Source organism: Paenibacillus beijingensis (genome assembly GCF_000961095.1).
Classification (GTDB): domain Bacteria; phylum Bacillota; class Bacilli; order Paenibacillales; family Paenibacillaceae; genus Paenibacillus_O; species Paenibacillus_O beijingensis.
The window spans coordinates 2557464-2672806 of record NZ_CP011058.1; the positions used below are offsets into that span (position 1 = coordinate 2557464).

Sequence of the window (115343 nt, forward strand, 5' to 3'; positions counted from 1 at the left end):
CAGATTGCCTACGAATTTATACACGAAAAAATCATTTCAGGCGCTTATTCCCCGGGGTACCGTATCGTAGTCGATCAGCTCGTTCAGGAACTGTCTTTAAGTCCCAGCCCGATCCGCGAGGCGATCCGCAAACTGGAGGCTGACGGATTTCTGCACAATAAGCCGTATTGCGGAGTTGTCGTCATCTCCATGCAGTACAAGGAATGTCTAGACCGGATGCATGCACTGGCGATCATGGATGCGTACGCCTCTTCGCTCAGCGGACCGCGGCTGACCAGCAGGGAAATAACGAAACTTGCGAAGCTGAACGCCGAGCTTAAAGACTGCGTCGAGAAGGATCAGGTAATGAATGCGGGCAAAATTGACCGTGCGTTTCACGATCTGTTTAACAGCCGCTGCGACAACGACATTATTTTGAATGCGATTCGTGATCAGACGGAAAAACTCAGCACGATCCGCGAGCTGCACGTTATGTTTTATCCAATGCGTATTTCCGAAAGTGTCGGGGAGCACGAGAAGCTGCTTGAGCTGTTGCGCGACAATAGAGGGGAGGCGGTGATTGAAAGCTATGTCCGGAAGCATATGCAAAATTCCATTGCCGCTTACATCAAAGCCTCGGAGCAGTTGGAGGGGGAAGCGGGAAGGATTGCACGGACGTGATAAAAGCGGGCGCAAAACCAAATCTGTTAATACGCTGCGACATTGACGAATCCGCCTTGCGCCGCATCCGGACGCTTGCAAATGAAGTGCATGTGGAGCCATGGAAAGCCGGCGGAAGAGAGCCGCAGATGCTGGTTCGGCCGGAAGGGCTGGATATTGTCGTAACCCGAGGTTTGATCGACCCGGTTGCGTTCCGATACCGGGCGCACAGACTGAAGTGGATTCATTCCGTTACGGTAGGAGTGGAAAAGCTTGATGTGCTATCGCTTGCACAAAGCGGCATTATTGTTACAAATGTAAAGGGGCTGAATGCTGTCCCGATTGCCGAATACGTCATGGGGGCGCTGCTGGCCTGGAACAGAGGTTTGTTCACGTTTGCTGCGCAGCAGCGGCGAAAAGTATGGCAGACACTTGATGTGAAGGAAACGAGCGGCAGCACCATGGGCATTCTCGGCTATGGGAGCATCGGGCGTGAAGTAGCGGTTCGCGCCAAAGCGTTCGGCATGAACGTGCTCGCCAGCAGCCGCAGAGAACACGGCTCCAAACCGCATGCGGTCGACCGTTTTTTTCTCCCTGATGAGGTGGAATCGCTCCTTGCGGAAGCCGACTGCGTCGTGAACTGTTTGCCTCTATCGCCGGAAACGGCAAATTATATGAACCGCCGCCGCTTCGAATGCATGAAGGACGATTCACTGTTTATTAACGTGGGGAGGGGGAGGACAGTCGATGAGGATGCTCTGCTCTGCGCCCTCCGCAACAGGAGCATAGGCGGGGCTGTTCTGGATGTGTTTGGCGCTGAGCCTTTGCCGCCAGGTCATCCGTTATGGGACGAGGACCGCGTGCTGATCAGTCCGCACAACGCATTTGCTTCGCCAAAACACTGGGGGCGCGTGTTCGATCATTTTATCGAAAATCTGGAAAGGTTTTGTAAAGGGGATGAGCTGCTCCATGCGGTGGACCCGGTTAAAGGCTACTAGGAAAATTAAGGTTTTGATTTCGGATGCTCCGCCCCATTATTTTCTGAATTTTCATTTAAATTTGTTTCTTATCTGAGGAGGACAAAGATGGACTCAAAAAAAATGAAAGCTGCCTTATCGCTTCTGCTGCTTGTTACGATGATTTTGGCCGGCTGTTCCGGTAAGGAAACCGGCGGACAAGGCGCCGCTACGCAAGCGGAGGGGTCAGCGCAGGAGGCGCCTGCAGCACAGGATTTGAAAATCGCCCTGAATGCACAACCGACAACCCTTGATACGCAAATGACGACGGCATGGGTTACAACGCATGTTTCCCGCAACATTTATGAGACGCTGATGGTCGCAGACGAGCATTACCAGATCAAGCCGATGCTGGCGGAATCGTACGTGGTTAGCGCCGATGCGAAAACGTTCACATTTAAGCTGCGCAAAGGTGTTTTGTTCCACAACGGCAAAGAAATGAAGGCAGACGACGTGGCGGCCTCAATGAACCGTTGGATGAAGCTGACAACGGTCGGCAAAGCGACCTTCGGAGACTCGAAGTTTACGAAGGTGGATGATTACACGGTGGAGATGAAGCTTGACAAGCCTTCAGGTGTTGCGCTTCAAGTGATGACCAATACGAACCAGTTCGCCGCTATTATGCCCAAAGAGGTGGCAGATACGGCAACGGATTCCGGCGTCAAGGAATACATAGGCACCGGTCCTTACAAATTCGACGAATGGAAACAGGATCAATTCATTCATCTTACCAAATTCGACGGATACAAGCCGTTAGATGGTGAACCGAGCGGCTTGGCCGGTCATAAGGAAGCACTGACCACTGATCTATATTTTGACTTCGTGACGGACTCCTCTACCCGATTGGCAGGGCTGCAAAGCGGCCAGTACGACGTTGCCATGGAACTTCCGCCCGACAACCTGGCACAGCTTAAAGCAGACCCGGATATTAAAACGTATACCAGCTTTACGGGCTACAACCCGCTCATACTGAACAACAAAAAAGGGATATTCAGCAATGTGAAAGCCCGGCAGGCGGTGGCTGCGGCGCTGGACATGGACGCGATTATGAAAGGCGCGTACGGGGATCCCGAATTTTACCGGATCGACGGCGGTATTATGATGAAAGAGCAGTCCAACTGGTACAGTGAAGCCGGCCTTGAAAATTACAACCAGAAAAACAAGGAAAAAGCGATACAGCTGTTAAAGGAAGCTAGTTATAATGGAGAACCGGTTCGTCTGATTACAAGCCGTGATTACGAGGATCTGTACAATACGTGTGTTGTCATTAAAGCGCAGCTCGAGGAGATCGGAATGAACGTCGATCTGCAAACGTATGATTGGGGTACTGTGCTTTCGAAGCAGCCGAATCCGGATGCATGGGATTTCTTCCCGACAACGTTCTCATCGAAGACCGACCCGACGCAAATATTGTATCTTGACTCCCGTAACGGCTGGGCAGGATGGACCAATAACCCGATAATCGACAAACTGCTCGATCAAATCCGCAGCTCAAGCTCGCAGGAGCAATCTAAAAAATGGTTTGATGAGGTACAGAAGGAATTTTGGACGAGTGTGCCTGTGATCAAGCTTGGCGATAAATACGCACTTATGGCATCCGGATCCAAAGTGGAAGGCTTCCGTTATTTTGAAGGTCCCGTTTTCTGGAACGTGAAAAAGACCGCGTAATGAATCTATTCCTTGTACAGACAGGTGGCTAGAGCATGGAATATGCATTAAGAAACGACAAGATTATGCCAAAGGCAGATATTACGATTTCGTTGGAAGACAGAGGATACCAGTTTGGTGACGGCATCTATGAGGTTATCCGCTTTTATGACGGTGAGCTTTTTCATCTGGATGCCCATCTCGCACGCCTTGACATCAGTGCCCGCCAAATCAATTTAACGCTGCCGCTGTCAATGGATGCGCTTGCCCGGCGGCTGAAGGAGCTTACGGCACTGAGCAAAATCGGTGACGGTAAAATCTATCTTCAAATTACAAGAGGAGTATCCAGGCGCGCACATGCATTTCCGGAAGAAACGGAGCCGCTGCTGACCGCTTACACGGAGGAGGTTGCGCGGCCGCTTAGCCAGCTTGCAACCGGAATCGGGGCGATTACGGTGCAGGACAACCGTTGGCTGCGGGTCGATATTAAATCGCTCAATCTGCTGCCGAACGTGCTTGCCAAGCAAAAGGCGAAGGAAGCCGGAGCGGTGGAGGCCATCTTCATCCGGGACGGGCATGTGACCGAAGCGAGCGCGTCGAACGTGTTCGGCATTCGAAATGGGGTTATTTACACCCATCCGGTCAGCCCGTTCATATTAAACGGCATTACACGTCAGGCCTTGAAGGTATTGGCGGAGAAAGTCGGTATACAGTGGGTGGATGAGGCGTTTACGGAGCAAGAGCTGATGGAGATGGACGAAGTGATTATGACCAACACCGTTCTTGAAGTATGTCCGGTCATCAGCATAAACGGTCAGCCCGTCGGTAAGGGACAGCCTGGTCAGCATACGATCCGGCTGCAGCAGGCTTTCGCCGAAGAAATAGCGGTCCTGAAAAGAGGGAAGGTAGATGCTTGAGCTGCGCAGCAATATTGAACAGCTGACAGGGCAAGCCGGAGGAATGTGGGGTGTGACTGTCACAGATTTGCATTCAGGCGAGAAGATGACCCTAAATGGCAGCGAGCCGTTTAACTCCGCGAGTATTATTAAGGTCCCGATTATGGCCGCCGCTTTTGCGGCGGTTTACGACGGGGAGTTGGCCCTTGGCAGCCGGATTGAATGCCGCCTGGATGATATGGCCGGCGGCTCAGGCATTATGCGGCATTTGACGCCGGGAGTTGCGCTGACGGTGAACGATCTCATTACGCTCATGATTATTCAAAGCGATAATACCGCGACCAACATGCTCATTGATGCGCTTGGCACAAACCGTATTCAGGCAACGGTTGCCGAGCTTGGCATGACAAACACCCGCTTTTACCACAAAGTAGGCTTGATGATGGCGCAGCCCGAAGGCCGCAACACGATAACGGCCGACGATGCGGCCATCATGCTGACAAGACTCGGTGAAGGCAGCTTTATATCCCGCCATGCGTGCCAACAGATGATCGACATCATGAAAAACCAGCAGTACCGAAACGGTTTGCCGCAGCAATTGCCGGCTGCCGGTGCTGGTCCTGTCGGCATACTGCCGGAATGGGAACTTGCCAACAAGACAGGCTGGGTCGACGGCATCCAGCACGACGCCGGCATTTTATATGCCAAAGGCCGTGCGGTAGCCGTCACCGTATTATCCAGGAATGGCGGCACCCCTTCGGAGGCGCTGGCGTGCATCGCTGCAATCGGCAGGGAAGTATATCGTTATATGTGCCGCCAAGAGTAAATGTGAGGCGCGTTATGTGTTTTTACAGGCTTAAAGCTATTGAAGTGGTTTTGCCTTCGGCAAAACTAAAAGTGTATGCTTACGAAGTGGTTTTGCCTTCGGCAAAACCTTAAGGAGGAAGCGGGATGCTGGCTTATACGGGCAAGCGGTTGCTGTCTTTGATTCCTATTCTGGGTATCGTCGCCATTGTCGTATTTTTTATGATTCATCTTACCCCCGGCGACCCGGCGGCAATAATGCTCGGACCGGAGGCCTCGCAGCAGGATATTGCCAACTTGCGGAGTCACCTTGGACTCGATGAGCCTGTGATTGTCCGGTTTGCAGAATGGATCGGGGGAGTGCTGACCGGCGATCTCGGCACATCGATTTTCATGAAAATGCCGGTGAGCGAAGCGATCATGGAGCACGCGGGTCCAACGGTGTCCCTGACCATTATGGCGCAATTCATTGCTATTATCATTGCGATTCCGCTCGGCATATGGGCCGCCAGAAAAAAAGGAGAGCTTACGGACCAGGCCGTGATGGGCGTCTCTTTACTCGGTATTTCAACGCCCAGTTTCCTGATTGGACTGTTTTTAATTTTACTGTTCGCAGTGCGCCTTCATTGGCTCCCTGCTTCCGGATACCAGCCGCTTACTGAGGGTCTGGGAGCCCATCTCAAATATTTGCTGCTTCCGTCTCTTTCCCTCGGGTTTATGCAGGCCGCGCTTATCGCCCGCATGACACGGGCGTCCATGCTGGAGGTTTTGAACCAGAGTTTTATCGAGATTGCCCGCGCCAAAGGACTGCATGAAACGACGATTGTGTTCAAACATGCGCTCCGCAACGCCTCGATTCCAATCTTGACCGTAACCGGGCAGTCGCTTGCGCTGCTTATTGGAGGGGCTACCGTAACCGAATCGGTATTTAACATTCCAGGCATCGGACAGCTGATTGTCAATTCGGTGGAACGCCGGGATTACGAGGTCATTCAGGGGGTCGTACTGGTCATTGCCACGCTTTACGTGTTTATTAATCTGGTTATCGATTTGCTGTACGGCCTTCTGGATCCCCGGGTTCGTTTGAACCGTTAATAAGGAGTAGAGGAGGAATGCACAGGTGAGTACCGTACTGTCCGATAAAAGATCCGGAAGCAGTGCCGAGTCTCTGCATGAAGCGCGGGGACGTCATCGGCGGGAACGGCGGGCGCTGCTGGTTCGGGCTGTTCTTCACCATAAGCTGGCAGTGGCCGGGCTGATGCTCGTCGTCCTGGTGGCGCTGCTTGCGTTGCTGGCTCCTGTCCTTACCGCATACAACCCGCTCACGGTTGATGTCGTGAACAGGCTAAGTCCACCGTCGGGCAAGCATCTGTTCGGAACCGACAATTTCGGACGCGACATTTTTGCGCGTGCCGCTTACGGGGCGCGCCTGTCGCTGCTCGTAGGTCTGAGTGTGGCTGTCATTGCGGGTGCGGCAGGCATGCTGATCGGTCTGGCAGCCGCTTATTTCCGGCGTATGGACTATCTGCTCATGCGCTTATGCGACGGTTTGATGGCGTTTCCGGCCATTTTGCTCGCAATTGCCATCATGGCGGCGCTCGGCCCGAAAATTCAAAATGTGATTATTGCATTGTCTATTGTATATACCCCGAACGTGGCCCGTGCCGTGCGATCAACCGCTCTGGTCGTAAAGGAGCAGACATTTGTGGAAGCGCTCGGTTCGCTTGGGGCGGGACATATCCGCATTTTGCTCGGCAATATCGCGCCTAACTGTCTGACACCGCTTATTATTCAAGGCACGTTCATTTTTGCTGACGCCATTATCTCGGAAGCGGCGCTCAGTTTTCTCGGAGCGGGTATTCCGGCGCCTGCGGCAAGCTGGGGCAACATTTTGTTTGACGGCAAAACCTACATTTACAACGGCTGGTGGATGGTGCTGTTTCCCGGAATACTGTTGATGCTGACAGTTCTTGGACTGAATCTTTCCGGCGATGGATTGCGGGATCTGCTGGACCCCCATAGCAAGAAATAAACCGTTATGAAATGAGGAGGGGAGACGATAGATTTGAGCAAAGCGGAGAACGAATATGCGATCGAAAGCCGTGCAGATGGGAACGGATCGGATGTCTTGCTGCGCGTGGAGGAACTGAAAACCCGCTTTGATACGGTCAGAGGTACCGTTACTGCCGTGGACGGAGTGCAGTTTACGATACGCAAAGGGGAAATATTGGGTGTTGTCGGCGAGTCGGGCTGCGGCAAAAGTGTGACTTCCCGATCGATTATGCGGCTGTACGACGAAAACAAGGCAGTCAGCCATGAGGGCGGCGTTTTTTATAAAAACGAAAATTTGCTGTCCTTGTCCAAGAAACGGATGCGGCAAATCCGCGGCAACGAGATCGCCATGATTTTTCAGGATACGCTAAGCTCGCTTAATCCCGTTTATTCGATCGGCAGCCAGATCGCGGAGGCGGTCCGGCGGCATACAAAATGCGGCAGGAAGCACGCTTATGAAAAAGCGGTGCTGTTGCTCGCTGATGTGGGGATACCCGATCCGGCCAAGCGGGTGCATGAATTTCCGCATCAGTTGTCCGGCGGCATGAGGCAGCGGGTGATGATTGCCATGGCGCTTGCTTGCGAGCCTGGCCTGCTCATTGCGGACGAGCCGACGACCGCTCTGGATGTAACGATTCAATCGCAAATACTGGATCTGATCAGCAGTTTGCAGGAGCGGTATGGCATGAGCATTATGCTCATTACCCACGATTTGGGTGTCGTCACCGAAATATGCACACGGGTCGTTGTGATGTATCTCGGGCAAATCATCGAAGATACAGATGTGTCCACGTTGTTCCGCAATCCGCTGCATCCCTATACGCAGGGCTTGCTGCAATCGATGCCGAAGGCGGACAGCCCGAGGAGCGGCCGCTTAAGCTCAATTCCCGGCGTGGTGCCATCGCTGCATCATGTCCCGGCAGGCTGCCGCTTTGCCGGCCGCTGTCCGCATGCTGATCACAAATGTTTGGAGTGCGCGCCAAAGCTGGAAAGTGTCGAGGACGGGCATCTAGTTCGCTGCTGGCATTACCGGAGCATCAGGTGGGAAGGGGGAACGGAACATGGCGCTCAATCGGGGACTGCGCTCTGAACAGCCGATTCTGGAAGTGAAGGGATTAAAAAAACACTTTCCTGTGAAGGGCGGGCTTGGAGCGCCGAAGCGGCAGGTGAAAGCGATCAATGACGTAAGTTTTGCGCTGTATGAGGGTGAAACCTACGGGCTTGTCGGCGAGTCGGGCTGCGGCAAAAGCACGACCGGCCGCGCCATTCTGCGGCTGATTGAGCCGTCGGAAGGCCAACTAATTTATAATGGCTCCGATTTGTGCAAGCTCGACCGCAAAAGCATGATGGCGCTGCGCAAGGAAATGCAAATGATTTTTCAGGACCCGTATTCTTCACTCAACCCGCGTAAGCGAGTCGGGACGATGATTGAAGAGCCGCTCGTTATTCACGGTATCGGAAATAAGCATGAGCGGACGCTCAAAGCGCTGGAGCTGCTGGAGAAGGTTGGACTTCATCCGGAGCAGTATTACCGCTTTCCGCACGAGTTTTCGGGCGGACAAAGGCAGCGGATCGGCATCGCCCGCGCGCTCGCCGTGCAGCCGAAGATTATAATCTGCGACGAGCCTGTATCCGCGCTGGACGTGTCCATCCAATCGCAAATCATTAATCTGCTCGAGGAGCTGCAGGAACGGGAGCGCCTGACGTATTTATTCATTTCCCATGATCTGGGCGTCGTTCGTCATATGACGGATCGGATCGGCGTGATGTATATGGGCCGAATTGTCGAGGAAGCGCCGACAGAGCTTCTGTTTGAACGGCCGCTTCATCCTTATACGAGAGAGCTGCTGGCCGCTATTCCGGTTCCGGGCAAGGAGCGGCGCCGCCACGCCAGAAGCGGCGAGACACCGTCACCGCTCAATCTGCCGGTTGGCTGCGCTTTTCAAAGCCGTTGTCCCCATGTAACGGAACGGTGCCGCCAGGAGGCACCGCGGAGGCAGCAGATCGAAATGAATCATTACACGGAATGCCATCTGTATGAAACCGGGGAGGCCTTGAATTGAAAGCGGATCTATGGATTAAAAACGGCTTGATCGTGGACGGCAGCGGCGCCGAGCGCAGACAAGGCGGCGTAGCCGTCTCGGACGGAAAGCTCATCATGACCGGCGAGGGCGCGGCACGCGATGAAGATATCGATTCAGATGCAATCATAGACGCAGAAGGTCTTATCGTAGCGCCGGGTTTTATCGATATTCATACCCACTCGGATTTAACGCTATTAATCGATTCGCGGGGAGCGAGCAAAATTTCGCAGGGCGTTACCACCGAAATTGTCGGCAACTGCGGCATGTCGGCCGTTGATTGCTGCGGAACACATAAAGATGAAATTCGCGAAGGCGCCTCGTTCCTGTATGCCGACCTAATCCCTTGGACATGGAACAACTACGCCGACTATTTGGCGGAGTTCGACAAACGCGGCATTTCCATGAATGTCGGTTGCTTTATCGGTCACGGAACTGTAAGAGCATCCGTGATGGGATATGAAAACCGGCAGCCTGCGCCTGAAGAAATGGATGCGATGAAACAATTTGTTGCCGAAGCGATGGAAGCGGGTGCGTTGGGGCTCTCGTCCGGTCTTATTTATTCGCCGGGCATATTCGCGCAGTCCGGGGAGCTGATTGAGCTGTGCAAGGTGGTCGCCCGCTACGGAGGCGTGTACACGACCCATATGCGCAATGAATCGACCGGTCTGCTTGACTCCGTGGAAGAAGCGCTGTATGTCGCGCGAGAGGCGCGTGTTTCACTGGAGATTTCCCATTTGAAAGTAACCGGCACGCGCAACTGGGGCATGGTGGCGCAGGCGGTGAAACGGATCCGGGCGGCAAGGGAAGAGGGCATTGACGTACACTATGACTTCTACCCGTACCATGCCAGTTCAACCGGCATGACTTACATGCTGCCGCCTTGGGTTCAGGCCGGAGGCTGGGAAGCCAGCCGGAAACGGATCCTCGATCCGGTCATGAAAGAGCGGATGATTGCGGAAATCGAGAATGGCACCCCGACATGGATCAGTCCGGCCCTCAATGCCGGCTGGGACCGGATCCGGATCGCATCGGTCCAGACCGAAGCGAGCCGTCGCGCCGAAGGGTTAAGCCTGAAGCAGTATGCGGAATTGTGCGGGCAACCGCCTGTCGAAGCGATGCTGCAGCTGCTGCTTGCTGAAGAGGGCGGAGTCGGTATGGTGCTGTTTGTGATGAGTGAGGAAGATATTGAGGCTGCGGCGTCGAGCGAGCTTTCAATTGTCGCTTCGGACGGTTTCGCAATCGCGGCCGATGGCGTGCTAAGCCGTTCCAAGCCTCATCCGCGCAGTTATGGAAGCTTTACGCGGGTGTTCGACCGTTACTGCCGGCAGCGGCCTGTGATGACGCTTGAACAGGCGGTGCATAAAATGACTGGATTGCCGGCTTCCAAGCTGAGTCTGCACGACCGGGGGCTGCTGCGCGACGGCTTTGCGGCCGATGTGGTGCTGTTCCATCCGGAGCATGTCAAGGATGCTGCGACCTTTGAGCAGCCGCACCGCTACAGCAAGGGTGTACACACCGTTCTGGTCAATGGCCGGATCGCTTATTCTGAAGGCACATTCCACAATCCAAAAAGCGGAATGGTCGTTAAAATGACTCCGTCCGGTAAAGAGGCTGCACGATGAAATTGGCAACAAAAGCAATAGACTCCGTTCTAATTCTGTCCTTAGCTGCAGTCTACCTTGTACTCCAGCTGAGCGGTTCGAAAACCCTCGCCGGTCTTCTTGGCGTCATGGTATTTATCGCAATCGCTATTTTGCTGCCGCAGGTAAAAGGGACGACGCTTGTGCTCACCTCCCTGTTTGTGGCGGGCGGAGCAGCGCTGCTGGCGGCCCGGCAAGCAAGCGCAGCCGCATGGTTTCACGCAGCGGGCATGAATGTCACACTTATTACGCTGTTCGTTTTTGCGCCGTTATTCGGCATACCGGTCCGTTCCCCGAAATATGTGAACGCGTTGAAACGATTTTACCAGTCCAATCGGATGAGCCGCACCCGGTATTATCTCGGAACCCAGGTTCTGACCCAAATGATGGCGGTATTCATTAATGTAGGCTCGGTACTGGTCGTCTATCATCTGGCGGCTGCCAACCCGCAGCCGGGAGCGCAAAGGCTGCTTGAAAACGCGCTGAACCGCGGCTTTGCGGGCGCCATTTTCTGGTCTCCATATTTTGCTGCCATGACTCTCGTCAGCACGGCTCTTGATCTCCCGTGGGTGCAGCTGCTGCCTTATGTGCTTGGCTTGTCCTTTGTCAGCATCGTCGTCGGCATGGCGTCCGAGTGGCGCAGCCTGCGGGGCGGAGCGCCCGCGCAGCCGCAGGCTGCGGAGCAAAGGTCGGTACGTGCGGCTGCTGAGTCTGCCGATTTCCGCGCGCAGCCGGAAGCAAGCGCAGTGTCCGCTCCGCATGCCGATTCTCCGAGGGCACTGGTGCCGCTTATCGCGTATCTGGCGTCTGCGATTGTACTGATTTTGCTGCTGGAGCGGGTAATCGGACTGCCGATGGTGCTGATTGTCTGTTTTGCCGCGATTTTATATCCGTTATTGTGGTGTGTTGGAGCCGGTGCTTTAACGGCGTATCGTCAAGGCGTCAAGGTTCATTTGACGCGCACGCTTCCTTCGTTGAAAAAAGAGATTACGCTGTTTCTGACGGCCGGTTTTTTTAGCGGCTCCATCGGCCAGACCTCATTTAGCGAGTGGATTCCGCGGCTCCTGCAGATGCAGCCGCTGCCCGTGCCGCTTATTTTTTCCTTGCTGACCGTTATTGTAATTTCAGCAACGTCGCTGATCGGCCTGCATCCGATCGTGCCGGTCACGATTCTCGCAACGGGCATCGATCCGGCGTCGCTAGGCATCACCCCGATGTTTCTCGCCGTATTGCTGCTGGGCAGCTGGGGTCTCTCCAACCCGGTGTCTCCGGTGTCGGCGGTCAACAATTTGCTGGCGGGGTTAACGCAAAAAGACGTCTTTAAGCTGGCGGCGCGAAACTATATGTTTACGGCAGTGATGATGGTGCTGCTGCCCCTTTATCTGTTCGCAGTCAGGTTATGAAGCGGGCATATCTTAATCAACCTGATATAAGAGGCGGATCCCGAATCGCGGGATGGCGGTTCCTAAACCGTTTGCTAAGGGCAATTTATTCCGTATCGAGTATTAAGGAATGCACTGACATTCTCACAGGAAGACCATCTGCATTCAATTGTTGACGGCAAGCTGATGCTGTTTATCTGATCGTCGGAAGGGCTGTCAGGCAAGCGGCCGCCGTCCATACTTATGACGGATTGAGGAAAAACTAAAATACAGTTGACAGCTTTTCGGTCAGTGGTGTATAACTTAATTGTGAACAATTTAATTTATAGAAACTTAAATGGAACGATGGCAAGGGAGGGATGAAGGTGGAGAAAATGGTTCGTCTGCAGGATCATCTTTGTTTTTCTCTATACGCTTGCTCCCGGGCCATTTCGCGAATGTATCGGCCATTGTTGGAAAAGATGGGAATTACTTATCCGCAGTATCTTGTGCTGCTCGTCTTGTGGGAAAAAAACGAGAGCACGGTGAAAGAACTCGGAGACGCTCTCGATCTGGATTCGGGGACATTGACTCCGCTGCTGAAGCGGATGGAAGCCGGCAAGCTGATTCGCAGAGAGCGCTCGAAGGAGGACGAGAGAGTCGTTACGGTCAGGCTGGAGGAAGCCGGCGCGTCCCTTAAGGAAGAAGCGGCATGCATTCCTTTATCGCTTCTCGCATCGAGCGGGATGTCTGTCGAAGAAGTAAAGTCATTAAACGAGACGATCAAAGTATTGTCCGACAAAGTAGCCCAATTGAGCGGAAAATAACGGAGCCGTCCGTCATCCGCTCGCCAGGACTCTTGATTTTACGCAAAGCATGAGCCGGAGGATGTCCTCCGGGTGCCGAATCGCTGTAATCGGTTTTTTTTACTCCAATACATTGTTCACAATTAAATTTTATAAAACTAGACCGCCATCTGCAATTTATTATCTGCTGCCACACCATATTAACTTATATAGGAGGAGTTTCACATGACACAAGAACGCACAGGAGTTGCAACCGTCGGAGGAAACCCGATTACGCTGATCGGGCCGGAATTGAAGGTGGGTGATCAAGCCCCGGATTTCACCATCAACAAAGATTTGTTTGCGGAAGTAAGTCTCTCCGATTTCGAAGGAAAAGTGAAGCTGATTTCCGTTGTTCCTTCATTGGATACGGACGTATGCGACGCCCAAACGCGCCGCTTTAACGTGGAAGCGTCAAAGCTTGGGGAGAATGTCGCCATCTTGACCATTTCCGTCGATCTTCCGTTCGCGCAGAGCCGCTTCTGCACCGTTGCCGGCATTGACAAAGTGGTTACGCTGACCGATTACAAATCGCGCTCGTTCGGCGAGGCGTACGGCGTGCTGATCAAAGAGCTGCAGTTGGATATGCGCGCGATTTTCGTACTCGATGAAAAAAATACGATCAGGTACGTCGAATACTTAAGGGAAATGAGCGATCACCCGGATTATGATGCCGCGTTGAATGCAATGAAACAGCTGGTTTAATTTTCATCTCGATAATAGGAAGGTCAAAAGCCGAGCAAAAGTCACTTTGCATGGCTTTTTTTTGTTGAAACAAGTTTCAAGTAACAAATATTAATTATTATCATTCGTTATGCGCTATGTTATGATGTTCTCATTGAATATCAGTCACGGCACGATTCCACCATCCGGCCCACGCTTCTGAATGGAAGAGCCCGCTGATCGATTACGAGTTTTCGAATGAATGGAACCTGATCGAAAAAGGTTTTTCACACTAAACAGAAAGAAGGAACTTTCAAATGAGCAGCTTAACAGGAAAAGTAGCGATTATTACCGGATCGTCGAGAGGAATTGGCCGTGTCATTGCGGAACGGCTGGCCGGTTTGGGCGCTAAAGTGGTCGTCAATCATGCCGGCAATCCGCCAAAAGCGGCGGAAGCCGTGGAGGGCATTATTCAAAAGGGCGGCGAAGCGTCAGCGCTGCGCGCCGATCTGAGTCAAGTAAACGAAGTGGAGACATTATTCGCCGAAACGCTCGCTGCATTCGGCAAGGTGGATTTTCTGATCAACAATGCGGGAGTTATGATCACCAAACCGCTGGCGGAAGTGACGGAAGCCGACTTTGACAAGCAGTTTGCCGTAAATGTGAAAGGGACGTTCTTTGCCTGCCAGCAAGCGATGAAATATATGGAGAACGGAGGGAGAATCGTGAACTTCTCCACGTCCGTAGCGGGGCATATGTTTCCCGCCTACAGCGTCTATGCCGGTACAAAAGGGGCGGTTGAACAATTCACCCGTCAGCTTGCGAAAGAGTTCGGCTCCAAACAAATTACGATCAACGCCGTTGCTCCGGGCCCCGTTAATACCGAACTCTTTCATGCAGGGAAGACAGAGCAGCAGATTGAAGCCATCAAAAAAATGAATGCGTTCGGCCGAATCGGCGAGCCTGAAGATATCGCGAGTGTCGTCGAGTTTCTGGTGAGCGACCAAGCGCAATGGGTAACCGGTCAAACGCTGCGCGTGAACGGCGGATTTATTTAATAAAAAAGAGGTTGTTCCGTCGCCGGAACAACCTCTATTCTCTTTCTCTACTGCAGGGAATGCTTCGCTTCGTCCTTGACTTCCTCCCGGAAGCCTTGAATGCTTTCTTTGCGCCGCTCGTTTTTTGCTTCGATTTGGCTGCGCTCCTCGCTGCCGATTTCAGAGGAAAATTCGTTTAAGTATGCTTTGCTTTCATTTAGGTTTTCAATCGTATTTTGAATATTTTGCTGCAAATGCTCGACATTATCCGCCCGATTATCCGGTTTTGCCATTGCTTTGTCGCCTCCTGGTCATGTTATGCGCATACTGGAGCGCTAGCAAGTAGTTTGATCGGTACCGGGGGTTTTTATGCTTCGCCGGACCACTTCCGGTCGCCCGTCAAATATTTCTCCGTCAAGATGGACAGCAGCTGGATGCCGACCTCATTATGGCCGCCTTCGGGGATGATCAGGTCGGCGTATTTTTTGGACGGTTCGATAAACGCTTCATGCATCGGCTTAACCGTATTCAAATATTGGTCGTGGATCGATTGAATGTCCCGGCCGCGCTCCTCGATATCCCGGAGCACCCGGCGAAGGATGCGCACATCGGGGTCGGTATCGACGAAAACTTTGATGTCGAGCAGCCCCCTTAAGTTTTCGTCGGACAGCACATGGAGGCCTTCGATAATGACAATATTGTTCGGCCTCAGCTCTACCGTATCGACCTTGGAGCGGGCATGAACGGTGAAGTCATAAACCGGAGCCTGTGCGGTTTGGCCTTCTTTTAGAAGGTGAAGGTGCTGGATGAGCAGCTCATTGTCAAAGGCGAGCGGATGATCGTAATTGATCGATTCGCGTTCGGCCAGACTGAGATGCGGATGGTCCTTATAATAGTTATCTTGGGAAATGAACGTCACTTTGGCGGAACCAAGACGGTCAATGACGGAGCGGGCCACCGTCGTTTTGCCTGAGCCGGTGCCGCCTGCGATACCAATGATGAGCATAGCGATTCAATAATCCTCCCTAAGTTGATTGCCGGTGCAATTTCAAGCTACAATTTCAGTATTGTAGCACAGCATGCACATTTTTTCACCTCGGTCAGCAGCCGGTAAAGGGAAAAAAGCGATCGGAGGAGAAACCATTCCGGTATGCGTGAGGCGCATGTAAGAAAACATCGGAGGAGGCGGAAAAGCGGGTGCAGGTTATCGCTATGCTCACTATGCTTATTGACCATATAGGTCTGGTTTTTTTTAAGAACGATCCCTGGTGGAGAATAGCAGGAAGGTTAGCCTTCCCGATTTACGCGTATTATATTGTTCTAGGATATCAACATACCAAGAGCATAAAGAATTACATGAACAGGCTTTTACTATTAACGCTCATTTCACAAATCCCCTACATGCTGGCTTTAAATTCAGCAGCAAAACTTAATGTCGTCGGCACCTTATATCTATGTCTTGTTGTTTTGTACGTTACTGATCATCAAAAGCGGGTTGTTTCCGTGCCGGTTGCCGTCATCATCGCGGCCATTATGGAATTTTTGAACTTTGACTACGGCTTCTATGGACTTGCCCTTGTTCTCATTTACAGGTACATGCAAAATCACTATATCGTCTTTGCTCACCTTATGTTAAACCTGCTGGTTATGCTGCTAAAGCCGGGGTGGGAAATCCAAATATTCAGCATCTTTGCGACATTAGCAATTGTGTATGGCCCTAAGGTATATCGCGTTTTGGAACGCAGAAGCGTCCCAAATTGGTTATGGAGGAGTTTTTACCCTGCCCATCTGGCTCTGATTGCTTTATTCAAATGGTTTTAATATCGTCCCGGCACACACAGCCCGTATCAATTACGCGCGCGCCTTCAATTGCTCGTCCTTGTTCACCAGCCATTGCTCCAGCATTTCGACGGACATGCTTTTCAGCATCTCCCCGTGTTCGTGAATGGCATGATGCCACATTTCAGCTTCGACCTTATACTTGTTTTCGTCCGTTACGGAAAAGCCGCAGTTGCAGGAAAGAGTCGTCATTGATTTCATTCTCCTTTAATTTCGAATTTTAATTATTCGTGCATCGCTTGTTCGGACCATGGATCGACGCCGGGATCCGTACCTTGCGCCAGCAGCTGCAGGCGATCCATATAATGCGTCCAGCCGTGCTGATGGGAGGCGATTTCCGAGGCCGGCAAATCGTAATGCGTCAAAATCAGGAGAGTACCGTTGTCTTTGGGCGTCAGCTTGAACTCAACGGTGCTCGATCCGGGAGGGACAAGCTTCGACTTTTCCCAGCCCCACGTCATGACGATTTTCTCGTTCGGGACAATCTCCTTATATTCGCCCATCGCGATGTCGCTTCCATTAACGTCGATGCGGTATTTGCCGCCGATGGTCGGATCGAGCAGGACATGGCGTCCCATCCAACGAACGAGCTTGTCAGGGTCGGTAAAAAATGAAAATAACGTCTCCGGCCGGCATTCGATAAAAATTTGTTTCGTAACCGTGTCACTTCTGCTTATTGGCTGCATGTTTTCTCCTTTCTTCCTCTTCCGCGGCTTCTTTCAGGCGCATTAAGCTGTCATCCCAGAAGCTCTCGATATACTGCTTCAATTCGGCGAACCCTTCCCTCCTAATGCCGTAAAATCGTTTCGTGCCCGCCCGCCTGACGACGACGAGCCCGGCCTCTTCCAGAACTTTGAGATGCTGCGATACTGCAGGCGCCGAAATGTCGAACTGCGATGCGATGGCGCTGGACGTCAGTTCCCCATCGCGGACGAGATATAAAATATCTCTGCGCCGGGGTTCTGCTAATGCGTGAATGGCTTTATCGATCATGCACTTAATTTAGCATACACTTAATTAAGTGTCAACTTAAATAATGATTGCGCAACGTCAAGTTCTGTTATATGCTGACCTGGAAATCGTGAAAAAGGAGCGAGAGCAATGGTCAACGTTCTAACCGAAATTATCATTAACTGTCCCCGGGACAAAGTTTCCGATTATGCGGCCAACCCGGACAATGCTCCTGAATGGTATATCAATATCCAATCGGCACTGTGGCAAACGCCGAAGCCGCTCGCGGTCGGTTCTAAAATCGCCTTTAAAGCGCAATTTCTCGGAAAGCAGCTTGCATACGTCTATCAAATCGCGGAATATGAACCGGGCAAGCTGCTCGTCATGCGGACCGCCGACGGTCCGTTCCCGATGGAAACAACGTACACCTGGGAGACAGCGGAAGGCAATGCCACCCGGATGACGCTGCGAAACAAAGGGAATCCGACCGGGTTTTCAATGATCTTTGCTCCGTTGATGTCATTCATAATGCAAAGAGCGAACAAGAAGGATCTGAAGAAAATCAAGGCATTGCTTGAACGGGGAGCTTAGATCTGCCGCTAAAGGTGGTATTTCGCAGTCATCAAACAGCAAGGAGCAATCGGATTGGAAAAAACGATTAAAGAACAGTTAACCGAGTTGGCTGAATCGGAATACCGGAAGTTTTCCTCCGGACTCATTCCGAACATTAACAATGTGCTTGGCGTTCGGCTGCCGGAGCTGCGCAAGCTGGCCAAAACGATTGCAAAGGGCGATTGGCGAGCTTACCTTGAAGCGGCGGAAAGCGACTATTTCGAGGAAGTGATGCTGCAAGGTATGGTCATCGGCTGCGCAAAAGCGGATGCGGACGAAATGCTGCGTTACATAGCCGCTTTTGTCCCGAAAATCGATAATTGGTCGGTGTGCGACAGTTTTTGTCTCGGGCTGAAGTTTGCGAAGAAAAATCAAGCAAAGGTATGGGATTTTCTGCAGATTTACTTGTCCTCGGACAAAGAGTACGAAATCCGTTTTGGCGTCGTCATGCTTCTTAATTTTTTCGTCGAAGAGACGTACATCGCCGCCGTTTTGCAGCGGCTGGACAGCATCAAACACGACGGCTACTATGTCAAAATGGCGATTGCATGGGCGGTAGCCGAATGTTATGCGAAGCTGCCCGGGCCTACGATGAGCTTCCTGGAAAGCAATTCGCTGGACGATTTCACCTTCAACAAAGCATTACAAAAAATTACCGAGTCATACCGCGTCGATCCGGACACGAAAGCGCTGATTCGCGGCATGAAGCGGAAGCTGCGTCGTGAAAAATAAGGCCGGGACGATACGATACGTTGTCCCGGCAGCCGTGCTGGCGCCGTGCGGGAGCGGCGCCTTTTATTAGCTGCGCGCTCCCGCAGCCGGACGGGACGGGTCAACGGAAGCGCCGTCCCGCTCCAGCTGCAGCAGTTTCGTTTTCATCCCGATGCCGCCGCGGTAGCCCGTCAGCGCTCCGTTTTTGCCGATGACGCGATGGCATGGAATGGTGATGAGAATGGGATTCGCGCCAATCGCGGCGCCGACCGCGCGCACCGCGGCCGGTCTGCCGATTTCGCCTGCAATATCCGAATAAGACCTCGTTTGACCATACGGGATGCCGCAAAGCGCATGCCACACCGCCCGCTGAAAAGGCGTTCCTTGAACATCGAACGGAATGGTAAAACGTTGGCGCGCACCCTGCAAATATTCTCTCAGCTCGGCCGCATACCGCTTCAGCTTCTCATCGTCCCGTATCAATGTGCAGGCCGGAAACCGGGCGTTTGTCCAGCCGGCCAATTCCTCAAACGGTCGATTTTGAGAGCCTATATAGCAAAGCCCTTCAGATGAAGCCGCGAGATGGATGTTCCAATCCGCATGCTCGAGCAGCGTCCAGTAGATCGACCGATTCGTGTTGCTTCCCATTCTCTGAATCCTCCATCTTATGCCGGCGGTGAGCCTGGCGGTAGTCTGACGGCGTATGGCCGGTTTTCTTTTTGAACAGGGTAACAAAATACGGCGTGTTCGGAAGGCCGACGCTCCGTCCAACCTCGGCAACCGCTTCATTCGAAGCCGTCAGCCGCTCCTTCGCCCGATCGATCCGTTGTTGCTGGATATAGAGGGCCGGCGTCATGCCGCGCACTTTCTTGAATGTCCGGTGCAGGTGATAGGGACTGCCATGGCATACGGCCGCGAGATATTCCAGCGTTAACGATTCTATATAGTTCCGGTCAATGTATTCGGTGACCAAACCGATCCATTCGTCATCCGGCAGGCGCCGGCCGGTAGGCCTGCACCGTTTGCACGGGCGATAGCCTGCGGCCAACGCTTGCCCGGCGGTATCAAATAAGCGGGTGTTTTCTTTTTTCGGAGGTCTGGATTTACAAGAGGGCCGGCAAAAAATGCCCGTCGTTTTTACCGCATAAAAAAATTGGCCGTCGTACGCCGCGTCATTGTTCATGATGGCCTGCCACTTTTCCTCGGTCAGATGTTCCGAACTCGGATCGTTCATCTTGTCCATGTCCGCTCACCTCCACAACTAGTATAACTCCGGAAGCGGGCGTCTGTACGCATGATCGAGTATAAAAGCAAGATAACGAAACTTCGCCTCAGCCATTTTTTTGCGCGCTCAAACGGCTGCGGATCAGCTCCGTAATGACCAGCAAGAGAGGGATGACCAGCGCAAACACAGGAAATATATTTTTTAAGGCAATTCGTCCTTGCTGGAAATGCTGCTCGACATTTCGTGCGATAAGCAAGGAAAGGACGAGTGTCATCACGCTGATTGGAATAACAAGTCTGTTCTTCGGCTGCTTGAATAAATCCGCAGCTCCGATCAAGGCGGCGTACGAAAAAACGGTGACTTTAATGAAATCGTTGATAATTAATCCGGTTACGGCCAAAGCGTCCAGGCGCTGGATAAATTCCCCGACGCGAATACGCTGGATCATGGCCAGCAAAGGGAACGTGGAGCGTTCGAGCGTGTAAATGCCAAGCGTGGCGATTTCAAGAAAAACGACGAGGGCGATAATGATTCCGCTGATGAGAATCGCCGAGGTTCCAACTTTAAAACCCGATTTCGGGTCGTTCAGATAAGGAAGTATCATCGTAAAACAGATCATTTCGCCGAAAGGAAACATGACCGTTTGCCCATAAACGGCCGTGAATACCGGCATCAAGCCTTTTTCCAGCACCGGCAAGATGCGTTCGGTATTTAATACATTCGAGAAAAGCAGAAAAAAGAAGGCAGCCAACCCGGCAAAAACAAGGAAAAACGTATATATCTCTCCCAAGCGGCTAAACGTTTCAACCCCCGTAAACAGCGCATAAACAACAATAACCATCAGCATAGCGCCCAGCAGGAACATCGGAGTCAGATCCATGGAAAGCATCAGCAGCTCAAGGCCATCCCTTAAATCTCTCGCAGCTCCATAAATAAAAAATAGAATATATGCAAATGCAGCGATCCACCCGAACAACGGTCCGAAAATCGTCCGGGCATAACCGGTGAGCAGCAGCCCGGGATAGCGGTTGTATAGAAAGACATACATCCAGTAAATCGGCAGTCCTATGAGCATGCCGATCAAGACGGCGATCCAGGCATCCTGATGCGCATCCAAACCGATAGGTGCGATGATTGCCGTGCCCAATTCAAAAAGCAGGATTAAGCAAAACAATTGGAAGGAGCTTATCTTGGCCTGTTCCATTCTTCATGATCATCCTTTACCGTGGTTTCGCAATTTGCCCAATCCCAACAAGAGTAAGGGATATAGAAGCCCGACAATCAAAATATCCGGAAGCCATATTTCCATATTCCATTTTTTCAAATAGGCCGTATTCGGATAGACCACGAGGGACAGAACAACCGCAATCATCCCGAGCGGCAGCGTCAGCGCCCGATAATCCTTTAGCTTCAACGTTTGCGCAAGACCCAATACGGCAGCGTAAAAATACATCGTAATCTTGAAATAAATCGTAATGAACCACAAGAAGGCCATAATGGCCTCGACCCGCTGGATGAACGTGGCGAGGGATATTTTTTTGGCCAACTGATAGCTCGGATAGATCGTGCCCGCCGTCTGGTCCGCGCCAAGCACCAAAATATTCGTCGCAATGACGATGAACATCATCAATAAACCGACAAAGTTTCCGACATAAAACGCTTTGCGGGCTTGCCTCGGTTTGCTGACATAGGCGGGAAAAAGCATTAAACAGACGATCAGTGTCATGGAAGTAAAACTTAAAAAAAATAAGGTGGAGCGGATAATGGGCTTCACGCCCGTCTCGAACAGGGGCTGAATATTTTCAAACTTGAACTGCGGGGAAATGGCCAGGATAAAAACGATAAACAGCAGGAGGAACCATGGGAAAAAAAGTTCGGCGGTGCGTGCAAGCGGTTCCAGTCCGAGCCGCACGCCCATGACGACAATGATCATAAACATGATATTGAGCGATTGGATGGGCGTCTCCGGCATGATGTGCGTCGTCATAAAATCACCGATATAGTATAACACTTGCGCAGCGGCGGTCAAAGACCAGGCGACAAACAGAAGGGATACGGTTTTTCCCAACCATTTCCCAAATAATTGTTCGTTCATGCCAATTAAGGTCATCCGGGGAAAAAGATTTCCAACGGCGTTGTACAGCCATACGGTCGACAATCCGATTCCGGTTGCGATGAACGCCGCAATCCAGGCATCTTGCTTGGATACGGCAGCCATGCCCGACGGGATAATTAAAATCGTCGTGCCGATCGTATAATAAACGATGAGTATCCCGAATTGCCGCGCTCCGATTTTCCCGCCTTCCAGCATCTTTGTCATTCCTTTCTACTTCAATATACCGGATAGTAATTTGCTAAACGGCTTCAATACAAAGGCGGCTGCATCAAGGGGGTTGGGAATCTGCAGCCGCAGTCCCTCTGCGATGCTTAAACCCGTCCCCAGGAGGAGCGTAATCAAGAAAACCCACAACTCCTTTTTCAGTCCGTTTTTGACAAGAAGGGGAACCTCGGCGATTGCGATCATAACGGCAAAGAGCGTAATTGCTGCGGCAAACCACATCCGGATTTACTCCTCTTGTTTATTCAGGAACGGTTCGCCCACCGAGCCGACACGCCGTATTTTGACATTTACGGTCACGTTCACAGGAAGATCCGTAAATTTCTGATCCCAACGGTCCTCAACTTGCTTCCAATATTTCGGGTCGGCGCGATGAATCGCTTCGCCAAATCCGAAAATATCGGACCGGTATTTGTGCTGTGCGGTCTTAATGGCCTTCTCCATCATCGATTTTACTCTTTTGTTCGACCTTTTTTCCAAATCGGCAAACGTGCCCGGGTTCATCAGATCAATTTTACATTCGACTTCTCCGACATTGGCCTCCAGATCCAGGTGAACATCGACCCGGGGCTCTCCGTTACGCACATGTCCTTTCATTTTTGATTTCGTCCGGATCACCTCGAACACGATGATTCCTCCGCCTCGGCAAGGAAGATGTCCCACCGTGCTCTTTACATTGCCGGTGATGTAGTTGTATCCTTTGCTTTCCGTCTCGTTTAACCAGCCGAGCAGTTTATCGCCCCGGAACACGCCGAGATTTGATAACTGCAGGCGGGCAGGACGATCAACCTTTTCGACATTTTCCGTGTCTGAGCCCTTATTCGGATTCCCGATCACTTGAAGTCCCGTCAATACGGGGTCTTTTCCTTTGCTCACAATTTCGGTTATGAGCTGATCGAGCGTGACGCTGGATGTGGGCGCCCACGCTTTCTCCGACGTTTGCAGCGAACTGTACAATTTATTCGCCGGAATTTTTTCCAGCGGCGTCAACACCTTCAGTATATTTTCGGCGGTTGTCCCCTTCGCCACAAGGATATAAAAATCCGGCCGATGTTCATGATCCCGCGACATGTAGTCCAAAATTTTACCGATACCGCTCCTTGCCAGCTCTTCGCCGACGATTAACGTCCGAACATGACCGGCATAAATTTTTCTCGGGCTTAACGTCGTCATTTTCCGTCTTGCTTCAAACGGGCTGTCTGCCGTCGCTTGATACATAATGACCGGAGCACGGGCACCCCCGCCTTTCTGTGCGGCCACTTCGGACGGGTCGACCACTTGGGACGTTACCCGGTATCGTTTGCCCGCTTTGTCGATCCCGATGGCGACTTCGATCGCAAGATCGTTCAATTCCCGGCGGTTCCAGCAGCCGGTGGTCAGGAGGAGCAGGAGAGCGGCGAGTCCGGACAAGAAGAATTTTCGCTTCATAAGGTGAACCTCCTTTCCAGAGATCTCGTTTTGCCGGTTCAGTTGTCCGGCTTCGGGGTTGGAGAGTTTTGCTCGCGGATCACGTTTTTCTGGCTGATCAGGCGGGGGCGGGCAAATAGCGCCCACTGCGGGAACCTGAACACCGCGTCCTTCTGGTCGGCAGCAATAAACGGCGCAAACGGGCTCATATAGGGCACGCCAAAGGAACGCAAGCTGCACAGATGCAGAACGAGCGCAATTAAGCCGACGGTAATGCCGAACAATCCGAAGGAAGCGGCAAGTCCCATCAGGAAAAAGCGCAGCATCCGGATCGAGATCGCCATATTGAAGGAAGGGAATACGAAACTGGAAATCGCCGTGATCGACACGACAATAACCATCGCCGCCGATACGATGCCGGCTTCCACCGCCGCTTGCCCGATGACCAAGGCTCCGACGATCGAAATCGCTTGGCCTACGGCCCGAGGCATGCGGACGCCCGCTTCACGTAAAATTTCAAAGGTCACCTCCATCATGAGCGCTTCAATAAAAGCGGGAAAAGGCACCCCTTCCCGCTGCGCCGCCAGACTGATCAACAGTGGAGTGGGCAGCATTTCCTGGTGGAAGGTGGTAATCGCGATATATAGAGAAGGGCCGAGCAAAGCGATGAACAAGCTTAAATAACGCAGAAAACGAATGAGCGTTCCGGCATCCGCACGTTGGTAATAATCTTCTGGAGACTGGTAAAATTGGGCGAATATTACGGGAGCGAGCAGCACAAACGGGGTGCCGTCCACCAATATCGCAACACGGCCCTCCAGAAGCCCGGCCGCAACCACATCCGGACGTTCGGTATTGTATAGGGTAGGGAAAGGCGTCCGCGTTTCATCCTGAATGAGCTCCTCGATATAGCCGCTTTCCAAGATCCCGTCGATATCGATCCGGTCGAGACGGGAGCGCACTTCCTGCACGATTTTGTCGCTTGCGATTCCCTTGATATACATCATCGCGACATCGGTTTTGGTGACCCGTCCTATTTTCCGGCTTTCCAGCCATAGATTGGGGTCTTTGATTTTGCGGCGGAGCAATGAAGTATTCGTGCGCAGCGTTTCCGTAAACCCGTCCCTTGGTCCGCGAATCACCGTTTGCGAAGAAGGCTCCGCCACCGCGCGGTCTTCCCATTCGCTTATGCCAATCACAAGACTTTGCATATGTCCTTCCAGCAGCAGAATGGCATTCCCCGACAACAGGGAATTGAACAACGTTTCAAAGTCGGCTGCCTCTTTAAGATCTCCGACCGAAAGGGCATAGTCCTTGATGAGCTGCAAAACATCAGGGTCGGTGTCCGTAATCTGCTCCAGGTCCGTCAGGCGCATTTCCTGCATCAAAGATCCCATGATGAAGTTTTGAATCGACTTCGTATCCGTCAATCCGTCCATATAACAGATGGCCGCTTGGATTTTTCCTTCTTTTCCAATCCGAAACTGACGAATAATGAGATCCTCGCTGCTGCCAAGAGCATCTTTAATCCGTTGCAAATTATCCCGCAGGCTTGTCAGAAGCGGGTGTTTCGGCGAACCGCCGCCGCCTTGGCTTTGCGCAGAAGATGAAGAACGTTTGGAAGTCTGTTTCCGCTGCTTGAAAAGGTCCATTTGATCACCCGCCCGTTTGATGAATATACTGTCCGAAGTTATTCGATTGCCGCCCTGGCAGGACGACGAATGCCTAACAAGAGGACCGTAAAATAGTATTTGTGGAAAATGGTGCTATTATTCATCGCAGGCGGAAACGGTTGCCGCCCCTGTTGATGGGCCAAAAGGTTCGCGGTGGAAGATAAGAACGTGTACAAGCGGGGCTTCAGTTCAAAATAAACAAAGCGCAGGGGGGTCCCTGCGCTAAGCCATCGCGATGTTTACGCCGATGCTGGGGTTAAAGTCAACGAATGTCGCATTTCGTTTGAATGAACTGAATCTGGTTTTCGAGCCGGTTGATCGTCTCTGTCATTTCGATAGAGCGGTCATTGCGGTTTATTGTCTTTAACTGCTCCAGCTCTTGCTTTAACTGATGCAGATCTTCGCCGGCATTCGAGCAATCGTAGTTGATTTCGAGTGAATTCAGCAAATGGAAACCTCCTCCTGCATGTTGTTGTGCGGGCCGAAAAGTAGTATTCGTGGAAAAAGGTTCCGTTATTCATCGTTTCCCAGGCAAGAAAGCTTCTACTCGATAAGCTCCGGCTTCACGTTTAATATGGATGTAACGACTCCCGGAAAAAGGCTCTCCAGCTCATCCAACCGCAGAGAGTAAAAGTGTTGGGTCCCATCGATTCTTAACTTCGTGACACCTGCCTCTCGCAGAACTTTTAAATGATGGGTCAACGTAGACTTCGGCATGCCGAGCTCATGATAAATCATACAGTTCTGTTCAACATTTTCATTTAAACGCTGAACGATTTGCAATCGCCGGGGATCGCTTAAGGCATGAAGGACGGATGGCAGTTTTATATCATTTGTGGAAGGTTGATATGGTTTTCTCATATTCATAATTTAGCATAATAAAAAACCGGATTCAAAAAACTAAATCATTAGTACAACAAAATAAGTCTTGAATCATCACGCAGATGTGTTATTATACGATTGTACGAAAAAACTAGAACAATAAAATTAAACACCAAGCCTCATCCCGAATAACAGCAAAAGGAGCTGTCTATCGATGAATCACGACGCGACAACAACCCGTAAAGTGGCACTGGTCGCCGGGGCACAAGGGGTTATCGGCCGCAATCTGATCGACTATCTCGTGACGCAGGACGACTGGGAAGTCATCGGCTTGTCCCGGCGCGGCGGACGATCGGAGGGCCTGGTCCGGCACGTTGCAGTCGACTTGCTGGATAAGGACGACTGCCATGAGAAGCTTGGCGGCCTTTCCGAAGTGACGCATATCTTCTACGCCGCGTACCAGGATCGGCCGACGTGGGCCGAGCTTGTACCGCCCAACCTCGCCATGCTCGTCAATGCCGTCGAGACGATCGAAGCGGCTGCGGCAAACTTGCAGCACGTCAGCCTGATGCAGGGCTACAAAGTTTACGGCGGGCATCTGGGCCCGTTCAAGACACCGGCGCGCGAGACCGACGCCTACTTCATGCCGCCTGAATTCATGTTCGACCAGCAAACGTTCCTTGAGGGGCGGCAGAAGGGAAAAGCTTGGACCTGGTCGGCAATCCGTCCGGCTGTTGTGGGCGGGTTCGCGCTTGGCAACCCGATGAACTTGGCTATGGCAATTGCGGTCTACGCCTCGATTTCGAAGGAACTCGGGCTGCCTCTGCGCTTCCCGGGCAAGCCCGGCGCGTATGATAAGCTGCTGGAAATGACCGATTCGGGGCTGCTGGCGCGGGCGACCGTCTGGGCGGCAACCGATCCGAAATGCGCCAACCAGGCATTCAATATAAATAACGGGGATCTGTTCCGCTGGAGCGAAATGTGGCCGAAGATCGCCCGCTATTTTGAACTGGAGGTGGCCCCTCCGCTGCCGATGTCGCTTCATATCGTCATGGCCGATAAAGAGCCGCTTTGGAACGCCATCATCAAGAAGTATGATCTGGGGCCGCACCCATACAAGGATGTATCGTCATGGGGCTTCGGAGATTTCGTATTCTCCTGGGACTACGACATGTTCGCCGACGGCTCGAAAGCGCGCCGCTTTGGCTTCCATGAATATATGGACACCGAAGCGATGTTTTTTGCCCTGTTCGACGATTTCCGCCGGCGCAAAATCATTCCATGAGCTCATACCGTCAGCCGGCACAAAGGTCACGAGGTGTAAAACTTTCAGCGCATAGTCAACCCTCTGGCATTCCACGCGAAGGCTCGTCATTTACATGATGAGAGAATGTCACTATTATGGTAAAATATCTCTGAAATTACGATGAGCCATTCGAGTGAAGGAGGAGTGAACGTGACGCAGCAGGATGCCATTATTCGAACAGTTAATAAACTGTTTATTTCGACGGATGAGCGGGACTGGGAAGCCGTCAAAAGTTGTTTGACGGAAGAAGTGTGGCTTGATATGAGTTCGATGGGAGCCGGGGAGCCGGCGACGGTCAGCGCCGAACAAATTGTCAGCGGCTGGGATGAAGGGTTAAGAAAGCTTCATGCGATCCACCATCAAACGGGCAATTAATCATATAAAGTAATACCTATGCGGCGCAAGGGTGCGATTTCGATCGATAATACCCGCGCATTCGCAGGTTTAGCAAGGAAGGACCTCCGACTCCGCTTTGTCAGCGAAACTGGAGGTCCTCCTGTCGTTTAAGCGGACAACTTGTTTAGAAACAGGTGAACGTCTCGATTTGTCTTAAATCGATTCCGGAATACACCCAGAATCTGCCGGTCCATCTAAACCCGGCCACCGAAGTGCGCCCTACAAATGTGGGGTAAAACCAGAACGTGTTGCCGTTGCGCAGCCAAACAAACGTGTTTCGGAACAAACAGCCGGCGATGGCTCCCGGATCAACGGCAAACGCCGACACGGCAGGCTTGGGAGGGGCGAATTGCGGAGGGGGAGAAGCCGGCGGCTGCTGCATTCCTTGCGGTCCTAGAGGCGGCATAAAAGCCATATGATTTTCCACTCCTTGAATTTATTAGGGAAAGAGCATAGATGCTGCGCTTAAAACAGGGATATAAGTTTGGTACCGATAATGGATACGGACAATCTGGAGGACGAAAATTGTGCGCCGTCCCATGACAGCAGGTTCTCGACATAGCCTAATGTGTCGGCATTCGTCGTTCCGATAATGCGCTGCAGTGCGAGTAAATCGTATCCGGCACTTTTGGTATCCGTGACGACCGGCATTAAAGCGCCCAAAGCAAGTACTTCGCCTTGAACGGGGCTTTTGAGCCTGCCGTTCTCATCGTAAAACTGCGACAAGTAATTGGAGCTTCTGCCGCTGATGTCAATCGTAAACAGGACGTCAAGCGGCGGGCTTCCGACGCCGACTTTATACATGTTTTCATAATTGACCTTGAACGTAATCTGGCTGTTGTAGCTTTGGTAATCGAACAGCTGCCGGAGAATGTTATTGCGGAACGAATAGATATAAAAGATGCCGTAGCCTCCGCTGCCGCCGGATTCGATGCTGACCAATATATCCGCAATGCGATCCTCCTGAAAGTCCCCGAGAAAGAGCCGCGCGTCGTAGCCGGCATTGTCCGGAAGCGGAACGGCCGCCTCCATGTTCGACCGCCCATCCCGGATGACAAGCGTGATGTTGTCGGCAAAGACGCCTCCCGCTCCATCGGGCTTATGGCCGGTCAAATAGACGCTATCCGGTATTCCGTCCCCGTTAACGTCGCCTCGCTTGAAGTCGAGCAGAAACACGTTTTTTGGAGCGGAAGCACCGGCTTGATAGATGAGTTCCATCGCTACATAATCTCCTTACGATAACAACGCGATCACAAGCAATTCAAACAGGACGAGGGGCAAAATGACGTCGTTGTAGTACTGCTGGCCGGCGATGAAGCCGCGTCCGGGCACCCCGCCCGGAAGTTTCAAATACAGAACGCCTCGTTCGCAATGTAGGACGGTCCCCTCGAAGACGTCGCCGTCCATCGTTTCGACCCGAACATGGCGATTTTTATAATGGTGGCAAATCTGGTGCATGTTCTCCCGAACCGACTTCAACGTATGCGTTATATTTGGATCGGCTTTATACAAGGTTTGCTGCGCGGACTCCGTGTTCTGCAAGCTCATATGTGAACCTCCGTTTGCGATTTGAACTTTGTTCCATTGTATGCGCATGCCCAGATGCAGGTGCGCCTTGACGATCGGATCAGTGAAACGACACTTCATAAAAATAAACAAAGCGCAGGGGAGAGGACCCTGCGCTTCGTTATGGAGGGGATCGGAATCCCGCTATTGCAATGTTTGGGTTTGATAAGGGAATTGGGTGGAATAGCCGTTAAACTGCTGGTACGCTTGGTCCAGCGTTTGCTGCTGCTCGGCTTCTAATTTGTAGTGCCCTTTGCGGAACATCAGCTCGAACAGCTCATACTGGCATTGATGCGTTTCATTCAAGATCGTCATAATGTCTTGATGAAGGTACGAATGGCTTGCCTCCCGGGCGGAGATGTTGAAGCTGTCGGTTAAATATTTTTCCAGTGCCAGAATGTCGTTGACGCGGTCGCGGTCATTCATTTCCGGACCTTTCACCTGCGGCTCATTGGCCGGTTTCGGGTTTTGAATCGTTTGCGAAGTTGGATTCGGACTCATCGCGATTCTCCTTTACTGTTGAGGTTGGGGAACCTTCTTCATTTCCTCGGTGTTGTTGTTCTGCAAATGTTTCAGCAGCAGCATATAATGCCGCTGATGCATTTGACCGGCCTTGTCGATCATTTGCACAATTTCGGGGTCCGTGCATTCCTGTGCAAAATGGCGGCATTTTTTCATCGCCAATAGCTCCCACGACAATTGATCCTTTAAATAGTTCGAGTCTTTCACGGTAATCACTTGCGGTGGAACCGGCATCACCGCATTTTGCGGCTGCGGGGTTTGAACTTGCTGCATGTCGGGATCTCCTTTACTGCGAAATTATGGATCGCTTTCCGGGATAGCTTTCCGCAAAAATTAAAATTTCATTCTTTTTCGCTGTTCGCCCCGGTGACCCTCATAAAACGGCATCGACACCCGAACTATTTGGTGCACATCATTAGAGGAGGGATATAGCAAAATGAGAAAAAGTTGGATGGTTTTCGTATCCTGCGTATTGGCAACGAGCCTTATGGCGGGATCGGCATTTGCAAAATCGGAAGGCAGTGCAGGAAACGGGCAGAACGCGGACGCCCAAAGCAAGCAGGAGAACGGGAAAGTAAACGTTCAAATCAAGGTGAAAGCCGAAAAAGAAAAAACGGCGACTTCGGTTACCTATGACACATACGGCCACGACGGGTACAAAGGGCTTCTCGTTGCGATCGAAAATGTGAAGGACAAGCCTGCAGGCGCCGTTATTGCGGACCTTCTTTTAACCAAATACAACGCGCAGCTTACCGCTCAGCAGAAGGCCGAGCTTGAGGCGATCAAAGAGAAGGACGCTGCCTTGACGGTGGTTGCCGATCTGCTCGATCGCAAGGGGAGCGTAACCGAAGCGGTATATATTCAGAAAGCAGCCATTAAGGCGAATGTCAGAAATCTTGATTCTTATAAAAAGCTCGGCAAATTGTACAACAAAATCGGCAAAAAAGGCGTAAAGCTGTATGTGAACGGCGAAGAGCCGAAGGTTACAGTTGCTCCTTTCATCAAAAACGGCAGCACGCTCGTTCCGTTCCGCGCGATTTCCGAATCGTTAAAAGCGAACGTAAGCTATAATGCGAAACAGAAGCTCGTCATCGTCAGCCGCGGCGGGATTACCGTGAAGCTTTATATTAACAGCAAGATTGCATTCGTGGGCGGAACTCAAGTGAAGCTTGACGTACCGGCAACGATTGTAAACGGCAGCACCGTTGTGCCTGTCCGCTTTGTGAGCGAATCGTTGAAGGCCGTCGTGAAATGGGAGCAGGAGAGCAAGTCCGTCGTCATTTACGAGAAATAATACGGAACAGAGAATAATAGGGTACAAGGAAAAGGCGCCTTACATGAGGCGCCTTTTTGGCGTTTCGGTATGAACACAGAAAGCAGCTGTTGCAGTTTATCTGAACGGCTGCTTTTTTGGCATGAATTGGGCTTTACAATTTTTAATGTGATGATGATATGAGCCTAACACTCCGTTAATATACTGCCTTTATGAAACCAGAACGGGCGGAGGAAAGCGATTATGAAACGATTTTCGATTGAAATGTCGGTTACCCGACAGAAACGCGAACATTTTGCATCTATACTGAGCTTGTATTCATCGATGATGCCATGCCGTCAGCATGCAAAGATCCGCGGTGAAGGGGGACGGTGCGATGCTTAGCCTGCAAACCGCCGCTGCCCCTTCGGCTGCGAACGGTCAAGGATTTAACCGCAACCCGGTCTATGAGCTGTTCCGCAACTACGGAACGCTGCGGGAATTTCCGAAGAACACGTTCATTTTTACAAAAGGAACGCCTCCCTTTGCGGGCTACTTCATCGAGAAAGGCATCATTAAAATCTGCCAAGTTACAACGGAAGGACGGGATGTCACTTTTTTCGTCAGAAAAACCGGAGACGCTTTTGGGCTGGCGGAAATTATTTTGCAGCAAAATCATCCTTGCTATGCCCAATGTTTGCAGGACAGTCAAATCTGGGTGCTAAATGCCTCCGTCATTCGGGAAAAAATTGCGGCCGACCCGGACGTGAACCGGGAGATTATGGTCATGCTGACCAGCCGGCTGCTTCACCATCAGAGCACGCTTGAGCTGCTTGTTTCCAAGCCGGCTCCATGGAGATTGGCGTGGCTGCTTCAGCAATTAAGCGTTCCATCCGCGGACGGAAAACGGATTGTAGACATGGTACTCAATCACGAAGAAATATCGAATATGATCGGCTGCAGCCGTCAGACAGTCTCCGAGCTGTTAAGCAAGTGGAAGTCTAAGGGCATCGTCACTTATAACCGCAAGCATATGGTGCTCCAGAATTTGGAGAGCATGATCGAGGAGATCTAAGACATGCACGCAGCAGTATGGACGAGAGCAAGCATATAGAGAAAGTAGTGAAATTGTTGCCGAGAATCATTTTGGATACCGACATCGGAACGAACGCGGACGATGCGGTTGCGCTCGCTCTGGCTGTGAAATCGCCAGAAATTCGTCTTGAAGGCGTGACGACCGTTTACGGACAAGTGCAAGCACGCGCCGTAATCGCGGACAAAATCATGCGGTTATGCGGCGTGGAAGGCATCCCGGTCTACCCGGGCATTGAGCAGCCTTTGCTTCGTAACCGCCCTATGTTTAGAGCGGGACTCGAGCGCAAAGGATGGAGTCCGGACGACGAGGAGAAGGAATGGGACAAGCATGCGGTCGATTTCATTGTCGAGACGGTCATGCGGAATCCTGGAGAAATTACGCTTGTAACGATCGGCCCGCAGACGAATATTGCCGCGGCATTGATCCGGGAACCGCGCCTTTCCGAGCGGGTGAAAGAGATTGTCGTGATGGGAGGCGTCACGCGTCTGGCTTCGAACGGCCTCCACCTTTCGGCGCTGGAATTTAACATCCAGTGCGACCCGGAAGCGGCCTCGGTTGTATTTGCCAGCGGAGCGCCGATTGTAATGGTAGGGCTGGACGTGACGAGACAAGCGGTATTTTCCCGGGAAGAGAAGGATAAGATGGCAGCCTGCGGAACCCCACTCGCCCTGGAACTGACCGATATGATGCAATCCTTTATGGACTATATGGACCGAGACTTTTCCTATATGTGCGATCCGCTTGCCGTCGCAGCGGTCATCGACCGTTCGTTCATCCGAACGAGAAGAATGAACGTGAGCGTACATTACGATCACCGGGAAGATTCCGGGCAAACGATTGCCGAGCTTAGCGACAATGGAAATGTGGAAGTCGCGCTCGAGGTCGATACCGAACGTTATTTCCGGATGCTGCACAGCCGATTGTTTACTGCTTGTTCATAAAGTTAAAATCCTACACGAGGTGGATGTTACATGAAATCGAAGAAACAGGTAAAACGTTTGTCATGGACGGCTGTATCTTTGCTGCTCGCGGCCAGTCTTGCTGCCGGGTGCGGACAAAGCGGCAGCGCGCCTGCCGAAACGGCGGCATCGGAACAGAAGGATGCGTCCGCATCCGCTTCCGGCGTAACTGAAATCTCGTTTGTGTCTTATTCCAATTACGAAAAACCGCTTAAAAAAGTGATCGAGGCGTTTGAAGCCGGGCATCCGGACGTCAAAGTGAAGCTGGAGCTGAACCCGTTCGCTCAAATGATGGAAACGATCGAAATCAAGATGGGCTCCAAATCGAAAGACATGGATCTGTTGTTCGTCGATTCGCCGCTGGTCATGAATTATGCGGTGAAGGGTTACCTGGAGCCGCTGGACAAGCTGCTTCCGGAAGGTGCAAAGCAAACATGGGTGCAGTCGGCCGTAGATGCGGCGTCGTATCAGAATCAATTGATGGCTGCGCCGATGAACAATTCCAGCCAGGTGATGTACTACAATAAAGATCTGTTCCAGAAAGCGGGGGTTCCGTTCCCGGACGAAGACAAGCGGATGACTTGGGAAGAAGTAAGGGATCTTGCCAAGAAACTGACCCAGGATACGAACGGCGACGGGCAAAACGATCTGTTCGGATTCTCCTTTGATCAAGTGGGACGCGCTTATCAGCTGCTCGCTCTATCGGAAGGCTTGGGAGCCAAAATGATCAGCGAAGACGGCATGGTTTCCAGCGGATATACGAATTCGCCGGAAGCGGTCAAGGCATTCCAGTTCTATGCGGATCTGTTCAACAAGGACAAGGTCAGCCCGAAAATCAAAAAAGAAGAGTCCATCGACTACTTCACATCGGGCAAAGTGGCCATGTTCGTCGGGGCCAACCACAATCTGCCCAAGCTGAAAGCAGCCGGACTCAACTTTGGCGTCACGCTGCACCCGTATTTCGCAGGTCAGAAAATCGTCACCCCGACAGGGGCGTGGAATGTCGGGATCTCCAAGTACTCCGCGAACAAAGAAGCGGCAGCCGAGTTTATTCAGTTTCTGACGGTGGGAGAAGGTGCCAAGATCATGTTCGTGGAAGGCGGCACGCTGCCTCCGCAGGTCGATCTGCTCGATGAGATTGGAAGCAACCCGAAGTATGGACAGTTCCCGGACAATGTCATCCGGATTGCCGCCCGCGAATCGCGCGAAACGGCCGTTCCGCGTCCGCAAACGCCGGGCTACCTGGAATGGGAGTCGAATATGAACAAAGCTTTCGAAGATATGAAGAACGGTACGGATCCGAAGAAAGCGCTGGATGATGCCGTCAACATTATCGATAACCAGCTGAAAAAATATAAGCAGTAATAACGCTTGGATGAAGGGGAGATCGGCATTCTCCCCTTTTGCATCTTTGGAAACGAAACCCGACTATTTGAAAAGGTGGACGTATGAGAACGGAAAAAAACATAGGCGTGATCGTGCTGTTTTTGCTCCCTGCTCTTGCCGGCCTGTTTCTGTTTAAACTGTACCCGATCTTGAGCGGATTTGCGCAAAGCTTGTACACGGTACGCTTCTTAAGCGGCGAAAAAGTTTTTGCAGGATTACAAAATTACGTATCTTTGTTTACAGACCCTGTCTTCTGGGGTTCGCTCAACGTTACGCTATGGTTTAATGTCATCATTACTCCGCTGCAGATCGTGCTGGCCTTTGCTTTGGCTCTTCTGCTGAATGCCAAAATAAAACGCATTGCCTGGTTTCGCAGCATTCATTTCGTACCGGTAGCCGTCTCCGTTCCTACCGCCTGCATGCTGTGGAATATTATGCTCAGCCCCGAGCAGGGTCTCGTCAACTCAATCCTGATCGGGCTTGGGCTAAGTCCGCAGCCGTTTCTGTCCGGCAGCACGCAGGCGCTCGGGTCCATCATTGCAATCGCCTCATGGAAAGGCGTCGGTTACTGGGCGCTGTTTCTGCTCGCCGGGCTGCAGGAAGTGCCTGTATCGCTCTATGAAGCATCGTCCCTTGACGGGGCAGGCCGCTGGAAACAGTTTGTCCACGTCACTTACCCGATGATGAAGCGTACGCTCACTTTTGTTGTCGTCTCGGTAACGATCGCCAATCTGCTGCTTTTTGCCCCGATGTATATTTTGACGAAGGGCGGACCGGAACACAGCACGAATGTACTGATGCTCGAAAGCTACAACAACGCGTTCCAGTACTCCGATATCGGCAGGTCATCGGCGATTGTGATGATCATCCTGCTCATTACGCTGGTCATTGTGGCGCTTCAATTCAGATGGCTGAAAACATCCCACTAGAAAGGGGGCTTAAGTGTGAACCGGTTTGTCCGATCTCATTGGCTGCTCTACAGTACGCATGCCTTTTTAGCGCTCATCGTGTTGCTTCCGCTTTCCTTTGCGCTTGTATCATCCTTTCGTCCTTTGGATGAAATTTTTAAATATATGTCGCCTATTACGTGGAAAACGTTTCTGCCGACTCGCGTGACATGGGATGCTTATGTGTCGCTGTTTACGGAACGGGGGTTTGGGAGAATCTTCTTTAATACGTTTTTTGTCTCGTTTGTGAATGTGATCGCCGGGCTTGCGGTCGGATCGATGGCCGCATTCGCATTTGTCTTTTTTGAATTCCGGGGCAAAACCGCGCTGTTCGTGCTGGTGCTGCTTACCTTTATGATCCCGTTCGAAGTGATCGCCATTCCTTTGTACAGCCTTGTCAACAGCTTGGGATGGATCGACACGTATGCCGGCATCATCGTTCCGGGAATTGCGAACGGACTCGTTGTGTTTCTGTTCCGGCAATTTTTCCTCGAACTTCCGAAGTCTCTGGTTGAATCGGCCCGCATGGACGGGGCATCTTGGGTCCGCGTGTTTGCGAATATTGTGATGCCGCTGTGCAAACCTGTAACCGTAAGCGCCAGCCTGCTCATCTTTATCCAGCAGTGGGAATCGTTCATGTGGCCGCTGATCGCGACGCGATCCAAAGAATACAAGGTCATTCAAGTGGCTTTAAGCGATTTTGTAACCGAATATGCCACCTATTGGAACGAAATGTTTGCCGCCGCGATCCTTTCGGTCATCATTCCCGTGCTCGTCCTGCTTCCGCTGCAGCGCTATTATGTACAGGGAATCGCGAATACGGGGGCGAAGGAGTAGACTTCGCCTGCACTGTCGCAGGTTTGATTTTCAATTTAGCAGCCTTTGCAGCCGGTATTGCTTGGGAGGAATTCCGGCATTTTTCTTGAAGGCTTTGGAGAATGAAAACAAGTCCGGGTAGCCGACGGAATGAGCGATTTCCGTCAGCGAGTACGTCGTCTGCTCGAGCAGCAGCTTGGCTTCGTTCGTCTTGAGCTGCTGAATATACTGCACCGGCGTAAGACCGTAAACCCGGCGAAACTGTTTCGTAAAATGAGTGCGGTCGATTCCGACATATTTCGCGACGCTCCCAACGGTAATACCTTCCGCGTAGTGGATCTCCATGTAATCCACCCCTTTTTGCAGCCACGATAAGCTGTCGCTCCCGGTTCCTCCGCTTGGGACGCTAATCTTTGAGAGATGGTCGAAAATAAGAAGAAAGCGTGCCAAACGGCCGAAATCGTTATCGTTGCCCCCGGTGTGAACGACGTAATTGAAAAATCCCCACATGAGCTGGATCGCTTCGGCAGAAAGAATGCCGCTGCGATGCGGCGAACGAGAGGTCAAGCCGACAGCTTCCAGCAAATCGAGCGCTTTTTTGCCGTCAAACGCGACGAAAATTTTTCGAAGCGGCCGGTCCTGGGCCGTGAAGTACTCATGAGTGACCTGCGGAAACAGGCAGAACATATCGTTTTGGCCGAGTTTAAACGTTTGTCCATTCTGAATGAATGTGCCTTCTCCCTCGAGCACAAACATTAAATAATAATAGGCCGTTGTGCGCGGGCCGATATGATAATTCGGTTTGGCGATATTGTGCCCGAGTCTGATCGGCCAAGCAGGCCCGGCTTTTTCATAGTCCGTAGGTGTGAAATAATGAATATCCAAATATTCATGATGATCTTCGCGCATCGTTTGGTCCATTCGTGCACACCTCTTTTTCATAAACATTGCAATCGTTATTATTGAAAAATAATCAATATGATATGCCTATTTTAAAGGAGGAAAGACAAAAGGACAACAAAGGCATTGAAAATCGAAGCACTCATAATGACAAATAAAACCCACCTCGAATGACATGTACCAATTCCGGGTTAATTGCTATGCTTTAATCAAAAATAACCCAACCAATTCGGTTGGTTATTGGAAGAAGGGAAAGTCTAAATATGACGACCAACAATGATGTCCGGTTTGGATGGTTTTTGCCGACGGCAGGAGACGGAAAATATGTGGGAGTAGCGCCGGAGCGCAAGCCGACGCTCGATTATTTAGTTGATGTTGCGCAGACGGCTGAAAAAGCCGGATTCGGATTCGTTCTCATCCCGACGGGAGGAGCTTGCGTGGACGCGTGGGTTGTCGGCTCGGCTGTGATGAGCCATACAACAACGCTGCGTCCGCTCGTTGCGGTGCGACCGGGCCTGATCGCGCCGGTGCTGGCCGCTCGGATGGGGGCAGCGCTTGATGTGCTGTCGAACGGACGGGCGATGATTAATGTCGTGACCGGCAGCTCGGTGCAGGATTTGGAAGAGCTTGGCGATCCGCTTGCGCATTCCCATGATGAGAGATATGAGCGCGCGGAGGAATACCTGGAAGTGATGAAGCGGGCGTGGACCAATTCGGACGGCCTGGCAGCTTCGGAATTTGCCGAAGGGAAAGCGAACGATACGGCGGCGGGCGAGCCGTTCACGGGGAAATATTATCAATTCAACCGGCCGGTGAGTGCGCCGAAAACGGTGCAGCAGCCTCATCCTCCGTTCTTCCTGGGAGGCAGCTCGAAGATGGCCAAACAAATTGCCGTTCAATATGCCGACACGTTTCTGATGTGGGGCGAGCCTCACGACTGGATCCGGGAACAGATTGAAGAAGTGGAGGCAATCCGCAACGAATACGCTGTGGAAACCGGGGAAGAACGCACCCTCCGTTACGGTTTGCGCGCACAAGTGCTCGTCCGCGATACGGAGGAAGAAGCTTGGGCTGCGGCTTGGGAGCTGATCAGCCAAGTGTCGCCGGAGGCAACCCGGCAGGCGCAGCAATCGTTTGCCCAAACCGATGCGACGAATCAGCGCCGTCAGAACGAGCTGCGCGAGAAATCGCAGAAGGACCGGTTTGTGGCGGGTCCGAATTTATGGACCGGATTGTCGACCGTCCGTTCGGGCGGGGCGATCTTGATCGTCGGTACGGCGGAGCAGGTATCCGACCGGCTCATCGAATATGCCGAACTGGGGGTCTCGACCTTTATTTTGTCCGGCTACCCGCATTTGGAAGAAGCCGAAATATTCGGCCGTAAAGCGCTCCCTCTGTTTCATGAAAAATGGGCGCAAAAACAAAAGCAATTCGCGGCGCGATAAACTTCCCGATATTGAAACGCAACAAGGAGGCGCTGCGAGCAACGCCTCCTTAATGTGGTTCGCAATTTCGCAGTCATGGATAATGGAGATCCTAACGTACTTCCCCAATTCAGCTGTGAGAAATATGGCGGAGGGATGCAGGGTAAAGGTCACTTTTCAGCGTCTTTTGTCCATTCTCCCATCGGCTCAGGAAAATTATCTCGAACACTTCACTTCGGACCATTCACCAGGACCATTCCCGGAAGGGGAGGGTGTCTTTAGGAACATTCGCCTTTGCGTTCACTCTCGGACCGTTCACCTAAGCAGGCTGAAGAAAGTTCTGAGGAAAATTAAAAGTTTCACGTCCAGCCTTTCTTATCTGTCGACGCGAAACTATTGTTCGCCATTAAGGACCGGCGACAGCCGGTTCTGCTTGGTTCCTGAGCTAATGGGAGAGTGAACAAAAGAACTCGAATGGCCTTTCCTGAGCTAATGGGAGAGTGAACAAGAGAACTCGGATGGCCTACATGTTCGGGGGCAGCCAGCCAAGAGACGAGACGCGAGTACGATCGTGCAGCCGTTTCGGCGTATCCGGTGCGGCGTATCCGGTCCGCTCAGCCTTTCACCGAGCCTTGCGTGAGTCCGGAAATAATCTGGTTCTGGAACAGGCTGTACATCGCAACGCTCGGAACGATGCTGATGACGATCGCCGCAAACATCGAGGTGTAATCGGTTGTAAACTGGCTCGCAAAATAACGGATGCCCATCTGCATCGTCCGGGCTTGTTCGGAGGAGGTCAGCAGCATCGCATACACAAACTCGTTCCAGCAGGTCAGAAATTGAAACGTTGCCGCCGTTACAATGCCTGTACGGGAAATCGGCAGGATCATGTACACAAACTTTTGATAAAAGTTGCTTCCGTCCAGCAGCGCCGCTTCCTCCAGCTCGTTCGGAATCGAATCCATGAAGCCTTTAATAATAAAGACGGAAAGTGGAATCGATATCGCCGTATAGGTCAGAATGAGCGCCAGCTGCGTATCGTACAGACCGAGCTTGCTGATGAGCGTGTAATAGGGAACCATCAGCGCATTGATCGGCACCAGAATACCTGCGGTGATCGTGTTGAAAATCGCCGATCTGAATGTAAATTGATATCTGGAAAGCACATAACCGGCCATCGCTGCAATCAGCGCGTTCAATGCGGTCGCCGTCAAGCTGATCAGCATGGAATTGGCAAACAGCCGGCCTAAATGAGCGACCTGAAACGCGCTTGCATAATTGCCGAATTGAAGCGCCGCCGGAAAGGAGAACGGATCTCCCAGCAGCTCGACGTTCGTTTTCAACGAAGCTATTAGCAGCCACAGCATCGGGAATAACGTATAGACGAAAAAAACGGTCAAAATCGCCCAGAACAAAATCTTTTTAAGCAGCTCATAAATTTTCATAACCGTCTCCCGAATTACATGTCGTATTTTGCGGCACCAAATAATTTGCGAACCGTCACGATGACGGCGACGCCCACTGCAATCAGTACCGTGCCCAGAGCGTTGGCCGTTCCATAATGGAAATTTTGCAGCTCTTTATACAAATAGAGGACGAGCACCGAGCTGCTGTTGGCCGGGCCGCCGCCCGTCAGCAAAAAAACCTGCTCGAACTGCCGCAGCCCGTAAACCATCGCCAGCGTAACGCAGGTGGCAACGGCCCCTCTGATTAAAGGCAGCGTAATGTGCCAATCCTGCTGCATGCGCGTCGCCCCGTCTATGCTGGCGGCCTCGTAATAGGACTTCGGGATGGACGATATTTCCGCCAAAATAATAACCATGAAATAACCGATATAGAGCAGCCCGTAAGCAAGCACAGATGGAAAGGCGGTGCCAAGTCCTCCCAGCCAGTTGTGCTGCCATTGCGGCAATCCGATCCATTGCAGAAAGCCGTTGAGCAGCCCGTATTCATTGTTGTAAACGGCGCTCCACATCATCGCGAGCGCGATGCCCGAAATGACGTGTGGAAAAAAATAAATGGTGCGCAGCAGCTTCCAGCCCTTAGGTTTCCGCGATAAAAGCAGCGCGACCAGGATGGCGAGCGGCACTTGTATGAATCCTTCCGCAAATGCCCAGATCAAATTGTTGCGTATGGAAGTACGGAATACATCGTCCTGAAATAAGCCCATGAAGTTGCGGAGGCCGACAAATTCCGGACGGCTGAGGCCGTCCCATTTCATCAAGCTGATGGTGACGACATAACCGACCGGATAGATGAAATAAGCGGCAAACAGCAGTAAAGCCGGAAGCAGAAAAAGGAGGCTGCCTGTACGGAACCCGGTTGTGCGCTGCATATCGTGTGTCTCCTTTACGAAATGATCGCGAAACAAAGGCAGTCAAGATGTGGTTTGCGCCGGCACCTTGACTGTCATTTCACTGTGTTATTTGGCGTCGGCCTGTTTCAGCTGCTCGACGAATTGCTGCGGCGTATACTTTCCGAGCACCAGGCCGCTTAACGCTTGCGGAAACTCGGTGGCAACCGCCGAGCTTACGCTCGCCTGGAAATGTGGAATGATGTACGGCGCCGCTTCCATGCCTTGCTTCATCTCGGTTTGCAGCCGGTCGACCTTATCGCCTGCCGCAACATCATACTTGATGACGAACAGCGATCCGGAATCGAGCGATATTTTTTTCACATTGTCCGGCGAGGTCAAATATTTCAGAAACTTGACGATCGCTTCTTCTTTCCGTTTATCCTTTTGTTTGCCCACGGCAAGGCTTGCCTGTACAAAGCCGATATACTGCCCGGCCGCTCCTTTGCCGCCTTCATAAACCGGGGCAGGCGCGACTTCGATGGAGTCGTACAAGTTGGCGACGCCTTCTTTCTTGATCCGGCCGATGAACCAAGGTCCGTTAAGGAGTACCGCCGTCTTCTGATTTAAGAAGTGGCCGGCAGGATCCGTCAGTCCGACCGCATCATCGGTCGTGTAGTCGAACAGCTTCTTTAACACTTCCGCGGCCTGCACGAATGCCGGATCGTCAAATCCGCGCTTGTATACATCCGGGCCGCCGATTGCGGACAGCAGCTGCGAGTACCAGAGCATGGACGTCCAGCCGCTGCCTCCAGTCAGCTGCGTTGCGGGCGCGATACCTGCGGCTTTCAGTTTGTCGAAAGCGGCAAACAGCTCGGTGTACGTTTTCGGGAAGTCGTTTAGACCCGCTTGCTTGAACAGCTTCGTATTATACAGCACCGGCGTGACGCCGAATTCGAATGGAATCGAGTACACTTTGCCGTCGTACGACGCCCCGTCAAAGGCGTGATCGATAAACGTGCTTTTCCATTGCTCATCCAAATAAGGCGTCAGGTCGGCCAAATTTCCCGATTTGTAATACAGCTGCGCATCGGCCGAGTTGTCGAAAGAAAATAGATCCGGCGTTGAGCCGGTCGAAATGCTGGTCCGGATTTTATCTTTATATGCGCCGTAATCCGGGATTTCCTCCACGACGACTTTGATTTTGCCTTTGTTTTGTTCGTTAAAGTCGTTAATAACTTGCGCGACTGTGGCCGCTTTGGAGTCTTTCGCTACCCATATGCTTGGAAATTTGATTTCGATTTCCGATGCTTCGCCGCTTTTGGCATTTTGTGTGCAGGCGCTCAGCAGCGTGGAAATGGTCAGCATGACGGCAGGCAGCAGCAAGAGCGATCTCTTTTTCATCGTACATACACCCCTCGAATGGTTGACTGGTAAGTAATGAAACATATATTTATCAGCTCTCTAGTCGTCTAGTTGATATCCGATAAAGTAACTTGGTTTACTATATGTTTAACATAGTATCAATCCGGAGGGGCACAAGTAAATGTCATTTTTAGTTCTGAACAAATGTCATTTTGCGGTGACGAAAAAGACGCCCCTCAAAGTTTCCGTCGGTTTTCCCGCGAGGGGCTGTCCGGGCGGCAGCTTTAAGGGGCGTGCGTTAACATCGTGAAAAGCGTTTCTTCTTAATGAAGCTTCATATATTCGTCCGGCGTTTTGCCGACGATCGATTTAAAATCGCGGATAAAATGCGACTGGTCGTAGTAGCCGAGCTCCGCCGACAGTTTCGCAAACCCGATCTGCCGTCCGCCGTCGATCGCTTCGGCCGCATTTTGGATCCGGTACAATTTGATGACCCATTTCGGACTGACGCCGACGTATTGATTGAACAGCCGCTGCAGCTTTCGTTTGTTCATGCCGAACCGGTCAACCAGCTGTTCCACTTTCGTCAATTCATCCTCATCGCTGATGAGGTCGATCATCCGGTTGATCAGCACGACCGTTTCATCCGGGGCCGGGAGATGCCGGCGAAGAAAGGCGTCCGCGAGTTCAACCATCGTCCCCGGATCATCCTGGGATAAAATCGAATGCTCCAGCCTGCCGCCTTCCGCGCCGAAGATGCCGGCGATGCCGACGGGACTGCCCGTTAGTCTGGAGACGGGCCATTTGACAAACGGATAAAATCCGCCGGGCTTGAACTTGACGCCGAACACCCGCCCTTTTCCTTGAATCGTTTGGGACTGTTTGCTTTTGGCGACGCCGTATACGGCTGTTTTGCCGCTTTCAAAAATCAGATTGACGCAAGGATTCGGCACGACATCCTGCACATAGGGAGGCTGTCCGCTCAAATCCCAGCTCACGAGCCAGAAGTGCTTGACGAATCCGGCAAGATCCTCCGACGGAGCGTAACGGGCAAGCTGAAATTTTGTTTCGCCTTCTTTTAAATTCAACACGCCCATGCTGCGCGTATGGGATTGCAGGCTCATCAGTCTCACTCCTGTTGTTCGTATCGAACGAATGGAATTCGCGCAGGAAACGAGATTTTCCGGCTTTCCAGTTATTCCATACGGAAGGGGCGTTTACCTGCCGTGTCCGTCCGGAATGAGTCGTATGGATTGTGCATACGGGCGGCCGCGTTGTCGCGTTTTTACAATCCATTTTCGGAGCGGTAAAGGTATAATCGTTCTGACAACAGTGAAACAGCGCTGCAAACCGGATTTATTGATTTGACAAAGGAGCGGATCGAAGTGGAACTGAAATACGAATTTTATATCGGCGCGACGCCGGAGCAGGTATGGAATGCATTTGTTTCCCCGGAAGGAACCCGCAAAACGTTTTTCGGCTGCGTCATCGATTCCACCTTTAAAGAAGGGGAATCGATGGCCTACGTCGGTCCGGGCGCCGATGGCGATCAGACCGTCCATGTGTACGGCACCATTGCGGCGTATAAGCCGCATGAAGTGTTCAGTTTCATCGAGCATCCGGGACCGTCTTATCACCCGAACCACGAAGAGCTGGAGTCGAGAGTGACCTTTACGCTTGAGGTAGTCGGCGGATGTACGAAGCTGACGCTGGTCAATGACCAGTGGACGGAAAATCACCCTTCGCTTGAAAATGCGAGCGGCCATTGGTGGATGATTTTGAGCAACATCAAAACGGTCGCCGAAACCGGGAAAACGCTCGACTTCGGCTGGTGAAGCGGCAACTGCCCGTATTGAAGAGGAATGGATGATCTGCTTCATCAAAAAACCGGCTATTGAATGCTAAATGGCTTTGGTGCGCTTCAGGGGCGCTGCTTGGAACCGGTTAGGGCATTGGGATGGGAATCCCGTAATGTCCACTGGTTGCAGCCCCTTTGAAGTGTTTTTTTTGCGCGCAATCGAATGAAAGCGTACAGACCGCCGAAATTTTGCACGGAGGCATATTCTCGCATATATTTATTGTATAGAAATAATTTCTGGATTCACGCCCCTTCGTTATTGCATTTTTGCAAGTTTATGGGAAAATTTGTACATGGGGACTTTTTTGTTCCTGCGCAAGGCGGTTTACTAACGATCGGCAAGGAGGAAGGCAGGCGAACAGATGACGGAAGGGTTACTAATGCTCCTGAATGAATGGGGAATATGGGGCGTGCTTGCCTCTTTATTTATTGAAGGCAGCGCCTTTCCCTTTATAGGCACCTTTTTCATTGTAACCGTAGGGTTTGTGATGAACTTAACGTGGTTTGAAATTGCCTGGGTATCTTTGCTTGGAAGTTTTGTTTATGCCGTAGGCAGTTATGTTCCTTATTATTTAGGCTATAAATTAGGTAATTCCGTCGTGAACAGGCTGAGTCCGGCGCGAAGAAAGAGTTTGGAAAAAGCTACGGACGCTTTCAGTAAATACGGGATTTGGAGTGTCGCGATATCCAGTCCTCTTCATTTAGGAAATGTGGTTCCATTTGTAGCAGGCATGTCCAAAATGAATCTTCGCCAATACACATCACTGACCATGCTGGGCATCGCTCCTTCCACTTTTATATTCTTGAGCATCGGTCGATTCTATCCCGGAGATACCGAAGCGGTTATGGATACCATCGTTGAATACCAGTCGTTTGTACTTATCGGCTTTGTGATTATTACGGCTGCTTATGTCGGTTGGAAGGTTTACAAACAACGCCGGACAAAAAAGGCGCTGAACGAGGAATATAGCTCGGAAGGTTGAACAAGATCAAACGTTTTTCGGAGGACAATAACATTTTCCGATTGCCACCGCCTGGGTGTCAAGTTCTTGTCCAGGCTCAATGTCAATGATTTAATCCCATTCCCGACTACAGGGAAGGTGGAGCTTAGTAATTAGATTAACCGCCTTTTCTCAGTGGGCGGTTTTCTTTTGGTCGAAAATCAACAATAAACGAAAAAAGAGCCATTTCAAAGAAAGATGTGTTGGCTTGACCTTCACGTAACGGAAGCGTTTATGCTAATGGTATCTCAGGTGGGATATAGGAGGCATTATGAAAACACTGATAAGGGACGTCACCATCTTAACAATGAATGATGAGGCCCCGTTTGTAGGGGATATTTTGATTGATGAAGAGCGCATTACAAATATTCAAGCGGAAGTAATTGCTGATGCTGACGAGGTAATAAAGGCAACGGGCATGGTGGCTATGCCAGGGCTAATTAATGCTCATCAACATACACCGATGAGTTTGCTAAGAGGTTTTTCAGATGATCTCAAGCTCATGGACTGGTTGGACAAGAAGATGCTTCCTGCAGAAGCAAGAATGACCCCAGAAGATATTTATTGGGGCGCCAAGCTTTCCATGGCTGAAATGATCCGATCCGGTACGACGACGTTTGCCGATATGTATATCCATATGAATGAAGTTGCCTTTGCTGCTGAGGAGGTCGGAATGCGCGCCTCCTTAACCCGTGGATTGGTTTTTCTTGCGGATGATGGAGGCAAGAGGATGGGCGAAGCCCTTGATCTGATCAACCGTTGGACTGGAAAGGCTGAAGGGCGAATCACGACCATGTTGGGGCCGCATTCGCCTTACACATGCCCAAAGGAGCCTTTTAAGGAAGTGATCGCACTAGCAGAAAAACTGAAAATGCCTATACACACTCATTTGGCCGAGACGAAAGAAGAAGTGATTAAAATAAGAGAGAAATACAATCAAACACCGGCTGAGTTTTTATATAACATCGGTCTCTTTGAGCGTACGCACGCCTTGTTAGCCCACAGTGTGCATTTGAACAGTCATGATATAGGGTTACTAAAGGGGATGAAAGGAGGGGTCTCCCATAATCCTGTCAGTAACTTAAAGCTCGGATGTGGCATTGCTCCAGTCTTAGACATGATAGAGCAAGGTATTACGGTTGGATTAGGTACCGATGGAGCAGGAAGTGCGACGACTGTTGATATGTTTGAAGAAATCAAAGCCGCGACCTGGCTGCAAAAGTTAGATCACGGTGATCCGACGCGATTGCCGGCATCACAGGCCCTTCTCATGGCTACCCGAGAAAGTGCCAAATTGTTGAACATTCATGATGAAGTAGGCACTCTCGAGATTGGTAAAAAGGCTGATATTATTCTAATCGATATTAGAAAGCCTCATTTGCAGCCGATTCACCATATCGAATCACTCATGGCATACAGCGTGAATGGTGGAGATGTGGATACGACAATCGTGAATGGTAAAACCCTAATGCGCGGCAGACAGCTTCTCACTATCGATGAAGAGGAGCTGTTTAAACAGGTTTCCTGTCGTTCCAAGCGGATTACAGAAGGTGTATAAGTAGTTTCTTTCCCTTGTTCTCGTATATCTTTCCGCCAAATTGGTGGTTTCTTTTTTGCAGTAAGATATGAAGACAATCAAAGTGTTTGGAAACAAATAAATGAAGAAGAGAGTATTCCGACTTCCAACCAAGACATTTTCTTGGTCGGTGGTTGATGAGGTGGAGGGCATGAGCCAGTTCCTCGTCGGTAACCTCAGCAAAGTCTTTACCTTTTGGGGAAAACTCGATATAAGTTCTTATCTTTTAAAGATCTATGTTCTTGTCGGGTGACAGCAGTTTTTTTTCATCCAGGAGCATTTCATCGCCAATTTATCAGACATTTATATATAATCCAAATTATATAAAAAAGTATTTGGCAATACCGGATTAAAACGAATAAGGACCTTCAGGGAGTTCCCCCTGACGGTCCTTGTTCTAGGATCAAGCTGCCACGTCACCGTCTAATAACGAGTCGGATTCGAACTTGCGCTTCTTGCCTGTCATCAGGTAGAAGACGGGGATGACGACAAGCGTCAGCAAGGTCGACGTCGTAAGTCCGCCGATGACTGTAATGGCCAGACCGCCCGAGATAAGGCTGGTCGTCGACTGTGAGAGGGCGAGCGGCAGGAGCGCCAATATCGTCGCAGCCGCCGTCATCAGAATCGGTCTCAGACGCGTCTTGCACGCTTCGACGATCGCTTCCGTCAGCGCCATGCCGGACTTCGCGTTGCGTTCCACCCGGTCGAGCAGCACGACGGCGTTCGTCACGACGATGCCGACCAGCATCAGCATCCCGATCATGGAGCTCATCGACAGCGTCTGGCCGGTAATGAGCAAACCGCCGAGCGAGCCGACCGGAACGAACAGCAGCGACGACAAAATGATAAGCGGCGTGCGCAATCCGCCGAACGTGACGCTCATGACGAGGAAGACGAGACCGATTGCCGCGGCCATGGCGATCAAGATGTTCTGGAAGCCGCTGTTAATCATCTCGAGTCCGCCGCCGAATTGAACTTCAACGCCGCTTGGCAGCGTCAAGCTTTCAACGTCTTTCTGGACGGCAGCCGTTACGGCAGCCGTGTCCGAGCCTTTGACGGTGCCGCTTACTTTGGCATACATCTTCCCGTTGTCGTGGTTCACGGACACCGGCGCGGTTGTGACGCTCACGTCGGCGATATCCTTAAGCGGCTTCATACCTGCGCTTGTCGGAATCAGGATGTTCTCCAGCTGAGCCTGGGAAGTGATCTGCTGCGCGTACGACAGCCTGAGATCCCAGGATTTGCTGTCCAGCGTGTAGGTTCCGGCATCGACGGGCTTCAATTGCTCGCCAACCGCCTGCATGATCTGGAAGTACGACACGCCCGCGTCTTGTCCGGCCTGGTTGATCGTCACTTCCCATTTGGGCGTGACGTCCTTCAAGTTGTTCGTAACGTCCTTCAGCCCGTCGTTCTGATTCAACAAATTCTCGACTTGGCCGGCTGCCTTGGCCAGCGCGTCCCGGTCGGTAGCATAGAGGCTGACGTCGACGTTGTTGCCGGTCGGCGGCCCCTCGGCAGCGGCTTCTTTGATATCGACCGTCGTATCTGGAGCAACCGCGGTTACGGCGGCCGTAATGTCTTTGGTCGCTTGCTCGATCAGCGGTTCGGTCTCGGTTCCTTTCTGCAAATTGACGATAAAGGCCGCTTTGTTGTTTGAAGAACCGGAGCTGAACGGATCGCCCGCGCCGCCCCCGATGGTCACTTGATAATTGTCCACGCCGCCCAAGCTTTGAAGATACTGCTCCACCTTGGCGCTTGCCGCGCTCGTCTGCTCCAAGCCGTTCTTCGCAGGCAGGCTCAAGCTGATCTGAAGCGACGGGGCGGAGCCTGCCGGCAAGAACGAAACGCCAAGCAGCGGAATCGTGGCCAGGGAGCCGATCAGCAGCACGATCGCGCCGGTCAGCACGAGTGCCCTGCGTTTCAGGGCGCCGCGAATCAGCTTCCCGTAGCCGCGGACAAGCGCGCCTTCCTTCGGATGCGGCTTCACCTTGTTGAAAAACTTGGCGCCCAGAACCGGAATCAGCATCATGGACACAAACAGCGACGTCATAATGGCGATGACGACAGCGACGGCAAAAGGCCGGAAAAATTCGCCGATAATGCCCGACACGAAGGCCAGCGGAAGGAACACGACGACCATCGCAATCGTCGACGAGCCGACGGCGCTGATCACTTCCTTGGTGGCGCGGTATGCCAGCTCCTTGCCGCTCAGCTCGCTGCCTTTTTCCTGACGCCACCGGTATATATTCTCGATCACGACGATGCTGTCGTCGACGATTCTGCCGATCGACACCGCGATGCCGCCGAGCGTCATGATGTTCAGGGTGTAGCCCATTTGGTCAAGCAAGGCGATCGTCGCGAAGATCGAGATCGGCAGCGATAGAATGGAGATCAGGGTGGCCCTTACATTCCGCAGAAAAAGGAAGATGATGAGGACACAGAACAACGCCCCGTACAACCCTTCCCGGATCAGTCCGGATACCGATTCTTCAATTTCTTCCCCTTGGTCCGCAATGACATGGATATCCATGCCGACGGTGTTCTGATAAGAAGAGAGCAAGTCTTTGACTTCGTTCGCGACGTCGGCCGTATTGGCGTCCTGATTTTTCACGACTTGCACGACGTAGCTTTCCTTGCCGTTAAAGCGCGAAATCTCGTTCTGCTCAGAGACGGTCGTCACTGTGGCGATATCCGATAATTTGATGGCCGAGTCCGCGCCGGGATTGCCGGCGTCCGGACCGGCGCTTGGAGCGCCCGGTCCCGCACTAGAAGCGCCTGCACCTGCACCTAATCCGCCGCCAGCCTGCAGCTTCAGATCTTTGATCTGCTGAACGGCGTCCGTTCTGCCGACCAGGCGGATCGGAATCGTCGCATCGTCCTGACTGACGGAACCGAGCGGCAGCGCGTAGTTTTTGGCTTGGATGGCGCTTTGGATTGTGCTCAGCGAGATTCCGTATCGATTGGCTTTGTCTTTGTCTACGACGATGTTCAGATGCTCCGATTTGGTGCCGCTCAGCTCGACCGAGCTTACGCCTTCGATCTGCTGAAGCTTTGGCACGACTTCTTCTTCAAGCTGCTTTTGCAGCCCGGCCGCATCGTTCTTCGTGGAGAAAATGGCCGCTTCATAGATCGGTTGGGACCCCGCAGACAGGCGCTGCACGTTCACCGTTGCCTTTTCGGGCAGGTTCACTTTGGCCAGTGCGCCTTCCACGTCGGCGGTCATCTTATCCATGTCTTTGCCGAACGGATATTGCACGAAAATGCTGGCCGCATTCTCCGAAGAGGTGCTGGTTAGCGAATCGTAACCTTTAAGCCCGATCAAACTGTCCTCGATCGGCTTCGTGATGTCGGATTCGATCTCTTCGGTCGAAGCGCCCGGGTAGACGGCCTGAACGAATATGGCCGGAAAGCTGACGTCCGGGAACGTCTGCTGCTTGATGCGGGTCGTCGAATACATTCCGAGTACCGTCACCAGAATGCTAAGGATCACGACGGCAACGCCATTTTTCAAACTTATTCGGCTTAAATAATTCATACTCTCTCTCCTCTCGTCTCCTAAGAGGAGTATATAAAGCGAATTTGAACCCAATATGAACGGAGTTTATCAATTGGAGACGGAATGACCTCCGGCCTTCGGGAGACTCACGGTAAATGTCGTTCCATGTCCCGGCTGGCTCTCTACCGTTATTTCGCCGTGATGAAGCTGGACGATCCGCTTCGCGAGCGACAGGCCGAGACCGTTGCCTTTGACGGCGGCAGTCCGCGATTTGTCCGCTTTGTAGAAAGGGTCGAAGATATGGCCGCGATCCGCTTCGTCTATTCCGATGCCGTTGTCCGCCACCTTTACGGTCACGTTGTCTTCGCTTTCGGCGAGCGAGATATGGATTCGTCCGGATTCCGGCGTGAACTTGATCGCGTTGTGAAGGAGGTTCGTCCATACTTGGCTGAGCAAATCTTCATCCGCGTCCAGCACCGACTCCGCCAGCGAAAGTTCGATGTCAAGCTTCTTCGATTTCCACTGCGGTTCGCAGGCGATCACGACATTTCGCAGCTGCTCGTCAAGACGGACGGGCTTCTGATGAAAGGGCTGGTGACCGGACTGGAGCGAGGAGAGGCGCAGCAGATTTTGTCCCATCCGGGACAGACGCTCGCTTTCCTCCTCAATGATCGTCAAGTAACGAAGGCGCTGGGCTTCGTCCATCCGCTTATGCTTGAGCGCCTTTGTAAAACCGGAAATCGACGTGAGCGGCGATTGAATTTCGTGGGAGACGTTGTTGACGAAGTCTGTGCGCATCCGGTCCAACATTCCCAGCTCGCCGGCCATGTAATTAAAGCTGTTCGTCAGCTGGCCGACCTCGTCCTTCCGTTTGGAGCGGAGCGCGACGCTGAAGTCGCCGGCGGCGAGCCTGCGGGTCGCGGCGTTCAACTTCCGCAGCGGCTGAATGATGTAGCGGGCGAATATGAGAATAAGCAGGCTGCCGACTGCGAGCGCGATCGCCAAAACCGTCAAGAGAGACTGGCGGAATTTGTCGGAAAGAGTCTCAATGCTCTCGAACCTCGGACTAAAGAACAAGGCATAGTTTTGATCCTGCAGCTGCATCGGAAGGCCGATCAGCAAATAGGGCCCGCGTCCGATATGAGAGGCTTTCCCATGATAGATCCCGCCGCTTAGCACGCTTCCGATCTGCGCTTCGCCGAAGAAGCCGAGGGGACCCTGGGGATTATTATTATAGACCGGCTGTTTGCGTGAATTATAGATTTCGATTCGATATAGAAGAGAGAAGCCGTTTAAAAAAGCGTCCCTGTTCTCGGGAGAAGTTTGCTGCAGCGACGAAATGATATGCCTCCCGTTGCGGATCATCTGTTCTTCGACCAGTCCGTCCAATTGCCTGGAGTACAGCTGGTCGGAGATTGCGAAGCTGACCGCAAGGCTCAGGATAACAGCGCCGATAAAAACGAGTACGGTTCGCACGTAGAGGGACTTAATCATGGTATACCTCCAACCGGTAGCCGAGACCGCGCAGCGTCACGATGCGAAAGGCTGCTTCGTATGCCGCGAACCGCTCACGCAGGCGCTTGATATGGACGTCGACCGTTCGTTCGTCGCCTTCGTAATCCATCCCCCAAATCTGGTCGATAAGCTGGCTGCGCGTGAACAGCTGGCCGGGGTAGCTCGCCAATTTGTAGATCAGCTCGAACTCCTTTAGCGGAAGCGTCGCCATCGCTCCGTTCTGTTTGTCGACGATTTGGTAGCCGATCCGGTCGAGTGTCAAATCGCCCAACTGGATTTGCTGGTCGGTTGCGATGCGGTACCGCTTCAGCAATGCCTTCACCCGGAACACCATTTCCATCGGGTCGAACGGCTTGGTCAAGTAATCGTCCGTTCCGAGCTGGAAGCCTTTGATCTTCTGATCCGCTTCGCTCCTCGCCGTAACGATCAGAATCGGCATGTCGCCCATGGCGCGGATCCGCCGGCACAATTCGAAGCCGTCCAGCTTCGGCATCATAATATCGAGAATGACCATGTCAACCGATTGTTCGGAGATATATGTCCAAGCTTCTTCGCCGTTCGCCGTCTCGACGATGTCGAAGCCTTCGTCGGACAAGTACAAATTGACCAATTCGCGAATGTGCGGATCGTCGTCCACCACCATAATCCGGGTCATGTCGGGTCACCTATCCTTATCTGGGAGTGTGTTATTAATGTAATCGTTGTGGGGGTTGAATTGCAAAAGCGTTTTTTAAGGCAAAGGATAAAAGCAGAGTCCGAAAAACAAAAAAATCGCGTATTTACGCGATTTGTAGCAGAATTAATATCCGGGCGGGAGCGGGTCTTCCGCCTCGAAATTTGTTGAAAAACATGCGTTTGTACATCTTTTTTCTTTACTATTTATCCACCTCGTAAAATTCCTGCGAATATACATTTATTTCAGGCCCATGCGTATGTTTAGGCAAAAAAAGCTTGGAATACCTGCGCAATAGCAGGAATTCCCTCTCGATTAGCGATTTCGATCGATAATACCTGCACAAATGCAGGTTTGAAGGCTCGTCCGCGCGAACTGCCTCGGGTCGTTTCATGCGCCACGGCTTTTGCCCATCTGTACCGCGGAAAAAAGCCGAAACAGAAGGTTCATCGTGCAAAGGGTGGAGGCCCGCTCGTTTAGAAACCGATGGCGCAGCCATCTTTGCGCGGATCCGAGCCGCCCTGAAGAACGCCCGTATCCGGATCGATCCGGATTCCCTGGTATCCGCCGACGCCGAAAGCATCGCCATCCCCGGGCTGCAGAATCGTGTAACCGATGCCGGCGAGCTCCCGGCTCGTTTCCTCGCCGATGCCGGTTTCCAGATAAAGGCCGTCGTTATAATGCCGGAACCGCGGAGCTTCGCCCGCCTCCTGGATGTTCATGCCGAAGTCGATCATATTGACCAGCACCTGAACCTGTCCTTGTGGCTGCATATCGGCGCCCATCACCCCGAACGAGACGAGCGGCTTGCCGTTTTTCAACACGAGGGACGGAATGATCGTGTGAAAAGGCCGTTTGCGCGGAGCGACCGCATTGACATGGGAAGGGTGGAGGGAGAACAAGGAACCGCGGTTTTGCAGGAAGATTCCGGTGTCCTCCACGAGTTCCCCGCTGCCGAACAGGCTGAACACGCTGTTGACGACGGAAGCGATGTTGCCCTCGTGGTCGACGACGGTCAGATAGACCGTATCACCGCCCAGTTCAATTCCCGGCGGGGCCGCGACCGAAGCGGAATTGCGGATCCTATCGGCCAATTCCGCCGCGTATTCCTTGGATAAGAGGCGGTCGACAGGCAGTTCGGCAAAATCCGAGTCCGCGATATAGCGGTCCCGGTCGGCATACGCGAGTTTTTTGGCTTCGGCGAATAGGCGAATATAGTCCGCCGAGTTATGCCCCATCGAGGCCACATCGAATTGCTCCAAAATATTGAGCATTTCCAGCACGACGAGCCCTTGACCGTTGGGCGGGATTTCAAGAATCGAATGTCCCCGATAGGTCGTCGAGATCGGCTCCACCCAGTCGGATTGATGGCTCGCAAAATCGCTTTTTCGCAGCAAGCCGCCTTCCCGAATCATAAACGCTTCGATTTGATCGGCGATCTTTCCTTGGTAAAAAGCGTTTTTTCCTTGCTCGGCCAGCAGCTTCAGCGTTGCGGCAAGATCGGGCTGCTTAAAGAGCGTCCCTTCTGCCGGCGCCTTGCCGTTCATTAAATATTTGCGGCTCGCTTCCGCGGATTTACGCAGCAGCGGTTCCGCTTTCGACCAATAGTAAGCGACCATTTCGCTTACCGGAAAACCGTTCTCGGCATATCGGATCGCCGGAGCGAGCACTTCCTTAAACGACATCGTTCCATACTTTGCGAGCAGCTGGGCCCATCCGTCCACGACGCCGGGGACCGATACGGACAGCGGCCCGTGATCGGGAATTTGCTCGTAACCCATTGACCGGTACGCTTCCACCGATGCCATCGCGGCCGAACGTCCGCTTGCATTCAAGCCTTCGATTGTTCCCGTTTTCCCGTCATGAACAAGGGCGAACATATCGCCGCCGAGGCCGGTCATCATCGGTTCCACGACGCATAACACGGCGGCGACCGCAACCGCGGCATCAAAAGCGTTGCCGCCGGATTGTAAAATCTCGATTCCGGCCGCGGAGGCCAGAGGCTGACTGGTAGCGACCATACCCCGGGCCGCATGGATGACGGAGCGCGTTTGCTGACGATACCCTGATGGACGATCAAACATTGCACAAACCCCTTTCGATTTTACGAGTCCGAGTGAGAAAGCTTTGGGCGCTACCTGCGAGAGCCCCTTTTATTTATCGTTTAATTTGGTACAATTCAATTAATAGAATGAAAAGCTACGAGGTGACCCTAATCGTGATCGATGAAATCGACTCCCATATTTTGCAGGAGCTAGCTAAAAACAGCCGGGTCTCATATGTAGATCTCGCAAAAGAAATCGGCTTATCCCGGGTAGCCGTGCGCGAGCGGATTGACCGACTGGTGGAGCAGGGGATAATCGAGCAATTCTCCATCGTCATTAACGCCGAACGGCTGGGCAAAAATATTTCCGCCTTTTTCGAAATCGACGTCGAGCCGAAGCATCTGGACGATGTCGCCTCGACGCTGTCGGATAACGACAGCGTTGCCGCCTTGTACCAAATGACAGGACCCTGCACGCTTCACATGCATATCCTTGTGGAAGACCACAAAGCGCTGGAGCAATTTTTGAAAGAACATATTTACTCCCTGGAAGGAATCACCCGCGTCGAAAGCCACATTTTGCTCAAACGGTACAAAGCCCAGAACGGAATCAATATCTAAATGTAAACCAACGACAAGCTGCCAATTATTTGGCAGCTTTTCTTACATATTGTAGAAATTCATTCCCCTTCCTTAATCATTTCGTTGAGACCGGAATTCGGACTCGTATTTCAAAATGTATGCTAATAAATCGTTGGAGTTAATTTTTGCAGACAAATTGACTGATGTCAATTCATTAATATTTATTTTTTTATTTTTTGCTTTCATTTGTTGAAAAATCGAAAAGGTGTGATGTATAATCACCTTGTAATGTAAAAATATATAACGCCAGGGGAGTGGTTCATTTGTCGAAAAGGAAAACCGCGTTGTCAGCCGTCTTTATGATTTGTATCCTGTTGCTTTCCGCTTGTGGCAGTTCGGGTAAAACGGAGACGTCCGCAAATGCAACGCCAGCTGCCTCCGAATCGGACAAAACGTCCGAGCCCGCTCCGGAAAAGAAAACCGACTTTCCGAAGCAGCCTGTAAAAATGGTCATTCCGTATCCGCCCGGCGGCGGCTCCGACGTTTTGTTCCGGCTGGTCGCTTCTTATGCCGAGCGTCATCTGGGCCAGCAGATCGTACCGGTTAATATGGCCGGCGCATCGGCGACGATCGGCTCCCGTTTTGTCAAAGACGCCAAGCCGGACGGTTATACCATTCTCGGCTCCCACCAGGTTGTAGCGACGGCGCAGCATACCGGCATTGTCGATTACGGCTTTTCATCTTTCGAAGGCATCAACCAAATTACGTCCACTCCTCACATTCCATCCGTCACCAAAGCGTTTTCCGAAAAGAACAATGTGAAAAATATGACCGATTTTATTAATTACGTAAAAGCGAATCCGGGCAAGGTCATCTGGGCCTATACCGTCGGTTCCGAGGACCATTACACGATCGCGGCCCTGCTTGATAAAGCCGGCGTCGATCCGCGTTCGTTGAAATACGTAAGTTATCCGGGTACGGGGCCGCAATATGCCGCGATGGTTGCGAACCAGGTTGAAGGCATGGTCGCCGACTACGCATCCGGCAAAGGCTACTTTGAGTCGGGCGATCTCGTTCCGCTCGGCATCGTAAATACGGAGCGCAACGCCGCCCTGCCTGATGTGGCAACGGTGAAAGAACAAGGGATTGACTTCACTCTTCCGGTAGCCCGCGGAATGATGGCTCCGAAAGGGACGCCGGCTGAAGTGCTCGAAGTGCTGAACGAAGCCTATAAAAAAGCGCTGGAAGATCCGGAGCTGCAGAAAAAAATCGCGGAACTGGGCAGCTTTGCGATGTACAAGCCGCATGACGAGTACAACACGTTTTTGCAGGAGCTTGATGCGGAAATGGCCAAGCTCGCGGATAAAATGAAGTAACGTTAGGAAGGTGTCGAGCATGGCAGACCGAATCTTTTCGCTTGCCGCATTGTTTATCGCCGGGCTGTTTCTATACGAGTCCCGGCTGTTCGCGGAGAAGAAAGGCGTCCAAGCCTTCTCCTCCGCCTTTTTTCCAAGGCTCATCATTTATGCGCTGATCCTTTTTTCGGTCATTTTGCTCATACAGAGCTTTATCAAGCGAGGCAAACGTGCTCCGAAAGGAGCCTTCATCGCCTACTTGCGGAAACATTGGCGCGTTCCGTTCATGTTCGCATGGTTTGCCGTCTATTTGATTTTGATGCCGATGGTCGGATTTGTCCCCAGTACGATTCTGTTTCTCTTCATCGGTTTTCTGATGCTTAATTTCCCGTTTGTGCCCAAGAAGCTGCTGCTTTACATTCCTCTGTCCTTTGTTCTGACCTTTGCGATCCAATTCATTTTCGAGCGGGAATTGAACGTTTTACTGCCTTAAGTTTCACGGAAAGGAGTGAATCCGAGTGGATATGATCCATCTGCTTCAGGCTTTTGAAGAAGTGATGAAGCCTATCAATTTGTTCTATTTGTTTATCGGCACGCTTGCGGGCATTATCGCCGGCTGCATACCGGGGCTTACTTTTACAACCGCGATCATGCTGGCCTTTCCCTTTACGTTCGGCATGGAGCCGATTTCAGGCTTGACGCTGATGATCGGCATCTATACCGGCGGCGCGTCAGGGGGATTGATCGCAAGCACCTTGATCGGCATTCCGGGCACGCCGTCGTCGGTTACGACCATGTTCGACGGCTATCCGATGACACTGAAGGGAGAGCCGGGACGGGCGCTTGGCCTTGGCATTCTGTCTTCGGCGGTGGGGACCGTATTCGGGGCGCTTATCCTGTTTTTCCTGGGACCACTGGTGGCGATGATCTCGCTAAAATTCGGACCGTGGGAAGTGTTCTCTCTTGTCTTATTCGCCTTGACCTTGATCGCGGGATTAAGCGGCAAATCGCTGCTGAAGGGGTTGATCGCGGGACTGATCGGGCTGTTGATCGGCACGATCGGCTACGATCCGGCCGGCCAGCTGCGGTTCGACTTCGGCATGGACAGCCTGTCATCCGGAATTTCGCCGCTGCCCGTTCTGATCGGACTTTTTGCCATGTCCCAGCTGATGAAGAACGTGGAGGAAGTGCGGACTCAAATCGGCAAGTTCAAAACGAAAACGAAAATCCGCATCCCGATGCTGCAAGTGTGCAAAGACCTGGTCCGGGAAAAATTCGCGCTGTTCCAATCTTCCACGATCGGCGTCATCATCGGGGCGCTGCCTGCAGCGGGGGCGGAAACGGCCGCCTTCATCGCGTACGATCAGGCGAAACGATTTTCCAAGGAAAAGGATGAATACGGCAAAGGGCACGCTGGAGGCATAATCGCATCCGAAGCGTCCAACAACGCCAATGCCGGGGGAGCGTTTATCCCGTCCATTACGCTCGGCATACCGGGGGACATGGCCCAGGCGGTTATGTTCGGCGTCCTGATCCTGCACGGCATTACGCCGGGTCCGGGGTTATTTCAAGCCCAGCCGGTTCTCGTCAACTCCATCTTTGTCGCACTCATGCTAAGCGCGTTTGCGATGCTGTTCACCCAAACCGCACTGCTTCCGCTGCTGATCCGCATTTCGTATATTCCGCTGTCGATACTCGTTCCGAGCATCATCGTGTGCAGCAGCGTCGGATCGTTTGCCTTGAACAATCAAATGTTCGATGTCTGGATGATCGTCATTTTCGGCTTGGTCGGATATGTGCTGGAAAAAATCGACGTTCCGTTAGGTCCGGTCATTCTGGGCTTGCTCCTCGGGCCCAAAGCGGAAGAGGAACTGCTCAAGGCGTACCAGATCAACCCGGAGATTACGCCGTTCTTCACCCAACCGATCTCGCTGCTGTTTATCGTGCTGTCCATCGGCTCCATCGGATTCACGCTGTGGCAGAATCATAAGGAGAAAAAAGGCGAGAAGGTGCGGATGCCGGTCGATATCTAGCTCTTTGTGCGCAAGAGTACCCTTGGCAGTTGTCGCAGATGAGGTCTGTAACGCAAAATCCTGTACGCATGCGAGCAGGATTTTTTTGCGTTACAGACCTCATTCTCGTTTCACACCTGGAAATGTTCCAGCACCAGCTTGCCGATCATGTTCCCGGCGGCCGCTTTCTCATGCGCCAGGCGCAAATTGGCCGCGTTGATCGGCTCCAGCCGCTGCGTCAACGTCGGTTTCACTTTCCCGGCATCGACCAGATCCGCGACGGCTTGAAGCAGCCGGTGCTGCCCGATCATATCTTCGGTTTTGAATTGCGGCTTTGTAAACATCAGTTCCCAATGGAACGATACGCTTTTGAAAAAGATCAGGTCCAGGTTAACCGGCTGATTGAGCGGCACGATGGAGCAGATTTTGCCCTGCGGCGCGATCGCCTCGGCCATTTGCTCAAAGTGGCCGGCCGTATCGTACAGGCAGAAAATATAATCGACGGTCTCGAGTCCAAGCTCCTTCAGCTGCGGTACAAAAGCTTCTTTGTGGCTGATAATATGGTCCGCGCCATGATCTTTGGCCCACTGCGCCGACTCCGCTCGCGATGCGGTGCCGATGACCGTCAATCCGGCAAGCTTGGCGAGCTGCGTCGCAATGGAACCGACGCCGCCTGCCGCCCCGATAATCAAAATCGATTTGTTCCGATTGTCCTGTTCGCTGCGGCTGATTCCAAGCCGTTCATACAGTCCTTCCCACGCGGTAATCGAAGTGAGCGGCAAAGCGGCGGCTTGAGCGAAATCGAGACTTGCCGGTTTGAGGGCCGCTATCCGCTCATCCACCAGATGAAATTCGCTGTTGCAGCCCGGCCGGTCCAGGCTGCCCGCATAATACACTTCGTCCCCGGGCTTAAACAGCGTACAATCGGGCCCGGTTCCGATAACGATTCCGGCCGCATCCCAACCGAGTATTTTCGGCGCGTCATTGCCTTCATTGCCCCAAGAGCGGACATCCTCATCCGCTTTATTGACCGATATCGCTTTTACTTCCACCAGCAGATCCCGGCCTGCGGGAACCGGTTTTTCGATTTCGAGATCGACCAGGCTTTCCGGATCGGTTAACGGAACATAACGATAAAAACCGACTGCCTTCATCGTTTGGCGATTGCTCATGTCACTCATCCTCTCCAGCTTCGTATATCGTACGATTGAATTATATCGGGTATAATCAATTCACATAAGTACGCATATTTTTATGGCATAGTATTAAAAATCATACTATTGGAAGGGTGAAGCGCGGTGGGTGGACGGGAAGAGGCTGGCGGTGCGAATCGAAGGGGGAGCGGATGCCCGGTGATGACCACTTTGGATGTGATCGGGGGAAAGTGGAAAGGGGTTATTCTGTACCATCTTCTGGACGGAAAGAAACGGTTTAATGAATTCCGGCGCCTCTACCCGGGGATGACGCAGTTTATGCTTACGCTGCAGCTGCGGGAGCTCGAACGGGACGGAATCATTCACCGCGAAGTGTACAAACAGGTTCCGCCCAAAGTGGAATATTCGCTGACCGACTTTGGCAAAACGCTGGAGCCGGTTATCGTCGCGATGAAAGAGTGGGGTGAGACGTATCCGCTGAATCAGGAGGAGGAAGAAGGAACTCAGCCGGGGGAGATATGAGCTTCATTTCGGCCTTGATGCATACCTTCGCCTTACCGCATCATAAATTTGAAGTAAGTCTGTTCCATAAGCAGGATTTTCGCTCTGAACGAAGGGGTGATTTTTGAAAAAGATGCGTTCGTACTTCTATTTTCTTTTCATTTTTCGACTACGTTAAAATTCCTGCGAATATACATTTTTTTGTCGCCCCCATCTCCCGTTCAGGCGATATTTGTCAGCTTAACAATCGCGGCTTTGGCTCATCCGAATGGCGGAAACAAGGTATAAAATAAGGACTGCGCCAAAAAGGTTCCAAACACTTGGTATTGAAGCGAGCGATAGATATAGGCCATAGGGCAACGACCAGACAAATACCATATACCTTAAAATTCGATTCGCCATAAACGAAACGACGATACCCAATAAAGCGGGAATGATCAGCATGATAAAGAGGATGAGAACCGTATCCGTGCCGGCTGGAGTCCGTGAATACGGATTCCAGAACAAAAAAATGGCACACAGAATGATGCATCCCACCGAAGCGACCGCGCCGAAAAAGGAATCATTCCATTTCAATGAAAAAAACCTCCACCTGAATAGGTTATTCCAGAGCCTGAATCCCCGTCTGCGCTAGCCCGTCTTTTCATTACCTGTTTTCATTCAAATTTTGATATGGTATAGTTTTCCTCAAATGATCGTCATTTCCTTCCTGTAGTGAAACAAATTGGCACCTATCTCCGTACTAATAATGAACAAAACGGTTAGACAGGAGGTATTACCTATGATGGGTGGACCGTCCATGGGCCCAGGGCCCGGCATTATGTTTACGATCGTACCTATTTTTATCGCGATTGTGTTCGCAATCGTCATTGGCAGCATCGTCTTAAACAGCGTGCGTTATTTCAAAAATGCAAAATCGCCGCGAGAATCCGTCTATGCCCGCGTGATCGCCAAGAGGATGGAGGTGCGTAACCATACTAGCCATCACAGCAATGGTGAAGGCACGCATCCTGTCAGCTCTTCCAGGACGGATTATTACATCACGCTGGAGTTTGATAACGGCGAACGGAAAGAATATCTCGATGTGAAAAAGTTGTACGGTCTCGTTGTCGAAGGCGACGAGGGGTATGCCGCCGTTCAAGGCGATTGGATTGTCGCATTTGAGCGGGAAGCGGCGCAAAGTCAATAACGCTTGGCAAACGTTCATCCCAATTATGCCTGAATCATTCAATCGATAATCAAATCTGTTATAATGTGATCTATCTGGATTGATGTGAGGGGAGTTCATGTTGGACGAAACGTCTTATACGCCCGAAGAAATTGCAGCGCTTCTGAAAATATCGAAGCTGAAAGTATACGATTTAATCAAAAAAGGCGAAATACCGTCTTATCGGGTCGGGAAGCAGATGCGGGTCGATTCATCCGATTTGGAGGCCTACAAGCTTCAGTCCAAAGGCGTCCATGCCAAACATACCGAGAAGCCGATTGCCTCCGCGATTTCCACTTCCTCAGAACACGCAACGGCTGGCCGGCAGGATGCCCATCTTGATGCGGCACGAGGGCGGTCGGTCATTATAACGGGACAAGATATTAGTCTTGATATTCTCGCTAAGTATTTGGAGAGGCAGGCGACCGGGGCGCGGCCATTGCGTTCTTACGTCGGCAGTATGGAAAGTCTGATCTCGATGTATCAAGGCGAATCCGATATCGTAAGTACGCACCTGCTCGACGGAGATACCGGTGAGTATAACATTCCATATATTCGCAAACTTTTTGTCGGTCAACCGGTAGTCGTCGTCAACTTATTAAGCCGCTCGGCGGGATTTTATGTCCAAAAGGGAAATCCGCATAAGCTGCAATCGTGGGCTGATCTGGGAAAAACCGGCATCCGGCTCGTGAACCGGGAACGAGGCTCCGGCGCTCGCGTGCTGCTGGACGAACAACTGAGACTTCACGACATTCGACCTTCGAAAGTAGCGGGATACTCAGACGAGGAAAATAGCCACATCGCAGTAGCGGGAAAAGTGGCTGCGGGAGAGGCGGATGTTGGCGTTGGAATCGAAAAAGCGGCGCAAATCGTCGGCGGAGTCGATTTCGTTCCGCTGATCCAGGAGCGATACGATCTCGTCATGTTGAAGCGGCCCGAAAATAGGAACTGGATTGAGGCTGTCATTGCCATCCTGCGTTCCGAATCGTTTCGTAATGAGCTCGCCGTTATTCACGGCTATGACTTATCGCGGACCGGAGAAATTGTTTATGAGTCCTAAGCTAAATACGCCCTTCGTCACCTTTGACTGCTGCAGAGGTGAGAAGGGCGTATTTACGTTAATTCTTTGTGAACCGGTTGGCCAGAAGAAGCATCAGAAATGACATGACGAGCATGGAACCGACCCATGCCCAAGCCATGCGCATGCTTCCTCCGTCTGTGGCGACATAAATCGCGGTCGGGATCGTTTGCGTTTTTCCTGGAATATTCCCCGCAACCATCAACGTTGCTCCGAACTCTCCAAGACCCCGGCAAAATCCCAAAATATACCCTGCCGTCAGCGAACGAAAGGCGAGGGGGACCGAGATGTAGAGAAAGACCTGCGATTCCGAGGCTCCGAAAGCTCTCGCGGAATTCTCAAGCTCGGAATCAATGCTTTCAAATCCGGCTCTCATCGTCCGATAAGCGAGCGGAAACGCGACGACGGTCGCCGCGATAATGGCGGCTTCCCATGTAAATACAAGCGTTTGGCCGAAAAGGCTCTCGTACAACTTTCCGATCCAGCTTCTCCGGCCAAGCCAGACCAGCAGGATAAAGCCGATGACAGTGGGCGGCAGCACAAGAGGAAGCAGCAGCAGCGTCTCGACGATGCTTTTTCCGAAGAATCGCACCTTGGCCATGATCCAGGCAATGACGACAGAGAGTGCGAAAACAATCAAACTGGCGATAATGGAAATCTGAATCGAAAGGGTAATCGGTTCAAAAAACGTTGTCCAATCCATAAATACTCATCCTGTCTCAAGTTGCTTAAGGCAGCTTAAATCCATATTTTTTGAATACGGCGCCGGCTTCCTTCGACTGTAAATACGTATAGAATGCCTTCGCTTCGGCGCTGTGCTTCGATTCGCTCAGAACGCCGGCAGGATAAACGATTGGCGTATGGACGCCCGGAAAGACTTTGAGGGCAACTTTGACTTTACTGGATGTAAGCGCATCGGTATTGTAGACGAAACCTGCATCGACGTTGCCCGTTTCGACATACGTTAACACTTGACGCACGTCCTTCGCAAACACAAGTTTAGGCTGCAGCGCGTCCCATACTTTCCGGTTTTCCAATGTCTCCTTGGCATATTGTCCGGCCGGTACCGACTCCGGTTGGCCGACCGCAACTTTTTTGATGCCGCCGGAAGTCAACTCTTTTACCGTCGTGAATTTTTGTTTCGAATCGGAAGGGACGACGAGCACCAGACTGTTAGTCAGAATGGTTTTTCTTTCGGAAATAAAACCTTGCTTCACTAAAGCGTCCATCTGCTTCTTGCCGGCGGAGAAGAAAAGATCGGCCGGGGCTCCCTGCTCGATTTGTTTTTGCAGTGTGCCCGACGACGCATAGTTGAACGTCAGCTTAATGTCCGGATGCGCTTTTTCATATACCGTTGCAATTTCGTCCAGGCTGTCTTTCAGACTCGCTGCAGCGGATACGAGCAGCTCGGTTTGTTTTTTGGCTGCGACAGCCGGCTGCCCCGGTATGAATAGAACGGTAAGCATTAAAGCGAGGGTAAGGATAGACAGCGATACTTTTCTCAACATAATCTCCTCCATCTTCATCAAAAAATCTCATGTCAACGATCATAACACAGGTTCGAATTGTTTTGTACTGATTTGTTATGTTTAGAGCGATTAATTTCGCTATATTAATTGTTCTCGTTATATTTAGATATGTTTAGTTTTATTTCAACAATGACAAATGCTTTTGGGCAAGAATGGAACAACAGGCGCATGGGAAATAAAGGATAGCTTGCATAAATGAAGAGCGGTAGGAAATCCTTAATTCATCTTGGATGAAAAAGGGGAGTACAAATGAGAATGGAGCAGAAAATAAAGCGGCGGGCTGCGTTAGCCTTATGCGTCACGGTATTCGTTGTTGGCGGGGGCTGCGCCCAAAAGCCGTCCGTACCAAATGAGCGGCAGCAGTCGGTGAGGACTGAGCAGCAGCCATCCGCGTCGTCGGCCCGGATGCTTATCGCGGACAAAACCGTTTCTTCTAATGTTAAGGTGTATAAAGATGCCGGTGGAATGGTCTGGATCCCGCTCGAGGAAACGGCGGAAGCGATGGGTTTGCATATCCATAACCAAGGTAATAAAAGCTTCGCGATCGGCAACACCGATCCGGCTTATACGGTGAACGTCAACCAGGCTCAAGCGTTGGCGGGCGACAAAACGGTCAACCTTCCGCAGCTTCCGCGGGTATATCAGGATAAACCTTACCTGACCGTGCAGTCGATGTCGGCATTAATCGGCACTCGTGTCAATTGGAACGAGCCGCAATCGCAAATCATGATCAGTCCGGTCGACGATCGTTCATTGCCCGGGACGAATGGCGCAATCGGATTGCACCATGCCGGAGAAGGTTTCGCGGGACAACTAAGAAGCCTTTCGGTGACCTCCGTCGATAAAGATGAATTAATCCGCTATGCCAAAACGTTTCTGGGGGTTCCTTATGATTTTGGAACCGGCTCCTACGAGGATACGAAAAAGTTTGATTGCTCGTCCTTCGTCCGTCATGTGTATGACCACTTTGGCATTGATCTGCCGCGCACTTCGCGCTCGCAAGCGCAAGTCGGGCAAACCGTCGATGAAGATGACCTGGAGCCGGGAGATTTGATGTTCTTTTACACACCCGGCCGATATGAAAGCAACCGCATCGTAGGCCATGTCGGGATGTATGCGGGCGACGGGCAGATTATCCAAACCTACGGCCGTCCGGGCGTGACGATCTCCGAGTTTGACGACTACTGGAGAAAACGGTTTTTGCATGCAAAGCGCATCGTCGATTAAACGTATTCTACGCTTTTTGTCATAGAATGTAACATAAAACACCGGTCCGGAGCGGCCGGTGCTTTTTTATTTTTCAAACCGTGTATATTTCTATTACTATTTATAGATTTGCCTCATTTATTTCAATTAGTTCAAGAGGTAAGATTTTTGTAAAGGAATCGTCAAGATCTAACAAAGGGAGTGACATTTATGACAGAAATTAACGGGGCAGTGGACAAAAGTTCCGGAAAACTTCACCGGTGGATCGAGCCGATATGGGGTTATGTATTCATCTCGCCCTGGTTATTGGGGTTGTTTGTGCTTACGGTCGGACCGATGTCTCAATCGTTTTACTTATCGTTAACCGAATATAATTTGCTTGAGCTGCCGACCTATATCGGATTCGACAATTACAAGGAAATTTTTACGGATGATGCGGACTTCTGGAAATCGCTGCAGGTGACGCTCACGTATGTGGTGCTGTCGGTGCCGCTGAAATTGTTTTTTGCTTTAATGGTGGCGCTGCTCTTGTTCCAGGCGATTCGCGGCATGTCCGTTTTCCGGGCGATCTTTTATTTGCCTTCCCTGATCGGGGGCAGCGTGGCGATCTCAGCCATTTGGCGCAACTTGTTCGGCATGGACGGCTTTTTGAACAAAATCGGCGGCCTGTTCGGGCTGCAAGGTATCGATTGGATCAATACGCCGGGAACCTCCCTTTATACGCTTGTTATGCTCGCGGTATGGCAGTTCGGATCGTCGATGGTCATCTTTTTGGCGGGATTAAAGCAAATTCCGCGCGATCTGTACGAATCGGCTTCGGTCGATGGCGCATCCAAATTCCGCTCCTTCTTCTCGGTGACGCTGCCGATGCTGACGCCGATCATTTTGTTCAATCTGGTTATGCAGATCATCGGCAGCTTCCAAATGTTTACGCAAGCCTTTATCGTCACGCAAGGCGGACCGATTAATTCGACGCTCGTTTATGCGCTGTACCTGTACCAGAAAGCATTTGCTTACTTTAATATGGGCTACGCCAGCGCGCTGGCATGGATTTTATTGTCGGTCATTGCCGTGTTTACGGTCATTGTGTTCTGGTCGTCGAAAAAATGGGTCCATTATGAAACGTAAGGGTGGCGATACGATGAACCGAAATCTTACTTTACGTTATCTGTTTTTGATTCTGTGCAGCATCGTGATGATTTATCCGGTTTTTTGGCTGGTCGGAAACGCTCTGAAATCGAATGAGGAAATTCCAAAGTCCAACCTGATCCCGACGACGCTTCACTGGGAAAACTTTGCGAACGGCTGGACGGCCATTCCCGGCTTCACCTTTGCCCATTTCTTTTACAATTCATTCTTCATTGTGGTATTGTCCGTTTTCGGTACGCTCATTTCAAGCGCGTTTGTCGCTTTCGGTTTTGCACGGCTGAACTTTCCGCTCAAAAAAATGTGGTTCGCCATCATGATGGTCACGCTCATGCTTCCGACGCAGGTGACGCTTGTGCCGCAGTATATTTTGTTTACCTATTTCGACTGGGTAGGGACAACCCTTCCGCTTATCGTTCCGCACTTTTTGGCCGTCAGCCCGTTCTTCGTCTTCCTGATGGTCCAGTTTATCCGCGGCATTCCGAAAGATTTGGATGAATCGGCGAAAATCGACGGCTGCTCGACGCTCGGTATCGCCTTCAAAATCGTGCTGCCGCTGTGCACGCCGGCCTTTATTACGACGGCGATCTTCAGTTTCATATGGACATGGGACGATTTCCTCGGGCAGATGATTTATTTGACCGATACCGCCAAGTATACCGTTCCGCTCGCGCTGCGGCTGTTTCTGGACAACACGTCCGCCGTTACGTGGGGCCCGATGTACGCGATGTCGCTGCTGTCGGTTATCCCGTGCTTCATCATTTTTATCGTCGCACAAAAATATTTCGTGGAAGGCATTTCCACAACGGGCATCAAAGGATAATTGTTTACAATGCGAGTGAGAAAACCTTATGCTTAAAAAGGGAGCACGCCTTCGATGCGGCTTCTTTTCCCTATTTCTTCGAAAGACACAAGCTTAGTTGAGCAGAAGGTGATCGTTCAGTTGAGAAATCCGTTTAAAACGTTTTCGTTTCAGGTCACGTTTTTCGCTTCTTTTATTATCATTTCCGCTCTGCTCATTTCCGTTCTGGGCATTACAAGCTACTATATCGTCAATCAGGAAGTGGTGGACCAGACCATTTCATCCCGGCGGCTGCTGCTGGACGAAATCAACAAACAGCTCGACCTGCAGCTGCAGTCCGTCGAATACGATTCGCTCGTGCTCGCCAGCAACCCGAAGCTGATCAATTATTTGCAGCAAAGCGAAGATTCGTTTGAGCGGGTCGGACAAAATTCGGACATGATCGATCTGCTCAGCCGGCTCAGCTACGTCAAGGAAGGGATTCATTCCGTCCAGCTGTACGCCAAAGATACGTCGGTCAATATACATATTGGCGGAAACGGCGTTTACGATGATCGATTGCTGACAAAAAGCGTCTGGTTTAACGATATTAAAGATGCCGATTACTGCTGGGTCGGAACCCACACGATCGAGGTCGGAAGCTATCCGGCCGGCGACCGGACCGTTGTCAGCTTTGCACGCAAAGTACTGTCCGCTTCCGGCAAGCAGGTCGGGGTGCTCGTGGTGAACGTGAAAATGCCGTTTATTCAGAAGATCGCCTCAAGCAGCGCGACGGACGTGAACCGCTTTATATTGGACACTCGCGGCAGGCTGATCGCCCAATTTTACGGCGGTCCGGACAATCCGGCTTCCTATGCAAGCATGATGAACAAGCTGGCTGCTATTTTGGACCAGCCCGGCTCTGAGCATTCGGCAATCGCCAATCTGGGGGAAAAGAGTCTCGTGATCTGGAACAAGCAGGAACGGACGCTCTGGGTAACGATGGATATTATTCCGTGGAAAGATATTACGAAGGGGAGCCGCCGGATTGAAAATATCATTTTGGCGGCGGCCGTTCTTTGCATCCTGCTGGCGATTATCATGGCTTACTTGCTGTCGCGGCAGTTCGTCGTGCCGATCCGCAAGCTGATTCATACGATGAACGTGATGAAAATCGGCAAACTGAACGTTCAAATTGCCAATGATTATCACAATGAGTTCGGCCATTTAAACGAAAATTTCAATCAAATGACCACGCGCATCGATACGTTGATGCTGCAGGTCAACGAGCAGAACCGGCGCAAGCGCGAAGCGGAAATTCAGATTTTACAGGAGCAAATCAATCCTCACTTTTTATACAATACGCTGGACATGATGAACTGGCATGCGATCGAATCGGGGGCCCACGACATCAGCCGGATGCTGTCGCTGCTCGGCAAAATGCTTCGCATCGGCCTATCCAGCGGCGCGACTTTTATTCCTGTCGGCAAAGAAATCGAGCATTTGCAATGTTATATGGAGCTGCAAAAAATACGGTACCGGCAAAATGTTGCCTTTTCCATCTCCGTCCCGGAAGAGATGATGCATTATTACACGCCGAAGCTGATCATTCAGCCGTTTGTGGAAAACAGTCTGCTGCACGGCCTTCATTCCCGGAATGAGGGCATCGTTCGCATTTCGGGATGGGAAGAGGAGCAAACGATCTATTTCAGCATTGAAGATAACGGCGTCGGCATGGACCCGGGAGCGGCCCTTCCGCGCAGGGACCATAACGGAATCCGCAACGTGCATGAACGAATCCAGCTTTATTTTGGCGAAAGGTACGGCGTGGATATCGACAGCGAGCCGGATAAAGGAACGACTATCCGCTTGTCTTTGCCGAAAATACTAACGGAGGCGCCGTTAATTACGGAGGGAGAGAACGATGATCAAGGCGGTAATCGTGGATGACGACAGAACGACGATTGATGGTCTTACCCGCGCCGTCCGGTGGGACAAGTTCGGGATCGAGGTGGCGGGAACCGCAATCAACGGAAAAGAAGGACTGAAGCAAATCCGCGCCCATGGCCCGGCTATTATTTTAACGGATCTCTTTATGCCGGTCATGGACGGCATCGAAATGCTGAAGGCGCTGCGCGAAGAAGGCAACCGGGCCGAAGTGATTATTTTGAGCGGGTACGAGGATTTCAAATATGCCCAGTCGGCCGTTAAGCTGCAGGTGAACGATTATTTGTCCAAGCCGGCCACGCTGGATGAAATTGAGCGCGTGCTGAAGGAAACAGCGGACAAAATCAAGCAAAAAGAACAGTCCGAGCGGGAAGATCAAGAGCTGCGGGAGCTGCTGGAGATCAACCTCTCGACAACGAAAAGACAAATGTTCAAAGGTCTGCTTGAACCCGGATTTTGCCGGTCGGCTTTTTTTCGCAAAGTATCGGATTATTTGAAAATCGACTGGTCCGATTGTTTTTTCACCGTGCTGGTCATCGAATTTTTTATTAGCCGCGAATTGAACCGCTACCGGCCAAGCGATCTGTCGCAGCTTGCCTACAAGGTATGGAACATGGCTGATGATCTGTCGCAGTGCAAAGAGGGTGTCTACGTGGCCGACATCCAGCGGAACTTCATTACGCTGATCGTCACGACCCCGGCGCATATGAAGCCGGAAGCGGTGCAGCCGATCGTCAAACAAACCGCCTTGGAGTTTCTGGAAAGCATTCGAAACCGGTTAAAGCTGCAGGCGTATGCATCTGTTGGCAGCGCGGCGGAACGATTGGACGACATTCCGCAATCGTATTCGGCTGCGGTTGATTTGCTCGCGGAACGGGACAAGTTTCCCGATCAGCCGGTTATGACCGGGGAAGACCGGGAAGAAACCGCGAAAGAAATTTGGCGCCGTCCGATGGAAAGCTACCAGCAAATCGTCGACGCCGTCATGTCGGGACAGGAAGAACTCGCCCGGGAACGAATCGAAGAGCTTGCCCAAACGCTGTATGCGGGCTCGATGCCGAGCATTAGCGCGTTAAGGGAATTTGCGATCGATATCGCCGGCCTATTAGCGCTTGCGCTGCATGACCACCGGCTGCAGATCGAAGATATCCACCCGGGCTTCAACATGTACAAGGTGCTGGAGCATCTGCACACCGTAGACGATTTTCACGATTGTCTCCGCGACCTTCTGCTGCCGGTATGCGGAGCGATCAGCAGCCGCAGCTCGCAAAAGCATCGGAAAACGATCGATTTTATTATGCGGTATGTGCAGGAGCATTACGCGGAAGATATTACGCTCGACGTATTGGCGGAGAAGGTCTATTTGACCCGCAATTATTTAAGCCAAATTTTCAAGCAGCGAACCGGAGAAAATTATAACAGCTACTTGACGCGTATCCGGATGGAAAAAGCGAAGGAGCTTATGCTCGAGGGGAATTATAAAATATTCGAGATTTCGCAAATGGTCGGCTACAAAAACAATGCGTATTTCAGCCAGCTGTTTAAAAAATATACCGGTTACAATCCATCGGAATTTAATCAGTAACGTTTCCGTGAAGCTGACATGAAAGTCGGCTTTTTTTGTATACGGCGTCTAATATTATCGGGAATGAATGAAACCGTGCGTATATTTTAATATATTTTGTAGATTTCTCTTATTTTAATAAAAATCAGAGATTTTATAATTAATATTGTAAACCAGCAAACGACAAGGGGTGTTATCAAAGATGACAAGGCGCAGAAGTTTTGGTCGTGGTTTATTTGCTTCAGGAATAGCCTTGACCGTATTTACAGCTCTTCTGACTGGATGTGTTCCGGCGAAAAAAGACGATGCCGCGCCATCGGGCGGCGCTTCGACTGAAGCGCAAGCGGGGCAAAACGTCGAGCTGCGCTTCGCCTGGTGGGGAAGCCAAGGCCGGCATGACCGGACGCTGAAATTGATCGACAAGTTCCAGGAGCTTCACCCGAACATCAAGATTAAACCCGAATATACGAGCTTCGACGGCTATTGGGAAAAGCTGTCCACTCAGGTCGCTGCCAATAACGCGCCTGACATTATGCAAATGAGCATTCTGTACATTAAGGAATACTCGGACCGCGGCGTGCTTGGAGACATGAAGCCTTACTTGAATGCGGAATTGAACGTCACCGATCTGAACAAGGACGTGCTCGACAACCAGGGTACGATCGGCGGCAAGCTGACCGGATTGCCGGTATCCGATAACGCTTCCGTCATGATTTACAACAAAGAAATGTACCAGCAGGCGGGCGTTGAGCCTCCGAAGATGGACATGACGTGGCAGGAGTATTTCGATAAAGCGCGCGAAATCAAGTCCAAGCTGGGCAAAAACGTATACGGCTCGCTCGATTTTTCGACCTCGCTCGAAGGCTTTATGTACTACCTCTTTTCGGTCGGAGATACGCTGTACAAAGACAACAGGCTTGGCTATAACGACCAAAACCTGGTCAACTGGCTGAAAATGTGGGACGACGCCCGCAAAGAAGGCATCGTTCCGCCGGCCGCGATGAGTGCTTCATTCCTGCCGATCGGGAACGCCGATCCGAATAAAGACGCATTAATGAAAGGCGTCGTACCGATTATGGGCCCGCAATTTACAGCCACCTTCCCCGCTTACGAAAATGTGATGAAAGACAAGATCGATATGGTCTCTTATCCGAAAGACAAGCATACCGGCAGCGTGTTGGAAACGGCGATGTTCCTTTCCACTTCCGCCAAGACGGCGCATCCGAAAGAAGCCGCCATGTTTATGGACTTCTTCCTGAATTCGACGGAAGCGGCCGATATTCTTGGAACGGACCGGGGTCTGCCGGAAAACAAAAAAATATTGGAGTATTTGACTCCCGGCTTTACGGATCGGGACAAAAAAATGGTAAACATGCTGCAGCATGTATCGAGCATTCACCCTTCCTGGTACGATGCCGGACCGAAAGGCGCGGGCGAAGTGACGAAGCTGTTCGAACAAATGGTTCAAAAGGGGCAGTTCGGCAAAGCGTCGATCGAAGAAGTCGTCGCCGATTTCCGTAAGGAAGCCGACAAAATTTTTGAGAAGAACAATTAATTTCATCGGTTCAATAGAGAAGACCGCTTAACAAGCGGGCTTCTGTAGTTTCACACGACATTTTTTGCGAAAAGGGGACCATTGCTAAAGTGAATACACGTCAGTTTTCGATTATCGGTTGCCAGCACGCGCATATCGGAATTTTCATTGGCGAGATGCTGGAGCTCGGCTACAGCTGCGCCGGCATTTATGAAGAGGAGAATCATGAGCTAGCCCGGAGCTTCGCGGACAAATTCGGAATTCCGGTCGTCAATGATAAAGAACAATTGCTCTCGGATTCCGTCGAGATCGTCGGGTGCGCATCGATAAACGATGAAAAAATCGGTGTAATTGAAATGTGCGAAAGCCGTGGGAAGCACATCATGCTCGATAAACCGGCGGTCACGAGCGCCGAAGGGCTGGAGCGTTTGAAGGCCGTGATCGGGAGAGGGCGCATTCAAGTCGGCATGCTGCTGACGGAACGGTTTCATCCGGCTATTTACACGCTGAAGCAGCAGATCAAGCAGGGCGTGCTTGGCGATATTGTCACGATCGGGATGCGGAAGCCGCACCGTTTGGACGCGGCAAAGCGGCCGGCGTGGTTTTTTTCGAAACGGCAGTCGGGCGGCATCCTGATCGATCTGCTCGTGCACGATTTCGATCTGCTCCGCTGGCTCACCGGCAAAGAAATCGATACGGCGGAAGGGGTGGTGGGAAAAACGATTTTACCCGAGCATCCTTCCTTTTATAACACGGTCAGCCTGCAGGTTGTGATGCAAGAGGGTGTCGTTGCCCAGCTTTATGCCGACTGGCATACGCCGCAGAAGAGCTGGACGTGGGGAGACGGCCGCATCTTCGTTACCGGAACGGAAGGATTTGCGGAGTTGAGGCTGTCGGGCGATCCTTTCGTCTCGGAAGACGCATTAATGCTGCAGATTACGAACCGCGAAGCGCCCGCTATCGTTCCTCTCGTTCAGCCTCCTTGTTCGATTACGGCCGATTTTATCCGGCGCATTCAGGGCTTCGATTCCATTCTCACGCACGATGATATTGTGAAAACGTCGGAAGCGGCGGTTGCTGCAGACCAACGGGCGAAGTATGTGAAAAAGTGACCGCTGCGCGGCTGACTTGTGCTTCCGATCGCTGTTGTCCCCGGATTTCTTGGATCGTACCGCATAGCGGTAGAAATCCCGGGACAAAGGCGAACGCTGACACTTCTCCAGTCACAAGTCAGCCGCTCCGCTCTGTTTTTCACGGGGGAGGGAGCAGACGCCGCTGCGCCCGCTTCACGTTTTTGGGGCGGAGAGCAGGGCCACTGCGCGGGAGACGCGCTGGCCGGAAGAATCAAAAGAACTAACCAAGAATGAAATGAACGAATTAGAAAATGAACTGATCAAAGAATGCAACGAAATGATAAAGACTGAAATGAATGAACTTATAAAGATTGAACTTATAAAGATTGAACTTATAAAGATTGAACTGAATTTGTAAAAAATGAAATGGACTTAAAAAGACTGATGACTTAAAAAGACATATGAACTTATCAAGAAGGGAGCTGCGGCAATGAAAAGCGAAAGAACAACGAAGTTCGCCATCGTCGGATGCGGCGTCATTGCGGAAATTCACGCGGGTGCGATTCATGATATCGAGGAGGCCGAACTGGTCGCCGTTTGCGAGACGGATCCGGTGAAAGGGCGGCAATTTGCCGATAAACACGGCGGCAAATTGTACGGCCGGTTGGAGGAGATGCTGCAGGATAACGAAATCGAGGTCGTTTGCATTTGCACGCCGAGCGGGCTGCACGCGGAGCAGACGATCTTGGCCGCAAGAGCGGGAAAGCACGTGCTGGTCGAAAAGCCGATGGCGATTCTGCTGGATGATGCGCATCTGATGATCCGCGAATACCGGGAACATAAAGTGTTACTAGGCACGATTTTTCCAAGAAGAATGTCGCCGGCAGCTCAATTTTTAAAGAAATGGATCGCGGACGGCGGGCTCGGCAAGTTGAGTCTGTGCGATGCATACGTGAAAATTTTCCGCAGCCAGCAGTATTACGACAGCGCCGGCTGGAGAGGAACGTGGGCATTCGACGGCGGCGGGGCGATGATGAATCAGGGAATTCATACGGTCGATCTGCTGCAATGGCTCGTCGGTCCGGTAAAGACGATCTACGGACGCGCGAACACGCTGCTGAGACAAATCGAGGTAGAGGATACGGCTGTGTCGCTGCTCGGCTTCCACAATGGGGCGATGGGCGTGCTGGAGATTACGACGACTGCATTTCCGGATTTCGGCCAACGGGTGGAGATCCACGGGGAAAGAGGCTCTGTTATTTATAAAGAGGACAGCATTGAATTGTTGAAGGTCGATGGGGAAGAAGTGCAAATTCCGGCGTTTGAACCGTTCAATGTCATCCCGGACGGACACCGCATTCAAATCCGAGACATGGCTTTAGCCGTGCAGGAAAATCGCGAGCCGATCGTTCCAGGTGAAGAAGGAATCCATGCGCTGGAAATCATTCTTGGCACCTACGAATCTTCCAAGCGACAAAGCGAAGTCGTGCTGAACGGCAAAAGCGGTGATCTGTATGAGACTTCGAGGTAAACGGTTCGACACCGGTGAGCCGGTTGAAGTGGAGCTGCATAACCGTTTGATCGCTTCGGTCAAACCGGCACTGCCGGAAGCGGATCTTCCATGGATATCCCCCGGCTGGATCGATCTGCAGGTCAACGGATTTAACGGATTCGACTTTAACGGCGAAACGACGTCGGTTCAGGATGTCGTCGGGGTTACGGAATCGCTGTATGAAAAAGGCGTCACCCGCTATTTGCCGACGGTCATAACCGGCAGCTTCGAGCGGATCAAGCAGGCGATGGCGACGATCTCGCAGGCGTGCGAACGTCATGCTTCCATCAACCGGGCGGTCATCGGCATACATCTGGAAGGGCCGTATGTTTCCGGCGAAGACGGCCCCCGAGGAGCGCATGACAAAGACTACGTCCGGGACCCGGACTGGAATGAGTTTATGGAATGGCAGGAGGCGTCGGGACACCGGATCCGGCTCGTTACCGTTGCGCCGGAAAGAGAAGGCGCGATTTCGTTTATTGAAAAGCTGACGGAAGCCGGTATTGCGGTCAGCATCGGTCATACATGCGCTTCGCGGGAAGAGCTGGATACCGCCGCTGCCGCGGGAGCGGCGTGCTCCACGCATCTGGGGAACGGCGCGCATCCCCGTCTGCCGAGACATCCGAATTATATTTGGAATCAGCTCGCGGACGACCGGTTGTGGGGCACCTTTATTGCCGACGGCCACCATTTAAGTCCGGATGTCCTGAAGGCGATGCTGCGGGCGAAGCGGAATAAATTTATATTGGTCAGCGATAGTGTGAAGTTCGGCGGCATGGCGCCGGGCCGGTATTCCAGCGTGATCGGAGATCAGGTCGAGCTCCATCCCAGCGGCCGGCTTACGCCGATCGACAACCCGCTTATTTTGGCGGGTTCGGCGCAGGCTTTGGATGTCGGCGTCGCCAATGCGATCCGGATTGCCGGCATTTCATTGAAGGAAGCGGTTGAAGCCGTTACGCAACGTCCCGCAAGCGTGCTTCGTTTGCCTGACCAGGGGTGGCTGCAAACGGGTCAGGAGGCGAACTTTACGCTGTTTAACGGCCCCGGCGATCAGGGGGAATTGACAATCGCAATGGTGATCGCGGGCGGGGAAGCGAAATATAAACGATAATTACGATGCAAGGAGGGAGCTGGATGACGATCGTCAGCAAGCCCGAACGGAGTTTCAACGCGGAAAAGCTAAAGGTGCGCGTTTATTCGGACCGGCGCACGTTGGGCGAGACGGCAGCGATAGAGGCGGCGGAAGCGATCCGCAGCCGGTTGAAGGAGAGGGAGGGAGTACGGATCGTGTTTGCGGCGGCTCCATCCCAGAACGAATTTCTGGAACAGTTGTGCCGGGAGAAAGGGATCGACTGGAAACGGGTAACCGCATTCCATATGGACGAATATATCGGATTGCCGCAGCAGTCGCCGCAGCGATTTTCGGAGTTTCTGAAACGGAGTATTTTTGACCGGGTCAATCCCGGGACTGTGCATCTGATCGACGGCGCCGAAGAGGCGGAGGCCGAATGCCGCAGGTACGCCGGGCTGCTGCAGGAAGCTGAAATCGATTTTGTTTTTCTTGGGATCGGAGAGAACGGACATCTGGCTTTTAACGATCCGCCCGTGGCCGATTTTGCCGATCCTTATCCTGTCAAACCGGTGCTGCTGGACGAAGCTTGCCGGCGGCAGCAGGTGAACGACGGCTGTTTCCCGGATTTGGATTCGGTTCCGACGCATGCGCTGACGTTAACGATTCCGATGCTGCTGTCCGCCTCCCGGTTGTTTTGCATGGTGCCGGGGCCGACCAAAAAGCAGGCCGTTCTCGATACATTAACAAGTCCTCTGTCCCCGGCATGTCCGGCAACGATTTTGCGTACGCATCCCGACTGCACTCTTTATGTCGATAAGGACTCGTTTGGGCGTTAAGCGTATCCTCCTCTCTGTTTTGGCAGCGGCAAGAAGATCGGTCTTTCTCTTCGCTGCCTGCCGGAGAGGTTTTTTTGTGGTATAGTGGTGGGGGTACAAGCTGCGAACGGAAAAGATGAATTCACACTCTTCTTACAGAGCGATGAACAAATGGGAGTGTAACATTTTGGCGAAATTGAATAAATCGATTTACTTGATCCCGGTTATGGTCATCATTTCTTGGGGATTAAATGTAGTGATGGTCAAGTTTCTGACTCAAAACATTCAGCCGATGCATGCCGCTGCGATCCGAATGCTTTGCGCCGGCATTGCGCTGCTGCCGTTCGTATGGAAAAAATACGGGTTTTATAAACCTAACGCCAAGCAATGGGGTCTGCTGCTGCTGATCGGGCTTTGCATGATCGCCCTTCATCAGGCGCTACTCGCCTATGGAGTCGTGTCGACGTCGGCCGCCAACGCGTCGCTCATTCTCGGCTTGAATCCGCTGACGACCGCGCTGCTTGCATCCATTTTCATTGGCGAAACGTTTACGCTGAAGCTGTTTGCCGGGATTCTGCTCGGATTTTCCGGCGTCGTTCTCGTCGTCCTGAACGGATCGGACCCTTCGGTCGGTTTTTCGGGTTCGGGAGATTTCATTATGGTGCTGTCGATGCTGGCTTATGTGGCCGGAGGGCTGTTCATCAAAAAGATTACGGCCACCTCGATCCCGACGCTAGTGGTGACCGCTTACTCCACGCTGATCGGCGCCGTGCTGCTCAATATCGGGACGGTCGTCTACTTCGGGCCGGCGTCGTATGCGGGGCAACATTTTTCGCCCGCGATTTGGACGGTCATGCTGCTGTCGGCCTGGGTGGCCACTTCGCTCGGCACGCTCGGCTGGAGCTACAGCATCAAGATGCTCGGTGTGAGCCGCACCGCCATGTTTTTGAACGGCCTGCCGTTTACGAGCATGATTGGAGGCTATCTGTTTTTGCACGAGAAGCTCGGCTGGATTCACGCGGCCGCTTTTATCCTGACGACGCTCGGTATTATAATCGGGACGGTGAAGTTCCGCAGGCTAAATGCAGCCACTGTAAAGGGGCGCTCCGTTAATTCCTGACGGGCGGGATCATTCCGGCAGCGGCCCCGAGGCAGCGACTGCATATTCAAATGAAAATTCAGAGGTGCTGACCGCATGGAAACGACGGCGCAACAGGTTGCCGAATGGATGATCGAAGAAATTAAATTCAAGGGCAATCTTTATCAAAGCGATGCGATCGACTACGTAAGAGCTCATTTCGGGGAGCAGTTTGTGTTTGTGAATGAAAACGGCAACGCCTCGCTTTCCAAAGAGGTGAAGAAAGCGTTCCGCAAGCTGCACCGCGGCAAAGTCGCATGGGACCGAGACGGCTTTTTTTGGGCATGGACGTAATGTCAGATTGGCTCAATCCGTTCGGACAGATCTTCAAATTCCGCCTGTCGGGCGCATTTGGAGATCTTTTTTTTACCCAAACCTCCCAATTTTAATCTAAGCTTTACATAAAGTTGATACCGGGCTAATAAACGAGAGGTAGACTTGCCTTGTAGCAAAGCAGTTGAAAAGAGGTAGCTAAGGTGAACGATTATCCGGTGATTGCATCCATTACGGAAGAACGCCAAGTCGAAAAAGCGGCTGCATGCGGAGTCCGAAGAGTCAATCTGATGACGGGCACCATCAATAACTTAGGACAGATTGTCGGGCGGCTGCACGATTCCGGCAAGCAGGTTTTCGTCCACGTCGAAATGGTCGGCGGAATCGGAAGAGACGCTGCGGCCATCCAGTATTTAGCGAATGCGTTCAAAATCGACGGCATCATTACAACGAAGAGCAACGCCGTCGCTACGGCCAAGCAGGTCGGGATTTCAAGCATCCAGCGGGTATTCGCGATCGATTCCGCCGCGGTGGAAACGGCGCTCCGCATGATCAAATCGTGCGGTCCCGACGAAGTGGAGCTGATGCCCGGTTTAATGCCGAGGATCATCCGCGAGATGAAGATGAAGATTAAACAGCCTCTCATTGTCGGCGGGCTCATCCGCCATGATGACGAAATCAAGGCTGCGCTTGAAAGCGGCGCGGATTACGTGTCCATCGGCAACGACTATTTCTGGTAATATCTTCAACTTTTATAACAGGCCATCCGGGTGGAGACGATGAGAAAACCCAGCGGTCAGCAAAATCACCTTCCTCTTCTTTGTTATGACAGAGGCAAGGGGTTTTCTGGAGCTGGTTTTTTTGCGCGGAACAAAAGTAGGGCAATTGGTAAAGAAGGAGAACGCATTTAAAGTGAACATGACATCTTTTGACGCTTATTGCTTTGATTTGGACGGAACGATCTTCGTCGGCGATACGCTCCTTGCAGATGTGCAGCAAACGATATCGGAACTACGCGGGCGGGGAAAGAAGATTTTGTTTCTGACGAATACATCCGTCCAGACGCGTCAGGATTGTCAGAAGCGGCTCGCGCGGATGAAGCTCTTCTGCAGCATCGAGGAGATCTTAACGGCATTATATGTGACGGGATTATATTTCAAGGAAAATGTTCCGCACGCCAGATTGCTGCTGCTGGGCGAGGCGGCAATGGAAGAGGAACTGCGGCAGTTTGAACTGCAGACAACCGACGATCCGCTCGATGCGACTCATGTTCTGGTCGGCATGGACCGCCACTTTACGTATGACAAGCTGAAGCGCGGGATGACGGCCATTCGCGGCGGGGCGAAGCTCGTTGCCGTCAATCCCGATCCGGTATGCCCGGTTCCGGGAGGCTTCATTCCGGATACGTGGCCGATCGTGAAGGCGCTTGAAGCAGCCGGCGGCGTGAGGGCGCATCTGGTCATCGGCAAGCCGTCGGTCAACATGGCGAAGCTGGCGCTGCGCCGGCTCGGAGTTTCGGGCGGCAGGTGTTTGATGGTGGGCGACCGCCTCGATACGGACGTGCTGATGGGTCTGAACGGCGGCATGCAGACGGCGCTTGTACTGACCGGCGTCGCGGCAAAGGAAGATATCGTCCGAATGGACATTACGCCTCATTATGTCATTGATACATTGGCTGAACTGATCGCGCCGAAACCGGCGGTAACGCTCGAATGACGAAAGTTAAAACCTTTTTCAAGGAGGAGAACGGATATGAAATTGATGGTGATGGGGGATTTTCATTATTCGTGTATGGCGGAAGGCACGGAGGAAATGCGCGCGGCGCGGGATTATGCATACTCCCGGATGCTTGCCGGCTTCTTCCAACACGAGGCCGATTACTACATCTCGCTCGGGGATTTCACGAATGAAGGTGTTCCGGAGGAGTTCGAGGATCTGTACGCGCGAATCGGCAATCATGGGGGCCGCTTTGTTCATGTGCTAGGCAACCACGATACGTACTCCATTCCGAAAGCCGATATTTTGGCGATTACCGGACAGAAGCGTTATCACGCCATTAATACGCCGGACGCGATGCTGATTTTTCTCGATACGACCAAAGAAATGAATAAGGAAGATTGGGGCGGGGAAATCGACGGCGTGCAGCTGGAATGGCTGCGGGAGATGCTGCGCCAGTCGGGAGAAAAGCCGGCCTTCGTATTCGCCCATCACCCGGTATACGACACGACCGCCCGTTCCACGATCGATAAGCTGTCCGTTCATCCTTCGATCGACCTCAAGTCGGTTCTGAATACAAAGCAAGGCGAAGGTTTTTATTTCTGCGGCCATAATCATACCCATTCGATCGTCCGGCAGGACCGGTGGCATTATGTTCAGACGGCCGCCTGCCTCGACATTCCCGCATTCCGCACGGTCGAGATGCAGGATGGACAAGTCCGGATCGGACTGCTGCCCATTGAAGAGGATCTGCTGACCGATCATATTTCCAGGTTTCACAAGAAGATGCGGGGCTTTCAGCCTTTCCCGGAAGCGCTTGGCACGGAGACCGATTGGTCGCTCACCGTCGATCTGCTGAAGCCGGCGCAATAACGTTAGAGCAGCTGAAACGAACAAAGGGGTGACGAAGATGGCACAAATCACATTGAAACAGGTGGAGAAAAGCTTTGGCAAGGACCACGTCGTCCGCAGCTTAGACCTGACGATCGAGGACGGCTCGTTTACGGTGCTGGTCGGTCCTTCCGGATGCGGCAAGTCCACAACGCTGCGGATGATCGCCGGGCTGGAAAAACAGACCGCGGGCGAAATTTGGATCGGCGACCGCTGCGTGAACGGGGTTGAACCGGGAAAGCGCAACGTGGCGATGGTGTTTCAGAACTATGCGCTGTACCCGATGATGACCGTGAAAGAAAATATCGAGTTCGGGCTGAAAAACCGCAAGGTGCCGAAGGCGGAAAGAGAACGGCTCATCGCGGATATTACGGAAATCGTCGGGCTGAGCAGCTATTTGCACAAAAAACCGCAGTCCCTGTCCGGCGGGCAGCGGCAGCGGGTGGCGCTGGCGCGGGCGATGGTCAAGAAGCCCGACGTCTTCCTGATGGACGAGCCGCTGTCCAATCTGGACGCGAAGCTCAGAAGCCAGATGCGGGCTGAGCTCATTCAGCTGCACAAACGGATCGGGACGACCTTTATTTACGTCACCCACGATCAGGTGGAGGCGATGTCGATGGGCGATCGGATCATCATTATGAACGGCGGCATAGTGCAGCAGTCCGACAGTCCGATGGATATTTACAACGATCCCGCCAACCGGTTTACGGCGGAATTCATCGGCTCGCCGCCGATGAACATGCTCAGCTGCGCCGCCCTGGGGGGAGGACGGACCGGTTCGGAGCCGGCATACGTCGGTTTCCGGCCCGAGAAGGCCATCATTGAGGACGGAAAGAAGCCGGGCTGCCTCAATTTGAAAGCCCGGATCGTTACACGGGAGACGCTTGGCGCCGAAATCATCTACCAGCTGCAGTCAAGCGCCGGCAATTTCCATGTGAAAAGCTTTTTAAAGCCGCTTGAGCTGGCAACGGATGTAACGGTATCGGTTCCGTATGAAGATTTGTATTACTTTGACGGTGACGGGCGCCGGAACCGGGAAGCGGAGGAGCACACCGCGCCCGAGCTGGCGGCGGGAGGCATGTTCGGATGATGCGATGGTCCAGCCTCCGTCCTTATGTTATGGTTGCGCCGGCGCTTACCGTTTTTTCGATCTTTTTCATCTATCCGATCTTTTACATGATTTATTTGAGCTTTCATTCCTGGGACTTTATCAGTCCGGACAAGAACTTCATCGGCCTCGGCAACTTCGAGGAGCTGTTCGACAGCCGGGAGTTTATGCAGGTGCTCAGCAATTCATTTCAGTACATGCTGCTGACGGTGTCGCTGACTACGATCCTTTCGCTGCTGCTGGCGCTGTGGCTGAACCGGAAGGGCATGATCTACGGCTTTGTACAGGGCGCGATTTTCAGTCCGCACATCATTTCGCTCGTATCGGTATCGCTCGTATGGATGTGGCTGATGGACCCGAGGTTCGGGCTGCTCAACTGGATTTTCGATACGGTCGGGCTGCCCCGGTCGGAGTGGCTCACCAATCCGAAGAGCGCGCTCTTTTCCCTTGTGGTTGTAGCCGTCTGGAAAGGACTCGGCTTCAATACGCTCGTGTTTATCGCCGGTCTGCAGAGCATTCCGCCTTATCTGTACGAGGCGGCCGCGCTCGACGACTCGCCTCGGCTTACAACCCTTTACCGGATCACGCTGCCCGCGCTGTCGCCGACCTTGTTCTTTCTGACGATCATCAACATGATCGGCTCGTTCCAGGTGTTTGAGACGATCGCGATTATGACGCAGGGCGGACCGGTGAACTCAACGAATACGCTCGTCTTTTACATTTATCAGTACGGGTTCAAATTTTTCAAAATCGGCTATGCTTCCGCAGCGGGCGTCGTGCTGCTTGTCGCCGTCGGCGTGCTGACGCTGCTCTATTTCAAGCTGCTGAGCCGGAAAGTGCATTACCGGTAGGCGTGAAAAAGGGCGCTGCGCGGGCGGGTTTGATGCAACCGAATCGCCTCCGTCCCCGGATTCTTGGGTTCGATAACCCCTGACAAGGTTAGAATCCGGGGCTTCCTTTTACTCAGGAAGTTACCTGACAAACCTATGGAACCATCTTTCAACGGGAGGAACCAAACCTAAACGTTTTCCTGAGCGAGCGGGATAGTATCCAAAAGACCGTAAAAACAAGTGTTGTTACGCTCTATAATTTGTTTCCTAAAAAAGGGACGCTGCGCAGCTTGATGGGTCTATTCCAGAAAGGAGGCAACTATGACACTTGCCAAAACCGCTTCAAAATGGCTGAATACACTCTGTTTGGCAATCCTGGTCGCGATGTTCGTCATTCCGTTCGTATGGATGATTTCGACTTCGGTCAAATCGTACGGCGAGACGGTGATTTTCCCGCCGAAGTGGATTCCGGACCAGATCCATTGGGAAAATTTCTCGAAGGCTTGGAACTCCGGGCCGTTCCTGAACTATTTCATGAACAGTCTCATCGTATCCGTCGGCATTTTGCTGCTGCAGCTTGTGACGTGCGTCTCGGCGGCCTATGCGTTTGCAAGGTACCGTTTCCGGGGAAGCCGGGTGCTGTTCGGCCTGACGATGGTCACGCTGATGATTCCTTCCCAGCTTATCTTTTTGCCGGTGTACCTGCTGCTCAGCAAATGGGGCATGCTGAACTCGCTTCTCGGTCTTATTCTTCCGTTCTCCTCCAGCGCCTTCGGCATCTTTTTGCTGCGGCAGTCCTTCATGCAGGCGCAGGAGGAACTGCTCGAAGCGGCACGGCTGGACGACGCCACGGAATGGAAAATCATTTACCGGATCATGATTCCGCTCGCGCGGCCGACGCTGGTAACTTTTGCCCTGTTCAGCTTTATCGCTCACTGGAACGATTATTTCTGGCCGCTTGTCATGACGACCACCGATGCGGCCAGGACGCTTCCGATCGGCATTACTAAGTTAAGGGAGGTGGAAGGCGGCACGGCTTGGCACATTTTGATGGCCGGAAATATGATTCTGGTGATCCCGATTTTAATCGTCTTCTTTTTCGCACAGCGGCAAATCATTAAAGCGTTCGTTTATTCGGGGGTTAAGTAAGTTCATCATTAACGATGTGAAACATTAACGATCTATTAACGATCTAATGGGAGGGTTCATTTTTTCATGAAAAAAATCGGTTCCATTGCTGCGCTTTTGTCGATCTCGCTGCTCGCCGCTTGCGGCTCCGGCGCGAATTCGGAAACAGGTTCCCAGACTGGCGGCGAAGCCGCTTCCGCTTCGACCGGTCAAGCTGCGGGCGAGAAGAAAAAAATCGAGCTGACCTACTGGTATTCCTGGGGCGACAAAATCGGCGAAAACAACGAAAACCTCGTGAAAATGTTCAACGAATCGCAGGATGAAATCGTTGTAAAGGCGGAGTATCAAGGCAGCTACGATGAGCAGAACGCCAAAGCGCAGGCCGCCTTCGCCGCGGGGAACGCACCGGATGTATGGCAAAATGAAATTTCGTTTATCGGCGTCTTTGCCCAGTCCGGCATGACTCAGGATTTAACGGCGTTCGCCGAGAAGGACAAGCTTGACCTGAACGATTTCAATCCCGGTCTGATGGGCAATTCGTATGTGGACGGCAAGCTGTACGGGCTGCCTTATCTGCGCAGTACGCCGCTTTTGTATTTCAACAAGACGCTGCTTAAGGAAGCGGGGCTTGATCCGAACGGACCGAAAAACTGGCAGGAATTCGAGGATTACGCACGCAAGCTGACCGTGAAGGATAAGCGGGTCGGCATCACCCTGCCGCCGGACATCTGGTTCTATGAAGCGTTTGTCGCGCAAGGCGGCGGCAAGATGATCAGCGAAGACGGCAAAAAAGCGGAGTTTAACTCTGCGGCCGGCATCGACCCTCTCAAATTGTGGCTCAAGATGAAGAACGAAGGCATTATCAGCATGCCGACGACCGACGACAAGGGCGCTCTGGCCAAGACCGATTTCCAAAACCAGCGCTCGGCGATGCTGTTCTCCTCTACAGCCGATTTGACGAAGCAGATGCAAGTGGCCCAGGAGAACGGTTTCGAGCTCGGCGCCGCCTTTATGCCGGCGGGCAAGCAGTACGGCGTGCCGACCGGCGGCTGCAACCTCGTTATGTCCGCCAAGCTGCCGCAGGAGAAGCAGGAAGCGGCCTGGAAATTCATCAAATGGATGACGGAAAAAGAGCAAACGATCTACGCCAGCTCCTATACCGGCTACTTGCCGAGCCGCCTGTCGGCCGTGGACAGCGACGAAATGAAAAAGCTGTATGAGGAAAAACCGCTGTTCAAAATCGCCGTGGACCAGCTGCAGTATGGCCGTCCGCGTCCGATGCTGAAGGTATATCCGGAAATCGCGAAAAACATCGTCGACGAAATTTCGCGCGCGGTTGTCGATCCTTCCGTTACGGCCGAAGCGGCGCTTGGCGAAGCGGCAAGCAAAGCCGATAAGCTTCTGAACCAATAACGGTTCCGCAGCAGACTTCATAAAGAGGCTGTCCCACTAGTGTTCGCATGAATGAACAAGTCCCAAATTTGACTTAAAAAAGGACCTCCAGTCCCGCCGGCAAAGCGGAGTTGGAGGTCCTGCCTGTTTGGAGTTGGAGGTCCTGCCTCTCTATACCTGCGAATGTGCAGTTATTATCGGTCGAAATCGCATGTCGAGAGGAAATACCTGCGATCGTACAGGTATTCGAAGCTTTATTGACTGAACGTGAGATTGGGCCGGCAAAAAAAGTATTATTGCAGGAATTTTTACGTTGTCGATAAACAAAAAGAAAATTGATGTACGAATGCATGTATTTCAAAAATTACTTCTCGGTTATCTACAATCCCGATCCCTGAATCGCGCTTCGCTGAAGCTCGTACCGCACGACATGTTTGCCTTTCGCTCCGGCTGCCTCGGGCTACGGTCCGATTAAAGCATCGTCATTTCTTCGCTGTACCGCCGCAGCCATTGCCGGAAACCGGTGTCATAGGCTTGCGGCTACGCTCTCGATTCGCGTTTCTGGTCAAAATACCGGCCGGTGACGGAATCTAGCCCGGACACATTTCGTATGGTTTCTGCCGTGCAGCAGCACGGTGGCGCCCTTTTGCGCCAGGCCGATGGCAGTCTGCTTGCCGGTCCCGTCCGTCGATCCCGTAACCATAATGACTTGATCTTCAATCGCTTTCATCGCATATCCCCCAAGCTACGGCTGCAAAATGCAGTATTCGAGCCCGCGGAATTCGGCGGCGCTTGCAATCGCTTCATTAATTTGCCCGAGCCGGTACGTTTGCGGACGAAAAGCAGCCAGATTCAGGAGGCCGGACTCGATCATGCGGACAATGTCCGCCGGTGCGGAGCTTGGATACATGGACGAGCCTCTAATGTTGAGCTCCTTCACGAGCGTCGTCAAGTAAGACAGCGGTACATCGGTCGTAAAGCCGCCGACAAATACGGCCGTTCCGCGCTGTTTGAGCAGGGACAATCCGGTCTCCAGCAGAGTCGGATCGTCGATCAGCCCTACCGCATCGATCAAGGCATCGACCTCTTCGATCCGCTTCGCGAGCGCCTCCCGGTAATCTTCCGTCTGCACTGGAAGCTGGACGCCGGCGATCCGCTTTGGATCAAGCTCGGTCAATGACTGCAGCACGGACGCATTCCGGCCTACCGCGTAAATGCGGGCTGCACCCATCGCCATCGCCACGAGCACGGATGCGGTACCTAAATTGCCGGTGGCGCCGTTGATCAGGACGGATTGTCCGGGCTTAAACTCCGCGCGCAGCAAAGCGCCGTAAGCGATGCATAAATAATACATACACGCCAGCTGCGCGTTATCGTAGCCGCCGATTGAGTCAATCGGGGTAATGCATTCCACCGGATAGACGGTCTTCTCTGCAAAAGTGCCTTCTTTCCATTGGTTAAGCAGATCGCCGCAATTCGCCGTCATCCCGATCCAGCCTTTTAAAATGCGCTCCGGGCTTTCAGCGTTGTTTCGGGAGACGATAAGTGGGCTGCAGAACACTTTCTGCCCGACCGCTAAACCGGTAACGTCGTCCGCAGTGGCTTCCACGGTTCCAATGGCGCAAAGGCCGGGTGTGTACGGCGTCGGAAGCGGGAACGGAAACTGCCCTCCGACGACAAGATGGGTGAACGATAGCACATGCGTCGCCAATACGCGCACACGAACGCTGGAGGGCATCAGCATGGGAGGAGAGACTTCGATGACCTCTAGCGGCGATCCTGTTTGATGCAAAACGGCTGTTTTCAAAGCGTAGTTCCTCCTTCACGATTGGATTGAAGCGCGGCGGCTGAATCCGTGCACGGGTATATAAGCAGGCAATCCTCTCATGCAGCGGTTGCCTTTTTGCCGCACTTTTAGGTTAGCCGATATTTCGGATCCTAAGAAGGAGGGCGTTTGTAGCCACATCGTCAATCGTAGTATTGGCACTACCAGGTTCATACGAGCGAAGCGGCATTAACGTCCGGCGCTGCTGTTGGCCAAAGCGATAAAAAAACCGTCCGGGAATTCCGGACGGCTTGCCGCACTGGATCATCAAACGGTGGAGCGCCGAAGCAGCATATAGGACAAAAGGAAGTAGACGGCGGTGAGCGGCGTCAGCCATAAAACAAGTTCGAAGGCGGTGCGGGCGCCGAGCCAGTCGAAGACGTCGATCCACCATCTGTTCCGCGTCAAGATGAGCGACAGACAAGAGCCGAGGGCGATAATGGCAGCGAAGAAGATCAACAGGCTGTTGCGGCCGAAGCGCCGAAACATGCTTGCAATGACAAATCCGACAAAAAACAGGTGCAGCAGCAGGAGCAGATGGACCCCCAGCTCCACGAGCGCATTGCCGGCGCTCAAATACGGCAGGTTGAAAAAATACAGATCGACGCCCCAATGATTCGTCCATTTATCCTCGGCAATCGAAAGGATCGTCATCAGAAGGGAGGTGGCAAGCCCCATCAGCGCAACCGCCGCCGCCGTCCCCCAAAAGTAATCGGTGCGGCGAACGCTTAAACCAAGCGCGAAGGGAAACGTCTGCGGCAGTACAATCATCCCGGCGACGAGCACATAGATATGAACCGACGTGAGTCCGCCTGTATATAACGGCTCTTCAAGGAAAGCGCCGACGATCAGATTGACCACAAAGCTGATTGATACGACAAAGGACGGAACGAAAAACCATGTCCACTTGTCCCTCAGATGCATCTTGATGACGCTGGCTGTTTTGTTCATCATGCATTCGTCTCCTTTCTGCCGGAATTGCTCTTCGTCAGTTGGACGACCAACTGCTGCAGCGTGACCGGGACCAGGTTCAAACCGAGCTTTTCCGCCTGCTGCCGAACCGTACCATCCAGGACGCCCATAAACGTCGCCGTAACGAGCGGACCGAATGTGCTCTGGTCGAGCGCGGTCCTGCCGGCCGCAAACGTCTCGACCGATGCCGCCGTACCGGCGATGCTGTACGCCCGGCCGCGCAGCGCTTCGGCTTCTTCGTCGATCATGATACGGCCGTTGTCGATGACGATGATGTGTTCGAGAATGCGGCTTACCTCGTCGATCAGATGGGTGGATAGAACGACCGTCCGCGGATGCTCCGCATAATCCTCGATCATACGGTCATAAAACAAGCTTCGCGCCACCGCGTCGAGGCCGAGGTAGGGCTCGTCGAAGATCGTCAGCGGCGCCCGGCTGGCCAATCCGACGATGATGCCGACGGAGGACAGCATTCCGCGGGAGAGCTGCTTCATCCGCCGTTTCAGCGGGAGCCGGAAATCTTCCAGCAGTGCACCGGCGTACTCCCGGTCCCAGTTCGGGAAGAACGTCTCCGCCATTGCCAGCACGTCGACAATGCGGAAGGTGTCGGGATATTTCTGGCTTTCCTTAATAAAACAAATCTGTTCGAGCACCCGATTGTTCTCGTAAGGCGCTTCCCCGAACACCTTCACCTTCCCTTCCGAGGCGAACAGCTGCGCCGTAATAATATGCATGATTGTCGTTTTTCCAGCGCCGTTCCGGCCGAGCAGTCCGTAAATTTTGTCCGCTTCGATGTTGAAGCTGACATCGTCGAGCGCTTTGACGCTGCCGTACATTTTGGTCAGCCTGCTCACTTCAACCGCGTTCCCCATCTCCCTCATCCTTTCCTTCGGATCATGTCCATCAATTGTTCCGCCGTAATGCCCAGCTTCTCCGCTTCCCGGATCATCGTCACGACATACTGCTCGTAAAACTGCTCTTTCCGTTTCTCCATCAGCTTCGCTCGCGCCCCTTCCGCCACAAACATCCCAACTCCCCGCTTCTTATACAAAATGCCTTGGTCAACGAGCAAATTTACGCCTTTCGCCGCCGTCGCCGGGTTGATCTGGTAAAGGGATGCAAACTGATTTGTGGATGGAACCTGCGCTTCTTCCTGCAGTGCCCCTTCAATGATGCCGTCCTCGATTCGCTCCGCGATCTGTACGAAAATCGGACGGCTTTCATCCATGTCAAACCCCATTTCTTCACCACCAAACTGGTTAATTACTCATGTAACTAACCATATAAGATAATGGAGCATCTGTCAACACCCGAACTGCAAAATGGGCGGTCAGCGTTCGGAGAACGGTCGCTGCACCGGACTCGGCTCGAAGGCGGCAGGAAGCAAGCTATTTGTACCGTACGGGCGGACAGAGGAGGCGAATGGGTGAGGCGGACGTTTTTCCATTCATACGAATCCGGCAGCAGGAAGCGGCTCGGCGCTTTTTCGCGCCCGGTCTGCACCGAAATGGCAGCCGCACGTACAATAACCTATAATCCGAGAATAGAAGAGCGGGGGAACAAACGTGATTGTTATTTCGGGCAGTGATGGGCAGCAAATCGATATGTTACAGCTGGCGCCATTCGAACGGGATATCCTGCAGCAAAAGGATCAAAGTCCGGTCGTTTACCGTTACAGTTCCGCTGATGCGCTGCGTTTTGAATTGCAAACGAGAAGCCGGATCGTGGATGCGGCCAGAGCTTTAAACGCAAGCGGCGTACACTTCGCCACGTTTGACGAATCCCGCTGCAACGAGAGGTTTTGGACCCGTACGGCTAACGGGGGGTTCCGGTTGAGATACGGGGTGCTGCCATCGGACGGAATCTACGATATTTTTCGAAACGGGGATCTGTATGCGTTTGAATGTGCGGCGGCAATCGTCATCGTCTTGTACAAGGCTGTGCTCGATATGATCGGCCCGGGACCGTTCAACGCTTATTTTGCAGATTTGCTCTTATACAATTGGAATTACGACAGGGATCTGCACCTTACGACGACCTATAACATTAATGAGGCTTATCCGGGGGACATTCTGTATTTCAAAAATCCTGACTACGACCCTAAGACGCCGGAATGGCGGGGGGAGAATACGGTCCTGCTCGGCTACAATATGTATTACGGGCACGGCATAGGGATCCGAACGTCGATGGATATCATCGCCTCCCTGAACGCAAAGCGGAGGTTCGGCAGCATGACATCGGCGTATCTTACGGATCAGGTCGTCCATCCGGATTTTGAGCATTTGCGAAGGCTGCCGGGGCGAATTATCGCCCGCGTCGGCAATAAGCGTTTCGTTTGCTGAAATGCAGCAGGAGGTTTCTGTTTCGCGGCCAGGTCTGCTTGGGAGAATCCGCACATTTCGCACCGCGCGAGCTCTCAGCGCGCCGCGCGGTGAAGCGTCTCATGACGGTGCTTCCAAACCTTTTCATTGTCCGTCGGCCGCAACTGCTGACCTTCCTCTGTGATGCAAATTACCGGGTTTTGTAAATTACCGTTGATAAATGAGAAATGATCCTTTATAATCATCCTGTATACAAGTTAGAATACAAGTTGCTTGTATTCAAGTTGGGATTCAATTTAAAGGTGTGAATATCGATGATTCAAGAAAAAGGAAAGATGTTGCTTAAAGATCAAGCCTACCAAAAAATAAAAGAAAAGATGATCGGGGGCGAGGAGGAGTATACCTCCGAAAACAATCTCGTGCTCGAGATGGGTATGAGCCGTACTCCAATCCGGGAGGCGTTAAATCGCCTTCAGCACGAAGGTTTTCTTAAGATCCTGCCCAACCGGGGCATCGTGTTTACCGAGCTTTTGACGGAGGAACGGAACGAACTGGTCGATATGAGGGTCGCCGTTGAAACGTATTCGCTGCGGCAAGCCGCAGATCGGATTAAAGAAGACGACATTAAGGAGCTGTCCCGCATCATTGAGCTGCAGGAAGAGGCTTACCGGGCGGGGGATTTTGCCTCTCTGCTGGAGAATGATGCGTTGTTCCATCATTACTTGCTGGAAATCGTCGGGAACGGACAGTTCATCAAGATGTATCGGCAGGTAAGGGAGCGTCAGTTCACTGTACGGGCCGGTAAATGGCTCAAACATCAACCGGACGTGCTCCAGATTTTTATTGAAGAACACCGAACCATTTTGAACGCCATCGTCCAAAAAGATATACCGGCTGCCATTCAATATCTGACTGAGCATTTGGAGAAGGGGAAGCTTTAACGCGTGAAACGGAAAAAACGGCGATTTACATTCGATTCTGCACACCGGTTGCTCGAAACGATCCTCGTCGGTTCGGCAGGCGGGACACTGTTCATGCTGCTCCATTTGCCGATCAGCTGGATGCTCGGGCCGTTAACCGCAGTTGTGTGCTGGAAGGCTGTCACTGGCCGCAAGCTGCACTGGCCGGTCGGCTTGCGCAACTCCGGACAATTGCTGCTCTCCTACAGCATGGGGCTGTCATTTACGATTGAAAGTGCGCGGCAAATCGCCGGACAACTTCCCGTCATGTTAGGCTCCACCATAATGATGGTTGGACTCAGCTTAGGTGTTGCATACCTGATTGCCGCACGGACTGGAATCGGCTCGATGAGCAGCATGATGGGCAGTATTCCCGGCGGGTTGTCGCAAATGGTTCCGCTCAGCCAAGAGATTCAGGGCGCCGAACCTGCCATCGTTACGTTCATGCAGACGATCCGGATGCTGACGGTGATCATAACCGTTCCTTTTCTTGCGATACACGGTCTGGCCGGCGCTGAGCAGATCCATGGCGTGCAAAATGGGCCGTTTGCGGGGGATTTATCGGACAAGCAGGTGAGCGGGGCTTCATGGGCCGTTATCGTGCTGCTACCGATTGCCGGCATGGCTGCGGCGAGACTCAAAATTCCGACGCCGTGGATTTTGGGGCCGCTTCTCGTTTCCGCCGTCTTCACTGCGGCGGGGTGGCCGATGCCGCACCTGCCCAAACCGTTTATTATTTTCGCGCAGCTGTGTATTGGCATTTATTTGGGCCTCGGCATCAAGCTGGACACGATCGGCGCTTTGAGGCGACTTTTGCCGTACTCGCTCGCAGGCGCTTGCATCATTGTAACGTTTTCGCTTGCATTATCCTATCTGCTAAGCCTCGTCTATCCGATGAGTCTGGTGACGGCATTTTTAAGCACCGCTCCCGGCGGCCTTGCAGAAATGGGCGTAACGGCAATTACGGTCCATGCCGACGTTTCGATCGTCAGTTCGTATCAATTGTTCCGTCTTCTGTTCATTTTGCTCATCGTGCCTTACATGCTTAAATGGTGGGCATGGCGAACGGGCAAAAATCGGAATCCCCAGCGTAACCGGGACGTAACCACCAATCGAATCGCATAATGACTCGCTTTTAAAGAGAGAAGAGGCCGCCCCGTTCAATTCGGGACTGCCTCTTCTTTGTTCAAAGATAAGAAAGTATAAGTTTCACGCTTATACTTTCTTATCTTTCACCGCGAAACGTATGGCTGCCCGTTAAGACGGCGGCAGCCGTTTCTCCTTGCACGATTCGAAACCCGGGCAAGGACGCAGCCATCCTGCCGCAGCAGGTCCGGCGCAGCTTACTCGGCCGGAAACAGCTCCGTGGACAAATATCTTTCCCCGGTGTCCGGCAGCAGCACGACAATCGTTTTGCCTTCGTTTTCGGGACGCTTGGCAATTTGAAGCGCCGCATACGCCGCCGCCCCGGACGAAATGCCGACAATGAGACCTTCGGAGCTCGCAAGCGAGCGGGCCGTTGCGAATGCATCGTCGTCCTTGACGGTTACAATCTCGTCGACGACGGAGCGGTTGAAGTTATCGGGCACGAATCCGGGACCGATGCCCTGAATTTTATGCGGGCTTTTGGTGCCGCCGGAAAGGACGGGAGAGTTTGCCGGCTCGACGGCAATGATTTGCACCGAGCTTTTTTTGCTTTTCAGCACTTCGCCCACACCGCTGATCGTGCCGCCGGTGCCGACGCCGCCGACAAAAATATCGACCGCTCCGTCGGTATCCCGCCAAATTTCTTCCGCGGTCGTTTTTTTATGAATATCCGGGTTGGCCGGGTTTTTGAATTGCTGCGGTACGAAGGAGTTCGGCGTGTTCGCTGCAAGCTCCTCGGCTCTCTTGATCGCGCCGGGCATTCCTTCGGCAGCCGGGGTCAGCACCAGATTCGCTCCCAGAGCGGTCATCAATTTTCTCCGTTCAATACTGAAGCTCTCCGGCAGCAGAATCGTCAGCTTATAACCGAGCGCCGCGGCTGCAAAGGCGAGCGCGATGCCCGTATTGCCGCTCGTAGGCTCAATAATCGTCGAATCTTTATTGATGAGCCCCTTTTCTTCCGCATCTTTAATAAGCGCAAAACCGATTCTGTCTTTTACGCTTCCGGCAGGGTTGAAGTACTCCAGCTTGGCGATGATCTTCGTTCCCGCGTCGTTTTGTCTGTTGAAGTTGACAAGCTCGAGCAAAGGGGTGTTGCCGATTAACTGCGTAAGGTTGGTTGCAATGTTAGCCATTTTCTCTCCTCCATCTGAATTAATTCCGATATTCTTTGTCGGGTATCTAAACCTTACACCTTTTTGGGATAAAATTCAAGACCGAATTTTTCAAGGGCGCTTCATTGTTAATTATTCGAAAAATACGAATATATGTTTGTATTTTTGCCTAATCTCGGTTATTCTAATCGTACAACCAGAGAAGATGCCGCTTGCTTTGGGAAGCGATAATAACAAGTTAAACCAATTTGAATCGGGAGGATGTTAGCTATGCCGAATCCAGTTGTCCACTTTGAGATTATCGGGAAAAATGGCGCTGAGCTGCAAAATTATTACAAGGATTTGTTCGAATGGGAAATCGACACGAACAACCCGATGAATTACGGCTTGGTCGATACGAAGAGCGGCGGCATTAACGGCGGAATCGGCGGCTCGGAACACGGGGCTTATGTTGCGGTTTATGTCGAAGTTCCCGATCTGCAGGCGACTTTGGACAAGGCGGTTCAATTGGGCGGCAAAATTTTGATGCCTCCGACGGAAGTTACGGATACGGTGACAATCGCCATGTTCAGCGATCCGGAAAACAACGTGGTCGGTCTGCTAAAAGGCAACGGATAGTCGTTTGAACGGAATGCGGAAGAAACGTCCGTGAATTAAACTTACCCCTGTCCGGCCGACACTTTAAGACGGACATGATGCGGCCTTAGTTCGGTACTCAACCGGGCTGAGGCTGTTTTGTTTTGCTCGACATTTTCTTTGCCGGATAATAGATTTATATAAATAGATGGGAGGGAATCGGAATGAACCGGGAAGCATTATTGAGTAATGCCGAGCTGGAAGAGGAGCTGAAGAGCTTACAGGGATGGAAGGTGGAAGAGGGGAAGAGAATCGTCAAATCGTATCTGTTTCCGACGTTTCCGGACGCTGTCGCCTTCGTGAACCGGGTGGCGGAAACGGCGGAGGCGATGAACCATCATCCGTTCATCTCCATCGACTACCGGCGGGTCACACTTCGGCTGACGACATGGAATTCGGGCGGGCTGACGCAGCTGGACATCGATTCGGCCAAAGCTTACGATGGGTGGAGCATAAATGAGAAAGAGAATGTGAATGAGAATGAGAAAGTGAAAGAGAATGAGTAACAGAACAAATAAGGAGTGTTTTGAACTTGTCTTTGATTCGCCGGTTTTTAGTCTATTATGGTCCTTATAAACGTTTGTTTCTGCTGGACTTCAGCTGCGCGGTCGCGGCGGCGCTGCTAGAGCTCGGCTTCCCGATCGGGGTTCAGTGGACGATCGACCAGCTGCTTCCTTCGCGGGACTGGTCGCTGATCGCCTGGGTATGCGCCGGTCTGTTCGCGTTATACCTGCTCAGCATGGGCTTGCAGTTCGTCGTCAACTATTGGGGCCATATGCTGGGGATCAACATCGAGACGAACATGCGCAAGCAGCTGTTCAACCATCTGCAGAAGCTGTCGTTCCGTTTTTTCGACAATACGAAAACCGGACAAATCATGTCGCGGATGACAAGCGACTTGTTCGACCTCGGAGAAATGGCGCACCACGGTCCCGAGGATTTCTTCATTGCGATCATGACGCTGGCCGGCGCCTTCGGCATCATGTTGATGGTGAATTGGGAGCTCGCCTGCATCACGTTTGTCGTCGTGCCGATCCTGGCATGGCTGATCGTTTATTTCAATAAAAAGTTGAATGCCGCGGCCTTTACCATGTTCGAAAAAATCGCGGACGTGAACGCGCGGGTCGAAGACAGCATCTCCGGCATCCGCGTCGTGAAATCGTTCGGCAACGAATCGTTCGAGATGCAGCGCTTCGAAACGAACAATGAGGCGTTCCGCCTGGCCAAGCTGAAATCGTATCTGAATATCTCGTTCAGCGGTTCCGGCATCTACATGCTGACGCGGCTCATTACGCTGACCGTGCTCGTGTTCGGCGCATGGTTCGCTTACACGGGCCGATTGAGCTATGGAGAGCTGGTCGGATTTCTGCTGTACGTGAACATTTTTCTGCGGCCGATCGAGAAAATCAACGCGCTGCTCGAGCTGTATCCGAAAGGGATGGCCGGGTTCAGGCGGTTTTGCGAGCTGATGGATACCGAGCCCGACGTGAAGGACGAGCCGGACGCCATCGAGGTTAAGCGCCTTCGGGGAGACATCGAGTTTCAAAATGTCGCGTTCGGGTACGAAAATCATTCGCGCGTCCTGCAAAACATCAACCTTCGCATTCGGGCGGGGGAGACGATCGCGCTCGTCGGTCCGTCCGGTGCCGGCAAGTCGACACTGTGCAGCCTGATCCCGCGGTTCTACGAGATCGACAGCGGCCGGATTTCCATCGACGGCATCGACATCCGCCGGATGAAGCAGTCGTCCCTCCGCAGCCAGATCGGGGTCGTGCAGCAGGATGTGTTTCTGTTCAACGGAACGATCCGCGAAAATATCGCCTATGGACGGCTCGGGGCAACACAAGCGGAAATTATGGACGCGGCGCGCCAAGCTTCCTTGGACGGGCTGATCGCATCCTTGCCTGACGGCCTCGATACGTTCATCGGGGAACGGGGCCTTAAGCTGTCGGGGGGCAGCGGCAGCGGCTTTCGATTGCACGGATTTTCCTTAAAAATCCGCCGATTCTTATTTTGGACGAAGCGACGTCGGCCCTCGACACCGAGACGGAATCGATGATTCAGCAGGCGCTCGAGCGGCTGTCGCACAACCGTACAACACTGATCATCGCCCATCGTCTCGCGACGATCCGCCATGCGGACCGCATCCTCGTCGTGACCGAAGACGGCATCGCGGAAGAAGGCCGCCACGATGAGCTGCTGGCGGCGGGCGGAGTCTACGCACGCCTGAGCGCGGCCCAGGTGGGCGCCCATTAGTAAGGAGAGCCTGTTCCGGAAAACCGGAACAGGCTCTTTTTACATTAAAGAATTCATAACTTGTATCAGGCGCCCTTCCGCAGCACTTTCATGACTGCGGCGAGTTCCTCGTTTTCGAATCCTGCGTTTATCGCTTTTCTGAAGACTTCTTTGGTGAATGTTGGAAAATCGGAGTTGATCCGGGCTTCGCGAGCTTGCTTGACCCACAATTCTGCGGTTCCCATACAGGTCTTGATGGAGCTCTGAGGTTTTTCGTACGTTCCCGTCTGAATGACTTCACCTTCGTGTTTGATCATCTGCCCGAGAACCGGTGAGATGTCGGCAATCAAGGATCCGAAAGAATCTACGCGATGGCCCTCTGATTCGAGAATGAGGGAGCCGTGAAAGAAGCCAAACATCGCACCAAATAGGGTTGAGAGCGTAGCCAAATCCCACGCAGATGCTGAACCTACCGACTCACCCATATACATCAGATTCCCCGCAACAATTTTTAGAACCGGCTCACTCCGCCGGAACGCGATTTCTGATCCGGATGCGAAAATGGGGGTGTCAGCTCTCCCTATCTGGGGAGGTGTCGCCAAGATAGCGCCATCCAAATAATCAGCGCCCAGTTCCCGCGCCCGAGTCTCGCTGTCTCGCGCATCTTGAGGGCTGCCGGTGCTAAGCTCCACCAAAACCCGGCCTGCGAGGGCGGTAGAGACCTCTTCCGTTCCTAGAATGCTGCGTGACACTTCATAGTTGGCGACGCAGACGATGACGATGGGGCTTGCGCTCACTGCGACGGCAACACTGGGCGCAAAGACAGCTCCTTCTCTAACGAGCGGTTCAGCTTTCTCGCTTGTCCGGTTCCAGACCGTGACGCGAGATCCGTTCTGAAGCAGCGCCCGAGCTAGCGCTGAACCCATTGGTCCCAAACCGATAACTGTAACTTCATTCATGCCATTTCCTCCTTGTACTGAGTACAATTTTCTCTACTCCTACAGAATCGGATGTCTGTCGGATAAGTTCATTGTAAGCTAGGATAGGATTGACGTATAATGATTGATAATATTATCTGTATCATTATTTTTGATGGAACTGAATGGAGAGATGAGCTTTGGAACTGTCCGATCTTAAAGTGTTTCTGACAATCACTGAGGAAGGGAATATCTCACGCGCAGCCGAACGGCTGGGTTATGTGCAGTCGAATGTAACCGCGCGGATCCGGAAGCTCGAAGCCGAGCTTGGGATTCCATTATTTCACAGGCATCCAAAGGGAGTTACTCTGACCGAAAAAGGAGTTACCTTTAGCGAATATGCGCATACCATTCTGAACTTATCTGCGGAAGCGGTGAAGGTGGTACAGGAGACATCTTTTCCAAGCGGCCCGCTGGTGATCGGGGTTGTGGAGACTGTAACTTGCCTTAATTTCATGAACGCTCTGGCTGAGTATCAAAGCCGGTATCCCGATGTTTCGCTTTCGATATGGACCGGCAATTCGCCGGACCTCCTTGTCAAGGTGCTTAATCATCAATTGGATGGCGCATTCGTCATTGGTGACCTGAAGTCGCCTAATTTGGTCGCCGAGAATATCCAGAACGAAGAATTAAAATTGATAACCCAACAATTTGGCGATGAATATCCGGATTTGGCAAACACGAGATGGGCGGTTTCCCCAAAAGGCTGTCCGTTCAGACATATATTGGAAGAGTGGTTGCGTAGCGAGGGGATTTCACTCGTCAATACGATTGAGATTAGCTCCTTGGAGACACTTATCAGCTGTGTGCGCTCTGGCCTTGCTGCCACTTTACTACCCGCATCCGTCTTAACCGGAGAGTATGCACAGTTTGGGGCCAACCCGATTCCCGAAAAATACAGGTACACCCAAACAAATCTTATTCGCCGTAAAGACCGGTATGCGAGTAAAGCGTTCACAGCATTCTCCAAAATGATTCGAGAGACATTGAAATAACTTGGTTATTTCGATTCTAAAACGATCGGGTTCGTTTCTTATACGCCCGCACCAGAGCCTTGGAAAGGTTCGGGGCGGGCGCGGATTCAAGAGACTTATCTTTATTACTGCATCGCGCCGATAATGAGCCCGGCTGCAATGTATGAAACGAGATGATACCCAATCGTGATCAGATAGAGGGGGAGCTTGGCATTTTCGAATAAGTAGTTCATGCCGATTTTAAGCGAAATGCTGACGCCGATCAGCAGCCCGACGGTTAAACCGGACACAAGCGTCGTTTTCTCGCCGATCGTGAGCAGCAGCGCCAGTACGAATGCGCCGCCCAAAGCCGTTAACGCGGTCAACACATACGTCATCGCCCCTCCGCCCGACATCTCCTCCATTTTCAGATTGCGCAGCTTTGCCCATGCATTGCCGAACAGGACGGGCGAGTACCACAGAAAACCGAGGATCATCGTCGCTGCCGTTGCAATCAGGACAGCCACATAGTTTACTTCAGACAAATTCACCATTCTTAAGTCCCCCATAGTTTATTTGAACCTGAGCATCAAGAACAATTTTACCGTTCGTGTCCGGGCTTTGTAAACAACCCCCAGCGGCCGCGCTCGATGGCTTTCTGGGGGTTCGGTTTATATTTTCTTTCGTTTAACATCCGTCAAGATGAGAGAATCGAATCCAGGTAGGCGACAGCGGCCGCTTCCGCCTCTTTGCGGAGGAGCAGCTCCGAAGACGCTTCACGCAGCTGCCGATACAGATGAACCGTTGCTTTCAATGCACGGTAACAGCTTTCACGATCAGGAAGCGGCACGGTTTCAATCAGTTCGTCGAGATGCGGCCCTGCATACTGTTCCAGCTTGCGGACGCCTCTTGGAAGCTGGCCGCTGCGGATCAAGAGCAGGGGACCGAGGACGGTGCCGCGTATAAACGTAAGGTGGTCGATCAGCTCGAACAACTCGCCCCGGCCAAGCTTTGCCGCGCCGTAATGGACCCATACCCAAAACCGGTCCTCGATCCATTGCGGATCCGGATATGGAAACGAGCTTGAGGTTCGTCCGATAATGTCGCTGACTACCCTTCCTTGTTCCCAAAGAATAAGCGGATCTTCGACCCGTTCTTCGAGCTCTTGAGGCATGACGAATTTCATGTCGACATGAAGCAGAGGCGGGCCGTACAAACAGATGATCAAGCGCGGTTCGCCGACGTGGTCGCCGGTAAAGGCCGAGAGCAGACCGCCCAGCTCTTGTGCAATAAGGAGCCGTTCATTCATAACAGCCTCCCGCTCCTCGGGACGATAAACGGCGACGAAGTCCAGATCGCTGAACTCATCCATCGTGTTTGTGATCATGGAGCCGCCTGCAAGCAGAGCGACAAAGCGGCCGTCCCGGCTAAATTTTTCCTTAGCGCGATTAATGAAGTCATAATGCGCATTCAGCGGCATAGTAAACACCCCTATAGAATTGACCCATGCAAATGGGTATTACACCAATGTATCGCGCCGCAACTCTGCTGTCAAACGTTCTTGCTCCCCTATTCGCCGCGCCCTCTAAAGGGGCCTTAATTCCTCCAAATATTGGTCTATTCGATCTACGGTTATGGTATAATCCGATTAATTGAGGCTGCGCCCTATGGGTGTAAAGAACGGGGGATCTGGATGAGCGAGGTCTACAAAAACTGTCAAAGCTGCGGAATGCCGATGTCGAGAGATGAGAAGGGCGGCGGAACCGAAGCGGACGGCTCGAAGAGCGCGATGTATTGCAGCCACTGCTATGAGGGCGGACGCTTTACGCTGCCGGACATTACGGTGGAGCAGATGAAGGAGCGGGTGAAGGGCAAGATGGCCGAATTCGGCTTTCCGCGGTTTATCGGCGGATTGTTCACGCGCAATATTCCGAAACTGGAGCGGTGGAGCAGCAAGCAGCGGTAATAACCGAACGTGGTGCGACAAACGGCGTTGTAACCGAACGTAGTACGGATATAGCTATGAACCGAAATGACGGCTTGGCTGGGATAAGCGGCGGCGGCAGGGCGTCGATTTAGAACGGAAGGTGGTAAATGGATGGACAACGAAACGCCTTCCATTGGCAACTACGGCGATAAAGTATCGCGTTTGGTTGACGAGTACGAGCGGCAGGTGCTGGCACTGATCGACAAGGAATACGAGCGCAAAACAACAAGAGCCGATAAGGTCGCGGACAAGGTTGCTGAATTTGGGGGAAGCTGGACCTTTATTACGGTGTTTAGTTTATTTCTCGGTTCTTGGATGCTCATTAATACGCTTCAGCTGACGAAGATTATTCATTTTGACGAACCGCCTTTTATTCTACTAAATTTGATTTTGTCGTTCACTGCGGCGTTTCAAGCGCCGATCATTATGATGAGCCAGAACCGGCAGGCGAAGCGGGACCGGCGAGAAGCGATTATTGACTATTCGATCAACTATAAAGCGGAATTGGAAATCGACGATATGCAGGGGCATCTGCATCGGATCGAAGACGACTTTGCCGCTTTCCGCAAAGAGGTTGCCGGCGAGATGAGCGAGATCAAGCAGCTGCTGCTTCAGCGGTCGCAAAGACGGCTGTAAGAAGACATCGTCGCTGCATGACAACTGTCGAACCAGAAGAAGGATGTACCGGCATGTCTATTTGATCCGAAATGCTCCGATAACGAGAAGGAGCAGAACGATGCGCACTAATGACTCGTCCATCTATCGAAGCGAGAGCAAGAAAGAGAAATTTATGGCCGCATACGACAACGCGCTGGGTGATTGGCCGGTTCGTCGCGAGAGCCATCGGGTCATCTGCTGAGCGTCGAGCAGAAACGGCTGGTCCATGAGCTTGTCGTCGATTTCCTGAGCAAGCATCCGGCTGAACCGGCTGCAGCTTCTGTTGAAACAAACGAGTTGCAACTTCAGTCCAAGTGAGGTATAATCGATTTATTGAGATTTTGACCTAATTCACATATTGTAGAGGGTTATAATTGAAATGGATAACCTTGTACAATGTGTGAATTTTATTTTTTGTAAAATGCCACAGGTCAATACAAACAAACTTTTTAGAGGTGATTTTCATGCAAACAGGAACAGTTAAATGGTTTAACGCAGAGAAAGGCTTCGGTTTTATCGAAGTTGAAGGCGGCAACGACGTATTCGTGCATTTCAGCGCGATTGTCGGCGAAGGCTTCAAATCGTTGGACGAAGGCCAACAAGTCGAGTTTAACGTCGTAGAAGGCAACCGCGGACCGCAAGCGGAAAACGTTGTAAAACTGTAAAGCTAGCACAATGCCCCAAAAGTTGCTTTTGGGGCATTTTTTTTTTGCTCACCAATTCAGGAGAGAAGAGGGACATTCATGTACACTTCACGCAAAAAGCCGGAAGAGGACATTCCAGAGGAAATAACAGTGATTTGGTCATGTGCGAATCCGCAGTGTAAATGTTGGATGAGGGATAATTTTTCGCTTTCCGTCCAGCCCTCATGCCCCCAATGTCAATCCGCGATGGTGAAAGGTGAAAAAAAACTGACCGTACTTAGCAACACCAGCTACAGTCATACGAAAGTGTAACGGCGGCCCGCCCGCCGAACGCTGCGAATCGCATCTTAAACAATCCCTTGAAGGAGTCATAAGCCAGAACCGCTGTTTAATCGGTTCCGGCTTTTTTTATTGGAAAAATCGAGATTGACGATATCAATTTATTGTCCGAATTTTACAGCTAGAAGTTGAAGGAGGAAGAGCATGAAAGGGAATATCCCTGCCTATACGGGGAATTATAGCTTCTTTAATTCGTCGATAATGGAAAAACGCTCGCCCTAACCTGCGACGTTTCCAGCGGCGCATCCGTGAAAGGTACCGTCAATCAGCGACCGCACATTTCCCGACTTCGTTCTTCCGAATGCAACGGGACGATATTTTGAGAGGCTAAGGCAGCTGTGAAAATAGACTTGCCATAAATCCCCCGCTTGCTTCCCCGAATTCCATTGCGTTAAAGTAAAGGGACGGAAGGGGAGGACAATGCGAATGACGATCGACAGTTCAAGCGGGAAAACCGCTGTTTTTTTCGATATGGACGACACGCTTTACGATCAGCTGGACCCGTTCCGGCTCGCGGTTCAGAGCTACCTGAAGAGTACGGGGGGCGAACATGATTTCAGCGACTTCGCGGATTTGTTCAAGCGGGTCCGCGCGCACAGCGACGCGCTGTGGGACGTTTATACGGCGGGCGCGATGACGCTCGACGAAATGCGGATTCAGCGGGTATCGCGCGCATTCGAGGAACTGGGCATTCCGATCGGCGCGGAGGAAGCGTCACTGATCCAGTACAATTACGAGACGGAGCAGGGGCGGATCCGGCTGGACGAAGGAGCGCCCGAGTATTTCAGGCTCCTGCAGCAGCGGGGCTATGTGACCGGCCTTATCACGAACGGCCCGGTGAAGCACCAGACGTTCAAGATCCGGGCGCTCGGCGTCGATGCCATTTTTCCGGAGAACCGGATATTCATTTCCGATGCCGTCGGCTATACGAAGCCCGATCCGCGCATCTTTCAATATGTGAACGAGGTTACCGGGACGAAGCCGGAGCAGTCGTACTACGTCGGGGATTCCTGGCGAAACGATGTGGCGGGCGCAGCCGCCGCCGGCTGGAAGATGATTTGGCTTAATCGGCGCCAAGCCGCGCCTTCGCCCGAGTTCAAGCCGTACCGAATCATCGGTTCGCTGAGCGAGCTGTTTGACTTTTTTCCGGGTTCGGGGGACTGATTATAAGACAGATTGTAGGTTGAGCATTATCTTATTTGTCTGATTCAAATAAGGATATCCCAGGCTGACACGAACTAGCGGCAAACCCCCGTAAATGAAAGTAGTCTTGGCCTGTGGCTTTGTATGTTCCATACTAGAAGGTCACAGGCCGAATAATTGCAATCCGCGGAAATTCCACCCTTGTTTGTTACGGCGAATGGACACCCACTACCATCTGCTCCCCCGTTTCACTTCTTCGACAATTGCCTTGACCCCCTCATCAATCTGCTCCGGCTGCGCCCGTGAAATGCTGATCCGCAAAAACTTTTCTCTTTCCAGGTAATCCGTCAAATAAAATGGTTTACCGGACACGACGCTGACTTTCCTTGCTGCAAGCCGCTTGAGGAGCCGCTCCATATTGACCGTTCGCGGCAGCTTGAACTGCATGTAAACGCCCGAATCGACGCGCGAAACTTCAATTAGCCCCGCTTCGTTGTACCGATTCACCGCTTCATTCACCGCTCGAATCCGTTCCGCGTACCGGCTGCATATTTTGTGCTTGTGCCGCTCGTACATTCCGTTTTTGATGTACACTTCGAGCGCGGCTTGAGACAACAACGAAGTATCGTAATTTCTTTTATAGGCGTAGAATGTCTCCAGCAGCCGCTCCGGCATAACGGCGGCCCCCAGCCTCAAACCCGGGAAAATGATTTTCGAGAAGCTTTTCAAATAAATGACGTGCGAGGTTCTATTGTAAGCGTAGATGGGGTCGAAACGCCGCTCTGCACCCAAATCGGCCATGTAATCGTCTTCCACAACGTACACGTCGTATTTGCCGGCCAAATCGGCGATCGCTTTCCTCTCTTCTGCACGATACGAGGTTCCAAGCGGATTTTGATACCTTGACATTGTATAAAAAAATTTGATTGCTCCGCTTTTGAATTTCTCTTCCAATTCCCGCAAATCAACACCTGTCGCCGTACGGGCAATTCCGGAAACCGGTATGCCTTTCGCCTCCAGAAAACGCAAATAAAGATCGTAGCTCGGCTGTTCAACCATCACCGCCCTTTTCCTGTTTGGAAACGGCATTTCCGCCAAAATTTCCAGCGCATGCTGGATACCCGAGGTGATGATGATCTGCTCCGCTTTGGTAAATACTTGATCGCCTGCCAGATGAGAAACGAGCGTTTGGCGCAGGCTCTTCAGCCCTTGCGGATCGCCGTATGTAAACAACTGATACTTGTATCTGTCGATCGCTTTGTTTAGGCAATGCTGGAAATCCAAATAAGGAAACACGTTCAAATCCGGCGACGCCGAAGCAAAATCTATCGTTTCGCAATCTGTGTTGTGACGCCAATCTTCTTGCTTCTCGACCACGAAAAAGCCGCTTTGGGGGATCGAATAGATTTCGTGGCGCTTCTCCAGTTCTGCGTATGCCCGTACAATCGTACTGACGCTGCATCCGTACAGCTCCGCGGCCGTGCGAACGGAAGGCAGCTTTTGGCCGGGATTGTATTTCCCATCCATGATTTTGTACTCCAGATCGGACAGAATGGAATGGTATTTTTTCACGCCGCTTCCCCCTTATACGTCTTTTCTCATCATTATACATATTTTCGCGCAAGCTGTATCGATACAGTTCCGACAATATGTCGTTGTTCGGACTCGCACAATGCCATACCTTTGAGGGAACGGATCAGACGTTCGCGAACATGTCGCCGATTGTTGAAGAGAGGAAGTAGCAACCATGAACCGAAAAGGGCTGAAGCTTGCTTATTTGCTTGCCGTGCTGAACGCGGCGATCATCGGATTATCGTTTTTGTTTACCAAAAAGGCGCTTGGATATGCCCATCCGCTCGACACGCTTACGTACCGTTTTGCCGCTTCGTTTGCCGTCATGTCGATCCCGGTGGCGCTGGGATGGATCAAATTGAAGTACCGCGGCAAGCCGCTTTATAAAGCGCTGCTGCTCGCCGCCATGTACCCGCTTGGCTTTTTCACGTTTCAAGCGTTTGGGCTGCAGGCCGCCACCTCTGCGGAGGGAGGCATAATGTACGCATTCACTCCGGTCGTCACGATGGTGTTTGCCTCCGTATTTTTGAAAGAAGCGACAACCGTCTTGCAGAAGCTGTCGATTTCCTTGTCGGTGTTCGGCGTTGTGTTTATCTTTCTCATGATGGGGGAGAGCATCGATTTATCGAACATGAAGGGGATCTTCCTGCTGTTTTTGACTTGCCTGGCTTTTGCCGGATACAGCGTTTTGGCCCGCTCGCTTACGAAAGAGTTCAGCCCGGCAGAAATCGGTTATTTCACGATCGCACTCGGTTTCGCAGCTTTTCTCATCGTTTCTTTGACCGGCCATGCGGTTTCGGGGACGCTCGACCGCTTCTTCGCACCGATCGCGAGCGGCACCTTTCTCGTGTCGATCTTCTATCTGGGCGTGATGTCCTCACTCTTCACAACATTGACGGCAAACTACATCTTGAGCAAAATGGAAGCTTCGAAAATGAGCGTATTCACCAATCTGTCGACCGTCGTCTCCATGGCGGCCGGAGCCATGTTTCTCGGGGAAGAAATGACAGTCTATCATTTGATCGGCTCTGTGCTGATTATAGCGGGGGTTGTTGGAACGAATCGTTTTGGCCGAACGGGTACATCTTCAGCGTCTGGCAGATGGAAAGTAAACAAACGGATCGAAGAGGGGAAATGAGTTTGACTGACGAAGTGAAGTTTATACAAAACAATGTTAAGTAAAATAAATACAATGTCAGGTAATTATAAAAATATTACTTTACAATTGGATTATCGTTATCTATAATGGCAGTATATCTTACATCAAAAGCATTCTGGATTGTACATTGTAAAGCTGCTATTTTACTTTTGGGAAGGAGGGGGCCGATGACGCCTATTTTGGAAGCCAAGGGGATTTGGAAGTCTTTTGCAGGTCAGAGCGTGCTGAGAGGAGTTGATTTGACGGTTGACTCCGGCGAGATTGTCGCCTTGATGGGTCAAAATGGGGCAGGCAAATCGACGTTGATTAAAGTTTTGAGCGGCGCTGAAACGGCTGACCAGGGAGAAATATGGATGAATGGGAAGAAGGTCCATTTGACTTCGCCGTCCTCGGCCAAGAATGCTGGAATATGCACGATTTACCAAGAGTTGAGTCTGGTCCCGCAGCTAACCGTTACAGAGAATGTATTTCTCGGCCGCCTGATCACAAAGAAAGGAAGCGTGCAGTGGGATGAAATGGACAAGACTGTCCGTAAAATCATCCAAACCTTACACATCGATTTGGATCCCGGAAAGCTTGTTTCCGATTTAAGCATAGCGGAACAACAATTGATCGAAATCGCCCGTGCGCTTGCCTTCCGCTATTCGATCATCATTTTTGACGAGCCTACGGCTGCGATTACGGCCAAAGAAGCCCGGAGGTTGTTTGCGATTATGCGTTCGTTAAAGGAACAAGGAGTAGGCATGATTTATATCTCTCATCGTTTGGATGAAATTGGCGAAATCGCCGATCGCGTAACGGTACTTCGCGACGGACAGGCGGTTTTCGACGGGCCGGCAACGACAAACGGAAATACTCTCGTCAGCCATATGATCGGGCATCAGGTGAATCGGGAAGCGAGTACTGGCCGCAGTCCCGGAAAAGAGCTGTTGAAGGTGGATCGGCTAACAGCTTCGGCGCATGAAAGGATTGATTTTCAAGATATTTCATTTTCGGTGCGGGCCGGTGAAATTGTGGGGATCGCGGGCGTTGTGGGTTGCGGGGCATTAAAGATCGCCCGGGCATTGTTTGGAATACATCCCATAAACAGCGGCAGTATCCGTCTTGATGAAGTCGATTTTGATCCCAAAAACCCCGGGAATGCCGTGACAAGAGGAATAGCGTTTATTTCCGAAGACAGAAAGCTTGAGAGCATTATTCAAGGAAAAAGCATTCGGGATAACATATCCATCACGATATTAAACGCGATAACGAAGCTGGGAATGGTGAAGAGCAGCGCAGAAAAAGATTCGGCCGACAAGCTGCTGGACAGGCTGAAAATCAGGCCCTCCGATCCGCTTTATCCAGCGGACAAGCTCAGTGGAGGAAATCAGCAAAAAGTGGCCTTGGCCAAATGGCTCTGCCGCGGTTCAAAGATGTTTATCGTTTGTGAGCCGACCCGGGGCATGGATGTACAGGCGAGGGAAGATGTGTACAAAATTCTTGATGTTCTTAGCAGCCAGGGGGCTGGGGTTCTCGTTATTTCATCCGATTTTCAAGAGGTGGCCGGCGTATGCGATCGCGCTCTTGTCATGAGAGATGGCCGAATCGTCGGGGAATTGCCACAACGCTCCATGACGGAACAATCATTGCTTCAACTTGCATTGGGAGCGGAATATGCGGAGGAGAGCGTTTCGTGAATAAATATATTAATTTATGGATTTTAATCGGCGTATGTGCCATTAGCGCTCTGGTAGAGCCGCGATTTCTCGGACCTACAAATCTGATTAACATATCGAACGTGGCTTCCATTTTGTTGATTGCGGCTTTAGCTCAAATGCTGATTATTTTACTGGGCGAAATCGATCTTTCCATGGGGTCTGTCGTTGCGTTGGTATCCATGGTGACGGTTATGACAGCCAATCAATTCGGAATATGGTACGGGTTTCTGGCGGGTATTGCGGCCGGAGGCATTGCAGGACTGCTGAACGGTTTCATTACTTCCCTGGGGGTACCCTCTTTTATCACTACTGTAGCGGCGCTAACGTATATGGCTGGAATCGCCCGTTACATCAGCGGCGGAATACCGGTCGAATCCAAGGACCCCGCATCTGGCTTGCTCGGCTCAACCTATGTCGGTCCGATTCCGCTTACCGTTCTTATTGCGGCATGTCTTTTAGGGTTAATTTATGCAGTTACCAAATTTTCGCAGTTTGGAAGAGTCGTCTACTTTATCGGCTCGAACAAAAGGGCCACATTGTTATCAGGCGTTAACATCTCCCGCTCCATTCTCCTCACTTTTACCGTTTCCGGGACGTTAACGGGCCTTGCAGGTATCATCCTTGCATCCCGCGTCCATTCCGGTCAACCCGAATTGTTCCCTACTCTCGCATTTGAAGCGATCGGCGCGATTGCTCTTGGAGGCATTCCTTTGACCGGCGGACGCGGAAGTGTTTGGCAAGTATTGTCCGGTGTCATCATTTACAGCGTCATTAAGAATGCATTAACGCTGGCGAACTTCTCGAGTCAGGTGCAGCAAGTTATTCTTGGTCTCATTCTGATTCTGGCCGTTACCGTCAGCATGTACTCAAGCAAGCGGACAAAGCTGGGGGTGATCGGCGCATGATTCGGTCCCTCCTTCGCAACGATTTGATTTATTTCATCCCCGTTCTTGTTCTGGGTACTGCATTTGCCCTCGTTGTTCCGGGTTTTGGAACCTGGGGCAATGCCGGTTTGATTCTCTCACAGGCTGCCCCTCTTATTATTATCGCTCTCGCGCAAATGTTCGTGCTGATGACCGGCGGTTTCGATATTTCGGTCGGGGCGGTTGCCGCTTTGGTAAGTGTCGTGACGGCTCTCGCCTGCCAGCAGTTCGGCTTTGCCGCCGCATTAGCTGCCGGATTGCTGACGGGTGTCTTGGCCGGGACCATCAACGGATTAAACGTTGCCGTATTCGGCGTACAGCCTGTAATCGCCACCTTGGGCATGCTTCTTGCAGGAAGAGGGCTTTCCCTGCTGCTCGCTCCAATGCCGGTTACCGGCCTGCCGAAACAGTTGCTCGAAATCGGATACGGGTCGTTTTGGGGACTGCCGATTTCGGTATGGATCGCCTTGGTGTTAGTCATTATCGTTGAAATCCTCATCAGGCGGACCGCTTGGCTGCGGGCGATATTGGCGGTTGGGGGCTCCGAAAGCGCGGCGCGCTTAAACGGAATCTCCGTCAGAACAATCAAACTGAGCGCTTATGCGGCAACAGGTCTTCTTTCCGCATTCGCCGCTATCCTGTATACGGCCCGCGCCAATTCCGGCCAACCGAATCTTGGAGTCGGATTGGAGCTTGACGCCATTACGGCGGCCGTTATCGGCGGAGTATCCTTGCTGGGCGGCAAAGGCCGTGCGGTCGGCGCTTGCGCCGGGGCGCTCATTCTTGCCGAGCTTGCGAACGGGATGAGCCTGGCGGATATTTCACCTTTTTTGCAGCAGGTCATAACGGGAACGGTTTTGATTTTTTATGCCATCATTCTGTTTAATAATCATCTTTTTCGAGGCTTTATTATTCGCAAAAAGAAGATTGTTATAAATGAAAACTTAAATGGAGGGATCGTCGAACATTCAAAACTTTAAGGCACGAACTTCAATCATTTTATTGTGGAGGAGGGAATGCGCATGAAGAAAATTTCAACGCTTGCATGTTTCATGCTGCTCACGATGGTCCTGTCGGCATGCGGCTCGAACTCGGGCTCGAATGCTTCTCCAAATGCAAGCGCCCCGGAAACGGAAGCCGGATCCGCCCCGTCAAAAATCGTGATCGGGCTGTCCGTACCGGATTTGTCTTCATCGTTCTGGACGTCGATCGTCTACGGGGCGAAAACGGAGGCAGAAGCTTCCGGCGTTACATTGCTGATTGAAAATGCGGGAGGAGACGCTAAAGTACAGGACCAAATTTCGCAAATTCAAAATTTAACGCAGAAAAATGTTAATGCCCTGATCGTGGGTGCAACCGATGGAACCGGTGTTGCACCGGTTGTTGACCTGGCCGCTAATAAAGGGATTGCGGTTGTCGGATTAAGCAGTCCGCCCGATACGGACAAGCTGGTCTCCTCGGTAGGTACGGATAATTACAGGATGGGCAAACTGCTTGCGCAAGGAATTGGAGCAAAGTTGAACGGAACCGGCCAGGTCGCCATGATGGCGGGGCCGGCGGGACAAGTATGGGCAACAAAACGGGCACAAGGATTCGAGGAAACGATTGCCGGCGAATTTCCCGGGATCAAAATCGTTTCTACCGACCATACAGGAGACAATCGCAACGCGGCATTGAATCTGATGCAGGATTGGCTGCAGCGGTTTCCCGACCTGAAAGCTGTTTATACGGCGACGGACGATATCGGGGCCGGAGCCGCCGATGCGATCGAAGCGGCTGACAAGACGGGGAGCATTCTGGTGGCATCATCCAACCTGAGCCCTGTAGGCATCGATTACTTGAAGCGCGGATTGCTCGCTTTTGAAACGACGCAAAAGGTCGTTGCCCAAGGCAGGGCGGCGGTTCAGCAAGCGGTCAGGGCCGTAAAAGGCGAAGCTGTCGAGAAAGAAGTCGTGACGGATGTCGTATTCGTGGATCAACATTCCATCGCCAGCGTGGATTTCTCGGATATAAGCGCACCGGAAGGGTTTAAACCTTAAATCAAATTTTATAAAAAATCGGAGGTAGTACAAATGAAAGAAGCCATCATTTTGCCAGGATATGTTGACGATATGCCGTTTTCGCTCGGATATAAAGTCAAAGGGGGGACGACGCTGCACATTTCCGGAGCAACCGCATATCCGCTGTACCACAGCCACCCCCACATCGAAGAAGAGCTGCAGGTTTCCGATTCCATCAAGGACCAAACGCAAAAGGTGCTTGATAATATCAAGCTTGTTGTGGAAGCGGCCGGCGGGACAATCAACGACATTGTGAAAACGACCATTTTCAATACCCGGATGGATCTGCAGGATGAAGTCAACGAGGTGTACAACGCGTTCTTCGCCGGTCACAGACCCGCACGTTCCCATATCGGCGTATCCGAGCTTGTAGGCTCCAAACTGATGATCGAAATTGAAGTCATCGCGGTTTTGAACAATTAAACTTCATAATCATTTTGGCCGGGGGGCTTTAGCATGCGCAAGATTTACTTGTCTACGATGTTCACAATCATGACGATACTGCTGCTTTCAGCATGCAGTTCCAACGCAAATCAACCTGAAGTCAATCAGGATGACATTGTCATCGGGCTTTCCGTCCCGAGTCTGTCCTCATCATTCTGGACGTCGATTGTTTACGGTGCCCAATCCGAAGCGGATAGGCTGGGGGCAAAATTAATCGTTGTGAATGCGGGAGGGGATACGAAGGTCCAGGATCAAATCTCCCAGATCCAGAACTTGATCCAGAAGCAAGTGGATGCATTGATTGTCGGGGCGACAGACGGGAAAGGGGTTGCGCCCATTGTTAGTCAGGCCGTTTCCAAAGGAATCCCTGTCGTAGGGTTAAGCAGTCTTCCGGAGAGCGATGAGCTTGTTTCGGAGGTTGGGGCAGACCATTACAAAATCGGGCAACTGTTAGCCAAAGGAATGGGGGACGCGCTGAAAGGCACCGGTCAAGTCGCGATGATGGCAGGTCCTGCTGGACAACACTGGGCAACCGACCGGGCGAAAGGATTTCAAGAGACAATCAGCTCCGAGTTTCCGGCGATTAAGATCGTATCGATTGAACATACCGATGACAATCGAAACGGTGCATTGACGCTGATGGAGGATTGGCTGCAGCGCTTTCCGGATCTAACCGGCGTTTTTACAGCAACGGACGATATCGGTGCGGGAGCGGCCGATGCCATTGCGGCTGCAAATAAGACCGGCGGTATCCTCATCGCATCTTCCAATCTAAGCCCTGTCGGGATTGATTATATGAAACGGGGCCTAATCACATTCGAAACGGCGGAGAAAGTGGTTGTCCAAGGAAAAGCGGCAGCCGAACAAGCTTACAATGCGGTTGCCGGAAAGCCGGTTGAGAAACAAGTGATTACGGATGTGCTGTATGTAGACCGAAACGGCATCGATTCGGTTGATCTTTCCGAGATTAACGCTCCGGACGGATTCAAACCCTAAATTTAAACCCTAAATATGGAGGTTATAGAAATGAAAGAAACAATTGTTTTACCGGGTTATGTTGACGATATGCCTTTTTCTTTAGGTTATGAAGTAAAGGGCGGAGCAACAACGTTATACCTCTCCGGCGCAACGGCCTATCCTCTCTATTACAGTCACCCTGCCTTTGGGTGGGTTGCAAATGCCGAGCAAAGCGATGAAAGCGATGCCGGTATGTCTCTCCCCAACTCGATTAAAGAACAGACGCAGATCGTACTTGAAAACCTCAAAATTGTCATAGAAGCAGCCGGCGGGACGATCAACGATATTGTCAAAACGACGATTTTCAATAAACGTATGGACCTGCAAGACGAAGTTAACGAAGTATACAATGCGTTTTTTGCCGGACATCGGCCTGCCCGCTCTCATATCGGAGTTGCTGACCTTGTCAGCCCGGATCTTTTGATCGAGATTGAAGCGATCGCGGTTTTGAACGATTAATCGATTTATATACGAAGGAAGTGAACTGTCTTGAAAATTATCGACTTGAGTCTGCCTGTCAACGATGAAGTGTACGGTCCGCCGTCTACGAATGTAAAGGTACAATTTACCCCTCATAACCGGGGTCCCGGGTTTTGGCAGGTTACATCGATCGATATGAGCGTGCATACGGGCTCGCATATTGATTCGGCGCTGCATGTCACTGAAGACGGGGGTACGGTGGATCAATTTTCGCTCGATCAAGTCATTGGCGAAGCCGTCATTTTGGATTTGACCCACATCAAAGACCATCAGGGGATTACGGCGGCGGACTTGGAAGCCTGTCAAGCCCAAATCCAGCCGGGAGATATTATTCTTCTCAATACCGGCTGGAGCGATAAAACGTGGGGGCAGTATCCGCGGTACTTCGTGGATTCGCCGTTCCTTACGCTGGACGCCGGAAGATGGCTGGTTCAACAGAAACCGCGGGCAATCGGATGCGATTTTTTCGAGGAATATGCGGCAAGATTTAAAGATTTCACTTCGGAGGATTTCATCGTTCACCGGGAAATATTGGACAGCGGAATTGTATTGTTGGAGGGACTGACGAATCTAAGCGCACTGCCGTCCGACAGGATTCAGTTTTTCGGTCCGTTTGTAAAATTCGCAGGAATCGAAGGTTCCATGGCCCGTTTTTTTGCGGTAGTTGAAGAATGAGGAGCGATTAAAGGTGAAATTGGGGACTTATGAACAAGAGGGGAAATGGTTCGCCGGGGTCATCGAAAACGATGGGATCTTCCCGGTTGATCAGCTGCTTGAAGGCAGCCCGAATGCTGCTCGTATCAAGGATATGCTTGAAATTATCGAATTCGGCGAGGAGGCGCTCGGCTGGATCAGAGAAGGACTTGAGAACGGCAGAAGCCGGGTTCGACCGATACCACCCGAACAAGTTAACGTACTCGCGCCCATCGTCTTGCCGGCAAAAAATGTTTTTTGTGTCGGCCGCAATTATATCGAACACGTTCATGAAGGCGACCGCGCCAACGGCGTAGCGATCGGAGCGCCCAAGAAACCGATTTTTTTTACAAAAGCGCCCACTTCCGTGATCGGCGACGGGGACCCGATCGTCTACCCCGATTGCACCCGGAAATTGGATTACGAATGCGAATTGGCCGTCGTCATAGGCAAGCAAGGCAAAGACATCAAGGAAGAGGATGTATACGACTATATATTCGGCTATACGATTATTAACGATGTTACCGCGAGAGACTTGCAGGATGAGCATGGTCAATGGTTCAAAGGGAAATCGCTGGATACGTTTTGTCCGACAGGCCCTTATATCGTGACAAAAGACGAACTGGAATGGCCGCTCAATGTTTCGCTTGAACTTAGGGTGAACGGAGAACTGCGGCAATCGATGGTTACGGCGGATATGATCTTTCATATTCCGCGGATCATATCGGAGCTTTCGAAAGGCATGACGTTGGAAGCCGGCGATATCATCGCAACGGGAACCGGTCCCGGATGCGGATTCGGATTTGAGCCGCCGAAATTTTTGAACGTCGGGGATGTCGTAGAAATAAAGGTGGAAGGCATCGGAGTGCTGCAAAATCCGGTAAGGTAGTACGACGAACGAGGAGAATCGCTTCTATGCATAAATCAATAATCGGTACCAAAACGATGGTGGTAAGCCCTCACTATCTTGCCTCCATGGCCGGCAGAACCATATTGCAAAAAGGGGGAAACGCTTTTGATGCGGCTGTTGCCGTAAGCGCTTGTTTAGCTGTCGTATATCCGCACATGACCGGTCTCGGCGGAGACTCCTTTTGGTTAATGTACAGCGCTTCCGATCGAGCCATACGCGCATATAACGGCAGCGGCCGATCCGGTTACGAGGTCCATTCCGGAATCTATGCCGGGGAGCCGGCCATACCGTTCCGCGGTGTCAAAAGCGCCATAACCGTGCCTGGCATGGTCGATAGCTGGCATACCATTTTGAAAGAATACGGTCTCTTATCTTTCGCTGAAGTGTTGGATCCGGCCATCTCCTATGCGATAAACGGGTTCCCCTTTACAAAAGACCAGTATGAGAATACAGTCAAAAATATTGATGTTTTGTCTGAAATGCCGATCACATCGGATATTTACACCCCGAACCGTTCCATACCCCGCATCGGGGAGAGATTTGTGCAAACCGAATTGGCTCAAAGCTTGCGTTACATCGCATTAGCAGGAAGAGACGGATTCTATAAAGGCGAACTCGCCAGAACGATGGTTTCATATCTGAAGCAAAATGGCGGATTGCTGACATTGGATGATTTTGCAGATCCGAAGGGAACTGGGCGACTCCGATATCAACGACATACCGGGATTATACGGTGTATCAAGTTCCGCCAAATTCGCAAGGCTTCGTCGGCTTAATGGCATTAAATATGCTGGAAAATGTTCAACTGGATCAAATCCCTCACGGTTCTTATGAATACTACCATCTGCTCATCGAATCATTAAAGCGCAGCTTCCTCGATCGAAATCAAGTATTGACGGACCCGGAATTTTACGATATTCCACTCGAACGATTATTAAGCAAAGGTTACGCGGCACAACTGATGCAGCAAATCGATATGCAGCATGCCGCTTCGGTAAATGCGGATTCTATGGGCAGCGATACGGCGTATGCGGCAGTGGTCGATGAGGAAGGGAATGCCGTGTCGTTTATTCAAAGCTTGTACTTCGAGTTTGGATCGGCGGTAGTCGCCGGAGATACGGGCATATTGCTGCAGAATCGCGGCTCATTTTTTTCGCTTGATCCTGGCCATGTTAATTTTCTTGAGCCTCATAAGAGGACATTTCATACCTTGATGCCTGCGCTTGCCTGCAAGGATGGACG

At 51.9% G+C, this 115343-nt stretch carries 118 protein-coding genes and 3 pseudogenes (2 of these 121 cut by a window edge); 79 read left to right on the forward strand and 42 right to left on the reverse strand.

Going from position 1 to position 115343, the window contains the following annotated elements:
• From VN24_RS11560 to VN24_RS11625, 14 genes are all read left to right on the forward strand, one after another.
• Nucleotides 1-660, forward strand: the 3' portion of a protein-coding gene (locus VN24_RS11560) for a GntR family transcriptional regulator (protein WP_045670530.1). It extends 27 nt beyond the left edge of the window; the window shows 660 of its 687 coding nt (coding positions 28-687); the start codon falls outside the window, past its left edge; its stop codon occupies nt 658-660.
• Nucleotides 657-1637: a D-2-hydroxyacid dehydrogenase gene (locus VN24_RS11565; RefSeq protein ID WP_052702904.1), complete on the forward strand. Its 981-nt coding sequence runs from the start codon at nt 657-659 to the stop codon at nt 1635-1637. Before VN24_RS11560 ends, VN24_RS11565 begins: the two co-directional genes overlap by 4 nt.
• An 87-nt stretch (nt 1638-1724) precedes the next feature.
• A complete protein-coding gene (locus VN24_RS11570; RefSeq protein ID WP_045670531.1) occupies nt 1725-3323 on the forward strand; it encodes an ABC transporter substrate-binding protein in 1599 nt (532 codons plus the stop codon).
• A 35-nt stretch (nt 3324-3358) separates the two neighbouring features.
• Nucleotides 3359-4219 (forward strand): D-amino-acid transaminase, encoded by an 861-nt coding sequence (gene dat / locus VN24_RS11575; protein WP_045670532.1) that lies wholly within the window; start codon nt 3359-3361, stop codon nt 4217-4219.
• Nucleotides 4212-5024 (forward strand): serine hydrolase, encoded by an 813-nt coding sequence (locus tag VN24_RS11580; protein WP_045670533.1) that lies wholly within the window; start codon nt 4212-4214, stop codon nt 5022-5024. Before dat ends, VN24_RS11580 begins: the two co-directional genes overlap by 8 nt.
• Nucleotides 5025-5149: 125 nt before the next feature.
• Entirely contained in the window at nt 5150-6097 is a 948-nt protein-coding gene (locus tag VN24_RS11585; protein ID WP_045670534.1) for an ABC transporter permease, read from the forward strand.
• Between the two features lie 25 nt (nt 6098-6122).
• Nucleotides 6123-7034, forward strand: a complete 912-nt coding sequence (locus VN24_RS11590; RefSeq protein WP_338012231.1) for an ABC transporter permease — start codon at nt 6123-6125, stop codon at nt 7032-7034.
• 60 nt (nt 7035-7094) lie between these two features.
• Nucleotides 7095-8144, forward strand: a complete 1050-nt coding sequence (locus VN24_RS11595) for an ABC transporter ATP-binding protein (RefSeq protein WP_045673212.1) — start codon at nt 7095-7097, stop codon at nt 8142-8144.
• The gene (locus VN24_RS11600; protein ID WP_045670535.1) at nt 8116-9117 is read left to right on the forward strand and encodes an ABC transporter ATP-binding protein; all 1002 of its coding nucleotides are present in this window, start codon (nt 8116-8118) and stop codon (nt 9115-9117) included. The genes VN24_RS11595 and VN24_RS11600 overlap by 29 nt, the downstream gene beginning before the upstream one ends.
• Complete coding sequence (locus VN24_RS11605) at nt 9114-10760, forward strand: N-acyl-D-amino-acid deacylase family protein (protein WP_045670536.1); 1647 nt, start codon at nt 9114-9116, stop codon at nt 10758-10760. The genes VN24_RS11600 and VN24_RS11605 overlap by 4 nt, the downstream gene beginning before the upstream one ends.
• Entirely contained in the window at nt 10757-12181 is a 1425-nt protein-coding gene (locus tag VN24_RS11610) for a hypothetical protein (protein ID WP_045670537.1), read from the forward strand. Before VN24_RS11605 ends, VN24_RS11610 begins: the two co-directional genes overlap by 4 nt.
• A gap of 338 nt (nt 12182-12519) precedes the next feature.
• On the forward strand, nt 12520-12966 hold the full coding sequence (locus tag VN24_RS11615) for a MarR family winged helix-turn-helix transcriptional regulator (protein ID WP_045670538.1): 447 nt from the start codon (nt 12520-12522) through the stop codon (nt 12964-12966).
• 204 nt (nt 12967-13170) lie between these two features.
• Nucleotides 13171-13689 carry a thiol peroxidase gene (gene tpx / locus VN24_RS11620; RefSeq protein WP_045670539.1) on the forward strand — a complete coding sequence of 173 codons (519 nt, stop codon included), beginning with the start codon at nt 13171-13173 and terminating at the stop codon, nt 13687-13689.
• Between the two features lie 275 nt (nt 13690-13964).
• On the forward strand, nt 13965-14705 hold the full coding sequence (locus tag VN24_RS11625; RefSeq protein ID WP_045670540.1) for an SDR family oxidoreductase: 741 nt from the start codon (nt 13965-13967) through the stop codon (nt 14703-14705).
• Nucleotides 14706-14752: 47 nt separating this feature from the next.
• On the opposite strand, the gene tlp is transcribed toward VN24_RS11625, so the two are convergent.
• Both tlp and udk read right to left on the reverse strand, forming a co-directional pair.
• Nucleotides 14753-14977 (reverse strand): small acid-soluble spore protein Tlp, encoded by a 225-nt coding sequence (gene tlp, locus VN24_RS11630; protein ID WP_045670541.1) that lies wholly within the window; start codon nt 14975-14977, stop codon nt 14753-14755.
• Between the two features lie 74 nt (nt 14978-15051).
• Nucleotides 15052-15690, reverse strand: a complete 639-nt coding sequence (gene udk / locus VN24_RS11635; RefSeq protein ID WP_045670542.1) for a uridine kinase — start codon at nt 15688-15690, stop codon at nt 15052-15054.
• Nucleotides 15691-15881: 191 nt separating this feature from the next.
• On the opposite strand from udk, the gene VN24_RS11640 reads away from it, so the two are divergent.
• Complete coding sequence (locus VN24_RS11640) at nt 15882-16505, forward strand: TraX family protein (RefSeq protein ID WP_045670543.1); 624 nt, start codon at nt 15882-15884, stop codon at nt 16503-16505.
• A gap of 30 nt (nt 16506-16535) precedes the next feature.
• Here the strand turns inward: VN24_RS11640 and VN24_RS11645 are convergent, their stop codons facing one another.
• Genes VN24_RS11645 through VN24_RS11655 form a run of 3 tightly spaced genes read right to left on the reverse strand, consistent with a single transcriptional unit; the run spans nt 16536 to nt 17516 of the window.
• Entirely contained in the window at nt 16536-16715 is a 180-nt protein-coding gene (locus tag VN24_RS11645) for a hypothetical protein (RefSeq protein WP_045670544.1), read from the reverse strand.
• Between the two features lie 32 nt (nt 16716-16747).
• A complete protein-coding gene (locus tag VN24_RS11650; protein WP_052702905.1) occupies nt 16748-17209 on the reverse strand; it encodes an SRPBCC family protein in 462 nt (153 codons plus the stop codon).
• Entirely contained in the window at nt 17187-17516 is a 330-nt protein-coding gene (locus tag VN24_RS11655; RefSeq protein ID WP_045670545.1) for an ArsR/SmtB family transcription factor, read from the reverse strand. The genes VN24_RS11650 and VN24_RS11655 overlap by 23 nt, the downstream gene beginning before the upstream one ends.
• A 108-nt stretch (nt 17517-17624) precedes the next feature.
• Between VN24_RS11655 and VN24_RS11660 the strand changes: the two genes are divergently transcribed.
• The gene (locus tag VN24_RS11660) at nt 17625-18065 is read left to right on the forward strand and encodes an SRPBCC family protein (RefSeq protein ID WP_045670546.1); all 441 of its coding nucleotides are present in this window, start codon (nt 17625-17627) and stop codon (nt 18063-18065) included.
• A gap of 54 nt (nt 18066-18119) precedes the next feature.
• Nucleotides 18120-18818, forward strand: coding sequence for a DNA alkylation repair protein (locus VN24_RS11665; RefSeq protein WP_045670547.1), 699 nt, complete (start codon nt 18120-18122; stop codon nt 18816-18818).
• A 66-nt stretch (nt 18819-18884) separates the two neighbouring features.
• Here VN24_RS11665 and VN24_RS11670 read toward each other — a convergent pair whose 3' ends face one another.
• The 9 genes from VN24_RS11670 to VN24_RS11710 all read right to left on the reverse strand — a co-directional run bounded on the left by VN24_RS11670 (nt 18885) and on the right by VN24_RS11710 (nt 26307).
• Nucleotides 18885-19445, reverse strand: coding sequence for a methylated-DNA--[protein]-cysteine S-methyltransferase (locus tag VN24_RS11670; protein ID WP_045670548.1), 561 nt, complete (start codon nt 19443-19445; stop codon nt 18885-18887).
• Nucleotides 19363-20040: a bifunctional transcriptional activator/DNA repair enzyme AdaA gene (locus VN24_RS11675; protein ID WP_082083725.1), complete on the reverse strand. Its 678-nt coding sequence runs from the start codon at nt 20038-20040 to the stop codon at nt 19363-19365. Before VN24_RS11675 ends, VN24_RS11670 begins: the two co-directional genes overlap by 83 nt.
• A gap of 88 nt (nt 20041-20128) precedes the next feature.
• The gene (locus tag VN24_RS11680; protein ID WP_045670549.1) at nt 20129-21226 is read right to left on the reverse strand and encodes a GerAB/ArcD/ProY family transporter; all 1098 of its coding nucleotides are present in this window, start codon (nt 21224-21226) and stop codon (nt 20129-20131) included.
• A 9-nt stretch (nt 21227-21235) separates the two neighbouring features.
• Entirely contained in the window at nt 21236-22342 is a 1107-nt protein-coding gene (locus VN24_RS11685) for a GerAB/ArcD/ProY family transporter (protein WP_238590890.1), read from the reverse strand.
• 6 nt (nt 22343-22348) lie between these two features.
• Nucleotides 22349-22582: a hypothetical protein gene (locus tag VN24_RS11690; protein ID WP_045670551.1), complete on the reverse strand. Its 234-nt coding sequence runs from the start codon at nt 22580-22582 to the stop codon at nt 22349-22351.
• A 6-nt stretch (nt 22583-22588) separates the two neighbouring features.
• Nucleotides 22589-23788, reverse strand: coding sequence for a Ger(x)C family spore germination protein (locus VN24_RS11695; protein WP_045670552.1), 1200 nt, complete (start codon nt 23786-23788; stop codon nt 22589-22591).
• 38 nt (nt 23789-23826) lie between these two features.
• Nucleotides 23827-25419: a spore germination protein gene (locus tag VN24_RS11700; RefSeq protein WP_045670553.1), complete on the reverse strand. Its 1593-nt coding sequence runs from the start codon at nt 25417-25419 to the stop codon at nt 23827-23829.
• 283 nt (nt 25420-25702) lie between these two features.
• Nucleotides 25703-25888: a hypothetical protein gene (locus VN24_RS11705; protein WP_045670554.1), complete on the reverse strand. Its 186-nt coding sequence runs from the start codon at nt 25886-25888 to the stop codon at nt 25703-25705.
• 95 nt (nt 25889-25983) lie between these two features.
• The gene (locus VN24_RS11710; RefSeq protein WP_338012232.1) at nt 25984-26307 is read right to left on the reverse strand and encodes an ArsR/SmtB family transcription factor; all 324 of its coding nucleotides are present in this window, start codon (nt 26305-26307) and stop codon (nt 25984-25986) included.
• A 169-nt stretch (nt 26308-26476) separates the two neighbouring features.
• Between VN24_RS11710 and VN24_RS11715 the strand changes: the two genes are divergently transcribed.
• Nucleotides 26477-27547 (forward strand): SDR family oxidoreductase, encoded by a 1071-nt coding sequence (locus VN24_RS11715; protein WP_045670556.1) that lies wholly within the window; start codon nt 26477-26479, stop codon nt 27545-27547.
• Nucleotides 27548-27718: 171 nt separating this feature from the next.
• Nucleotides 27719-27943, forward strand: a complete 225-nt coding sequence (locus VN24_RS11720; protein ID WP_052702906.1) for a nuclear transport factor 2 family protein — start codon at nt 27719-27721, stop codon at nt 27941-27943.
• Nucleotides 27944-28088: 145 nt separating this feature from the next.
• On the opposite strand, the gene VN24_RS11725 is transcribed toward VN24_RS11720, so the two are convergent.
• The 5 genes from VN24_RS11725 to VN24_RS11745 all read right to left on the reverse strand — a co-directional run bounded on the left by VN24_RS11725 (nt 28089) and on the right by VN24_RS11745 (nt 30325).
• Nucleotides 28089-28379, reverse strand: coding sequence for a hypothetical protein (locus VN24_RS11725; RefSeq protein WP_045670557.1), 291 nt, complete (start codon nt 28377-28379; stop codon nt 28089-28091).
• A gap of 50 nt (nt 28380-28429) precedes the next feature.
• Complete coding sequence (locus VN24_RS11730; RefSeq protein WP_045670558.1) at nt 28430-29182, reverse strand: hypothetical protein; 753 nt, start codon at nt 29180-29182, stop codon at nt 28430-28432.
• 15 nt (nt 29183-29197) lie between these two features.
• Complete coding sequence (locus VN24_RS11735; protein WP_045670559.1) at nt 29198-29512, reverse strand: hypothetical protein; 315 nt, start codon at nt 29510-29512, stop codon at nt 29198-29200.
• Between the two features lie 162 nt (nt 29513-29674).
• Nucleotides 29675-30031 carry a spore coat protein gene (locus tag VN24_RS11740; protein WP_045670560.1) on the reverse strand — a complete coding sequence of 119 codons (357 nt, stop codon included), beginning with the start codon at nt 30029-30031 and terminating at the stop codon, nt 29675-29677.
• A gap of 12 nt (nt 30032-30043) precedes the next feature.
• The gene (locus VN24_RS11745; protein ID WP_045670561.1) at nt 30044-30325 is read right to left on the reverse strand and encodes a ferritin family protein; all 282 of its coding nucleotides are present in this window, start codon (nt 30323-30325) and stop codon (nt 30044-30046) included.
• Nucleotides 30326-30488: 163 nt separating this feature from the next.
• On the opposite strand from VN24_RS11745, the gene VN24_RS11750 reads away from it, so the two are divergent.
• The 6 genes from VN24_RS11750 (at nt 30489) to VN24_RS11775 (ending at nt 36529) form a co-directional block, all read left to right on the forward strand.
• A complete protein-coding gene (locus tag VN24_RS11750; RefSeq protein WP_045670562.1) occupies nt 30489-31346 on the forward strand; it encodes a copper amine oxidase N-terminal domain-containing protein in 858 nt (285 codons plus the stop codon).
• A gap of 355 nt (nt 31347-31701) precedes the next feature.
• Nucleotides 31702-32379, forward strand: coding sequence for a Crp/Fnr family transcriptional regulator (locus VN24_RS11755; protein ID WP_045670563.1), 678 nt, complete (start codon nt 31702-31704; stop codon nt 32377-32379).
• 47 nt (nt 32380-32426) lie between these two features.
• Nucleotides 32427-33341 carry a nucleoside hydrolase gene (locus tag VN24_RS11760; protein WP_238590891.1) on the forward strand — a complete coding sequence of 305 codons (915 nt, stop codon included), beginning with the start codon at nt 32427-32429 and terminating at the stop codon, nt 33339-33341.
• 30 nt (nt 33342-33371) lie between these two features.
• Complete coding sequence (locus tag VN24_RS11765) at nt 33372-34724, forward strand: extracellular solute-binding protein (RefSeq protein WP_045670564.1); 1353 nt, start codon at nt 33372-33374, stop codon at nt 34722-34724.
• 83 nt (nt 34725-34807) lie between these two features.
• Nucleotides 34808-35674 carry a carbohydrate ABC transporter permease gene (locus VN24_RS11770; protein ID WP_045670565.1) on the forward strand — a complete coding sequence of 289 codons (867 nt, stop codon included), beginning with the start codon at nt 34808-34810 and terminating at the stop codon, nt 35672-35674.
• Between the two features lie 15 nt (nt 35675-35689).
• Nucleotides 35690-36529, forward strand: a complete 840-nt coding sequence (locus VN24_RS11775) for a carbohydrate ABC transporter permease (RefSeq protein ID WP_045670566.1) — start codon at nt 35690-35692, stop codon at nt 36527-36529.
• A 30-nt stretch (nt 36530-36559) separates the two neighbouring features.
• Here the strand turns inward: VN24_RS11775 and VN24_RS11780 are convergent, their stop codons facing one another.
• Nucleotides 36560-37429, reverse strand: coding sequence for an AraC family transcriptional regulator (locus VN24_RS11780; protein ID WP_045670567.1), 870 nt, complete (start codon nt 37427-37429; stop codon nt 36560-36562).
• Between the two features lie 242 nt (nt 37430-37671).
• On the opposite strand from VN24_RS11780, the gene VN24_RS11785 reads away from it, so the two are divergent.
• Nucleotides 37672-38853: an LLM class flavin-dependent oxidoreductase gene (locus VN24_RS11785; protein ID WP_045670568.1), complete on the forward strand. Its 1182-nt coding sequence runs from the start codon at nt 37672-37674 to the stop codon at nt 38851-38853.
• Nucleotides 38854-39446: 593 nt separating this feature from the next.
• Here the strand turns inward: VN24_RS11785 and VN24_RS11790 are convergent.
• From VN24_RS11790 to VN24_RS11805, 4 genes are all read right to left on the reverse strand, one after another.
• The gene (locus VN24_RS11790) at nt 39447-40277 is read right to left on the reverse strand and encodes a carbohydrate ABC transporter permease (RefSeq protein ID WP_045670569.1); all 831 of its coding nucleotides are present in this window, start codon (nt 40275-40277) and stop codon (nt 39447-39449) included.
• A gap of 14 nt (nt 40278-40291) precedes the next feature.
• Nucleotides 40292-41167 carry a carbohydrate ABC transporter permease gene (locus VN24_RS11795; RefSeq protein ID WP_045670570.1) on the reverse strand — a complete coding sequence of 292 codons (876 nt, stop codon included), beginning with the start codon at nt 41165-41167 and terminating at the stop codon, nt 40292-40294.
• An 87-nt stretch (nt 41168-41254) separates the two neighbouring features.
• Complete coding sequence (locus VN24_RS11800; protein WP_045670571.1) at nt 41255-42529, reverse strand: ABC transporter substrate-binding protein; 1275 nt, start codon at nt 42527-42529, stop codon at nt 41255-41257.
• A 284-nt stretch (nt 42530-42813) separates the two neighbouring features.
• Nucleotides 42814-43614 carry a helix-turn-helix domain-containing protein gene (locus VN24_RS11805; protein WP_045670572.1) on the reverse strand — a complete coding sequence of 267 codons (801 nt, stop codon included), beginning with the start codon at nt 43612-43614 and terminating at the stop codon, nt 42814-42816.
• A gap of 261 nt (nt 43615-43875) precedes the next feature.
• On the opposite strand from VN24_RS11805, the gene VN24_RS11810 reads away from it, so the two are divergent.
• The 3 genes from VN24_RS11810 (at nt 43876) to VN24_RS11820 (ending at nt 46907) form a co-directional block, all read left to right on the forward strand.
• Entirely contained in the window at nt 43876-44325 is a 450-nt protein-coding gene (locus tag VN24_RS11810) for an SRPBCC family protein (RefSeq protein WP_045670573.1), read from the forward strand.
• Between the two features lie 385 nt (nt 44326-44710).
• Complete coding sequence (locus VN24_RS11815; protein WP_045670574.1) at nt 44711-45331, forward strand: DedA family protein; 621 nt, start codon at nt 44711-44713, stop codon at nt 45329-45331.
• A 289-nt stretch (nt 45332-45620) separates the two neighbouring features.
• On the forward strand, nt 45621-46907 hold the full coding sequence (locus VN24_RS11820; RefSeq protein ID WP_045670575.1) for an amidohydrolase: 1287 nt from the start codon (nt 45621-45623) through the stop codon (nt 46905-46907).
• A gap of 112 nt (nt 46908-47019) precedes the next feature.
• Here the strand turns inward: VN24_RS11820 and VN24_RS27365 are convergent.
• The 5 genes and pseudogenes from VN24_RS27365 to ggt (VN24_RS11840) form a co-directional block, all read right to left on the reverse strand.
• Nucleotides 47020-47133 (reverse strand): annotated as a pseudogene (locus VN24_RS27365) (IS30 family transposase); the annotation flags it as partial.
• Between the two features lie 195 nt (nt 47134-47328).
• Nucleotides 47329-50460 carry an efflux RND transporter permease subunit gene (locus tag VN24_RS11825; protein WP_045670576.1) on the reverse strand — a complete coding sequence of 1044 codons (3132 nt, stop codon included), beginning with the start codon at nt 50458-50460 and terminating at the stop codon, nt 47329-47331.
• Between the two features lie 69 nt (nt 50461-50529).
• Nucleotides 50530-51915: a sensor histidine kinase gene (locus VN24_RS11830; protein ID WP_045670577.1), complete on the reverse strand. Its 1386-nt coding sequence runs from the start codon at nt 51913-51915 to the stop codon at nt 50530-50532.
• Entirely contained in the window at nt 51908-52591 is a 684-nt protein-coding gene (locus tag VN24_RS11835) for a response regulator transcription factor (protein WP_045670578.1), read from the reverse strand. Before VN24_RS11835 ends, VN24_RS11830 begins: the two co-directional genes overlap by 8 nt.
• A gap of 494 nt (nt 52592-53085) precedes the next feature.
• Nucleotides 53086-54693, reverse strand: coding sequence for a gamma-glutamyltransferase (gene ggt, locus VN24_RS11840; protein ID WP_045670579.1), 1608 nt, complete (start codon nt 54691-54693; stop codon nt 53086-53088).
• A gap of 131 nt (nt 54694-54824) precedes the next feature.
• On the opposite strand from ggt (VN24_RS11840), the gene VN24_RS11845 reads away from it, so the two are divergent.
• The 4 genes from VN24_RS11845 (at nt 54825) to VN24_RS11860 (ending at nt 58623) form a co-directional block, all read left to right on the forward strand.
• Nucleotides 54825-55274 carry an Lrp/AsnC family transcriptional regulator gene (locus VN24_RS11845; protein WP_045673217.1) on the forward strand — a complete coding sequence of 150 codons (450 nt, stop codon included), beginning with the start codon at nt 54825-54827 and terminating at the stop codon, nt 55272-55274.
• A gap of 284 nt (nt 55275-55558) precedes the next feature.
• The gene (locus VN24_RS11850) at nt 55559-56611 is read left to right on the forward strand and encodes a tripartite tricarboxylate transporter substrate binding protein (protein WP_052702907.1); all 1053 of its coding nucleotides are present in this window, start codon (nt 55559-55561) and stop codon (nt 56609-56611) included.
• 19 nt (nt 56612-56630) lie between these two features.
• On the forward strand, nt 56631-57083 hold the full coding sequence (locus VN24_RS11855; protein WP_045670580.1) for a tripartite tricarboxylate transporter TctB family protein: 453 nt from the start codon (nt 56631-56633) through the stop codon (nt 57081-57083).
• Between the two features lie 31 nt (nt 57084-57114).
• Nucleotides 57115-58623, forward strand: a complete 1509-nt coding sequence (locus tag VN24_RS11860; protein ID WP_045673219.1) for a tripartite tricarboxylate transporter permease — start codon at nt 57115-57117, stop codon at nt 58621-58623.
• Between the two features lie 110 nt (nt 58624-58733).
• Here the strand turns inward: VN24_RS11860 and VN24_RS11865 are convergent, their stop codons facing one another.
• Nucleotides 58734-59774: a zinc-binding alcohol dehydrogenase family protein gene (locus tag VN24_RS11865; RefSeq protein ID WP_045670581.1), complete on the reverse strand. Its 1041-nt coding sequence runs from the start codon at nt 59772-59774 to the stop codon at nt 58734-58736.
• A 183-nt stretch (nt 59775-59957) separates the two neighbouring features.
• On the opposite strand from VN24_RS11865, the gene VN24_RS11870 reads away from it, so the two are divergent.
• From VN24_RS11870 to VN24_RS11885, 3 genes are all read left to right on the forward strand, one after another.
• Nucleotides 59958-60278, forward strand: a complete 321-nt coding sequence (locus tag VN24_RS11870) for a winged helix-turn-helix transcriptional regulator (protein WP_045670582.1) — start codon at nt 59958-59960, stop codon at nt 60276-60278.
• Between the two features lie 760 nt (nt 60279-61038).
• Nucleotides 61039-61446, forward strand: a complete 408-nt coding sequence (locus VN24_RS11880) for a DUF2500 domain-containing protein (protein ID WP_045670584.1) — start codon at nt 61039-61041, stop codon at nt 61444-61446.
• 97 nt (nt 61447-61543) lie between these two features.
• Complete coding sequence (locus VN24_RS11885) at nt 61544-62524, forward strand: helix-turn-helix transcriptional regulator (RefSeq protein WP_045670585.1); 981 nt, start codon at nt 61544-61546, stop codon at nt 62522-62524.
• A gap of 58 nt (nt 62525-62582) precedes the next feature.
• Here VN24_RS11885 and modB read toward each other — a convergent pair whose 3' ends face one another.
• Together modB and modA are read right to left on the reverse strand one after the other, a co-directional pair.
• Nucleotides 62583-63245: a molybdate ABC transporter permease subunit gene (modB, locus tag VN24_RS11890; RefSeq protein WP_045670586.1), complete on the reverse strand. Its 663-nt coding sequence runs from the start codon at nt 63243-63245 to the stop codon at nt 62583-62585.
• A 25-nt stretch (nt 63246-63270) separates the two neighbouring features.
• Nucleotides 63271-64062, reverse strand: a complete 792-nt coding sequence (gene modA, locus VN24_RS11895) for a molybdate ABC transporter substrate-binding protein (protein ID WP_045673220.1) — start codon at nt 64060-64062, stop codon at nt 63271-63273.
• A gap of 264 nt (nt 64063-64326) precedes the next feature.
• On the opposite strand from modA, the gene VN24_RS26310 reads away from it, so the two are divergent.
• From VN24_RS26310 to VN24_RS11990, 19 genes are all read left to right on the forward strand, one after another.
• Nucleotides 64327-65298, forward strand: coding sequence for a C40 family peptidase (locus VN24_RS26310; RefSeq protein ID WP_052702909.1), 972 nt, complete (start codon nt 64327-64329; stop codon nt 65296-65298).
• Nucleotides 65299-65487: 189 nt separating this feature from the next.
• Nucleotides 65488-66405 carry a carbohydrate ABC transporter permease gene (locus VN24_RS11905; protein WP_052702910.1) on the forward strand — a complete coding sequence of 306 codons (918 nt, stop codon included), beginning with the start codon at nt 65488-65490 and terminating at the stop codon, nt 66403-66405.
• Between the two features lie 13 nt (nt 66406-66418).
• Nucleotides 66419-67246: a carbohydrate ABC transporter permease gene (locus VN24_RS11910; RefSeq protein ID WP_045670587.1), complete on the forward strand. Its 828-nt coding sequence runs from the start codon at nt 66419-66421 to the stop codon at nt 67244-67246.
• Nucleotides 67247-67366: 120 nt separating this feature from the next.
• On the forward strand, nt 67367-69154 hold the full coding sequence (locus tag VN24_RS11915; RefSeq protein ID WP_158453669.1) for a sensor histidine kinase: 1788 nt from the start codon (nt 67367-67369) through the stop codon (nt 69152-69154).
• Nucleotides 69129-70736 carry a response regulator gene (locus VN24_RS11920; protein WP_045670589.1) on the forward strand — a complete coding sequence of 536 codons (1608 nt, stop codon included), beginning with the start codon at nt 69129-69131 and terminating at the stop codon, nt 70734-70736. Before VN24_RS11915 ends, VN24_RS11920 begins: the two co-directional genes overlap by 26 nt.
• Before the next feature lie 232 nt (nt 70737-70968).
• On the forward strand, nt 70969-72270 hold the full coding sequence (locus VN24_RS11925; protein ID WP_045670590.1) for an ABC transporter substrate-binding protein: 1302 nt from the start codon (nt 70969-70971) through the stop codon (nt 72268-72270).
• 89 nt (nt 72271-72359) lie between these two features.
• Complete coding sequence (locus VN24_RS11930; protein ID WP_045670591.1) at nt 72360-73361, forward strand: Gfo/Idh/MocA family protein; 1002 nt, start codon at nt 72360-72362, stop codon at nt 73359-73361.
• A 451-nt stretch (nt 73362-73812) separates the two neighbouring features.
• On the forward strand, nt 73813-74853 hold the full coding sequence (locus VN24_RS11935; RefSeq protein WP_045670592.1) for a Gfo/Idh/MocA family protein: 1041 nt from the start codon (nt 73813-73815) through the stop codon (nt 74851-74853).
• Entirely contained in the window at nt 74837-75985 is a 1149-nt protein-coding gene (locus VN24_RS11940) for an N-acetylglucosamine-6-phosphate deacetylase (protein WP_045670593.1), read from the forward strand. Before VN24_RS11935 ends, VN24_RS11940 begins: the two co-directional genes overlap by 17 nt.
• Before the next feature lie 23 nt (nt 75986-76008).
• Nucleotides 76009-76782 carry a glucosamine-6-phosphate deaminase gene (locus VN24_RS11945; protein ID WP_045670594.1) on the forward strand — a complete coding sequence of 258 codons (774 nt, stop codon included), beginning with the start codon at nt 76009-76011 and terminating at the stop codon, nt 76780-76782.
• A 166-nt stretch (nt 76783-76948) separates the two neighbouring features.
• Nucleotides 76949-77881 carry a DMT family transporter gene (locus VN24_RS11950; RefSeq protein ID WP_202967420.1) on the forward strand — a complete coding sequence of 311 codons (933 nt, stop codon included), beginning with the start codon at nt 76949-76951 and terminating at the stop codon, nt 77879-77881.
• 75 nt (nt 77882-77956) lie between these two features.
• A complete protein-coding gene (locus VN24_RS11955; protein ID WP_045670596.1) occupies nt 77957-78193 on the forward strand; it encodes a DUF6953 family protein in 237 nt (78 codons plus the stop codon).
• 182 nt (nt 78194-78375) lie between these two features.
• A complete protein-coding gene (locus tag VN24_RS11960; RefSeq protein ID WP_045670597.1) occupies nt 78376-78912 on the forward strand; it encodes a glycerol-3-phosphate responsive antiterminator in 537 nt (178 codons plus the stop codon).
• Nucleotides 78913-79090: 178 nt separating this feature from the next.
• On the forward strand, nt 79091-79888 hold the full coding sequence (locus VN24_RS11965) for an HAD-IIA family hydrolase (protein ID WP_045673223.1): 798 nt from the start codon (nt 79091-79093) through the stop codon (nt 79886-79888).
• Between the two features lie 36 nt (nt 79889-79924).
• Nucleotides 79925-80761, forward strand: coding sequence for a metallophosphoesterase family protein (locus VN24_RS11970; RefSeq protein WP_045670598.1), 837 nt, complete (start codon nt 79925-79927; stop codon nt 80759-80761).
• A 37-nt stretch (nt 80762-80798) separates the two neighbouring features.
• Complete coding sequence (locus VN24_RS11975; protein ID WP_045670599.1) at nt 80799-81869, forward strand: ABC transporter ATP-binding protein; 1071 nt, start codon at nt 80799-80801, stop codon at nt 81867-81869.
• On the forward strand, nt 81866-82738 hold the full coding sequence (locus VN24_RS11980; RefSeq protein ID WP_045670600.1) for a carbohydrate ABC transporter permease: 873 nt from the start codon (nt 81866-81868) through the stop codon (nt 82736-82738). The genes VN24_RS11975 and VN24_RS11980 overlap by 4 nt, the downstream gene beginning before the upstream one ends.
• A 300-nt stretch (nt 82739-83038) precedes the next feature.
• Nucleotides 83039-83866: a carbohydrate ABC transporter permease gene (locus VN24_RS11985; protein ID WP_045670601.1), complete on the forward strand. Its 828-nt coding sequence runs from the start codon at nt 83039-83041 to the stop codon at nt 83864-83866.
• Nucleotides 83867-83932: 66 nt separating this feature from the next.
• Nucleotides 83933-85258 carry an ABC transporter substrate-binding protein gene (locus tag VN24_RS11990; protein ID WP_045670602.1) on the forward strand — a complete coding sequence of 442 codons (1326 nt, stop codon included), beginning with the start codon at nt 83933-83935 and terminating at the stop codon, nt 85256-85258.
• A gap of 544 nt (nt 85259-85802) precedes the next feature.
• On the opposite strand, the gene VN24_RS27695 is transcribed toward VN24_RS11990, so the two are convergent.
• The 5 genes from VN24_RS27695 to VN24_RS12010 form a co-directional block, all read right to left on the reverse strand.
• Nucleotides 85803-85967, reverse strand: coding sequence for a hypothetical protein (locus VN24_RS27695; protein ID WP_158453670.1), 165 nt, complete (start codon nt 85965-85967; stop codon nt 85803-85805).
• Nucleotides 85968-85982: 15 nt separating this feature from the next.
• The gene (locus VN24_RS26315) at nt 85983-87044 is read right to left on the reverse strand and encodes a zinc-binding dehydrogenase (protein WP_052702911.1); all 1062 of its coding nucleotides are present in this window, start codon (nt 87042-87044) and stop codon (nt 85983-85985) included.
• A 285-nt stretch (nt 87045-87329) separates the two neighbouring features.
• A complete protein-coding gene (locus VN24_RS12000) occupies nt 87330-88016 on the reverse strand; it encodes a hypothetical protein (protein ID WP_052702912.1) in 687 nt (228 codons plus the stop codon).
• A complete protein-coding gene (locus VN24_RS12005; RefSeq protein WP_193790111.1) occupies nt 88013-88906 on the reverse strand; it encodes an ABC transporter ATP-binding protein in 894 nt (297 codons plus the stop codon). Before VN24_RS12005 ends, VN24_RS12000 begins: the two co-directional genes overlap by 4 nt.
• A 5-nt stretch (nt 88907-88911) precedes the next feature.
• Nucleotides 88912-89274 carry a GntR family transcriptional regulator gene (locus VN24_RS12010; RefSeq protein ID WP_045670604.1) on the reverse strand — a complete coding sequence of 121 codons (363 nt, stop codon included), beginning with the start codon at nt 89272-89274 and terminating at the stop codon, nt 88912-88914.
• A 325-nt stretch (nt 89275-89599) separates the two neighbouring features.
• Here VN24_RS12010 and VN24_RS12015 point away from each other — a divergent pair, with 325 nt between their 5' ends.
• The 3 genes from VN24_RS12015 (at nt 89600) to VN24_RS12025 (ending at nt 92439) form a co-directional block, all read left to right on the forward strand.
• A complete protein-coding gene (locus tag VN24_RS12015; protein WP_045670605.1) occupies nt 89600-90376 on the forward strand; it encodes a protein-glutamine gamma-glutamyltransferase in 777 nt (258 codons plus the stop codon).
• 293 nt (nt 90377-90669) lie between these two features.
• Nucleotides 90670-91296, forward strand: coding sequence for a GntR family transcriptional regulator (locus VN24_RS12020; RefSeq protein WP_045670606.1), 627 nt, complete (start codon nt 90670-90672; stop codon nt 91294-91296).
• Nucleotides 91297-91299: 3 nt separating this feature from the next.
• Nucleotides 91300-92439: an AbrB family transcriptional regulator gene (locus VN24_RS12025; protein ID WP_052702913.1), complete on the forward strand. Its 1140-nt coding sequence runs from the start codon at nt 91300-91302 to the stop codon at nt 92437-92439.
• A gap of 218 nt (nt 92440-92657) precedes the next feature.
• On the opposite strand, the gene cysK is transcribed toward VN24_RS12025, so the two are convergent.
• Entirely contained in the window at nt 92658-93593 is a 936-nt protein-coding gene (gene cysK / locus VN24_RS12030; RefSeq protein WP_045670607.1) for a cysteine synthase A, read from the reverse strand.
• Between the two features lie 249 nt (nt 93594-93842).
• Here cysK and VN24_RS12035 point away from each other — a divergent pair, with 249 nt between their 5' ends.
• The 3 genes and pseudogenes from VN24_RS12035 (at nt 93843) to VN24_RS12045 (ending at nt 96464) form a co-directional block, all read left to right on the forward strand.
• Entirely contained in the window at nt 93843-94190 is a 348-nt protein-coding gene (locus VN24_RS12035) for a VOC family protein (protein WP_045670608.1), read from the forward strand.
• Between the two features lie 182 nt (nt 94191-94372).
• Nucleotides 94373-94714 (forward strand): 4a-hydroxytetrahydrobiopterin dehydratase, encoded by a 342-nt coding sequence (locus tag VN24_RS12040; RefSeq protein WP_045670609.1) that lies wholly within the window; start codon nt 94373-94375, stop codon nt 94712-94714.
• A gap of 32 nt (nt 94715-94746) precedes the next feature.
• A pseudogene (locus tag VN24_RS12045) lies at nt 94747-96464 on the forward strand (ABC transporter ATP-binding protein).
• 65 nt (nt 96465-96529) lie between these two features.
• Here VN24_RS12045 and VN24_RS12050 read toward each other — a convergent pair.
• A complete protein-coding gene (locus tag VN24_RS12050; RefSeq protein ID WP_045670610.1) occupies nt 96530-97402 on the reverse strand; it encodes an NAD(P)-dependent oxidoreductase in 873 nt (290 codons plus the stop codon).
• A 158-nt stretch (nt 97403-97560) separates the two neighbouring features.
• On the opposite strand from VN24_RS12050, the gene VN24_RS12055 reads away from it, so the two are divergent.
• A complete protein-coding gene (locus tag VN24_RS12055) occupies nt 97561-98415 on the forward strand; it encodes a LysR family transcriptional regulator (RefSeq protein WP_045670611.1) in 855 nt (284 codons plus the stop codon).
• A gap of 104 nt (nt 98416-98519) precedes the next feature.
• On the opposite strand, the gene VN24_RS12060 is transcribed toward VN24_RS12055, so the two are convergent.
• Together VN24_RS12060 and VN24_RS12065 are read right to left on the reverse strand one after the other, a co-directional pair.
• Nucleotides 98520-98927, reverse strand: coding sequence for a DUF1761 domain-containing protein (locus VN24_RS12060; protein WP_045670612.1), 408 nt, complete (start codon nt 98925-98927; stop codon nt 98520-98522).
• Nucleotides 98928-99070: 143 nt separating this feature from the next.
• Complete coding sequence (locus tag VN24_RS12065; RefSeq protein ID WP_045670613.1) at nt 99071-99853, reverse strand: nucleotidyltransferase domain-containing protein; 783 nt, start codon at nt 99851-99853, stop codon at nt 99071-99073.
• 213 nt (nt 99854-100066) lie between these two features.
• Here VN24_RS12065 and VN24_RS12070 point away from each other — a divergent pair, with 213 nt between their 5' ends.
• The 6 genes from VN24_RS12070 to VN24_RS12085 all read left to right on the forward strand — a co-directional run bounded on the left by VN24_RS12070 (nt 100067) and on the right by VN24_RS12085 (nt 103164).
• Complete coding sequence (locus tag VN24_RS12070; RefSeq protein WP_045670614.1) at nt 100067-100339, forward strand: zinc ribbon domain-containing protein; 273 nt, start codon at nt 100067-100069, stop codon at nt 100337-100339.
• A 132-nt stretch (nt 100340-100471) separates the two neighbouring features.
• Nucleotides 100472-100996 carry a DUF1003 domain-containing protein gene (locus tag VN24_RS12075; protein WP_148505231.1) on the forward strand — a complete coding sequence of 175 codons (525 nt, stop codon included), beginning with the start codon at nt 100472-100474 and terminating at the stop codon, nt 100994-100996.
• 100 nt (nt 100997-101096) lie between these two features.
• The gene (locus VN24_RS28440; RefSeq protein WP_274520433.1) at nt 101097-101219 is read left to right on the forward strand and encodes a hypothetical protein; all 123 of its coding nucleotides are present in this window, start codon (nt 101097-101099) and stop codon (nt 101217-101219) included.
• Between the two features lie 262 nt (nt 101220-101481).
• Nucleotides 101482-101682, forward strand: a complete 201-nt coding sequence (locus VN24_RS12080; protein ID WP_045670615.1) for a cold-shock protein — start codon at nt 101482-101484, stop codon at nt 101680-101682.
• A gap of 78 nt (nt 101683-101760) precedes the next feature.
• A complete protein-coding gene (locus tag VN24_RS26920; protein WP_082083732.1) occupies nt 101761-101973 on the forward strand; it encodes a cold-shock protein in 213 nt (70 codons plus the stop codon).
• A 453-nt stretch (nt 101974-102426) separates the two neighbouring features.
• The gene (locus VN24_RS12085) at nt 102427-103164 is read left to right on the forward strand and encodes an HAD family hydrolase (RefSeq protein WP_045670616.1); all 738 of its coding nucleotides are present in this window, start codon (nt 102427-102429) and stop codon (nt 103162-103164) included.
• A 207-nt stretch (nt 103165-103371) separates the two neighbouring features.
• On the opposite strand, the gene VN24_RS12090 is transcribed toward VN24_RS12085, so the two are convergent.
• A complete protein-coding gene (locus tag VN24_RS12090) occupies nt 103372-104715 on the reverse strand; it encodes an aminotransferase-like domain-containing protein (RefSeq protein ID WP_045670617.1) in 1344 nt (447 codons plus the stop codon).
• 175 nt (nt 104716-104890) lie between these two features.
• Between VN24_RS12090 and VN24_RS12095 the strand changes: the two genes are divergently transcribed.
• The 11 genes and pseudogenes from VN24_RS12095 to ggt (VN24_RS12145) form a co-directional block, all read left to right on the forward strand.
• On the forward strand, nt 104891-105853 hold the full coding sequence (locus VN24_RS12095) for a DMT family transporter (protein WP_045670618.1): 963 nt from the start codon (nt 104891-104893) through the stop codon (nt 105851-105853).
• A 188-nt stretch (nt 105854-106041) separates the two neighbouring features.
• A complete protein-coding gene (locus VN24_RS12100; RefSeq protein WP_045670619.1) occupies nt 106042-107553 on the forward strand; it encodes a sugar ABC transporter ATP-binding protein in 1512 nt (503 codons plus the stop codon).
• Nucleotides 107550-108479: an ABC transporter permease gene (locus tag VN24_RS12105; RefSeq protein ID WP_052702914.1), complete on the forward strand. Its 930-nt coding sequence runs from the start codon at nt 107550-107552 to the stop codon at nt 108477-108479. The genes VN24_RS12100 and VN24_RS12105 overlap by 4 nt, the downstream gene beginning before the upstream one ends.
• A complete protein-coding gene (locus tag VN24_RS12110; RefSeq protein WP_052702915.1) occupies nt 108476-109477 on the forward strand; it encodes an ABC transporter permease in 1002 nt (333 codons plus the stop codon). The genes VN24_RS12105 and VN24_RS12110 overlap by 4 nt, the downstream gene beginning before the upstream one ends.
• Nucleotides 109478-109519: 42 nt before the next feature.
• Entirely contained in the window at nt 109520-110536 is a 1017-nt protein-coding gene (locus tag VN24_RS12115; protein ID WP_052702916.1) for a sugar ABC transporter substrate-binding protein, read from the forward strand.
• A 33-nt stretch (nt 110537-110569) separates the two neighbouring features.
• Nucleotides 110570-110980 carry a RidA family protein gene (locus tag VN24_RS12120; protein WP_045670620.1) on the forward strand — a complete coding sequence of 137 codons (411 nt, stop codon included), beginning with the start codon at nt 110570-110572 and terminating at the stop codon, nt 110978-110980.
• A gap of 33 nt (nt 110981-111013) precedes the next feature.
• Nucleotides 111014-111997: a TMAO reductase system protein TorT gene (locus tag VN24_RS12125; protein WP_045670621.1), complete on the forward strand. Its 984-nt coding sequence runs from the start codon at nt 111014-111016 to the stop codon at nt 111995-111997.
• A gap of 30 nt (nt 111998-112027) precedes the next feature.
• Nucleotides 112028-112477, forward strand: a complete 450-nt coding sequence (locus VN24_RS12130; protein WP_045670622.1) for a RidA family protein — start codon at nt 112028-112030, stop codon at nt 112475-112477.
• A gap of 30 nt (nt 112478-112507) precedes the next feature.
• The gene (locus VN24_RS12135; protein ID WP_045670623.1) at nt 112508-113173 is read left to right on the forward strand and encodes a cyclase family protein; all 666 of its coding nucleotides are present in this window, start codon (nt 112508-112510) and stop codon (nt 113171-113173) included.
• A 13-nt stretch (nt 113174-113186) separates the two neighbouring features.
• The gene (locus tag VN24_RS12140; protein WP_045670624.1) at nt 113187-114080 is read left to right on the forward strand and encodes a fumarylacetoacetate hydrolase family protein; all 894 of its coding nucleotides are present in this window, start codon (nt 113187-113189) and stop codon (nt 114078-114080) included.
• A gap of 26 nt (nt 114081-114106) precedes the next feature.
• Nucleotides 114107-115343: pseudogene (gene ggt, locus VN24_RS12145) on the forward strand (gamma-glutamyltransferase); it runs 343 nt beyond the window's last position.

Excerpts from the sequence above, each read along its gene's own strand:
- VN24_RS11970 (WP_045670598.1), top strand. The coding sequence starts at position 79,925 with ATGAAATTGATGGTGATGGGGGATTTTCATTATTCGTGTATGGCGGAA.
- VN24_RS11695 (WP_045670552.1), bottom strand. The coding sequence starts at position 23,788 with ATGAAGCGAAAATTCTTCTTGTCCGGACTCGCCGCTCTCCTGCTCCTC.
- VN24_RS11945 (WP_045670594.1), top strand. The coding sequence starts at position 76,009 with ATGACGATCGTCAGCAAGCCCGAACGGAGTTTCAACGCGGAAAAGCTA.
- VN24_RS12040 (WP_045670609.1), top strand. The coding sequence starts at position 94,373 with ATGAACCGGGAAGCATTATTGAGTAATGCCGAGCTGGAAGAGGAGCTG.
- VN24_RS12060 (WP_045670612.1), bottom strand. The coding sequence starts at position 98,927 with ATGGTGAATTTGTCTGAAGTAAACTATGTGGCTGTCCTGATTGCAACG.
- VN24_RS28440 (WP_274520433.1), top strand. The coding sequence starts at position 101,097 with ATGCGCACTAATGACTCGTCCATCTATCGAAGCGAGAGCAAGAAAGAG.
- VN24_RS11770 (WP_045670565.1), top strand. The coding sequence starts at position 34,808 with ATGAGAACGGAAAAAAACATAGGCGTGATCGTGCTGTTTTTGCTCCCT.
- VN24_RS11920 (WP_045670589.1), top strand. The coding sequence starts at position 69,129 with ATGATCAAGGCGGTAATCGTGGATGACGACAGAACGACGATTGATGGT.
- VN24_RS11935 (WP_045670592.1), top strand. The coding sequence starts at position 73,813 with ATGAAAAGCGAAAGAACAACGAAGTTCGCCATCGTCGGATGCGGCGTC.
- VN24_RS11735 (WP_045670559.1), bottom strand. The coding sequence starts at position 29,512 with ATGAGCTTGCAGAACACGGAGTCCGCGCAGCAAACCTTGTATAAAGCC.
- VN24_RS11685 (WP_238590890.1), bottom strand. The coding sequence starts at position 22,342 with ATGACAAAGATGCTGGAAGGCGGGAAAATCGGAGCGCGGCAATTCGGG.
- VN24_RS11905 (WP_052702910.1), top strand. The coding sequence starts at position 65,488 with ATGACAGAAATTAACGGGGCAGTGGACAAAAGTTCCGGAAAACTTCAC.
- dat (WP_045670532.1), top strand. The coding sequence starts at position 3,359 with ATGGAATATGCATTAAGAAACGACAAGATTATGCCAAAGGCAGATATT.
- modA (WP_045673220.1), bottom strand. The coding sequence starts at position 64,062 with ATGGAGGAGATTATGTTGAGAAAAGTATCGCTGTCTATCCTTACCCTC.
- VN24_RS12085 (WP_045670616.1), top strand. The coding sequence starts at position 102,427 with ATGACGATCGACAGTTCAAGCGGGAAAACCGCTGTTTTTTTCGATATG.
- VN24_RS11625 (WP_045670540.1), top strand. The coding sequence starts at position 13,965 with ATGAGCAGCTTAACAGGAAAAGTAGCGATTATTACCGGATCGTCGAGA.
- modB (WP_045670586.1), bottom strand. The coding sequence starts at position 63,245 with ATGGATTGGACAACGTTTTTTGAACCGATTACCCTTTCGATTCAGATT.
- VN24_RS11710 (WP_338012232.1), bottom strand. The coding sequence starts at position 26,307 with ATGAATATGAGAAAACCATATCAACCTTCCACAAATGATATAAAACTG.
- VN24_RS12010 (WP_045670604.1), bottom strand. The coding sequence starts at position 89,274 with ATGGGGTTTGACATGGATGAAAGCCGTCCGATTTTCGTACAGATCGCG.
- VN24_RS12005 (WP_193790111.1), bottom strand. The coding sequence starts at position 88,906 with ATGGGGAACGCGGTTGAAGTGAGCAGGCTGACCAAAATGTACGGCAGC.
- VN24_RS11795 (WP_045670570.1), bottom strand. The coding sequence starts at position 41,167 with ATGCAGCGCACAACCGGGTTCCGTACAGGCAGCCTCCTTTTTCTGCTT.
- VN24_RS11580 (WP_045670533.1), top strand. The coding sequence starts at position 4,212 with ATGCTTGAGCTGCGCAGCAATATTGAACAGCTGACAGGGCAAGCCGGA.
- VN24_RS11740 (WP_045670560.1), bottom strand. The coding sequence starts at position 30,031 with ATGAGTCCGAATCCAACTTCGCAAACGATTCAAAACCCGAAACCGGCC.
- VN24_RS11820 (WP_045670575.1), top strand. The coding sequence starts at position 45,621 with ATGAAAACACTGATAAGGGACGTCACCATCTTAACAATGAATGATGAG.
- VN24_RS11715 (WP_045670556.1), top strand. The coding sequence starts at position 26,477 with ATGAATCACGACGCGACAACAACCCGTAAAGTGGCACTGGTCGCCGGG.
- VN24_RS11880 (WP_045670584.1), top strand. The coding sequence starts at position 61,039 with ATGATGGGTGGACCGTCCATGGGCCCAGGGCCCGGCATTATGTTTACG.
- VN24_RS27695 (WP_158453670.1), bottom strand. The coding sequence starts at position 85,967 with ATGAAAGCGATTGAAGATCAAGTCATTATGGTTACGGGATCGACGGAC.
- VN24_RS12065 (WP_045670613.1), bottom strand. The coding sequence starts at position 99,853 with ATGCCGCTGAATGCGCATTATGACTTCATTAATCGCGCTAAGGAAAAA.
- VN24_RS11660 (WP_045670546.1), top strand. The coding sequence starts at position 17,625 with ATGGTCAACGTTCTAACCGAAATTATCATTAACTGTCCCCGGGACAAA.
- VN24_RS11990 (WP_045670602.1), top strand. The coding sequence starts at position 83,933 with ATGAAAAAAATCGGTTCCATTGCTGCGCTTTTGTCGATCTCGCTGCTC.
- VN24_RS11830 (WP_045670577.1), bottom strand. The coding sequence starts at position 51,915 with ATGATTAAGTCCCTCTACGTGCGAACCGTACTCGTTTTTATCGGCGCT.
- VN24_RS11725 (WP_045670557.1), bottom strand. The coding sequence starts at position 28,379 with ATGGCTTTTATGCCGCCTCTAGGACCGCAAGGAATGCAGCAGCCGCCG.
- VN24_RS12050 (WP_045670610.1), bottom strand. The coding sequence starts at position 97,402 with ATGAATGAAGTTACAGTTATCGGTTTGGGACCAATGGGTTCAGCGCTA.
- VN24_RS11745 (WP_045670561.1), bottom strand. The coding sequence starts at position 30,325 with ATGCAGCAAGTTCAAACCCCGCAGCCGCAAAATGCGGTGATGCCGGTT.
- VN24_RS11730 (WP_045670558.1), bottom strand. The coding sequence starts at position 29,182 with ATGGAACTCATCTATCAAGCCGGTGCTTCCGCTCCAAAAAACGTGTTT.
- VN24_RS11870 (WP_045670582.1), top strand. The coding sequence starts at position 59,958 with ATGACCACTTTGGATGTGATCGGGGGAAAGTGGAAAGGGGTTATTCTG.
- VN24_RS12120 (WP_045670620.1), top strand. The coding sequence starts at position 110,570 with ATGAAAGAAGCCATCATTTTGCCAGGATATGTTGACGATATGCCGTTT.
- VN24_RS11790 (WP_045670569.1), bottom strand. The coding sequence starts at position 40,277 with ATGAAAATTTATGAGCTGCTTAAAAAGATTTTGTTCTGGGCGATTTTG.
- VN24_RS11670 (WP_045670548.1), bottom strand. The coding sequence starts at position 19,445 with ATGGGAAGCAACACGAATCGGTCGATCTACTGGACGCTGCTCGAGCAT.
- VN24_RS12070 (WP_045670614.1), top strand. The coding sequence starts at position 100,067 with ATGAGCGAGGTCTACAAAAACTGTCAAAGCTGCGGAATGCCGATGTCG.
- VN24_RS11965 (WP_045673223.1), top strand. The coding sequence starts at position 79,091 with ATGACATCTTTTGACGCTTATTGCTTTGATTTGGACGGAACGATCTTC.
- cysK (WP_045670607.1), bottom strand. The coding sequence starts at position 93,593 with ATGGCTAACATTGCAACCAACCTTACGCAGTTAATCGGCAACACCCCT.
- VN24_RS12020 (WP_045670606.1), top strand. The coding sequence starts at position 90,670 with ATGATTCAAGAAAAAGGAAAGATGTTGCTTAAAGATCAAGCCTACCAA.
- VN24_RS11985 (WP_045670601.1), top strand. The coding sequence starts at position 83,039 with ATGACACTTGCCAAAACCGCTTCAAAATGGCTGAATACACTCTGTTTG.
- VN24_RS11815 (WP_045670574.1), top strand. The coding sequence starts at position 44,711 with ATGACGGAAGGGTTACTAATGCTCCTGAATGAATGGGGAATATGGGGC.
- VN24_RS11765 (WP_045670564.1), top strand. The coding sequence starts at position 33,372 with ATGAAATCGAAGAAACAGGTAAAACGTTTGTCATGGACGGCTGTATCT.
- VN24_RS11610 (WP_045670537.1), top strand. The coding sequence starts at position 10,757 with ATGAAATTGGCAACAAAAGCAATAGACTCCGTTCTAATTCTGTCCTTA.
- VN24_RS11955 (WP_045670596.1), top strand. The coding sequence starts at position 77,957 with ATGGAAACGACGGCGCAACAGGTTGCCGAATGGATGATCGAAGAAATT.
- VN24_RS12110 (WP_052702915.1), top strand. The coding sequence starts at position 108,476 with ATGATTCGGTCCCTCCTTCGCAACGATTTGATTTATTTCATCCCCGTT.
- VN24_RS11975 (WP_045670599.1), top strand. The coding sequence starts at position 80,799 with ATGGCACAAATCACATTGAAACAGGTGGAGAAAAGCTTTGGCAAGGAC.
- VN24_RS12035 (WP_045670608.1), top strand. The coding sequence starts at position 93,843 with ATGCCGAATCCAGTTGTCCACTTTGAGATTATCGGGAAAAATGGCGCT.
- udk (WP_045670542.1), bottom strand. The coding sequence starts at position 15,690 with ATGCTCATCATTGGTATCGCAGGCGGCACCGGCTCAGGCAAAACGACG.
- VN24_RS11885 (WP_045670585.1), top strand. The coding sequence starts at position 61,544 with ATGTTGGACGAAACGTCTTATACGCCCGAAGAAATTGCAGCGCTTCTG.
- VN24_RS26310 (WP_052702909.1), top strand. The coding sequence starts at position 64,327 with ATGGAGCAGAAAATAAAGCGGCGGGCTGCGTTAGCCTTATGCGTCACG.
- VN24_RS12080 (WP_045670615.1), top strand. The coding sequence starts at position 101,482 with ATGCAAACAGGAACAGTTAAATGGTTTAACGCAGAGAAAGGCTTCGGT.
- VN24_RS11755 (WP_045670563.1), top strand. The coding sequence starts at position 31,702 with ATGCTTAGCCTGCAAACCGCCGCTGCCCCTTCGGCTGCGAACGGTCAA.
- VN24_RS11585 (WP_045670534.1), top strand. The coding sequence starts at position 5,150 with ATGCTGGCTTATACGGGCAAGCGGTTGCTGTCTTTGATTCCTATTCTG.
- VN24_RS11835 (WP_045670578.1), bottom strand. The coding sequence starts at position 52,591 with ATGACCCGGATTATGGTGGTGGACGACGATCCGCACATTCGCGAATTG.
- ggt (WP_045670579.1), bottom strand. The coding sequence starts at position 54,693 with ATGTTTGATCGTCCATCAGGGTATCGTCAGCAAACGCGCTCCGTCATC.
- VN24_RS11860 (WP_045673219.1), top strand. The coding sequence starts at position 57,115 with ATGATCCATCTGCTTCAGGCTTTTGAAGAAGTGATGAAGCCTATCAAT.
- VN24_RS11825 (WP_045670576.1), bottom strand. The coding sequence starts at position 50,460 with ATGAATTATTTAAGCCGAATAAGTTTGAAAAATGGCGTTGCCGTCGTG.
- VN24_RS11690 (WP_045670551.1), bottom strand. The coding sequence starts at position 22,582 with ATGTGGTTTGCCGCAGCAATTACGCTCTTTGCCGTTATGATCGCAATC.
- VN24_RS11700 (WP_045670553.1), bottom strand. The coding sequence starts at position 25,419 with ATGGACCTTTTCAAGCAGCGGAAACAGACTTCCAAACGTTCTTCATCT.
- VN24_RS12100 (WP_045670619.1), top strand. The coding sequence starts at position 106,042 with ATGACGCCTATTTTGGAAGCCAAGGGGATTTGGAAGTCTTTTGCAGGT.
- VN24_RS11805 (WP_045670572.1), bottom strand. The coding sequence starts at position 43,614 with ATGAGCCTGCAATCCCATACGCGCAGCATGGGCGTGTTGAATTTAAAA.
- VN24_RS11655 (WP_045670545.1), bottom strand. The coding sequence starts at position 17,516 with ATGATCGATAAAGCCATTCACGCATTAGCAGAACCCCGGCGCAGAGAT.
- VN24_RS11780 (WP_045670567.1), bottom strand. The coding sequence starts at position 37,429 with ATGGACCAAACGATGCGCGAAGATCATCATGAATATTTGGATATTCAT.
- VN24_RS11750 (WP_045670562.1), top strand. The coding sequence starts at position 30,489 with ATGAGAAAAAGTTGGATGGTTTTCGTATCCTGCGTATTGGCAACGAGC.
- VN24_RS12125 (WP_045670621.1), top strand. The coding sequence starts at position 111,014 with ATGCGCAAGATTTACTTGTCTACGATGTTCACAATCATGACGATACTG.
- VN24_RS12000 (WP_052702912.1), bottom strand. The coding sequence starts at position 88,016 with ATGATGAACAAAACAGCCAGCGTCATCAAGATGCATCTGAGGGACAAG.
- VN24_RS11645 (WP_045670544.1), bottom strand. The coding sequence starts at position 16,715 with ATGACGACTCTTTCCTGCAACTGCGGCTTTTCCGTAACGGACGAAAAC.
- VN24_RS11865 (WP_045670581.1), bottom strand. The coding sequence starts at position 59,774 with ATGAGCAATCGCCAAACGATGAAGGCAGTCGGTTTTTATCGTTATGTT.
- VN24_RS11800 (WP_045670571.1), bottom strand. The coding sequence starts at position 42,529 with ATGAAAAAGAGATCGCTCTTGCTGCTGCCTGCCGTCATGCTGACCATT.
- tlp (WP_045670541.1), bottom strand. The coding sequence starts at position 14,977 with ATGGCAAAACCGGATAATCGGGCGGATAATGTCGAGCATTTGCAGCAA.
- VN24_RS11785 (WP_045670568.1), top strand. The coding sequence starts at position 37,672 with ATGACGACCAACAATGATGTCCGGTTTGGATGGTTTTTGCCGACGGCA.
- VN24_RS11910 (WP_045670587.1), top strand. The coding sequence starts at position 66,419 with ATGAACCGAAATCTTACTTTACGTTATCTGTTTTTGATTCTGTGCAGC.
- VN24_RS12130 (WP_045670622.1), top strand. The coding sequence starts at position 112,028 with ATGAAAGAAACAATTGTTTTACCGGGTTATGTTGACGATATGCCTTTT.
- VN24_RS11600 (WP_045670535.1), top strand. The coding sequence starts at position 8,116 with ATGGCGCTCAATCGGGGACTGCGCTCTGAACAGCCGATTCTGGAAGTG.
- VN24_RS11980 (WP_045670600.1), top strand. The coding sequence starts at position 81,866 with ATGATGCGATGGTCCAGCCTCCGTCCTTATGTTATGGTTGCGCCGGCG.
- VN24_RS26920 (WP_082083732.1), top strand. The coding sequence starts at position 101,761 with ATGTACACTTCACGCAAAAAGCCGGAAGAGGACATTCCAGAGGAAATA.
- VN24_RS11675 (WP_082083725.1), bottom strand. The coding sequence starts at position 20,040 with ATGGACAAGATGAACGATCCGAGTTCGGAACATCTGACCGAGGAAAAG.
- VN24_RS11680 (WP_045670549.1), bottom strand. The coding sequence starts at position 21,226 with ATGGAACAGGCCAAGATAAGCTCCTTCCAATTGTTTTGCTTAATCCTG.
- VN24_RS11940 (WP_045670593.1), top strand. The coding sequence starts at position 74,837 with ATGAGACTTCGAGGTAAACGGTTCGACACCGGTGAGCCGGTTGAAGTG.
- VN24_RS11855 (WP_045670580.1), top strand. The coding sequence starts at position 56,631 with ATGGCAGACCGAATCTTTTCGCTTGCCGCATTGTTTATCGCCGGGCTG.
- VN24_RS11615 (WP_045670538.1), top strand. The coding sequence starts at position 12,520 with ATGAAGGTGGAGAAAATGGTTCGTCTGCAGGATCATCTTTGTTTTTCT.
- VN24_RS12075 (WP_148505231.1), top strand. The coding sequence starts at position 100,472 with ATGGACAACGAAACGCCTTCCATTGGCAACTACGGCGATAAAGTATCG.
- VN24_RS12095 (WP_045670618.1), top strand. The coding sequence starts at position 104,891 with ATGAACCGAAAAGGGCTGAAGCTTGCTTATTTGCTTGCCGTGCTGAAC.
- VN24_RS11650 (WP_052702905.1), bottom strand. The coding sequence starts at position 17,209 with ATGCAGCCAATAAGCAGAAGTGACACGGTTACGAAACAAATTTTTATC.
- tpx (WP_045670539.1), top strand. The coding sequence starts at position 13,171 with ATGACACAAGAACGCACAGGAGTTGCAACCGTCGGAGGAAACCCGATT.
- VN24_RS11570 (WP_045670531.1), top strand. The coding sequence starts at position 1,725 with ATGGACTCAAAAAAAATGAAAGCTGCCTTATCGCTTCTGCTGCTTGTT.
- VN24_RS12115 (WP_052702916.1), top strand. The coding sequence starts at position 109,520 with ATGAAGAAAATTTCAACGCTTGCATGTTTCATGCTGCTCACGATGGTC.